Below are 83,096 nucleotides of genomic sequence, written 5' to 3'. Positions count from 1 at the left end.
GCCCGGCCACCGCCTCAGGTGGCCGGGCCGAGTGCTCCCCAGTGCTTCCCTCCAGGCCCTGATCCCGTGCACGGCTCCCAGTGGGCCTTGGTACAGTGACGGGCACCCCATCGAAAGGTAAACAGTGGAGATTCGTCGGATCCGCATCGCCTCCGTCGGCAATCAATTGCTGGCCGGCGTGGGCGACCCCCGCGCCCTGGGCTGGCTCGGCCGCGTGCTGGCCAAGACCTCGGCCCCCGGGGTCCACCTGGAGAGCTACGTCCTCGCCCGCCCGGATGAGGGAACCGAGGCCCTGTCCCAGCGGTGGCAGTCGGAGACAGCGCTGCGTTATGGCGAGGGGACCGAGAACCGGCTGGTCATCGGGTTGTCCGACCTCGACCTGGACCGTGAGTCCTCCACGGCCCGGGCGCGTCTGAACCTGGCCAACATCCTGGACCGGGCCGCGCAGCTGGATATCGCCACCCTCGTGGTGGGGCCCGTCCCGTCCTTGGACGGTGAGCGTAATGCGCGGCTGCAAGAGCTGAACACGGCCTACATGGACGTGGCAGACCGGCGCCACCACTACTACGTGGACACCTTCACGCCGCTGGTGAACCACGAGCAGTGGCGCAATGACCTGGCGGCGGGTCAGGGTCTGCCCGGCCAGGCCGGCTACGGCCTCATTGCCTGGCTCGTGCTGCACCGCGGCTGGTACCAGTGGCTGAACCTGCCGGAGCCCACCGCCTGACCGGGCGGGTGCGGCTTCCTCCTCAGACCGTGCCGTGCAGGCCCCCGAGTTGGGCCGGGCATCCGGCGTGTGCGAAACTGGATGGTGCTGTCATGTATCGATGACGGCATCCATCACCGGAAGGAACCGCGATGAGCAAGCGTGGACGTAAGCGCAAGGACCGCCGCAAGGGTAGCGCCAACCACGGCAAGCGGCCCAACTCCTGAGGCCCTGCAAGGCACGAGACCCCGCCGATCGGGACGTTGATCCGTCCACTCCGGCGGGGTCTGTCGCTTTAACCCTGTTCTCGTCCTGCGTGTAGCCGCTGATGCGGACCGCACTCGCAGCCGGCACACTACCCGGCGGGGTCAGTGGCCGGCTTCCACCCTGATCTCGCTGATGCGGGCCATGATGCTGACCTTCAAGGTCGAGGGGGCCTTCTCGGAGCAGCTGCGCTTGACCACGGACCGGATGATGCACTCCAGGTCGTACTCGTGGGAGCAGTCCGTGCACTCACCCAGATGGCTCTTGACCTCTTCGAGGTCCTGATGGGTCAGCGCACCGTCGAGGTACTCGTAGAGCCGCTGGATGCGGGCATCCTCACAGTCGCCGATCTTCTGGCAGTCCTCGCTCATCTGCCCGCCTCCTTGTCCGTCTCGTGGTCTGTCGTCGTGGTGGTAGTACTCTTCTGGTCCTTGGCGCCCTGGCGGCTCTTCTTGCCGGCCTGGTCGACCTTGATACCGCGGTCCCGCGCGTAGTCCGTCAGCAGGCCGCGCAACAGCTTGCGACCGCGGTGCAGCCGGCTCATGACCGTGCCGATGGGGATGTCGAGGATCCCGGCGATCTCCTTGTAGGCGAAGCCCTCCACGTCCGCGAAGTACACGGCCAGGCGGAACTCCTCCGGGATGGCCTGCAGGGCATCCTTGACGTCCGAATCGGGCAGGTGGTCCAACGCCTCTGTCTCAGCGGACCGCAGACCGGTGGACGTATGTTCGGCGGCCTGGGCCATCTGCCAGTCCTCAACCGTGTCCGTGGCCGCCTGCTGGGGCTGGCGCTGCCGCTTTCGGTACAGGTTGATGTAGGTATTCGTCAGGATCCGGTACAGCCATGCCTTGAGGTTGGTCCCCGGCTTGTACTGGTGGAAGGACGAGTACGCCTTGGTGAAGGCCTCCTGGACCAGGTCCTCCGCGTCCTGCGGGTTACGCGTCATGCGCATGGCCGCCGAATACAACTGGTCCACGTACTCCAGGGCGTCCCTCTCGAAGCGCACACGCCGGGCTCTGTCCGACTCCGAGGCGAGGTCCACATCCGGATTGTCGTGCGCCGCGGGGACCGAGGCGGTGTCTTTGGTATCCATTGCCTGCCAGTCTACGGCCCGGTCTGCCAGGAGGGGCCGTTCGGCAAGTAACACTGCGGCTGGGGCCATGGAGACCATCCTTCCCGGACGACTGGACTGTGCCCGGCTGGTGGCGTGCACCTGAAGAGCCGGTGGATCTTGGCGAGTACAGCAACCCAACCAGCAGGGATATTCCGCGGCCGGTAATCTTGGCTGGGTGAGCACCTTTCCCGCGCCCCTCGATCCCTGGCCCGCACCCCGAGCCTCCGGCCCCGTCTCCGGAACCGTGCACGTCCCCGGTTCCAAGTCGCTCACCAACCGCTATCTGGTGCTGGCCGCCCTGGCCGACGGGCCGAGCTACCTGCGTGGCGTGCTGGACAGCCGTGACTCCCGGCTCATGGTCCAGGCCCTCATCCGCCTCGGGGCCACCATCACGGAGGTCGCGCCCGGCACCGTGGAGGTCACGCCTCTGGCCACCACCGGGCACGACGCCGGCCCGGTCGACCCGCTCGGCGACGTCACCATCGACTGCGGCCTGGCCGGCACCGTGATGCGGTTCGTCCCGCCGGTGGCCGCGCTCACCTCCGGGACCGTCCGGTTCACCGGTGACGATGCCGCCCTGTCCCGGCCCATGGGCCCGGTCCTGGACGGCCTGGCCGGGCTCGGCGTCCAGATGGACGGCCCCGGGCTTTCCGCCGGCACCCTGCCCTTCACAGTCCACGGCACCGGCGGAGTGGACGGCGGCCGGGTCGAGGTCGATGCCTCCGGTTCAAGCCAGTTCGTCTCCGCCCTGTTGCTGGCCGCCCCCCGTTTCCGCGACGGTCTCCACCTCGTGCACACCGGGGCCACGGTTCCGAGCCCCGAGCACATCGGCATGACCGTGGCGGTGCTGCGGCGCTGCGGTGTCCAGGTGGACGACTCCGTGCCCGGCGAGTGGCGGGTCTCCCCCGGGCCGATCCGCGCCCTGGACACGGCGGTGGAACCAGACCTGTCCAACGCCGGGCCCTTCTTGGCGGCCGCCGTCGCCACGGCCGGCACGGTGTCCGTTCCCGACTGGCCCGCCCGGACCACCCAGATCGGTGACCGCTGGCGCAGCATCCTGCCTGCCTTCGGGGCCCAGGTGGACTTCTCCCCCACTGCCCCGGACGCAGCCACCGGCACGCTCACTGTGACCGGCGGACCTCGCATCACCGCTCCGGGCGAGATCGCGGACACCGGCGAACTAGCCCCCACCGTGGCGGCCCTCTGCCTACTGGCCGAGGGTCCGGGACAGCTGACCCGCATTGGCCAGCTGCGCGGTCATGAGACGGACCGTCTGACGGCGCTGGCGACCGAGGCCGGGCGCATCGGTGGCGCGGTCGAGGAGGGCCCGGACCACCTGGTGTTCACGGGTCTCCCCGCGGGGGCCGCACCGCTGCACGGGGCCACGCTGAAGACCTACGAGGACCACCGGATGGCGACCTTCGCCGCCGTCGTGGGCCTTGCGGTGCCGGACGTCGCCATCCGAGACATCGCCACCACGGCGAAGACGATGCCGGACTTCCCGGAGATGTGGACCCGGCTGGTGGGGGGATGAGCCGCCCCGGCCGCGACTTCGACCCCCGCCGGTGGGACGAGTCCGATGTCCGTGCCCGCCCGTCCAAGAAGGGTTCCCGTCCCCGCACCAAGGACCGGCCTACGCACGGTGAGGCCTTGGTGGGGCGAGTCGTCACAGTGGACCGCGGGCGGTACACGGTGCATATCAAGGATGAGGACGGCACCCGGGACATCACCGCCATGCGCGCCAAGGAACTGCGCCGCAACCCCGTGGTCACCGGCGATCTCGTGGGGGTCGTCGGGGACCTCTCCGGCCGCGAGGGGAGCCTCGCGCGGATCGTGAGGATCGAGGACCGATCCACGGTCCTGCGCCGCTCCGCGGACGATTCGGACGCCTACGAGCGCGTGGTGGTGGCCAATGTGGACATCCTGGTGATCATGGTGGCCGCGGCCAATCCGGAACCACGCACCGGGTTCATCGACCGAGCCCTGGTGGCCGCCTATGATGCCGGCATCGAGCCGATCCTGTGCATCACCAAGACCGACCTGCGAGATCCCGCCGACCTGCTCTCCCACTACCGACACCTCGATCTCGAGGTGCTCACCTCGGGCGCCGCGGAGCCGGCGCAATTGGACGGCACGGACGGCACGGACGGCACGGACGGCACGGACGGACCCGATGACATGAACAGAACAGACAGCGACGCCATACCGATCGGTGACGCAGACCTGGACGCCGGTCTGCTCGCCACCCTCAGGACCCGGCTGGAAGGCCACATCTCCGTGCTCGTGGGACCGTCCGGCGTCGGGAAGTCCACGCTGCTCAACGCCCTGACCGGCACCCGGCGTGCCACCGGGCATGTCAACGCCGTCACGGGCCGTGGCCGTCATACCTCCTCCTCGACACTGGCGATCCCGCTGCCGGACACGGGCAACGAGGGCGGATCCTGGCTGGTGGACACCCCTGGCATCCGCTCCTTCGGGCTGGGACTGGTGGACCGGGACCGCGTGGTGGAGGCTTTCGAGGATCTGGCGCAGGCGCTGGCCGACTGTCCGCGCGGCTGCCTGCACGCCGCCGGGGAGCCCGGGTGTGCCCTGGACGCCTGGGTGGCCGCGGGGCACGCGGGGGCGTCCGGTCCCGAACGGCTGGCGTCCTTGCGGCGACTCCTCGACGGGCGTTCCGATGCGGCCGCCGGGGAACGGTAGCGTGGCCTCCATGACCGATGCGCCCAAGAACTACACCGATGATCTTCGACTGGCCCACATCATGGCCGACTCGGTGGACTCCCAGACCATGTCCCGCTTCAAGGCGCAGGACCTGACGGTCGACACGAAGCCGGACCTGACCCCTGTGACCGATGCGGACCGGGGTGCCGAGGAACTCATCCGGGGCAACCTGGCTCGTGCCCGTCCCCGAGACGCCGTCCTGGGCGAGGAGTTCGGCGAGCATGGTCACGGGCCGCGGCGCTGGATCGTGGACCCCATCGACGGCACCAAGAACTTCGTGCGCGGTGTCCCCGTCTGGGCCACGCTCATCGCCCTGATCGACGACGGCGTGCCCGTGGTCGGCGTGGTCTCCGCACCGGCCCTGAACCGCCGCTGGTGGGCGGCCAAGGGCACCGGCGCCTACACCGGCAAGTCCATCGCCTCGGCCACCCGCATCAACGTCTCCAACGTGTCCAGGATCGAGGACGCCTCCCTGTCCTACTCCTCCCTGGAGGGCTGGCGGGAACGGGGCAACATCCGTGAGTTCCTCGAGCTGACCTCGACCGTGTGGCGGACCCGCGCCTACGGTGATTTCTGGTCCTACATGATGGTGGCCGAGGGCGCCGTGGACATCGCCTGTGAACCCGAGCTCGAGCTCTACGACATGGCGGCGCTGGTGCCGATCGTCACGGAGGCTGGCGGACGCTTCACCTCGCTCGAGGGCGAGGACGGTCCTTTCGGCGGCAATGCCCTGGCCACCAACGGGTTGCTGCACCCTGACGCCCTCGAGTCCCTCAATCCCGAGCTGATCGGCCAACAACAGGCCTGATGGAACGGTCTCGCCACCCCGGGTGGGCCGTCGTCGGCGCCGTGGCGGCCGGCGGGGCCATCGGAACGCTGCTGCGTTGGTTGCTGGTGGCACCGGTTCCGGAATCGGGCTCGCCGGTGGCCGGATGGATCAGCCTCGGACTGGTGAACCTGACCGGGTCCTTCCTGCTGGGCCTGTTGGCCGCCATCAGCTCGCGGCGGACCCTGCCACGGTGGCTCGTGGCCGGTCTCGGCGTCGGCGTGCTGGGGGCCTACACCTCGCTGTCCGCCGTGGTGCTGGCCGCCACCGTGGCCCCGGCCTTTGGTATCACGGGGTTCATCCAGACCGGCTCCCCCGGCGGGATCACGCTCATCGCGGCCCTGACCGGCACTCTCTTGGCCCTCGCGGCCGGAGCGGCATTGGGGACCGCCTGCGCCGCCGCCGGTTTGCGTCTCGGCGGTTGGTCCTCCGGCCTGGACTCGGACACCTCGGGCTCGTCCGGAGGGCAGCGGTGATGACCGTGGGGATGACACTGATGATGATGCTGGCGCTGGCCCTGGCAGGGGCCGTCGGCGCGGTCTTGAGGCTGCTCGCGGACCACTACCTCCAGCCGCGGGGGATCCTCGTGGCCAACGCGATCGGCTCCCTCGTGGCCGGGCTGGCGACCGGGCTGTTGGCCGGAGTGGCCCTGGAGCTCTGGGTGATCGGGGTGGCTGGGGCCCTCACCACCTTCTCCACCGTCTCCGTGTCCACAGCGCGGGATGCCCTGGCCGGGAGGTTTGCCGCCGCCGTCGGGACCTGGTCCGCGCACCTGGCCCTGGCCATGCTGGCCGTAGGCCTGGGGCTGGTCACTGGTGGCGCCTTCCGGTAGAAGGCGGGCCTTCCGGCCGCCCACACCCGGCCACCGGAGACTCCGCCACGCCTCGAAGGCCTACCGTCCGGCGGCGCGGCGGCCCGAAGGGACGGCGGACTCGTGGCTCCGCTCCGCTGCGCGGCCCACTCGGTCTCGATGGACGACGGTCAGGGCCACGGACACCAGGATCAGCGCGAGATAGACGGCGGCGATCAGCGGCTGGCCGACGGCGAAGAGCACCACTGCGCCCAGAACGAACAACACGTGAGCGGCCACGGCGTGCCAGGGCCACGGGGGCCGAGCCGGAGCCTTGAGCGAGAGCAGCAGGCCCCATCCAGCCGCCACCACGATCACGGCCACGACGGCCGCCCAGGGGCTGGAGAACACCGTCAGCGCCCAGAATCCTGCCGCACCCAGGAGACCTAGTTCGAGGAGGAAGAGAAGGACGGCGTGGAGGGCGGGACCGGCAGTGTCTGGCATGATTGCCCAGTCTAGGGGAAAGCCGGATATGACAAAGGCCCTGGGACACCGATGAACGGTGTCCCAGGGCCTTTGCGGTGGGATGGTGGAGATGGCGGGAATATCACCGCTTCTCGTCTGACTTGGACGTTTCCTGAAGTCGTTTAATTCACACCTATTCAGTGACTAATAGGCCCCGGCAGTGCGCTAACACTCCGGGGCATGGCAACCACTGAATGAGAGTGACTGCAATGTCCAACGATACCCGCACCCCCGCATTTCCCGAAGGCTCCATGGTCCGTTCTCGCGAGACTGGAGCGACCTACGAGGTCGCTGACGGCACCCGTGTCGCCGGCTGGACCAAAGTGGTTCTGCCTGAAGTGGACGACGATGGAAACCGTGACTCGATACTTCCCACCGATGAACTGGAACTGGTGGAGGTAGGTCTGAATCCGAATCTGACCGTGCCGACTGGCTTCACCCTCACGCACATGGAAGACGGATTCCTCGACGCGAAGGGGCCGACCCGCACCCAGGACGATTGCACCATTGAGTGCATCTGGTCCTCCGACAAGGGCCACCAGTTCTTCTTCGAGCGCCGCACGGATGAGCCATTCACCATTGACGAACTGGACCGGCTTGCAGAGCTGCTGAAGAGCATCGTCACCGAGTACGGCAGCAACGGCACCGCATAGACGGACCTCCCACGCCCTCCTGCAGGCTGCGTTTCAAACGCGGGCTGTTTGGACCGGCTGGGATGGGTCCAGGTGTGTCCACTAGACACACCTGCGCCTTTCCGGGTCTGTCCCGCGTGTTCCTGCCCCTCGACGTACTCAATGGGGCGCGGTGCTGTACATCCTCCCCCACGCGCTGAACCGCCAGCGGGTAAACGGCCTTGCTACCCGTTCACAGGGCCAGCCGCACGAACCTCCACCACTAGCGGGGGTCTCGTAACGCTGGGCAAATGACGCTGAGTGAGGGCGGTGGCGTCGGGAGCTTTGGGGCAGGGGACCTTGCAAGGCCACAGCCCCGCCAGGGACCGTATGTTGTCCATCCCCACCGCTAGACACTCACCCATCAACACAAGGAGATCACCATGACCACCACGACGATCATCAACAGCACCGACCTGACTGCACAGGGAGACTGCCCGGAATGGTGCAGCGGTGGCGAGGGTTGTGCCGTAGCAGCCTACGGCAGTCGGCTGCATGAGAAGTTCATCGGCGGCGGAACTTGCGCTGGTGGGGGCAAGGACAGGGAGGCCGGCTGGCAAGATTTTGAGCCATTCACGGCCGAGGTGTTTGTACAGCAGTTCCACGACGAGGAAGCACTCGACCATCCCACGCTGCGAGTCATCATCAACGGCTGGGACCTGGAAGTATCTCCTCGGCAGCTCGCCGGCCTCGGAAAGTGGCTCAGCGCCCAGGCAAACGCGGCCGCAAAGATGGTGGAGAAGTAGCTTCCCCTCGTGATGCACTTAAACGACGAACGGCCCCGGCAGTCGCAATGACTACCGGGGCCGTTCTGCTGTCTAGGTGCGGAAGGGACTGGCGCTACCGTCGTCTTGCCAGTCGTTGCGGTCGCGCACACCCTGAGTAATATCCACCGCATTCGCCTCCAGCTCGGCGGCCTTCTCGTCAGTGATGCCGTTAGCCCGCATGAATCTCAGGTTCCCTATCAGCGCCTGAACCACCCAATCCGCAACCGGAGCATTTGCCCTCAGCAATGCGCCAGGAATGTCCTTCTCTCCTGGATCTATACGCGCCTCGCCGGCCTCACGCATCAACACGCTTGCGGTCTTCCATGCTTCTTCCAACCAGCCGGCGACGGCCGGGCGGTCGATGTGGTCAGCAAGTGCCATGAGTCTGAACCTGACAGAACTCATATACGGACCGACATCCTTGGACGGCATCGCATAATTGAAGTTGACCAGCCCGTGCAGGGCTTCCAGCGCGGAGTCCCATATGGCCGCTTCTCTGGCATCCCGGGCGTCCTTCAGTGCCTCATCGGCAATGCCGTTCGCTCGCTCTGCAATCCCATTGGCCTTGTCGGCTTTGTCGTTCGCCTCGGCGGCATGGTGATTTGCTCGCAGTGCCAGCCCGCCAGAAACTAGGGCGATCACAGTAGCGGCCACGGCAATCCAGTCTGAAACGTCCACGCCGGAAGCATATCGGTGAGTGGTGCCCCGGAAACACAAACGTCCCCCGCCCGGTCGCGATGACCAGACGGGGACGCATCGCCCCTAGCCTGTGCCTATGGTGTCCATTAATGATCCGCTTCAGGTACAGGTGTTAACGCCGTGGTGGGAGGTGTTGCTTCCAGCTGTCGCGCTCATTCTCTCCCTAGTCTCCATAGCGCTGACGATGTGGTTTCGGTACAGCGATGGGGTGAGGCTTGCATCAGCGGTGAATTTCACCTATCCCATGGACGGGATTCCCCTGCGCGGTTCAGAACGGGTACAAATCCAGATCACCAACAGGAGTCGCAACACCGCGACAAGCGTCGAAACTGTGGCTCTTGCGCTGGAAGGCGATAGAACACTGGCGAGAATGGATCTAGGGCCTGGTGATGCGCAACTTCCGGCGAGGCTGGAACCGGGTCAGTCCCTCACCGTTTCCTATCCCGCTTACAACGTCGGGATAGCCCTCGAGGAGATACGTGCACCCTGGGTCCGGGTCCGAGCAAAGCATGGCCACGGACTCTTCCTCGGGAAACGAGACCGCGCCTTAGCGCAAAAGCTGAAGAGTGGCGTTCAAACCTATCGCCCATAAACACAGAAAGTCCCCGCCCGGTCGTCATGACCAGACGGGGCACTTTTTGTGTTGCACCGCCGGTGGGGCCGTGGACGGAAGGCGGTTTCTCGCTTTCGTGTATCCGGCCCCACCATTTACGGCGGTAGGCGCTGGCAGGTCTTCACGCGGCGAAGGGTGCGCTCTCTGCCATCACTCCCGCACTTGCCTTGTGCAGTACGCGGGTGGTGTTGACGCCGGGTCTTCGGTTAGCGGATCACGGTCCGACCCACGGCTTCACGGGTCTGCCGTAACCAAGCCAACGGATGCACACCAGCAGCCCGCAGTGCGTCGCGGTGCTCCAGTCCGAACGCTGCCCGCTCCCTCGACCAACGGCCAGGGTCGGCAATATGCAAGGGCGAACCGGGCTCGAGGTGCAACGGGACTGGTGACTCAGCGGTGGGCGCATGACGTCGGCGGCGCATCACTTCACCGCAGCAATCTGCCGATACCCCACGCGCTGCTGCTCCAGCCTGCCAACCGACTGGTCATCATCCAGGGGTATACGCAAACTGGCCACCAACTTCGCCAGGGTCACCCGCTGGTTCCGCAACTCCACCAGTGCCGGGTGCGCTTTGACTCCCTGCGGACTGGTCATCGTCAGCCCGTCCCGGTCCACAATCGTCTGCAGTCCGTCCAGCGTGTCGACGGTTCGGCAGGCTTCCTTCAAGATCGTCAGCTCATGGTCCTGCAGGTCGAACTCGTCAGTCACCGCCTGCCATAGTTTCTTCCCGCTCGTCTTCAGCCCACGCGGGGCGCGGTACTCAGTCATAGAACAACTCTTTCTGTAACGCTTAGCATCGGTTTTCGGCCCCCAAAGGCCTCGATTCACCGGGGCACACAGCCCGGCCTTGACCCCTCGGAACGGCGCAGAATCAGAGCACACGGCCTGTCAGCCGCACCTCACAGGCCGATACCCCCACAAACGGCAGGGGGGTATCGCTACGCCCGGAGGTGCGAGGCGATGGGGGAAGGGGAGTCTCCACTCCCTGGGGTCTGGATTGGCGCGACTGCGGGCCGGCAACACCTGCTGTTGTCACCGGCCCGCGCTGTCGTCGTGAGGCTTAGACCTTGAACGTCTTGGCCTGATGCTTAGCGAATTCGTGCGCTGCTTTGGCTTCCCGGTCGTCGCGTCCGTCGTCGGCTGCGGCACGGTTGAAGGCGTCCACACGCTGGTTGTAGTCCTCGGGTGTGATGGCCAGTGCGACGGTCACGCCGTACTTGATCGCGTCCCAGACGTTTTGCTTGCGGCCGTTGTCGTTCTGGTGGTTGCCAAGCTGGTGGGCGGCGTACTGCTCTGGCGTGGGCGCGGCCCACGTAAACACCTGGTGTGACTGATTGGGTGACACACCCCCGTGCACCGCCTTACGGATAGCGTCGAAGTTCTTGCGGATGGTCTCGGCGCGCATGCTGGCGGAGTAAGCGCGCATGACGGCATCGGCCTTGACTGCGGGCATGGTCCCCGTCTCGGCCAGCTGGTGTTCGAACACCACGGGGCCGGTAATCTGCAGGGCCTCTGTCATGGTCTCCACGGCCTGTTCGAAGACCTCCACGGCCTGTTCGAGTACCTGGGGGGCGTGCTTGTTGATGTGCCCCACCTTGGCTTTGGAGACGTCCAGGGTGTGTCGTTGGTACATGCCCCCGATGGTGTCGGCCAGCAGCTTGGACTGCAGCAGTTCCATGACTCGCTTGTCCTTGGATGGGTCCTTGCCGGTCTGGGCGACGTTGTAGGCGGCATCTGCGACGTCCTTAGCGGTCGCGGGGGTGTAGTTGGGCGCCGGGACGGTGGACGGGTCGAAGGGTTCCATGGTGAGGCCGGCGTCCTTGACGGCGAGCTCGAACATGCGGGCGGTGACGTTGTTCGTGTCGGCGTTTTCGATGATCTGCAGCATGTGGGTGCCTTTCAGTGGTTGTTGCGGCGGTTGAGTACGGCGGCGGTTTGTGCGCCCAGTTGGCCGGGGCGGAGCAGTTGGAGCATTGACACGGCGGAGTGCTCGTCGCCGGTCATGGGTGCCCGTGAGGGTTTGGTGGTGGCTCCGGGCACGGTGGCTGGGGCTGTCTCTGCGGGTGTTCGCTGGGTAGTGCTGCCGAATAGTTCGCGGAGCAGGGGGCGGGCGGCTTCCTCGTTGGTCAGGGGTACGTGTGTTGGCCGGTCGGTCATGATTGGTCTTCCTTCTCGGTTTGGTGCCACTGGTCCCATTTGCGGAACTGGGCGACGACTACGCCGTTTCGGGTGATCTTCAGGTGACCGCCGGTGACGGTGACGTCCTTGGCTTCGGCGTCGATGTTGACGGGTCCGTCGTCGGTTTGGATGCGGATCATGGGGTCACTTGCTTTCTGCTGAGTTGGCCATCATGTCGAGGGTCCAGGCGATGCCGAACGCGGCCGCTTCCTGGTCTGCTTTGAAGGCGATATCGGGGCGGACCACGTTGACGATGCGGTCAATGACGGTGTTCACGTCGGCATCGATGCTCCGTCCTGGGTTGGCGACTCCATGCACGGCCCACGCCACGTCCGGGTCCTGCAGGAGCGCCGTGGGGACGATGGCTGGCCCGAGGCCCAGCACGATCCTGATCTCGTCCCCATGCTGGGAGATCGACAACTCCGGCTCTGGGAGGGGACCTGACTTGAGGCCGGGGAATCCTCGAGGTAGCTCCCCCAACGGCTTGATGGGCACTTCGGGGTTCGCCCGTGCGATCCGGTCACGGTCCATCCAGTCCGGGGCGTATACCTTCAGTAGCCGCAGATGATCGGCCCTGACGGTGAACGGTGGGTCTACCTGCCGGTTCGGGACAGCAGGGGTCACGTAGCCGGTGACCTCAACTTTCGTGATCACCAGTCCGGTTGCCCCTTCGGGCCGTTCCCGATCAAGACCGACCACTTCGGTGAAGCGCGCCCGACGGGCCATGTAGGTGTGCAGCACGTCCAGGTCTCCCACGACCCTGAAGCCACACACGCAGCGATGGTGGGGTGCCTGGTGGTTCCGGCTAGGACGATTGATGCCGCTGGGACGTCGGTAGCACAGAGCGGCTCGGGCGGTGTCGTCGCTGTAGTTCCACAGCCGCTGGCCGTCAGTCCACTCGTAGCGCCAGCCGATGAGTGGAGTGTCCAGGGTGGTGCCGGCCTTCGGAACGGTCCTGAATCGCGTCAGCATGTCCGTCATCGGGAGGCCTCCAAATCCTTCACTCGCGTCTCTAGTGCGCGGATGCGCGCCTTGAACTTGTCATTACGGGATTCGTAGAACGCCAGGACGTTGCGTGAGCCCTCGGCGGCTTGCTTCCACTGGTCCAGCTCGGTCTTCTTGGTGGTGGTCATCGGTTCAGTTCCTCCATCACATTTCCCCAGTCGGTTTCTTCGTCCTGTACCCCTGTCACTTCTGGTACTTCTGTCTCTTTCGTGGTCTCCCCAATGGGGAAACGGACACTAGAGACATAAGTGACAGGGGTGTACAGGCCCCGTTTGGGGTTCGCGATCCGCCCGGCATCAGCGGCGCGACGCAGGTACTTCCGCACGGTCATGTCCTCCAGGCCGACCAGCTCGGCAACGTCCTTGGGCTTGATCCCCTCGGGGTACCTGCACACCGTTGCCACGATCTCGGCCATGTCGTCCCCGACTCCGGCGACTGCTTGGCGCTGCTCCACCTGAGCGGCTGCCTCGGCCAGTCCGGGGCCGTCCAGGCTCCAGACGCCGTTCTCGGACATCTGCACCGCGTACTGCCCTTCGGCAGCATCCCGGCTGGTGACGTTGAGAGTGGCGTCCCCGCTGTTCCGGTCCCGCTGGATGGACAGGATGGAGTCAGCTGCACCGGCCAACCCTTGGGTTCCGGAAACGCTGGCCACAAAGTCGGTCCGTTCGCCCTTGTTCGTGTGGTGCACGACTATCAGTGACGATCCGGGGTAGCCGTCCACGATGTCCTTCAGTAGCGACATCTGCCCGTAGTCCTTCTGATAGGCGTCGTTGCCCGCGTACACGTCGCGGACCTTGCCCAGCGTGTCCAGAATGACCAGCGGGTTTCGGTCAGCGAATCGCTCAACGAAAGCGCGGATGGTGACCACCGGACCGGCAGGGACATCAGTCATGAACATGAGATCTGATGTCCCAGCGGTCATGCCGATGCTGTGTAGACGGTCCTGCAGGCGGCGGGGACCATCCTCTAGGGCCAGGTACAGCACGGGACGTTGCTGCACGCGGATTGCCCCGAATGCGTGCGATCCCTCAGCGGCCGCTTTGGCCAGTCCCAGCACCATCCAGGACTTACCGATCTTCGGGGGCGCGACAAGCATCGTGAGCCCTTCGGGGATCAATCCGGGGACGACGTACTCGACCGGCGGGAAGTGCTGTGCGGTCAGCCACGAGGCGCTGAACGCACCGTCCAACGGGTCCGGTGTTGTCTCGGGGGTCGTCATACCTTCACCCCCTGGTGCTGCTCGTGACGGAATCGGATGATGGACCGCCGTTGTGCAGCTGTGGCACCGTCCCAGTCTGGGAACATCTCGGCCACGCTCGCGGCAATCTCGGGATGAATATGAGCGCACGACACTTCGGTACGGCCCTGTTCCAGGCCGGCGCGGTATCCGGCGGCATAGAGGGCACGATCCTGCTCAACGGAGCGAGTGAGGTCGGATTCCAGATCGGAGGTGTTCACAGGGCACCCCCTAGACGGGTGTCCACGGCCTGCAGCTGACACAGGACCAGATAGGCACGATCCCCACGCATAGAGGCCCGTGAGCGCGCCTTATCGGCCGCGTGCAGGGACATGTAGATGCGGCGGGTCCAGCGCGGCGCACGGCCCTCAGGACGCGAGTGAACAACGACGACGTACACGCCATCCACCAGTCCCGCGGGATCCGGATCAGCTATACTGAGAGTGTCGCCGCCAAACGACTTTCGAACCGCCTCGGTCTCACCGCCGGGGCGGTTTTCTTTTGCCTCAGACACGCGCACCACCGCCGCTCATGACGTTGCGGACGGCAGTGTTTCCAGTGGGGTCAGCGATGCCCATGGACCGGCGCAGGAACGTCGGCAGAGGCAGTGTGGGGCCTGCACCTGTGGCAACCTCACGGCGGTATTGCCGGATCAGTCGCGAGAGCTTGGAATGCGAGATGTCCACGCCATGCTCGTCGGCATAACGACGGGCCTCGATGAACAAGGACGAATCGGACCGCATGGCCGATCCTTGGTGACCTTCCCCGGTGTTTGTGTTGCCAGCGGGGCGCGTGGTGAGGGTTGTGGCAATCAAGCGGCACCACCGCCAACGACGGAGTACGTGGCGGGGTTGACCTCGCGGCGCATCTTGCGCAGGTCGGCGGGGTCGATTCGGAGGGCCCTTGCCCCGTAGAAGTAGGCGCGGAGTTCTCCACGCTGAATCCAGCGGCGGACAGTCTGCGTGGAAGTGCCGGTAATCTCGGCTACTTCCTTGATAGTGAGTTGCTGCTCAAGCCCTGTGGCGAGCTGTACGGACGATGGCACGGTGATTGATCCCCTCTCGGGACTCAACCGGGTGCCATGTCCGGTGTCCGGGATCTCCATCCGCGGGCATTGCTATGTCACTAGAATAACACGGGTGTCATTTCATGCGGTATCAGGGTGCACTATGTGTGTTGTAATGCCTTCCCTGATGTGCCATTCCACGTGCTCCCGGTCAATCACGACGTGGTGTACGTGGTCACAGTTGAGAGCCAGATTCACAGCGGCTTCGAGGAAGTAGGTGCGAACCTTCCAGTGGCGATCACCGTCAGTAGTGTTCGCTGCACGGCCGTCCGCACTGGACCCTTGCTCGTTCAGGTCCCGTGACAACTTGTAGCTGGGATGGTGGATCAGGACACCCGCCGGGGATGCGTACACCTCGGCCAGTGCGCATCGAGTCCGATTAGGGCATCGATAGACCAGCGTGCGTGCCTTCTTCCTGATGCGCTCGTTGGTACGCAGTGCAGCGTAGACCGCCTCGGCCTGCTTCTGTCGGTCGTTCATATGGCCGATGAGTACGCCTAGTGAGTTATCGTCCATCATTTCCCCTCGGTGGATTCGGACAGCGCCCCTGCCAATGCGGCCAAGCGGGAGCGCTCGGCGTGCTGATATCTCTCGACGCTGGCGCCGTCACTGTGCCCGGCGTAGGCCTTCAGTTCGGCAGTAGTGGCACCAGCCTGCCCAAGGCGGGTCAGGGCGCTGTGTCGCAGGCCGTGGAACGTGAAGTTCTCCAACGGGTCTCGGTCGTCCTCCCCCGCGATCCTCGGGGCATTCACGGCTTCTAGAGCGTCGTTGAAGTGTGTCCTGATGGTGTTGGGGTGATGGTGGACGTCGCCTCCGGGGTGACGCGGGAACAGCAGTCCATCCCGGCCTTTCGTGGCGTGCTGCTCCAGGTGTTCAACCAGCGCGGGGACCAGTGAGGGCGGAACGGGCACGTCTCGGATTCCTGCTCGGCTCTTGGGCGTCTCTTCGCGGACCCCGGAACCTCGAGCCTGCACCTGAGTTTCTACTTTGATCCAGTGCACTTGCTTGTCGCCTGTGCCCGTGGTGATGTGGCGGCGGCGCAGTCCCAGCACCTCCCCCAGTCGCAATCCGCACCAGCCGGACAACAGCACTGCCATGCGCTCGGCCGGGGGCATGTTGGCTGCCAGGGCGGCCACGTCCTCGATGCTCGCCGGGGTTCGGTTGCGCTCGGGGGTGCTGGAGGGGCGACGAAACTTCGAAGCGGACGGCGGTGGGACTGGAGATGCCAGCACCCATGGTTTGAAGTTGCGGGGCAGATCCGGGGCGTCGCCGGATGCCCACCGGAACATGGATGCAACGGTCTGGTGGACGGGCGCGGCCGTAGTGGACCCCTTGGACTTCTCCAGTCGGTCCAACCAGTCGGCTATGTCTTCTGCCAGGATGCGCCCCACGCCGGTGTTCTCGAACTCGGGCAGGAAGTGGGCCTCTAGTCGGCGCTCGTACGTGTAGCGGGTGCCGAACTTCAGGCCCCGGTGTTCTAGGTACTCGCTCCAGGCGGTGAACATCTCGCGGACGCTCCGGGAATCGGCGGTCGCCTTCCGTGCCCGCAGTTCGGCCTCGACCTTCTGGTTACGGCGCTTGTCTGCCGGCGGGACGAATGTGCCCCGGGCCTTCTCAGATCTGGCGATGTCCAGGGCGGCACGGGCGTCTCCGATGGTTTGGTACGCGCCCAAGCTGTGCTGCACCCCGTCCACGAAGAGGCGGGCGCGATAGGTGCCATTGTGTAGCCGGTCAATGCCGCGTGGGAGCTTCTTGCCGCTGGTCGCCATGCCCACCTCCTGAACTAGTTACTACTGTGTGACTAGTTCTATGGTACCTTGTGACCACACCTGAATAGTTGTGAACATGTGGCGATGGGCTTACTTCCCTGTAATGGCAAGGAAAAAGCCCGGAACCACGAGGGTTCCGGGCTTGGTCCGTGGAGATGGCGGGAATTGAACCCGCGTCCGATGCAGTGTTGCCAGGTCTTCTCCGGGCGCAGTTTGCTGTGGGTGTTACTCGGCCCTGGCTGTCCCGCAAACAGGCAGCCAACCCGGGCCCAGCCGGATTAAGGTCTCCACCACGACCCCCGGCGAGGGTGGTGGACATTGGCTATCTAATCGACGCCAGGTCCTGGGGCGATAGCATCCTCAGGTTGACGGACTCGTTCACTGATCAGGCAGCGAGAGCGAAGTCAGTGCGCTTAGATTCGGCACTTGTTGGTTTGCAGAGAGCGTTTCCGAGATAACTCTGCGTCCTCGGCCCGCTTCCCCTGTCGCGACTCACATCGTCGAAACCGATCATCCCCATGTTCTCTTTTCAAACAACCGGTGCCCTGCGGGGCTTCACTGATTCCCCACCTGGTCCGGACTGTCTAGTGTAACGCATTCGCGGCAGGAGGTATTCCGGCCGGCCTCCTGGCATCAGGCTGCGCGGCGATTGCGAATCCTCATGGCACGCTGTGCCTCGCGGTTGTCCTGCTTCTCCCGCAGGGCGTGGCGCTTGTCATAGTCCTTCTTGCCCTGGGCGATGGCGATCTCAACCTTGACCCGCCCGTCCCGGAAGTACAGCTGGAGCGGGACGATCGTGTGCCCGGACTCCTGGATCTGGCGGGAGATCTTGGTCAGCTCCTGGCGGTGCAGCAGCAGCTTGCGCCGCCGGCGTGCAGAGTGATTGGTCCAGGACCCGTTGAGGTATTCCGGGATGTAGACCTGCTCGAGGTAGAGCTCGTCCCCGTAGAAGACGGCGAATCCGTCCACCAGGGAGGCGTTGCCCTCACGCAAGGACTTGACCTCGGTTCCCATCAGGGACATCCCGGCCTCGTAGGTGTCCAGAATGAGGTAGTTGTGCCGGGCCTTGCGGTTGGTCGCGATGATCTGCCGGCCGTCCGGGGTGGACGACTTACCGGATGTGCCGGCGGACTTCTTGGCCATAGCCGGTCCCCTCCTTTCCGACGGGTCGGATGCTCACTACACAGACTCACCAGTGTACCGCCGCCGTCAAGGGGCGGGACGGGGCCAGTCTCAGAGCAGACCGGCGGGGTTGACGGCCTGGCCGTCCAGGATCGTCTCGAAGTGCAGGTGGCAGCCAGTGGAATTGCCAGTGGTGCCGGTGTAGCCGATGATCTCGCCGCGCTTGACGTTCTGCCCCGGGGACACGATGTACCGGGTCATGTGATGGTACTTGGTGGCCAGGGCACGCCCGTTGACCACGCCGTGGGAGATGACCACGCGCTTGCCCGAGGTCCATACCGCCCAGTCCGCGTTCCAGACCTCGCCGTCCGCGGAGGCCCGGATCGGCAGGCCACAGCCACCGCCGAAGTCCATGCCGGTGTGCACGTACCCCCCGGCTCCCCCGTAGTCGAAGGTGCCGGACGGCGTCGGGCGCCATCCGAATCCCGAGGTGATGTACGTGTTCAGCGGCCACTGCAGGCCCCAGCTGCTCGAGGTGCTGGCGGCTTCCTCGGCTTCGCTCGCCCGGTCCTCCGCCGCGCTGGCCTCGCGTTCAGCCTGCTCGGCCGAAGCCTGCGCGGCCGCCCGGTTCGCCGCCGAGGCCTGCCGGGCCTTACGGGCCGCCTCCTCGGCCTCGCGGCGCTTGCGTTCGGCCTCGGCCACGGCGGCGCGGTGCTGTTCCTGCAGGTCACTGGCCTTGCCTGCCTGGGCCGTCAACGCCCGTTGGCGCTCGGCAATCTGTTCGTTGACCTGGTCCTGCGCAGCGCGATTGGCGTCGATCTGCGCCTGGATCTGAGGGCGCTGAGCCTTGAGCTCGTCGGTCAGCTCCGACGTGGTGGAGACCATCTGGTCGAGTTCACGCTTGGCGGCGGCGGCCTCGTCACGGGCCTGCTCCTCGCGCTGGAGCGCCTCCTCGGCCTGGACCCGCAGGTCCCGGATCTCCGCCTCGACGGCGGCCAGGCGCACCTCGGCGTTGACGTCCGTGGACTTGCTCTGGGACACGGTGGAGATGCGGCTGTTCTGGATCCGCATGGCCTGGTTCGCCAGTCCCATGGCGTCCGGCAGCGACGAGTCGCTCATGCCCAGGATGAAGGCGAGGTCCGAGGAGACGCCACCCTGCTTGTAGGCCTGGTTGGCGATCTGCCCGATCTCGGCGGAGGCCGCGTCCAGCTCTTGCTCACTCGCGGCGATCTCGGCGAGGATCTCGGAGCGGCTCGACTCGGCCTGCCGCACCCGTTCATTGAGGGACTGGACCTCCGCCGCGGCGGCCGAGACCTGGCCTTCGGCCGCGGTCAGCGCATCCTGGGCTCCGGGCAACTGGTCCTGGAGCGAGTTCAGTTCCCGGATCTTGTCGGCGATGTCGGCGTCCAGGCCCTCGAGGGACGCGTCGAGGTCACCCTGACGCTCCTCCAGGTCCGACTGCTTCCCGCCCAGGTTGCCGATCTCCTCATCGAGTTCGGACTGCTGGCGCTCGGCCTGTTCGATCTGGCGCTGCAGATCGTCGATCGCGTCCTGTGCCGTGGCGGTGCCGCCCATGGACAGGGTCAGAAAGGTGACCAGGCCGGCACCGACGATGGCGCGGGAGAGTCGGCGTCGCTTCACGGGTTCCTCCGTCGGGGAATGCGGACTGGGATGGTCGAGGTGCGGGTCAGTCGACCTGCGGATGAATCAAGATAAGTCAAGGTGAATCACGGTGAATCACGGTGAATCAAGGTCTGCAGCATCTCAACTCAGACAACATCAGGTCACAAGTGTCACACGTGTCCCATGATCATCACACCTTAAGGTAACGCCTCAGGGTGAGGATCGACGACAGCGCGGCCAGCAGGACCGCCACAAGCAGCAGCAGCGGCACGAGGATCAGGGCGTCCGCGCCCGCGATGAAGCCGGTTCCCGGATACTGGCTGGTGAGCCAGTCCCCGATGAAGAACTCCGCCACGGCCCACGTGGTGACGCTCGCCAGGACGGCGCCCACGAGGGCGGCGATCACCCCCTCCAGCAAGAACGGCAGTTGGATCATGGTCTTCGAGGCGCCGACCAGGCGCATGATTCCGGTCTCCCGCCGGCGGGAGAACGCGGAGAGCCGGATGGTGGTCGCGATCAGCAACACCGCACAGACCAGCATCACCACCGCCACGGAGACCGCGATGACGGACGCCATGTTCATCAGGGAGAAGATCTGCTCCAGCAGCTCGCGCTGGTCCGACACGATCTCCACGCCGGGCATGGAGGAGAACAGCTCGTTGACGACCTCGTACTGCTCGGGATCGACCAGGGCAACCCGGAAGGACTCCGGCAACTGGTCTGCCGTGACGGTACCCGCCATGGCGGAGTTCTGGAACTGCTCCTGGAAGATCTCCAGGGCCTGGTCCTGGGACTCGTACTCGAAGCTCTTGACGTAGGGGGCCGCCGTGGGTGACTCCAGCAGGCCCTGGACGGCCTCGCGTTGGCTGTCCGTGACGGGTCCGGAGGCGCAGGACGTGGTGGTGGAGGTGTCCGTGCAGAGGAAGATGGCCACCTCGACCCGGTCATACCAGTACCCCTTCATCTGGTTGATCTGCTGCTGCAGCAGGCCCGCCGCCCCCACGAAGGTCAGCGAGATGAAGGTCACGAGCACGACCGAGATGACCATGGACAGGTTGCGGCGGATGCCGGAGAACGTCTCCCCGAGGACGAAGGCAAACCTCATGCCTGCACCTCCGTCCGGTAGCCGCCACCGCTCTCGTCGCGGACGATCCCGCCGGCGTGCAGTTCCACCACGCGGCGGCGCATCTGGTTCACGATGTCGTCATCATGGGTGGCCATGATCACGGTGGTGCCGTTCTGGTTGATCTTGTCCAGCACGGCCATGATGCCCAGGGACGTCTCCGGGTCGAGGTTGCCGGTCGGCTCGTCGGCCAGCAGGATCTCCGGCCGGTTGACGATGGCGCGGGCGATGGCCACGCGCTGCTGCTCGCCGCCGGACAGCTCGTGCGGCATGCGCTTCTCCTTGCCCTCCAGGCCCACCGTCTCGAGGACCTCGGGAACCGTCTGGCGGATCTGAGCCCGGCCCTTGCCGAGCACCTGCATGGCGAAGGCCACGTTGGCATAGACGGTCTTGTTGGGCAGCAGGCGGAAGTCCTGGAAGACCACGCCGATCCCCCGGCGCAGCTTCGGCACGCGCCACGAGGGCAGCCGTGCCACGTTCCGGCCGACCACATAGACCGTCCCGCTGCTGGCGCGTTCCTCACGCAGCATCAGGCGGATGAAGGTGGACTTCCCGGAACCGGAGGCACCCACGAGGAAGACGAACTCACCCCGCTCGAACTCCACCGTCACGTCGTGCAATGCCGGACGGGAACGGCGGTCATAGACCTTGGAGACCTGCTCGAACCGGATCATGTTCCACACTTGCCCCCGGACGCGATCATCCCGCGGCACCAGGGGCTGGGTTGGGGAAGTCTCGGTGCCGACCTTCCCCACGGTAGTCACGAAGCGATAACAGCGGTGGGACGCTGGGCGGTGAGTCGGTGCGGAGCACGGGGCCCGACCACCGCAAAAGGTGGTCGGGCCCCGGGGTGCCCGCCGGCCGGCGTCGGGCCGTGATGGGGTGCGTCAGTACAGGGTGGCGCCGGTGGCCTCGCGGACCTCGTCCTCCGTGAGCCCGGGAGCGGTCTCGACCAGCACCAGGCGCGGGGCGCTAGGATCCGTGGACTTGTCCACATCGATCACGGCCTTGTCCGTGATGATCCGGTCCACGACGCCCTGGCCCGTCAACGGCAGGTCACACTCCGTGAGGACCTTCGGGGCCCCGTGCCGGGCGTTATGGTCCATCAGCACGATCACCCGGCCGGCACCGTGGACCAGGTCCATGGCCCCGCCCATGCCCTTGACCATCTTGCCCGGCACCATCCAGTTGGCGAGGTCCCCGTTCTGGGCCACCTGCATGCCACCGAGCACCGCGACGTCGATCTTGCCGCCACGGATCATCCCGAACGAAGAGGCCGAATCGAAGAACGAGGCCCCCGGGCGGACCGTCACCGTCTCCTTACCCGCGTTGATCAGATCCGGATCCACATCCGCCTCGACCGGGTACGGACCGACCCCCAGGATCCCGTTCTCGGACTGCAGCACCACAGTGCGCTCGGCAGGGATGTGGTTCGGGATCAGCGTCGGCATCCCGATCCCCAGGTTCACATAGGCACCGTCCGGCAATTCCTGCGCCGCCCGGGCCGCCATCTCATCTCGGCTCCAGCTCATCGACCCTCCCCCTCGCTGTCCGCCCCGGCGGCGCGGACGGTTCGCTTCTCGATCGGCTTCTCGATGTCCGGCCCGACCTCCACGATCCGGTGCACATAGACCCCCGGCAGGTGGACCTGGTCCGGATCGATCTCCCCGGGCTCGACCAGCTTCTCCACCTGGGCGATGCACACGGTCGCGGACATCGCCGCCGGCGGCGCGAACTGGCGGGTGGCCTTGTTGAAGACCAGGTTGCCGTGACGATCACCGACAGCCGCATGGACCAGTGCGAAGTCCGTCACGATGGACTCCTCCAGCACATAGTCCCTCTCCCCCGTCTGGCCCAGAGAGAAGGAACGCACGTCCTTCGGCGCGGACGCCTTCGCCACCGTGCCGTCCGAGTTGTAACGCATCGGCAGGCCTCCATCGGCCACCTGGGTCCCGACGCCGGAACGCGTGTAGAACGCGGGAATGCCGGCTCCCCCGGAACGCAGCTTCTCCGCCAGCGTGCCCTGCGGCACCAGCTCGACCTCCAGCTCACCCTCAAGATACTGACGGGCGAATTCCTTGTTCTCCCCCACATAGGACGAGGTCATCTTGACGATCTGCCCGGAGGCCAGCAGCAGCCCGAGCCCCCAGCCGTCCACGCCACAGTTGTTGGACACGATGGACAACTCCTTCGCACCCTGGTCCCGCAACGCCTCGATCAACTGGACCGGATTGCCGGACAACCCGAAACCACCCACCGCCAATGACGACCCGTCACCGATATCCGCCACCGCTTCCGCCGCGGTATCCACCGTCTTGTCCATACTCATGGCCTGTCCTTCCGCCCTACTCGTCTGTTGTTCTGCTTCTCTGAGGTCTCAGCTGGCGGTCCAGCCACCGTCCATCGCATAGGATGCCCCGGTGGCCATGCCGGAGGCGTCCGAAGCCAGCCACAGCACGAGCGAGGCGACCTCCTCGGGCTCGACGAGACGCTTGACGGCGGACTCGGTCAGCATGATCTTCTCCACGACCTCGTCCTCGGAGATCCCATGGGTCTTCGCCTGGTCGGCGATCTGCTTCTCCACCAGCGGGGTGCGCACATAGGACGGGTTGATGCAGTTCGACGTCACCCCGTGCTCCGCGCCCTCCAGTGCGGTCACCTTGGACAGGCCCTCCAGACCGTGCTTGGCGGAGACGTACGCGCTCTTGAAGGCCGAGGCTCGCATCCCATGGGCTGAGGAGAGATTGATGATCCGGCCGAAGCCTCTCTCGTACATGCCCGGCAGGGCGGCCCGGGTGAGCAGGAACGGCGACTCCAGCATGAGCCGGTGGATGAACCGCCAGGCCTGGGGATCGAACTCGTGGATCGGGGCGATCCGCTGAATCCCGGCATTGTTGACGAGGATGTCCGTGTCCAGCCGGAGTTCGTCCAGGGCCTCGGTGTCGGCGAGGTCGGCCACCCAGGCCGTGCCGCCCACCTCGGCTGCGAGCGCCTCGGCGGCCTCCGCATTCAGATCCGTCACGGTCACCGTGGCCCCGGCCGCAGCCAGGGCACGCACGCAGGCCGCCCCGATCCCGGAGGCCCCTCCCGTCACCACCGCGGTGCGTCCGGAGAGGATCCCGTCTCGGAAGATCCCGGTGGTCTGCTGATGCTCGGTCCGTGGTTCGGTCACGGGGCGTACCTGCCTTCCAGGTCGGTGTGAAGTGGGAGGTGGTTCTCAGAGGCTCAGCAGCAGTGCCTCACCCTGGCCGCCACCACCGCACAGGCTGACGGCGGTCCGGCCGCCGCCACGCCGGGACAGCTCCAGGGCGGCGGTCAGGGCCAGCCGGGCCCCGGAGGCACCGATGGGGTGCCCCAGGGCGATGGCACCGCCGTGGAGATTGGTCTGTTCCAGGGGGTACTCCAGGTCCTTCAGGGACTGGACCGCCACGGCGCCGAAGGCCTCGTTGATCTCGATGAAGTCCAGCTCCCCCACGGACCAGCCGGCCTTGCTCACCGCGGCCTGGATGGCGTTGGAGGGCTGGGAGTGCAATGAGGAGTCCTTCGGTCCGGCCACCTGACCAGGCGCCCCGATGGTGGCCAGCACCGTCAGGCCCCGGGCCTCCGCATAGGCCCGCGAGGTGACCACAAGTGCTGCGGCTCCGTCGGAGAGCGGCGACGAGTTGCCGGCGGTGATACCACCGTCCTGGGCAAACGCCGGGCGCAACGCGGCCAGGGAGTCCACGGTGGTGTCCGGGCGCACGCCCTCGTCCTCGGCGAGGAGGACCGGCTCACCCTTGCGCTGCGGGATCTCGATGGGGGCGATCTCCATGTCGAAGGTGCCGTCGGCCTGAGCGGCGGCAGCCCGCCGGTGGGAGGCGGCAGCGACCTCGTCCTGGGCGGTGCGGTCGATCTGCCGCTCCGTGTTGCCGGACTCGGTGAGCTCGCCCATCGCCTCTTTGCTGAGCGCATCAGTCAGGCCGTCGTAGGCGACCGAGTCGAGCACCGTCGTCGGGCCGTACTTATAGCCCTTCCGGGATCCCACCAACAGGTGTGGGGCATTGGTCATCGATTCCTGGCCACCGGCCACCACCACCTCGGCCTCGCCCAGTCGGATGAGCCGTGCCGCATCGATGACGGCGGTGAGGCCGGACAGGCAGACCTTGTTGATGGTCGTGGCCGGCACGCTCCAGTCCAGTCCGGCAGCGAGGGCCGATTGGCGGGCTGGGTTCTGTCCCTGGCCGGCCTGGACGACCTGGCCCATGATGACCGAGTCCACGTCAGCGCCGTCCACACCGGCACGCTGCAGGGCGTGCTTGATGGCGTGGGCGCCGAGGTCCACAGCGGTCAGGGAGGCCTGCTGTGACAGCAGCCGAGTGAAAGGGGTCCGGGCCCCGCCGACAATCACGGCATCGTGGGCAGCAGAGGCAGCTGAAGGCGTGGTGGTCATGGGTGTTCTCCTGAGGGTGAGGCGGGAGGCGTCTTCGCGTGGCGTGGTGTGGGTTGTGGTTGGCGTTATGGCGTGGATGACATCCAGCCTAGATCGGCCGGGGCGGGCGCGTCAGAAGGCCCCGACCACCGAGACCACGGCAGTGAGTATGGCGACCGTGATGACCGGCATGACGAGGGTGACCATGAAGATGTCCTTGTAGGACTGACGGTGGGTCATGCCACAGACGATCAGCAGGGTGACCACGGCCCCGGAGTGGGGCAGGGTGTCCAGGCCGCCGGCGGCCATGGCGGTCAATCGGTGCATGGCCTCCAGGCTCACTCCTTGGTCCAGGGCCATCTCCTTGAGATTGTCACCGAAGGCGTTCAGTGCAATGGTCATGCCGCCCGAGGAGGAGCCCGTGATGGCCGCGGTGACCGAGGTGGAGAACACCGAGGTGACCAGCGCGTTGCCGCCCATGTTGAATACGGAGTCTCTGATCACAGCGAACGCTGCCACGGAGGCGATGACCGCACCGTAGCCGACTTCCGAGGCCGTGGAGAAGATCGGCAGCATGGAGCCCTTGGCCCCGTCCACGAAGGCCTTCCGCAGGTCTCCGAACCGGCGGGTGTTGAAGGCCACGATGACCAGGATGGCCACGGTCAAGGCGATGATGACGGCCCAGATACCGGCGCGGGAGCTCAACTCGATGGCGCCGAACTGCTCCTCCTGCAGATAGTCCCAGTTCAGCGCTGGGAAGACCAGAAGGGTGCAGCCGAAGTTGACGAGGATGACGGCCAGCAGCGGGACGAAGGCCTCCACCCCGTTGCGCGGGGTCGTGATGGCGCCGGAGGTGCCGGTCTCGACCTCCTTGACCTGGGCGTGGGCGCCGGGACCGTTCCCGGAAGTGGTCGCCGTCGGGGAGTCGGCCTCGGAACCGGCCAGCGCCGCACCGGGTCCGTCCCCGCGGCGGGGACTGGCACCCCCGCGGACACTAGGACCGCGGTCTACCCCCGCATCGCTGAAGTGCTCACCGTTGGCCATGAGCCGGCGGCGCCGGAACTCGAGCCATGCCAGGCCGAGCCCGAGGATCATCGCTGCTCCCACCAGGCCGATCCCCGGGGCCGCAAAGCCGTCGGTACCGAAGAACTGCCCCGGGATCAGGTTCTGGACCTGAGGGGAGCCCGGCAGTGCCGTCATGGTGAACGTGAAGATGCCCAGGGCGATGGTGCCCGGGATCAGTCTCTTCGGGATGTCCGCCACGCGGAACAGCTCGCGAGCCAGGGGGAACATCACGAACGCCACCACGAAGAGGCTGATGCCGCCGTAGGTCATGAGGGCGGAGGTGACCACAGTGGCAGCCAGGGCGTTGCGGGCGCCGATCCAGCGGGCCACTGTGCGAGCGATGGACTCGGCATAGCCGGTGACCGTCATCAGCACACCGAAGATGGCGCCGAGCAGGAACAGCGGGAAGTACTGCCCCACGAACCCGGCGAGGGCCGGCATGAAGATCTCCGTATAGGAGGCGAGAATCGGCGCGCCGGAGAACACCAGGGCCACGACGGCCGCGATGGGCGCCGCGATGATGACGGGCATGCCCCGGTAGGCGAGCGTGATCAGCAAGGCGAGGGACAGAATGATGCCTATGATCCCCAAGATCATTCGGTTCTCCTTGGTGGGTGAGTGTCACGGCACTGACGGACCGCACCTACCACCATGCCCGCAGGACGTGATTCAGGCCACGTCGAGAGCCACAAGAGGTGGAAGGCACGTTCGTAGCTGTCTACAACGCGCGCTCTGCGGCAAGACGGCGAGATACTGCGGTGGAATCAGTCTCGGCCGTGATCTGCCGCAAGGGCCCATGCGACCTCGATGAGCGTGTTGAGGTCTCCCAGGTCGGCTCCCGTGACCTCGCGATAGCGCCTGAGGCGGTACCGCAGGGTGTTGACGTGGATCGGGATGGACTCGGCCGCCGCCGGAATATTCATCCGGTGCTCCAGGTAGGCGCGCAAAGACTCGACGATCAGCTCGCCAAATGCCCTCTCCGCCCGCAACGGTTCCAGGTAGATCTCGTCGAGCAAGACGGTGGTCTCCGGGCTGGCGAAGACGCCCATGCGCCAGGAGAGACGGTCCACGTCGACGACCCCATCCGCCCCGACCCGCTGGGCGGACGCCAGCACCCTGGTGGCCACGTCGAAGGACCGGGGCAGCTCCCCCAGGACCATCGGGGCACCGAGGGCGATGGTCGCCCCCGCAGGCGGCGGGCCGGCGTCGGGGTCACCGACGAGGATGCCGATGGCCCCCGTGCCCTGCGGCACGACGACGGCGCGGGCCCCGGCTTCCTCGGCCCAATCCTCGAGGGCGGGGGGCGCGGCGCCTTCAGCGCACAGGGCCCGGACCGGCCGGTCACGGGGCACCCCGAAGACGGAGGCACCGGAGAACAGCGCGGTCCGGTCCAGACTCCCCGCCAGGGCGGCGCCGAGCCAGTGGGCGCGGCGGGCCGAATCGGCCACGGCCTGGGCGATGGTGCGGTCGCGATAGGAGACCACGGCGCGGGTGGTGAAGGCATCCCCCAGGGACCAGAGCAGGGTGGAGAAGGACAGGGCCGTCTCCACCGGCACCCCGTAACGCGGGGCGGCGGCCAGCAGGTGGCGCAGGATGATGGACATACACGCGCGGAATCCGGCCAGCACGCTGGCAATCTCGACTCCCTGGGCCATCCGTTCCTCGGTCAGCGTCTCCGCCTCGTCAATCCCCCCGGGCTCCGGTGCCAGACCGTCGAGGATGGTGCGGATGCTCAGCGCGCGATTGCGCCGGGCAGAGGCCTCCAGCGACTCGGCAGGAACATTCTCATAACCGGGGATCGTGGCCCGGAGAGTCTCGACCGTCTCGACCAGGATCGCGTCGTCGGCCGCGAGCGACTCGACGAGAGCCCGCACCGGATCCACGCTCACTCGTACCTCCGTCGTCAGGTCCCCAGACGTCCTTCCCCACCTCGGGGTGACAGGGCGGGGTGGCTTCACTCTACGGCGGCCGCCAACCGGTCCAGGGACGCCATCAAGGCGGCCTCCGTCGTCGCCAGGGCCCGGCGGAAACGGGTCTCATCGGTCAGCCGGGTCCAGTCATAGGTGTGGCGGACCACGGTGCCGCCGACCGGCTCAAGTTCCAGTTCCCAGCACCACCGATGGCCCCGGGGTTCCTCCCCGACCTCGGCGGGCAGCCAGGCGAGGCGCCGGCCCTCCTCGAACTCCACCACATGGTTCTCCCGGACGGCGCCCTCCTTCGTCAAGACCATGGTGAACACGTCCCCGACGGCGGTAATGCGCTGGCCTTCCTCGGCCTGCGCCAGGTTGTCATTGCCGTCCCAGTCCGGTTGGCGGGCCGGGTCTGCGATCAGAGTGAAGATGGTCCCAGCGTCAGCGGCGATGCGCCGTTCGGCGGTGACAACGCGTTCAGCGACGGGCGGCAGCCCGGGTAGCTCGGCCATGAGTTCAGAGCCCCTTCCCCGTGGGCGAGACGAGGATCTTCACCGCGGTCTCGTTGTGGTTGATGAGCGTGTCGAATCCCTCATCGATGAGGTCGTCCAGGCCGATCTTTCCGGTGATGAACGGCTTGACGTCCACGGTGCCGTCCTCGATCAGCTTGATGGTGGCTGGATGGTCCCAGGCGTACCCGATGGTGCCGCGGAGATCGATCTCCTTGAGCACGAGCTGGTGGAGGGGGACGGTCGGCTCGTGGCCCCAGATCGACTCGTTGACGATCACACCCCCGGGGCGCACAGCCTCCAGGAGCATCGCCAGCACCACGTCCACGCTGGTGGCCTCGAAGCCGACATCCGCCCCGCGCCCACCCGTCAGCTCCTTGACCTTCGTGGCCACGTCCACCTCCCGGGGATCGAAGGCTTCGTCCACGACTCCAGCGTCCAGCACTCGCTGCCGACGCAGCTCGGAGAGCTCGGAGACGTAGACGGTGAGGCCCTCACCCTTGAGGACGGCGGCCGTGAGCGCCCCGATGGGACCGGCGCCGCCGATGATTGCCACGTCTCCGGCCTTCGCCCCGGAGCGGACGAAGGCGTGGTGAGCCACGGCCAGAGGCTCGATCAGGGCGGCTTCGTCCAGGTTGACGTGATCGGCCACCGGATGCACCCAGCGCCGCCGCACCGCGATTTGTTCGGCCAGGCCCCCACCATGACCGCCCAGGCCGATGAAGTTCATGTCCGGGGACAGCTGGTAGTCCTCGTCGTTCTCGTGTTCCTCCCGGATCACGTAGGGCTCGACCACCACCTTCTGCCCGATCTCCAGATCGTCCACGCCCTCGCCCAGCGCGGCCACGGTGCCGGACATCTCGTGGCCGATGGTCAGCGGGGCCGACTCGCCGGAGATGGGGTGCGGATGCCCGGCCGGCGGGATGAAGATCGGACCGTCCAGGTATTCGTGCAGGTCGGTGCCGCAGATTCCGCACCAGGCCACATCGATGAGCACTTGGCCGGGACCCGCAGTCGGGTTGTCGATGTCCTCGATGCGGATGTCTTTAGCGTCGTAGTACCGTGCTGCGCGCATGGTGTAGGCCTCCTGCGGCGACTCGTGACGGGAGGGCCGGGAAGGGGGCCCACGGCCCGGATCGGGCCTCCTGGTCACTGTAGGCAGGGTGTTCCGGTGCGGACAAGGGTCCGCTCGGCGGTGGGACGGAGGCTCAGTCCTCGCTGTGGCGGGCGCCGGCGCGCCAGCGGATACCGGCGTCGATGAAGCCGTCGATCGCGCCGTCGAACACCGAGGAGGGGTTGCCCTCCTCATGGTTGGTGCGCAGGTCCTTGACCATCTGGTACGGATTCAGCACATAGGAACGCATCTGATCGCCCCAGGACGCCTTGACGTCCCCGGCCATCTCCTTCTTCTTCGCATCCTCCTCGGCCTTGCGCACCAGCAGCAGGCGGGACTGCATGACGCGCAGGGCGGCGGCACGGTTCTGGATCTGGGACTTCTCGTTCTGCATCGAGACGACGATCCCGGTGGGGATGTGCGTCATGCGCACGGCGGAGTCGGTGGTGTTCACCGACTGGCCGCCGGGGCCGGAGGAGCGGAAGACATCCACCTTGAGCTCGGCCTCGGGGATCTCGACCGAGTCGTCCGACTCGATGAGGGGGATGACCTCGACGGCGGCGAAGGAGGTCTGGCGCCGCCCCTGGTTGTCGAAGGGGCTGATGCGCACGAGGCGGTGGGTGCCGGCCTCCACGGAGAGCGTGCCGAAGGCGTACGGGGCCTTGACCTCGAAGGTGGCGGACTTCAGCCCGGCCTCTTCGGCGTAGGCGGTGTCCATGACCTTGGTGGTCCAGCCGCGCTGCTCGGCCCAGCGCAGGTACATGCGCATCAGGATCTCGGCGAAGTCCGCGGCATCCACACCACCGGCACCGGCGCGGATGGTGACCACGGCGTCACGCTCGTCGTACTCGCCGGAGAGCAGGGTGACGATCTCCAGATCGGACATCGTCTTGCGCAGGGCCTCGAGCTCCCTGGCGACGTCGTCCCGCGCTGAGTCATCGTCCTCCTCAGCCGCGAGCTCCACCATGACCTCCATGTCATCGATGCGCTGCTCCAGCTTGGCGACGCGCTCGAGTTCGGTCTGCCGGTGGGACAGCTTCGAGGTGATCTTCTGCGCCGCCTCCGGATCGTCCCAGAGGTCCGGGGCGGAGGCCTCCGCCTCCAGCCGGGCGATGTCCGCCTTGATCTGCTCCATGTCCGACACCTGCTCGATGTTGGACAGCGTGGAGCGCAGTTGCGCGATTTCAGCGGTGTAGTCAGTCTCAGCCATGGTGGGGTCCAGCCTACAGCGCGGCTGGACCGGCGTTGTTCCCTGGCACGATGCCGGACCCAACGCCAGCCCGGCCGCCCGTCAACCGGCGTCCCCTGAGACATACTCCACCAGCCCCGGATCGGAGGAGGAGAAAACGTCCATCTCCTCTCCCCCATCACAGGTCATCAGCGAGAGGGTCACGCTCTCCCCCGAGCGTGTGGCCCGGCGGCCGACCACCACCCAGGTGCCGCCGGACTCCTCCCAGCGGCGCAGTCGCCGCAGGTCCGGGTGCTCGATGTTGCCGGTGTCTTCGGTGTTCTCGGGGTCGTCGGCGGACATTGGAGTCTCCTCAGCGCCTCAAGGCGGTACGGGACGAACTGGTGGCCAGGATCCGGATGCCGTCCGGCACGATCCAGTTCACGATGGGTGGGTGGGCAGTGGCTGTCAGCACCACATCGACGGTCTGGCCGCCGTCGCCCACGGAGACGGTCTCCACCACGAGCCCGTCGAACCGCTCGTGAGAACCAGCGGTGACCAGGTATCCGGCCACCGCCTCAGCGGCATCGGCGTCAGCGAGCACCGGGGTGCGCCTGGCGTCCCCGTCCTCCTCGATGGCGATGGTGAAGCTGTCCGCCGCAGCCATGGCGGCCCCGTCCGCCGCGGACAGCAGCTTGCGGGCCTCGAGGTTCACCGTGGTCACGGCCAGGATCACGGTGGCCAGCAAGAGGCAGACCACCGTCAGCCCCACGACGAGCACCGTGGTCTGGCCCTCGTCTCCCGCTACCCGGACACCCTGATCCCCGCCGGTCTCGCCAGGACTCGGCGCCCGGACCCTCATCCGAACCTCGGTACGGGTTGCTGGGAGCTGCTGGTGACGGTGGCGACGGCGGCGTCCCAGCCGAGACCCTGCGGCAACAGGGGCACCGGTACCCGGATCGCCACCTCCACCGACACGGAGGAACCAGGATCAAGGCAGGGACTGGTGGAGCAGGACAGGGCGGACTCCGCCACGGAGGGATCCAACCCGTAGTCCCCTAATGTCAAGGCGATGACCTCGTCAGCACGGCCGGCGGCACTCGAGGCGTCCGGGGCTCCTGCCATCGCCTTCGCCGCCTGATCGGCAGCGGCCACGGACGCATAGGCCGCGGATTGGATCTGGCTGGTCAGCATCAGGAAGTAGAGCACCGGTATCAGCAGGAGCGCGGCCAGGAGCACGAACTCCACCGTGGCCGAACCTTCCTCTCCTCGCGCTTCCATACGCCGAGGATCAGTCGTGGCATGAGGAGCGGTGTCGCGGGCGGTGTCAGACGCGCTATCAGGACCAGTGTCAGTAACGGTAGGCATGCCCGTCGGCCTCCAATCCCACGGGACCGACCAGAAAACCGACCATGGGCATCTGTGTGCGCACGGTGATCCTGACGATGGTGGTTCCGTCCCCGCCCGCCGTCTCCGCAGACACATCGGCATGGCCGCCGCCCGGGATGGACCCGGCGAGCAGTTCTCGAGTCCTGGCCGCGCCGTCGTCGGGCGTCCGGTCCCCCAGCGCTCCGTACCGCGCCCCGGCGCTGGCCGCATCGATCAACGTGTTCCGGACGTGAATGACAATGCCGAATTGGAGTATCGCGGCGAAGATGATCGAGAGCAGCGCCATCACCATGACGGATTCGGCCACTGCCGATCCACGTTCACGCTCGCCCGAGTTCAGCACGGTCAGTTCTGGGTGACCTGGCTGATCGCCTGGTTGAACAGATCCGTCAGGGCGGGCCCCGCGATGGCCAGCAGCCCGGCGACGAGCACGGCCGACATCAACGTGATCATCACCCAGCCGGGCACGTCGCCCCGCTCGTCATCACGGGCCTCGCCCAGGAAGACGGTCAGGGCTGCCAGGGCTGTCAAGGCCCGGTACTTCAGTTCGGTCTTGTCTGTCATGGTCCCCTCCAGGGTGGTTTGTCGGTTGGGTGATTCAGTCGGGCGGGCGGAGATTCAGAAACCGAGATTCATAATCGAGATCCCGGGGTACACGGCGAAGATGACGGTCAGGGGCAAAATACCGAAGACCAGGGGCGCCATCATCCCGATTTCCTTACGGCCGGCGGATTCCAGCAGCTCTCGCTTGGACAGCTCACGGACGTCCTGGGCCTGGGCCCGGAGCACATCGGCCAGCGGCGTGCCCCGTTCCAAGGCCACGAGGACTCCCTCAATGAAACGTTCCACCGGTGCCAGCTGGATCCGCCGTGCGCATGCTTTCAGGGCAGCATGGATGGAGGATCCGGAGCGCATGTCAGACAGGACCGTGGAGAACTCCCCGGCCAATTCGCCTTTGGCCGAAACGGCGACCCGTTCCAGGGCCCCCGCCGCGCTGTCCCCGGCACTGACGGACAGGGCGAACAGCTCCGCCACTGAGGGGAACTCGCTGAGGATCCTCGCGCGGCGGCGACTGATCTGGCCGGTCAACAGATTGTCCCTGAGGAAAAAGGCCACCACGGCCAGAGTCCCCACAAGCATGACCCCGATGACCGGATTCAGGGCGCCGTTGACCGCGAGCGCCAGGCATCCGGCTACCCCCAACGCGGCTCCTCCGGCCGCGGCGATGAGCTGCTGCGCCCGGTAGTCCTGAACGGAGAGTCCGGATCCGGCGGCATCAAGTTTGCGTTCGAGGGCTTGGTGGCCGAGGTTGAGCCGCCCCAACTGCCGTACGCCGGCCGATAGCACGGGGTGCATGATCCGTCCCAGGGCGCCCCACGGGGACACGACCTGCTGCTCGTTCAGCAGTGATGAGGCAGGTGCATGATGTCTCAGCTGGGGCTCGACGCGATGGGCCAGCGAGGGCCGCCATCCCCAGGGCAGCGCTACCAGCACCAGTGCCAGTCCGGACCCGAGGGCAAGCCCCAAGATCAGGGCCATGGAGAACGTCGTCATCTACAGCACTCTCTGTTCTTCCGGCAGTGCGCCGATCTTCAACATGAGTTGATAGCAGATGACGGAAACCACGAGGCCGCCGGCCAACACCAGCAGGCCCGTGAAGGTCTGGTAGACGCGCACTGCGTCCGGCTGGGTTCCCAACAGCAGCAGCACGATCCACGGGGCCGCCACGGCCAGGCGAGCTGCGTTGACGGTCCAGGACTGGCGAGACTCCAGCTCACTGCGGGTCCGGGCATCCTCGCGCAGGAACTCAGCGAGGGTGGACAGCAGGTTCCCGATATCCGCGCCGCCGACCTCGCGGGTCAGCCGCAGTGCGGCGATCAACCGGTCGGCGACCGGATCGGCCATCCTGAACTTGAGGTTGTCCAGGGCGTCCATGAACCGCAGTCCCGAACGGTAGTCCCGGGCGAACTCGCGGAAGGCCGGCTGGAGCTCCTCCGGCCCCTTGTCGCCTAGCTGGATGAGTGCCTCGGGCAGTGTCAGCCCGGCACGGATGGCCGAGCGGAGGTGGTCCACGGCGTCTGGCCACACGTCACGCAGCAGGGTGCGCCGTTTCTTCGCCTGCCAGTTCAGCGCGACCCACGGCACCAGCGCCCCGAACAGGCCGAAGCACACGGCGATCGGCAGGGCCCGCGTCAGGACGAAGACCAGCAGCAGCGCCACCATGCCACAGCCGATCATCGCCGCGACCACACCGGCGGGGCCGACCTGCTCGACGCCTGCTCGGGCGAGCAGTCGCCTCAGGGTACTGTCCCGTCGGATCACCACCGGTTTGTCCCCGCGAGGCCAGAACGACCACCACACCAGGAACAACCCGGCGCCCAGCATCAGCCCCAGGAACAGCGCCATCAGCCGACCCCCACCACGGATCGCACGTCATACCCCCGGGATTCGAGTTTGCGGTTCTCCAACATGGCCGAGGGGCTGAGGACCAATTGGCCGTCAACGCGGTGGAAGACGGTCGAGGACTCGATGATCCCTTCCTCCACACGGCTGCCAACGGACAGGATCTCCTCCACGTACCGGCGGCCGTGGCGGTCCCGCGCGCAATGCACCACGAGGTCGAAGCAGGACGCCACCGTCGGGACCACGAAGTTCCGGGAGATGTTCTCGCCGGCCATCAGGGGCAGCGTGCAGATCTTCGTCAGGGCGTCAGACGCACTGTTGGCATGCAACGTGCACATGCCGGGTAGGCCTGAGTTCAAAGCGACCAACATGTCCAGGCTCTCGGCCTCTCGGACCTCCCCCACGATCAGCCGGTCCGGGCGCATGCGCAGCGCCTCCTTCACGAGCCGGCGCAGCGGAATCTCTCCGTGGCCCTCCAGGTTCGGCTGACGGCACTGCATCTGGACCACATCACGCAGTGGCAGCTTGAGTTCGAAGATCTCCTCGACCGTCACCACGCGCTCCCGGCTGCCGATGGAAGCCGAGAGGCAATTGAGCATGGTGGTCTTTCCGGACTGGGTAGCTCCGGACACCAGGATGTTCAGCCCGGCGTCCACACTGGCATCCAGGAAGCGCGCGGCATCCGTGCTCAGGGATCCGGACCGCACCAGGTCCTCGACCCGATGGGCTCGGACCACGAATTTCCGGATATTGACCGACCAGTGCCTGCGGGTGATATCCGGGATGACCACGTGCAAGCGTGAACCGTCCGGCAGGGCCGCGTCCACGAACGGGGACGACAGGTCCAGGCGGCGGCCCGAGGACTTCAGCATGCGCTCGACCAGGTCCCGGACATTCTCATCGGTCAACGAGATGTTGGTCAGCTCGGACACGCCGCCCCGGGCGCAGTACACGGCCGTGGGCGAGTTGATCCAGACCTCTTCGACCGTATCGTCGTCCAGTAGGGGCTGGAGCACGCCAAAACCGGCCACAGAGTCGAAGACCGTCTTCTCAGCATCGTCGCGGTCCGGCAGCAGCGGCAGCGAACCGATCAACGAGCGCGCATCATAGTCCGCCGTGGCGGCTTGCACCAGACGGCGCATTTCCTCCGGTTCGCGCTGCGGATCCATGCCCCGTCGGCGGATCAGCTCGCGAACCTCATCCTCGAGGATGCGGATGGCTTCCATGGTTTCCCCTCCATGACGACCCGGACGGGCCTCAACCTGGGTCTGAGCGTACAGAGTTCTGGACCAGCGGCCCACCGCCTCCTCTGTGAACTGTGGATTTCCATGCGTCGCGCGTGTTGTCCACATTCTCGCCGCCCCGGTTCCCCAGGCCATCTGCCTCCACGGCATCCTGGCGTGAGGAACATCGGCACTGCGGAAGGTCAACCTGGCGTGTGGTTGAGAATACTGGGACTGCCGGCGGCGGAAAGCCAATGGTGGAAGGTGGTCAATGGCCCGCCAATCGCGAGTCTTGACTCCGCCAGCATGGTTGACGGTCTACTACGCGACCGATTCCCCCGATACCGCTTCTCGGGCGTCAGCGGGGGCGCCGGCCGGCCAGGTCGGCCTCCTGACGGGCGCCAGCCCACTCGGAACCAACTGACCGTGGTCGCCCGCCCCGAAGGCAGCGCGACTACCCGCGGTCCCGGGCCGGACGTCACGGTGGTGACCGAAGACGGTCCCGACGCCGGCCGGTTGGCCCCGCTGCCCCGTTCCGGACTCACTGTGGGCCGGAATCACGCCGAATGGCTCGTCACCGACCCCTATCTGTCCGCCCCGCATTTCCGGCTGGAGGTCGACGCGGAAGGTGTTCTCATCACCGGGGCGGATGCCGATCAGCGTCCCGCGCAGCTGCTCTGGACTGGGGACCGGCCCTACACCGCTGGTAGCTCGACCTTCCGCCTGGTCCGCGGCCGGCAGGACCCCCTGTCACCCATCCGGGCCATCCCGGACCCGGTCGTGGACCCAGGGCCCGAACCAGCTCGGCCGAATGCGGTGCTCCAGGCCATCATGGCTGCCGGGCCCCTGGTCATCGGCGTGGTCATGGCCGTGGTCACCGGCCTGTGGTATTTCCTGTTGTTCAGTCTGATCTCGGTGGCCGTCGTGGCTGTCATGTGGTTGCAGCACCGCACAGCATCTCGGCGCCACGGCCGTCGGATCCGGGATGGTGCCGAGCGGATCAGTGGCCGGCTCGATGAACTGGCGCCCACCCCAGGACGCCTCTCTCTGGCTGCCCGGGCCGACTCCGTGGATCGCTTCGGAATGGACGGTGTTCCAACGGACGGCCCGGTCATCCGTTGGGGCACCGGGACTGCTCGCCTCCGGGTGGAGAACGCCAAAGACGGCGACCAGTGGGCCCGCTGGTCCACAGTGGATCTGCCTGCCAGCTCGGTGTTGCTCCCCGGCGGGACGACGGTCATCACGGGGCAACTCTCCACTCTGCAGGCCATGGGACAGTGGCTGCACGTGCAGTTGTGCCGTGATGCCATCACCTCCGGCCGAGCCGTGGTGATGCGGACGTCTCAGGGTGACACCCCGCGGGGTGGTGCGTCCCGTACCTCAGCCGGCACCATCGTCTGCTGGCCCGGAACCTCTGCCCGGGCCCTACCTGCCGGATGGCACCGCGTGCTGCTCTGTGAGGCAGGGCAAGAACAGCATTCCGAGTCCATGGCCGGTACGCCCGGCCAGGAGGACCGAGTGGATGCGGACCAGGGGGTTGCATCGCTCGCAGGCCTGGACTACACGGCTCTTCGGTGGCATGGCATGACCACCCGGACTGCAGACTGGTTGCTCGACGAGATGGGCGCGGCACACCGACCGGGGGTGGACCAGGAACCGGTCCGCTTGGTCCTGCCCCAGCCCCTGATGGAGCAACCGGGGGTCGAGTCCCTCCGGGCAGAACTATCACCAGGCGAAGACCCCGTGACCATCGACCTCGTCGCCCACGGGCCACACCTGCTCGTCGCCGGCACCACCGGCTCAGGCAAATCTGAGCTGCTGCTGACCTTGTTGACGGGCCTGGCCGCCGCCCATCCACCCACCGAGGTGTCCTTTGTCCTCATGGACTTCAAGGGTGGCTCGTCCTTTGCGGTCCTGGCCGGGCTACCCCACACCATGTCGGTGGAGACCAATCTCGCGGAGGCGGAGTCGCTGCGCACCTTCGATGCCCTCTCGGCCGAGCTACGCCGCCGGGAAGAGCTGTTCCTGGCCGCCGGCGCAGCAGACTTCCGCGCCTACCGGCATGCCCATCCGAACGCGGACCTGCCACGCCTCGTGGTGGCCATCGATGAGCTCCGTGTTCTCGTCGACGACCATCCTCAGGCCGCCGCGCTGCTGGCCAGGCTGGCCGCGACGGGACGTTCACTCGGATTCCACCTCGTCCTGGCCACCCAGCGGGCACAGGGCGCCGTCGGCCCCGATGTCCGGTCGAATCTGGGCACCGTGATCTGTCTGCGCACGGCCACCGAGCAGGAATCGTGGGATCTATTGGGCACCGCCGACGCGGTGACGATCGCTGCCGATACCCCGGGACGCGCCTATCTACGGCACGGCGGCGGACCGACACGGCCCTTCCAGGCAGGTCAGTTCTCGGTGGCCACCGGCCCGCCGGCCCTGATCCGGTGGACCGACGGTGAGCCCGATGCCGATCCGGCTCCCTGGGGGGACCTGACGGTCCGGATCGGTGCCGAGGCCGCCTCCCGCGCCCTGCCGGTTCCCGCACAGGCCGTCATGCCCGCACTCCCCGAAAGGTGGGCCCCGACGCCCGAGGATCGGTCGGTGCTGCCGGACGCCGTCATCGTGGGGCTGGCCGATCTTCACCACGAGAGGGCCCAGCGTCCCGTGCGCTGGGCGCCGGGACGGGACGGCCCGGTGGCCTGGATCGGCACGACGACCGGAGGTGTTGACGCGGCAGCCCGGTCCGTCCTCGACCACCTCGCGCACCTCGACTCCGCCGCCCCGACCTTTGTGCTGGACGGCAATGGCGTGACGGATTCACTCGGGGTGCCGGGTTCGTGGAGTGTGCTCGCCGCAGACCGGGCCACGCCGCAGGACCTGGCGGGCCTCCTGGAGCAGGTGAGGGGTCAGCTGGCGGAGCGTCACCGCGTCCATCTCGTGGTGACCTCATGGGGACGTTGGTCGGCGCAACGCGTCGGAACGAGCTACGAGACCGTGGAGGAGCATGTGGCCATTCTCCTGCGGGACCATGGTCCTGACGTGCTGGCCGCCGCGCTGTTCGGAGCCCGAGAACTGGCCGGCGGTCGCATTCTGGGCCTGGTTCCGACGCGACTCTACCTTCCGGCCGGCTCCACGCCAGAGCACCGGTTGGTGTGGCCGGCGCTGCAGCGGGTGAAGGAGGTTCCAGGCCGGGCGGTCATGATCTCACCGGACCGTCCGGCTCCCGGTATTGCGGTTCAGCTGGCAGCGGCGGTCTGATCTAGAATCGGTCACCGGGCCGTCTTCCGCGGGAACACCACGGTGATGAGCCAGATGGCGATCACCATGAACCCGAGGCACCAGGCCACCGCGATCCAGGGGTCGGCGCCGGGGTCCCTACCGTTCATCAGGGCGCGGGCGGCATCGATGACGGGAGTCATCGGTTGGTGCTCGGCGAATCCCTGCAGCCACCCGGGCATGGTGTCCACGGGCGCGAACCCACTGGAGACATACGGCAGGAATAACAGGATGAAGCCGTAGCCGTTGGCGGACTCCGGTGATCCGGCCACGAGGCCCAGGAGGGCGAAGATCACCGTGATGGCCAGGATCCACAGCAGGATGAGCCCCACGGCGGCCAGCAGCTGCCCCACCGTGGCCTCGGTGCGGAATCCGACCGCGAAGCCGACCAGGAAGACCACGGCGGTGGCCATCAGGTTGCGGGCCATGGAGGACACCGTGTGGCCCAACAGGACGGTCACCGACGGGAACGGCATGGTCCGTAAGCGGTTCATGAACCCCGTGGTCACGTCCTGACTGACCACGACGGCCGTGTAGGAGGCCCCGAAGCCGGCCGCCGTGAGGACCACGGCCGGCATGACGTAGGCCAGGTAGGCCTCGCGCCCGCCACCAGTGCCCACATCGATGGCGCCGCCCATGATGAACGTGAAGATCAGCATGAGCAGCACCGGCAAGAGGATCGCCATGAGCATCGACTCGCCGTCCCGGAAAGACTTCTTCAGGCTGCGGACCGAGAAGACCTTCAAGGACGTGAGGAATCCGGCGCCGGCGGCCACGGGGACGGCCGGATGAGCGGAGGGACGGGTCGCGGTGATGGTCATGATGAGGCTCCTTCGGTGGGCTGCCCCGTGAGCTGGAGGAAGACCTCGTCCATGCTGGGCTTGCGGACGGTCACGGCCAGGTGGGGATGCTGGGTTGCCAGTTCGGCCAGGGTTCGGGACACGTCTGCGGCCGTTCCGTCCGTGGCGTGCTCGACCTGCAGATGACCGGCGCCGTCGTGCAGCTGGATGGCGGCACCGCCCACGAGCTCTTTGAGTTCATCGGCTGTGCCCTCGGCGACGATCCGACCGTCGTCGAGCACCAGGATCTGATCGGCGAGCGCCTCTGCCTCGTCAAGGTACTGGGTCGTCAGGAACACCGAGGTGCCACGATCCGCCAGCCGGTGGATCTCGTCCCACAGGGCCTGGCGGCTGCGGGTGTCCAGGCCCGTGGTGGGCTCGTCCAGGAAGATCAGTTCCGGTTCGGCGATCAGGCTGATGGCGATGTCCAGTTTGCGGCGCATGCCTCCCGAATAGGTGGAGACCTTGGCGGACTTCGAGGCGGTCAGTCCGAACTGGTCCAGCAGGAGTCCGCCGCGGCGTCGCGCTGCCGAACGGGACAGACCGAAGAGTTGCCCCATCATGTCCAGGTTCTCCGTGCCACTCAGGGCTTCGTCGACGGCCGCGTACTGGCCGGTGAGCGCGATCTTCTGCCGCAATTGCGTTCGGTCGGCATAGACATCCAGGCCCAGCACCCGGGCTCGACCGGCATCTGGGCGGATCAGCGTGGACAGGATGTTGATCAGGGTCGTCTTGCCGGCGCCGTTCGGTCCGAGCAGTGCATGGATTCCGGGTGGCAGGCTCACCCTCAGGTCCCGGAGGACCCGCCGGCCGCCGAAGGACTGGGTCAGGCCGTCCACCTCGACCAATTGATTTGTGTATGACATACACTGAGTATGACATACACAGTCAGTGGTCACCAGTGCGACCGTCCCCCACGGTGAATGAGAAGATGCTGGGATGGGAAACGAGACCACCGAGGGCGGGCTGCCCCGGGCCGTCGCCGCAGCCTGGGGACTCCTGGAGACTCCGCAACGCGGACCGGCCCGTGGCCTGAACCACCGCCGAATCGCCGAGGCCGCCGTTCGTATCGCCGACGACGAAGGCCTCGCCGCTGTCACGATGGCTTCGGTGGCACGCTCCCTCGGATTCACCACGATGTCCCTGTACCGATACGTCAGCAGCAAAGACGAGCTGTTGCGTCTCATGCAGAATGCCGCCGTCGAGATCCCGGTGGAGACCCGGCTGCCCGACACGTGGCCGGAGGGCATCAAGACATGGGCGGATATGGTACGGCTGTCCTACCGGTCGCATCCCTGGCTCATGGACCTCCCCCGCGACCAGGCCGCCGTCCTGATGCCGAACACCATGCGCGCCGCCGAACTGGGCCTGGCCACCCTGGCCGGATTGGACCTGGACGATGCAGAGAAGCTGGGGGTGATCCTGCTGATCTCGCAGCATGTGATGTCCATGGTGGAACTGGAACGCTCCCTCGCTGTGGAGGGCGGACTCTCCCTCACCGCCGAGGGACTGGAACGCCTCGCCACGGTGATGACCGCCGAAGAGTTCCCGCACCTGGCCGCCATGGTCTCGACCGGCGGCTTCTCGGAGGACACCCCCGCCGGAGCTGATCGACCCGACCGCGCCGACCCAGAACTCGCTGGCCTCACTGATTCGACTGATCCAGCTGACGTCGAGGTCGAATACGCCCTGGGCCTCGAGCTCATCACCGCCGGCATCGACGCCCTGTTCGCCCGTCGGGGCAACGCCGCGGCCACCAACAGTACCGCGCGCACCGCCGCTCGCGAACAATCCTCCCCATGACCGAGATCCTGCTGTTCCACCACGCCCTGGGCTTGACCGACGGTGTCCGCTGGCTGGCCGGGCACCTCGATGACGCCGGGCACACGGTGCACACCCCGGACCTCTTCGCCGGGCGAACCTTCGGCACGATCGAGGACGGGGTGGCTCACGCCGAGCAGGAGGTGGGCGTGGCCGGCCTCCTGGAGCGGGCGGACGAGGCGGCCGCCACCCACCCGGAGGCCACAGGTTTTCTCGGCATCTCCCTGGGCGCCCTGCCGGCCTACCGGCTCGCCCAGACGCGTCCGTCAGCCCGCGCCTGCATCGCCGTTTCCGCCGCGCTGCCGGTGGACCATTTCGCCCCGCACTGGCCGGCCGGAGTCGCGCTGGATCTGCATCTGAAGAGCAGCGACCCATGGGGCGAGGATGACCTGCCGGTGGCCTGGCGACTGGCCGGCGAGGTGGCCGAGCTCTACGAGTACCCGGGCGATCAGCACTTGTTCACCGAGCATGGACACCCGGACTTCGACTCCGTCGCCACGGACCTGGTCCTGTCACGCACGCTCGCCACGCTGGAGCGTATATCGGACTGAAGCCGGCCGCACCAGGTTGCACCAGACCGCCAGGCCGAACCCGAGCGCTGCCGAATCCGTCGGACTTTGCCGTTCCCGGACCGGATCAGCGCCTCGCTCGGCGCCACCGCACGATGGAGCGGGCGAACACGGCGAGGCCCACCATGGCCAGGGCGATCAGCCCGGCGAACAGGTAGCCGGCCTCGGGCGAGATGCCGTCGATGAAGGCACCGGAGACCGGGGCGCCCAGCGCGGCGCCGGCGGTCATGGCCGAACCGTAGTAGCCCAGGGCCTCACCGCGCCGCTCCTCGGTCACCACGGCGGACATCAGGGCAGAGGCGGCCGCGAGGGTCGGGGCCGTGAAGAGCCCCGAGATGAGGGAGACCACCGCGAGCGCCCACATGCCGTCCACGAGCGCCAGCGGCAGCGTACCGAGCGCGAAGAGTGCGAGCAGCAACAACGGAGAGACCCGCCGCCCCATGGCCCCGTAGAGGATGCCGCCGACCGCCGAGGCACCGCACCAGAACGCGATCACGACGCCGGCCTGGGCGGCCTGGCCGGAGCGTTCCAGTTCCGCGACGATCGCCACCTCGGTTCCGGACATCAGCATCCCGGAGCCCAGGGACACCGCCAGCACCGCGAGCGCGGTGCCGCTGAGCCAGCCGAAGGAGGTGCGCAGCCGGGCCAGCGGTCCGCGCCGGGCTGCGACCTGCGAGTCGGCGCCGGGACCCGGGCCAGCGTCAGGGTGCGGCCGGGAATCCGGGCGGGGGCCGGCGTCGTGCGGGGAAGCGGAGCGGACCACGGGAAGGGTGCCCGTGGTCAGCTCGGTGGCCGTGAGGTCCAGGTGCGCTGGAGCCCCCTGCACAGAGCCGTCCACCGCCCGCCGCAGGTCCTCCTCGGCGGAGTACTCGCGCTCGGTGCCGGGCCGGGCCAGGAAGGTCCCGAGCTGGGAGGAGCGCGTGGGCGGGTTGAACCACATCAGGTAGAGCCCGGCGGCCACGGCGGACCAGCCGATGATCGCCAGCCCCCAGGCGCTGGACCAGCTGGTGGCGACCACGGCACCCAGCGCGGGACCGACCATGAAGATGGTCTCGGTGATGATCGAGTCCAGGGCGAACGCCGTCTCGCGCCGCGGACCGTGGGTGAGCACGCCGATGGACTGGCGCACCACCGAGAAGACCGGCAGGGCGAAGAGTCCACCGAGGAAGGCGCCGAACAGCAGCCAGGGGAACGGCAGGAAGGGCACGGCCGTCCACACCGCCCCCAGTGTGACCACGGAGGGCACCAGGGCCCGGCGCAGGCCGAGCCGGTCCACCAGCCGGCCACGCCACGGCGAGCCCACGGCCATGCCCAGCGTCATGGCGGCCACGGCCAGGCCGGCCGCCCCGTAGCCCAGGTCCATGGTCACAGCCACGTGCAGGGTCAGGATGATGCCCGTGGCGGCGTTGGGGAATCGGGCGATGAAGCCCACGCCCAGGACACGGCGGATGCGCACGTCCCGCAGCAAGTGCCCGTAGGCGGCGAAGTTCACCGCTCGATGCTAACTGAACCGCGGTGCGCCCACCTCATGACCGGCTCACCCCTGGGCCGCCAGCGGGATGCGCCCTCCAGCCAACACCATCTCCACTTGCCGGTCCGACAACCGGTGGCGCAGCACCACCTCTCGGCCTCCGATGCTCGCGGCCACCGAATGGCCTCGGCGCAACGCCTCGTGGATGCCCTCGATGACCACCGTGTCCCCCCTCGAGAGGGTCTCGAGGTCGGCAAGGTCCTCGAATTCCAGGGCGAGGATCCCGAAGTTCGCGAGATTCTGCCAGTGGATCCGGGCGAAGGACTGCGCGATCACGGCCTTCAGACCCAGGTATCGCGGGGCGATCACCGCATGCTCCCGAGACGAGCCCTGGCCGTAGTTCTTCCCGGCCACCACCACGTGCGCGCCGACCGCAGCGGCGTTCGCCGGGTAGTCGGGGTCAAGGCGGGTGAAGGTGAACTCGGAGATCTTCGGGATATTCGAGCGGTAGGGCAGCACCCGTGAGCCGGCCGGCATGATCTCGTCGGTGGAGACGTCGTCCCCTATCACCAGGGCCACGGGCGCGGACAGACGGTCCTCGAGGGGGTCGAAGTCCGGCAGGGAGGAGATGTTCGGCCCCTTGACGAGGTTCACCCGTGCCGCCTCCTCTGGTGGCAGCGGAGGGAGCAGCATCTCGTCCATCACCGCGAACCGCACGGGCATCTGCGGCCGCGGGAAGCTGATGCCCGGGGAATCAGCGAGGGTGCGTGGGTCCGTGATGCGGCCCGTCAGCGCGGCGGCCGCCGCCGTTTCCGGAGAGCACAGCCAGACGGCGTCCTCCTCGGTGCCGGAGCGGCCGGGGAAGTTCCGTGGCATGGTGCGCAGCGAGTTCCGCCCGCTGGCGGGGGCCTGCCCCATGCCGATGCACCCCATGCATCCTGATTGGTGGATCCGGGCGCCGGCCGCGACCAGCTGCGTCAGCCAGCCGCCGGTGATCAGGTCGGCCAGCACCTCACGCGAGCTGGGGTTCACCTCCACGGAGACCCGCTGGTGGGCCTGCCGGCCGGCCAGGATCTCGGCGACCACCGCGAAGTCCCTCAGCCCCGGGTTCGCCGAGGAGCCGATGACCACCTGGTAGACCTCCTCGTCCTGTAGCTCGGCGACGGGTACCACGTTGCCGGGCGAGGACGGCCGGGCGATCAGTGGTTCCAACGCCGAGAGGTCGATGTGCTCGGTGAGGTCGTAGTCGGCCCCCTCGTCCGCCTCCCACCGTTCGAAGTCTGCGTCCCGGCCGACGGCCTCCAGGTAGTCGCGGACCGCATCGTCGGCTGGGAAGACTGTTGCGGTGGCCCCGAGCTCGGCGCCCATGTTCGCGATCACGTGCCGGTCCATCGCCGTGAGGTGCCGTAGTCCCTCGCCGTGATATTCGATGATGCGGCCCACGCCCCCGGTGACGCCGTGGCGGCGCAGCATCTCCAACACCACGTCCTTGGCCGAGACCCAGTCCGGCAACGTGCCGGTCAACTCCACGCCCCAGACCTCCGGCAACGCCACGTACAACGGCTGGCCGGCCATCGCCATGGCCACCTCGAGTCCGCCCACGCCGATCGCGAGCATCCCTAGCGCACCGGCGGCACACGTGTGGGAGTCCGAGCCGATCAACGTTGCCCCCGGCCGCCCGAAGTGCGCCTGATGAACGGGATGCGAGACGCCATTGCCGGCCGGGGAGAACCACAGCCCGAACCGCTGCGCGGCAGAGTGCAGGAACAGGTGGTCATCGGAGTTCTTCTCATCGGTCTGGAGCAGGTTGTGGTCCACATACTGCACCGATAGTTCGGTGCGGATCCTCTCCAGCCCCATCGCCTCCAACTCCAGCATCACCATGGTGCCGGTGGCGTCCTGGCAGAGGGTCTGGTCCACTCTCATCCCGATCTCGGTGCCGGACTCCAGGTCCCCTTCGACGAGGTGTGCGGCGATCAGTTTCTGAGCGACGTTGAGTGCCATCGTGCTGCCCTCCCGGGACGACGGAACACCGGCCGGACCGCCGGCGGGCCTGTCCACGAGCCTAGGGCGGTGAGGACGCGCCTGGCCAGAGCTCGCGGTGGGCGGCAACGGCTCGACCCGCGGGTCCGTGCACGTTGTCAGTTGGCGTTGCTGGCCTTGTCCCGGATCAGGTCCAGGGCGATCACGCTGCCGATGACGGCGTAGCGCACCACCTCCGGCATGCCGGGATCCAGCTCCACCGCATAGCGGCTGCGGCCCAACATGGCCCTGCCGAGCCCGGCCCATTTCCTATCCACGCTGGCCACCGGTACCTGCCCCGCCAACAGGCGGAAGGAGAACCCGGACAACGAACCGTCCAGCTGCAGGTCCGTGCCGTCCACCACGGAGATCGCCACGGAGGTGCGGAACAGGGAGATCCGCTGGACGATCTCGGCGATGGGCTCCCCCTGCGGGCCAGTGACCCGGTACCGGTCCCGGCCGAGGGTCATGGCGTCCTCCACGCGGAACAACGGGGTGCCGTCCAAGTCTTGGATCTCGAACTGGCGGTTGCCGCGGAACATCCTCGAGGCCGCCGAGCCTCGCGTGTGACCGTGCGCGACCACGTGCCCCTCGCCGTTCTCGATCGCGAAGTCATTGGACATGAAGCCGGTGACCTGCTGCATCACCAACAGGTTCTGGCCGCTGAGGCTGCTCGTGGAGCTCATGCGCCCAGTCTCCCCTCCCGCGCCGTACGGTCAAACCGGACGCGCGGTGGGGGCCGGTGAAGGCCAGGGAGAAGAGCAGGCAACAGTGCAGGGAATAGTCCGAGGCGTCTTACCGTTGGACCAGATGATTCAAATTTGCAACACTCAGAACAAGGCCCACCGGCGGCCATACCGGAAGCCAGCAAGGAGCAACCATGCAGTTCGGCATCTTCACCATCGGCGACATCACCACGGACCCCACCAATGGGACGACCCCCACTGAGCACCAGCGGATCAAGAACACCGTGAAGATCGCGAAGCACGCCGAACAGGCCGGCTTCGAGGTCTTCGCCACTGGCCAGCACCACAACCCGCCCTTCGTGGCCCCTGGCAACCCGCCCACCCTGCTGGCGTTCCTGGCGGCTCAGACCGAAAAGCTCATCCTCTCCACCGCCACCACGCTGATCACCACCATGGACCCGGTGCGCCTGGCTGAGGACTACTCCTACCTGCAGCACCTGGCGGATGGCCGCGTGGATCTGACCATGGGCCGCGGCAACACCGGGCCGGTGTACCCCTGGTTCGGCAAGGACATCCGCCAGGGCATCCCGCTGGCCGTGGAGAACTACCACCTGCTCTACCGCCTGTGGCACGAGGAGAACATCGACTGGCAGGGCCGCTTCCGCACCCCGCTGCAGGACTTCACGCTGACCCCGCAGCCGCTGGACGGCGTCGCGCCGTTCGTGTGGCACGGCTCGATCCGTTCCGCGGAGATCGCCGAGCAGGCCGCGTACTACGGCGATGGGTTCTTCCACAACAACATCTTCTGGAACAAGGAGCACATCATCCAGATGGTGCAGCTCTACCGCCAGCGCTATGAGTACTACGGACATGGCCAGGCCCACCAGGCCTATGTCGGCCTGGGTGGCCAGGCCTTCATGGCCAAGAACTCGCAGGACGCCGTGAAGCAGTTCCGCCCGTACTTCGACAACGCCCCGGTGTACGGCCACGGCCCATCCCTGGAGCAGTTCACCAAGATGACCCCGTTGACCGTCGGGTCCCCACAACAGGTCATCGAGCGCACGCTCGAGTTCCGCGACTGGGTGGGCGACTACCAGCGGCAGATGTTCCTCATGGACCACGCCGGCCTGCCGACTGACGTGGTGCTGGAGCAGCTCGATCTCCTGGGAGAGGAGGTCCTGCCAGTACTTCGGAAGGAGTTCGCGAAGCTCAAGCCCGCGGACGTGCCCGAGGCACCGACCCACGAGTTCCTCGTGGAGCGCGCCCGTCGCGGCGAGGCCCCCGTCCCCGGCGGCAAGGAGGGCTCACCGGCCTGGAAGGATGCGCAGGAGCATGCCGCGCAGGCCGCCGCGTCCAGCGCTGACGCCGCCCCGAGCAACAGCACCAGCACCAGCACGAAGGAGAATTGAGCCATGGATGAAACCCCGGATTTCGGCTCCCCCGCCGCCACGGATCCCTTCACGCCGCAGGCCCGCCACCTCGTGGTGGTCTCCGGCGGACTGGGCGACCCGTCCTCCTCGCTGATGCTGGCGAATCGGATGGCAGCGGCCGCGGCGGACCACCTCTCCACTGAGGGGATCGTCCCCGAGATCCATGTGGTGGAGCTGAGACTGCTGGCCACGGAGATCGCCGAGGCCACGGTCAACCCGGCCCGGTCGGCAGACCTGCAGGCCGCACTGGACCAGGTGGAGCAGGCCGACGGCATCGTCACCGTGTCCCCCACCTTCAAGGCCAGCTATTCGGGCCTGTTCAAATCCTTCTGGGACCTGGTGGACAACGATGCCCTGCGTGGCGTCCCCGTGCTGCTCGGCGCCACCGGCGGCACGCCACGCCATTCGCTGATGATCGATACCGCACTGCGGCCGCTGTTCAGCTACCTGCGTTCCAAGGTCCTGTCCTCCTCGGTGTTCGCCGCCTCGGACGACTGGGGCGAGGTCACCGGCGGCCAGGAGTCGGCCCGGACCACTCCGCTGCAGACGCGGATCGAGGCCGCGGGTGCCGACCTGGCCTCGGTGGTCGGGCGGCTGCCGGCCCGTCCGCGCAGGGCCACCGGTGAGGTGAAACCCATGGAGGTGATTCCCTTTGACCAGCTCCTCCGCGGAAACTGACGCCTGGTCCCGGACCTCCGCCCCCGGCGCCACTGAGGCTGACGTTGACTGGCAGGCGTGGCGGGCCTACTTCGAGGCCACGGCCCTGCTGCAGGACCGCCTCGACCGGACCCTGAAGGAGTCGGCCGAACTGCACCTGGCCGACTACAACCTGCTGCTGCTCCTCTCCGAGGCGCCGGAGGGACGGTTGCGCATGGGAGAGCTGGCCCGGCTGATGGTCTTCTCTCCCTCTCGCGTGACCTACCAGGTCAGAACACTGGAGCAGCGAGGCCTGGTGGAGCGGTGTGCCGCGGCCACCGACCGGCGCGGGGCGGAGGCCGTGATCACCGACGCCGGCCGGCACCTCTTCCGTAGGGCCGCGGCCGTGCACTCCCGCCAGGTGCAGGCCCTGTTCCTGGACCGGCTAGACGACGGCGAGGCCGAGACACTGCTCCGAGTGTTCTCCCGGCTGGGCCGGTCGTTGGAGGGCCGGGAGCCGGACTCCCTCAACTGCTGACGGTGATCTCCACCGAATCCGCCTTCTCGGCCAGGGAGGGCACCTCGCCGAGCACCTGCTGCAAGGTCGCGGCCAACAGCCGCAACCCGGCCTCATCCCGGGCAGCCGCCAGCACGGGGTCCGGGTAGGCCACGAGCCGCAGTTCCGGCCCGGAGCCGCCGCCCGGCAGCACAGCACCGGAGGCGGTACGGGAGGCCACGCCGGAGCCAGGTGCCAGGCCGATACTCTCCAGTCCGGGCACCAGATCCACGATGGATGACAGCTCACCGGCCAGCACCTCATCCGCGTACGACGGCGTCCAGTCCTGCTGCTGGGCCAACGCCCACACAGCCGGCCGCCGTACCACGAAGGTGCACTCGGCCGCCGGATCTACCACGACCAGCTCGGCCCCCTCGTCCACGGCGGACAGGCACGCACGCGGCATCCACGTGGCCACGGGCCTGGCCTGCGGATGCCATGCCGTCAGGGCGGGGACGTTGGTGAAGACAGGAAGGGCCGTCCGGCCGTCCGGAGCCTTCAGCGTCACCAGGGAGATGTCCGACTCCTTGTCCCCGTGCTCGTGGTCGGCGTGCCCGTCCTGATCGCGGGCCGTCTCGGCGACCGTCGGCAGCACGGCGGCGAACACGCGCATGCGGGACAGCACGTCCACCACGGAGGGCTCTCCGGCCTCGCCAGCCGCCAAGCGGTCCAACACCGGGCCCCAGGCGGGGTCCGCAGTGCCATCGTCCGTGTCGAAGGCGTGCAGCGGGTTGGCCGAGCCGTCGATCCCCTCTCCGGAGAGGTCCCGCCCCTCCCAGGCGAGGCCGGCCGAGTCGGCGGGGCGGCCGGCGTCGTCCCGGTGCTGGCGCTCCAGGTTGCGCTGGATGGCGGCCTGGATATGCCCGGGGAGGTGAGGGCCGGAGTCGGGACCACTCACGGGGCGGGGTACTCCGCCACCGCCGCTTCGATGGTGGCGCCGGAGGCTACGGCGAGCGCCTGCTCGAGCGTGAAGCGGCCGGCGTAGAGGGCCTTGCCCATGATGGCGCCCTCGACTCCTGCTCCTGGGCCGGCGGTCCCCACGCCCACCATCGCGTAGAGCGCGGAGATGTCCTCCAGCGAGGAGATGCCACCGGAGGCCACCACGGGCTTGGCGGTCCTCGTGGCGACTTCGGCCAGCAGTTCCGTGTTCGGGCCCTTCAGGGTGCCGTCCTTGGTGACATCGGTGACGACGTAGCGGGAGCAGCCGGCCTCCTCGAGGCGCGCCAGCACCTCCCAGAGGTCCCCACCCTCCTTCGTCCAGCCGCGGGCGGCCAGGGTGGTCCCGCGCACGTCCAGCCCGACGGCGATCTGGTCACCGAAGCGCTCGATGACCCGTGCTGTCCACTCGGGATCCTCCAGGGCGGCGGTGCCGAGGTTGACGCGGGTGGCGCCCATCTCCAGGGCGTTCTCCAGGGAGGCGTCGTCCCGGATGCCACCGGAGAGCTCGATCTTCACGCCCAGTTCCGTGACCACCCGGGACATGACCTCGCGGTTGTCACCGCGGCCGAACGCTGCGTCCAGGTCCACCAGGTGGATCCACTCGGCGCCGGCCTGCTGGAAGGCCAGAGCGGCCTCCAGGGGTTCTCCGTACCCGGTGGCAGTGCCGGCCTCGCCTTGGACGAGCCGTACGGCCTGGCCGTCCTGGACGTCCACGGCGGGCAGCAGTTCAAGCTTCTTCTCGGTCAACGTGGATCCTCTCGGGAATGCGGAAATAGAGACAACAGGAGTAGAGACATCAGAAATGAGAACCAGCAGAGTCAGGGCGTAACTCAGGTGAGTCGATTGGGCCGGGCGCCTACGGAAGCAGCAGGAATCCGGCCACGATCGCCATCACGGCGCAGACCACGAAGCCGATCTGTAGCCACACCGGGAACTTCTGCTTGCGCAGCGAGTAGGCCCCGCCGAGCAGCAGGCCGCCCAGAGCGATGAGCAGGGTGGTCCAGTACGGCATCAGAGGGTTCCCAGCCAGTTGGTGAGCAGCTGCATGCCGGCGTCCCCGGACTTCTCCGGGTGGAACTGGGTGGCGGACAGCGGGCCGTTCTCCACGGCTGCGATGAAGTCGGCCCCGTGGTTCGACCAGGTCACCCGCGGCGGGTTCATCGCCTGGTGGGTCTGGTCGAAGGTCCAGTCCAGCACCCCGTAGGAGTGCACGAAGTAGAAGCGCTCGTCCTCGATCCCGCGGAACAGATCTGAGCCGGCGGGTGGCCGCACGGTGTTCCAGCCCATGTGCGGCACGATCGGGGCCGGCAGCGCCTCCACCACGCCGGGCCACTCGGCCATGCCTTCGGTGCGCACTCCGTGTTCCACACCGGCGTCGAACAGGATCTGGTGACCCACGCAGATGCCGAGCACGGGCCGGCCGCCGGCCACACGGCGGCCGATCCACCGGGTGGCGCCGGTGGCCTGGAGGGATTCCATGACGGACTGGAAGGCGCCCACGCCGGGGACCACGAGCCCGTCCGCGTTCATCACGGCGTCCGCGTCTGCCGTCAATTCGGCGTCCGCCCCGGCCCGCTGCAGGGCGCGCACGGCGGAGTGTGTGTTGCCCGAGCCGTAGTCGAGGACAGCGACGGTCGGCCGAGAACCGGAGCGAGTTCCGGTCATAGCGCTCCCTTCGTGGACGGGACCCCGGTCACCCGCGGGTCGTCCTCCACCGCGGCGCGCAGGGCCCGTGCGAACGCCTTGAACTGCGCCTCCACGATGTGGTGGGGGTCCCGGCCGCGGACGATGTCCATGTGCAGGCAGATCGACGCGTGGTAGGTGATGGCCTCGAAGACGTGGCGCGTCATGGACCCGGTGAAGTGTCCGCCGATCAGGTGGTATTGCTGGCCCTCCGGCTCACCCTCGTGCACCAGGTAGGGGCGCCCGGAGACGTCGACGACGGCGCGCGCCAGCGCCTCGTCCAGCGGCACCGACGCCTCGCCGAAACGGCGGATGCCCGCCTTGTCCCCCAGTGCGGTCTTCAGGACCTCGCCGAGCGAGATCGCCACGTCCTCGACGGTGTGGTGCACGTCGATGTGGATGTCCCCCGTGGCCCGCACCGTCAGGTCGATCTGTGAGTGCTTGGCCAGGGCCGTCAGCATGTGGTCGTAGAACGGCACGGAGGTGGAGATCTCCGAGGAGCCCGTTCCGTCCAGGTCCATCTCGACGTAGACGTCGGACTCGGAAGTGGTTCGCTGGATCCGGGCCTTGCGTCCGGATATCAGCTCTGCGCCCATGGCGGCTCAGCTCCTCGTGTGAGTGGGTGGGGATCCGGTGGTCCAGTCTACCGGTGCTCAGCGCCAGGGGGCGTAGATGCGGTTGGTCACCGTACCGCCGATCTCGATCCACACTGCCGAGAGCGCATCGTGCGGCTGGCACCCGACGTTGCCGTTCACGAGCCGGCCCTCAGCATCCGCGATGAAGTCGACCTCGCCCGGATACCAGGAGGTCTCCCGGCCGTCCTCGGCTCTGATACCCCGGCAGGTGCCGCCGGTCACGGCCTGGTGGGGCTCGAAGCCGCGGGCGTTGAGCACGGAGTAGTGGCAGTTTTTGAAGGCGTTGTCGCCGCCGCAGGCCTCCGGGTCCCCGAACGCCGCCCCGAGGGCGAGACTGGTCGTGGGGTCGGGCACTCGTTGAGAGGTGGCCGGGCGTTCTGAGGTGGCGCAGTCACCGTCGGCGCACACCGTCACCTCCAGGGTGTAGCCCGTGGCCGGACGGACCCACTCGGTGGTGTGCGAGCCGCTGTTCTGAATCTGCCGGCCGTTGAGGGTGGCGGTCATGGTGGCGTTGCGCCCGTTGCCGGCGGTGGCCGTGTTGGTGCCCCAGGAGAACGCGACGCGGCCCTGGCTCTCCGTGGCCGTGATGGCCGGCGGTTTCAGCGGCCCGTAGGCGATGGCGGTGGAGGCCTTCTGGGAGGTGCCCGCTCCGGCCGCGTTCTTGGCCCGTACCGTCAGCGGGTAGCTGGTGCCGTTGGCCGGAACCGTGATGGTCCCGGAGGTGCTGGACCCGAGGCTGGCCCACCCTCCGCCGAGGGAGTACTCATAGCTCACCGGCGAACCGTTGCTCGCCGCCCCCGAGAAGGAAATACTCAGTTTCCGGTCGGCCCCGGTGGCCGAGGTCGTCAGTCCGGAGATCGGGCCTGGCTGTCCGTACGGCGTCACGGACGCCGATGGTCCCGACGCCGGCGAGTCGCCTTCCCCGTTCGAGGCCATCACGGAGAAGGAGTACCCCGTGGACTTGTCCAGCCCGGACCAGTCCAGGGACGTGGTTCCGGGTCCGACCCGCCGGGTATCGACCACCGAACCGCCGGCATGGGCCCGCACGGTGTATCCCTCAAGGGCCGCACCGTTGTCATCGGCCGCCGACCACGCCACCCGCACCACACCGCCGTGCACCACGGACTCGTCCTTGACCGCTGAGGGGGTGCCCGGGGCGAACGGCTTGCCGGCCGGGACGGCGTCGGTGGACCACGCGGACCACTGGGAGGGCTCCTCGGCCTGATTGACCGCCTGGAGCCGGAACCGGTAGGGCACCCCATTGCCCAGGCCGTCCCAGCGTAGGGACGTCCCGGCTCCGGTGGTGCGGGTCGCGGACCCACTGAGCGCCGGTGAGACCTGCACCCGGTAGGAGGTGATCGCCGAGCCGCGGTTCTCCGGCGCGGCCCAGGTCAGATCCACTACGCCGTCCCCGGCCACGAGGGTGGGCGCGGCGGGCATCTCCGGACGCACGTCGGGAACTGCGGGAGCCGAAGGTCCAGAGGCTTCCGACTCCCCCACCTCGTTGGTGGCAGTCACTGAGAACCGATGCTCAACGGCGTTGGCCAGCCCCGTGATGGTGCACGCGGTGGCCGAGCACGCCTGGGTGGCGCCTGTGGTGGTATCAGTCACGGTATAGCCGGTGATGGGCGCCCCGTTGTCCGTGGGCGCGGCCCAGGACAACGAGACCTCACCATCCTCCACGCCCTCGATGCGTGGGACCCCGGGAGCGCCCGGGGCACCCTTGACCACCACGGTGACCGTTCCTTGCGCCTGGCGGGTGGGGTCCCCGGTGATGTCCTCGATGCCATAGGTGACCTGCATCCGCCCGGAATAGTCCGCGTCCGGGGTGATGGTGACGGTGGTGCCGTCCGTCGCGGCGGAGCCCGAGCCTGTGGTCACCGTCGCGGAGATCACGGTCAGCGGCCCCTCGTCGGCGAAGGGGTTCACGTCATTGGCCAGTACGTCGACGGTGACGGGTTCACCCGCCCGCCCTTCCGGCACCTCGTCGTCCAGCGCCAGCGGCGCCGGCCGGGAGGTACCCACGACCTGCACGGAGATCTCCGCCGGTACCGGATCAGTTTCACCATCGGACACCGTGAACCCGACGGAACCGGACGTTCCCCGCTCGGCGTTCGAGGAGGGAGTCACGGTCAAGACCGTGCCGGTCAACTCGGCTGCGATCTCGCCGGAGACCGCGCCGAGCGCGAGGGTGAGGTCGTCGCCGTCGGGATCCCGGGCCAGCGGGGCCAGGTCCAGGACGGCCGGGTCTCCGCCCTGTTCCACCTCCAGGGAACTGGACTGGACCGTGGGCGGGGTGTTCTGGTCCGGGCGGGGCACCACCGAGACCGGGAGGGAGAGCGTGGAGACCAGACCGTTGGGGTCGCCGCCGCCCTCGCCGTCCGTGACGGACACGTTGATCGAGGCGCTGCCCGCATATCCGGGATCCGATGTGAAGGTGACCTCGGTGGCCGAGCCGATGTCGAGGCGCGCGGACGCCGGTGCTGCGGCCGCGGCGTCATCGCCGGTCAGCTGCGGGGTGCGACCGTCCCGGACGCCGATGTGGTCCGTCAGATCCACCCGGAGCGGGTCCCCGGCCATCACCTCCAGGGGTTCCTCGAGGGTCAGCCAGGGGGCCCGGGCATCCTGGCCAGGAATCAGGATGAAGGCGTGGCCGGTGCCGCCGTCAACGTCGGTGATCGTATACATCAGGGTCTGGGCGTCCTGGGCGACGGGCACCACCACCTCATCCGCCTGGACCCTGGCCCCCGCGGCCTCCGCGGCGGGGTCGAGGGAGATCTCCAGGTCCCCGACGTCGCCGTCCGGGTCCTCGTCGTTGGTCAGCACGGGGACGGCCACCTGCTGCTGATCGGCGATCTGCTCCACACCGACCGCATCATCGCGGGCGATCGGCGGCATGAGCGGCGCATCGGGGTCGATTCCGATGGAGAGGTTGGCGGTGTCCGTGGCTCCGGCCGGATCCGCGATCGTGTACTGCAGGTTCACGTGTCCGGCCTCCTCGGGGGCGGTGACCCGTACGCGGCCGTCGGCGATCTCCACGGCCGTGTCCGGCGCCGAGGACTGGAACCCTCCCTCGACCAGGGCGACCGGGTCTCCATCCGGGTCGGCGTCGTTGACCAGCACATTGGTGGTGAAGGTGCGGCCCGGCCGGACCTCCACGGAATCATCCAGGGCCACGGGAGGGTGGTTCACGGTCGGGGGCTGCGCGATGCCCACCGACACGGTGCCGGTGGCGATGGCCCCCAGCCGGTCGGCGACCTGATAGGTGAACGTGTCCGTGCCCGCAGCGGACTCGGTCGCCGTGTAGACAAGCCTCCCCTCCTCCATCCGCACGGACCCCTGGGTCGGCGGGGACTGCACGCCCACCAGGGTCACCGAATCGCCGTCCGGATCGGTGCCATTGAGGTCGACCGGCACGGTCACGGCGTTGCCGGCCAGCACCCGCGCCTGGACCGACGGTGGCACGGGTGGGTTGTTCGCGGCGCGGTCCATGGGTGTCACGGTGAACTCCACCGGGGCAGAGGCCTTCTGTCCATCAGGGCCGCTGACCTCATAGGAGACGTTGACCCGGCCGGCCTCGTTGCCGGCCCGGTACCGCAGCATGCCATCGGAGACGAAGGCCCGGCCCCTCCCCTCGACCGGTTCCTTCACTAGGTCCGTTTCCAGGGTGAGATCACCATGATTGGGATGCGAGTCGTTTGCCAGCACGTCCACGGTGACGATGTCTCCCGCCCGCACCGTCTCCGAATCTGCCGTGGCCACGGGAGGCTGGAGGACCTCCGGGGACGGCAGGGGGACCACGGTCACCTCCCCCGTTGACGTGCCATGGGCGTTGGCCACCCGGTACGTGAACGTGATGGGTCCGTTCAGTCCACCACTGTCCACCACTCGGACATGGTTGAAGTCCTCAACCGCCACCGTGATGGGTGAGGCATCGCCTTCGGCGCCGCCGAGGCCCTCGACCCCCTGGACGACCAGCAGACCTCCGGCCGGGTCGGTGTCATTGCCGAGCACGTTGACCAGCACCTCCCCGCCGGCGGGCAGCAGCGCGGTGTCCCGCACGGCGACCGGCAATCCGCCGTCCTCACCCTCGGGCAGTACGTCCACGCGGATCAGCCCCGGGGCGGAGTCGAACTCGTTGGCGGACACGTATTCGAGGTAGTACGTGCCCGGGGTGGACCCGGTGATCTGCACGGTCCCGGCCGTGGTGCTGTAGGAGACCTCCAATTCCGGCAGCGTGCTCACGTAGGCCAGCCGCAGTTGGCCGCCGAGCGGGTCCTCGTCATTCTCCAGCGGTTGCAGGGTGACGTCCTGTCCAGCCTGGACCGTGACATGGTCGGCCTGGGTGACCGGAGGTTGGATGCCCCCCGGTTCCAGCACCTCGATCCGGGCCGTGCCGGTGGAGCTCTCACGCCCATCGGAGACGGTCACCTGGATCTCGCGGGTGCCGGGGTCACCCGTGTTGTCCTGGAAAGTCAGCTGACCGTCCGGGCGGGTCCGGACCGAGTCCGGGTCATCGGCCGCTGCGCCGGTGAGCTGCAGGTCGTCGCCATCCGGATCCAGCCAGTCGGTCAACACCTGGGCGGTCACGGACTCACCGGCCGGCACGCGCAACACCGGCACCCGTTCCTGCGTCGGGGCGTTGTTCTCCGAATCAGGCACCACGCGCAGGTTGACCTGGGCGGTATCTGTCCCCTGCCGGCCGTCGTCGGCGATGTAGGTGATCGTCTCCGAGCCGCTGGCGGAGTCCGGGACCACGATCTGCATCCCCACGCCGTCCAGGATGCGCTGCACCGTTCCGATGCCGGGCTGGTCACCGTCAAGCCGGGCCGTCAGGACGTCGCCGTCAGGGTCCGAGTCATTGAACAGCACCGGCAGCTGCGTGGTCCGGCCGGCCCGGACGCCGAAGGAATCGTCCACGGCCACGGGCGGCCGGTTCTCCTCCTGCCGGTCCGGCAGGACGGTCTGCTGTGTGACCTCGTCCGATTCCTCTTCCTCTTCGGAACCCTCACCCTTCGGTGGTTCCAGGTCGTCCCAGTTGGAGACCACCTTCATCTGCTCCAGAACCATCCAGGCGGTTCCGGCGTCCGTGTCATTGAGCACCACGCGGTCCCGGTTCACCCTGAACACCAGCTCGGATCCCGCCTGGAACTCAGGGATCGGGACGATCACATCCTGCGCCTCGCCGTCACAGTCGCGTAGGTACTGGCCGGTCTGCGCCGAGGCAGCGTGGGTGCAACCGTTGACGTGTACCGGTGCCGTGACGGCCCCGACGCCGGTGCTTCCGCCGGGCTGCTCCGAGCCGGCCCCCGCATCCGCCGGATCGGTCAACGGCAGGGAGGTCACCTGGCCGCTGCCCAGATCTACCGAGAGCAGGCTCCGGCCGGTGGACAGGGCGAGGTGGTCCGATGCGGGACCTGCCGGCTGCGGCAGTGCCCCGATGAGGCGGTCGTCCTGAATCGAGTGTCCGGGCCAGGACAGCAGACCGGCGGTGGAGTCCACCACCACGGGCACGTCCCCGGCGGTGGTCATGGTGGGCTCGGACATCTCGGCCAGACCGTCGACGCTCTTCTGGTCGGTCTCCTGGAACGCGGCACCGGCGGTATCCGGTCTCTCATAGCGGTGCACCGTCCCCTCATGCAGGTCCGCGATCAGGACATGGCCCTCCAGAGTGGTGGTAGAGACCACGGTGCCCTCGCCCTCATACAGGGGGTCCTCCCCGGAGATCTGGGGAGCCGGGTCCACCGTGCCGGCGAACACCGTGCCCTCGTCCGGATTGCCCGCGGACACGACGCCGCCCCCGAGGGCGAATCCGTCGGTGGCGGGCATCATGACCTGATCTCCGACGGCCATCGCGGAAGGGTCGATGCTGGTGAGTGCACCCGACGCGGGGTCCAACATCAGGACCGTCCCGTCCTGCTGATGCAGGTCGAAGTGATCGACCGGCGGTTTCAGGCCGCCGTCCAGGGTGGTGGACTCGTAGTTCAGGTGGCCGACGTAGCCGCCCTCGTCATAGGTGACCCAGATACCACCGTCATGCAGATCGAGTTCCGCGGTCTCGAAGCCGGGATAGAGAAGGGCACCGGTGGCCACCACGGCACCCACAGCGGAGAACGTCACCGGTGCCTTGATAGACTTCCAGCCCCTGCGCGCCACCGTACTCCCCGTCAAATTCGAGTCACGTGTGCCCGAAACCGGTCACCCGCCCCAGTATAGAGATGACGTGCAGGCTGCACGCCGCCGATGCTCAGGGTTCGGTCAACACCGCGCGCAGTGCGTCCAGGAACGCCGTGGTCTCGGCCTCGGTACCGGCGGTGACGCGCAGGTGGTGGGCGATGCCGACGTCGCGCACCAGCACGCCGCGGTCCAGCAGCCCCTGCCATACGGCATGGGCATCCCCGAGTCCACCGAAGAACACGAAGTTGGAGTCTGAGACGGCCGGATCAAGACCCAGGGCGCGCAGGCCCTCGACGATCCGGTCCCGTTGGCGTTTGATGTCCTCGACGGTCTCCAGCAGCACATCGTAGTGCTGCAGTGCGGCGTTGGCCGTCGCCTGGGCCACCGCGGAGAGGTGGTAGGGCAGCCGCACCAGACGCAGGGCGTCTGCGACCTCGGGTGCTGCGGCCAGGTAGCCGAGCCGGGCGCCGGCCAGGGCGAAGGCCTTGGACATCGTGCGGGTCACCACGAGCCGTGGCCTGCCCGGCAAGAGGGACAGCGCCGATTCGGTGCCGGCGAGGGCGAACTCGGCGTACGCCTCGTCCACGACGACCATGCCCTGGTGGGCCTCGGCTGCCTCATAGACGGCCTCGACCACATCCAGGCCGAGGGCCGTGCCGGTGGGATTGTTCGGCGAGCACAGCAGCACGACGTTCGGCTGCTGCTCCGCGACCTGCTGGGCGGCCGAGGCGGCGGACAGGGAGAAGTTCTCCCCGCGCACACCGGCCAGGTAACCGGTGTCCGTCCCCGCGGCCAGCAACGGGTACATGGAGTAGGTGGGGGGAAAGCCCATGACCGTGCGTCCGGGGCCGCCGAAGGCCTGGAGCAACTGCTGCAGGATCTCGTTGGAGCCGTTGGCGGCCCAGAGCTGTGTCTGGGACAGCCCGTGGCCCAGGTACTCGGCCAACCGCCTGCGCAGCTCGGTGAACTCGCGGTCCGGATAGCGGTTCAGGGTCACGGCGGCCTCGGCCACCGAAGCGGCGATGGCCCGCACCACCCGATCCGGCACCGGATGCGTGTTCTCGTTGGTGTTCAACGTGACGGGCACCTCCAGCTGCGGGGCGCCATAGGGGCTCAGGCCCCGCAGGTTCTCGCGCAGCGGGAGGGCGGCCAGGGCCTCCGGGGTGGACTGGGTATCCGAATTGCTCACCCGAGACAGCCTAGGCGGTGGATGCACCTCGGGCCCGCGCATGTCCCGCAGAGACCTCAGTCACCGGGGGCTTGAATGCGGTTGGACTCGATGCCGTGGCTCGTCAGGTCCAGCCAGATCTGCCGGTGCCCGTCGTGGGCGATGCAGTTCGTGTTGTTCTGAGTGGCGTTGCCGTTCGCGTCCACGGTGACGGAGTAGTCGCCGAAGGTGAAGACTCTCCCGGGTTTGTCCGTGGAGGAAGAGCCGATCGCCGTGCACGTGTAGTCGATCGTGGTGCCCGGATCGAAGTTGGAGAAGGTCTTGTCAGTCCGCCAGCAGTCCGTGTACTCGCCGGACTCACACTGGCCGAAACTGGCCGCGCTGCCTCCGCGCGAGATGCTGACGGAGGGAGCGGGGACCGCTGTGGAGGTACCCTTCTCGGTCACCGTCTCACACGTGGAGGTCCCGGTGACACAGACCCGAATGCTCATCGTGGAGGAGGTGGGCTCCCTGTCCCACTCCGTGGTGAACGAGCCGCTGTTGTCCACCTTCGCAGAGTTCACCGTCGGGGTGACGGTCACGGATCGTCCGTTGCCTATCGTCGAGGCGTTCGTCGGGCTCCAGGTGAACTTCACGCTGCCGACCTGGGGCGTGGCGCGGATCGTTGGCATGGTGAACGGTCCGTAGGCCACCTGAGTGGAGACGGTCCGCGACTCTCCGGCGCCGGCGGCATTCGTGGCGCGGACACTCAGTTGGTAGGTGGACCCGTTGGCCGGAACAGTGATGGTGGAGGACGTCGACGTCCCGAGGGACGCCCACCCGCTGCCGAGGGAGTACTGGTAAGAAACCGGCGAGCCGTTGCCCGCGGCCCCCGAGAAGGAGATCTCCAGTTCGCGGTTGGCTCCGGTGGGTGAGGTGGTCAGGCCGCTCACGGCACCGGGCAATCCGTAGGGGGTGACGGCCGCGGACCGTCCAGATGACGGGGAGGTGCCCTCGGCGTTCCGCGCGACCACGGAGAAGGTGTAGGCGGTGGACCGGTCCAGCCCGGACCAGTTCATCGACGTGGCACCCGCCGCAACCGGACGGGACTCACTCGAACCGCCGGAGTGCGCCGTCACCGTGTAACCCTGGAGGGCAGCACCGTTGTCATCCGCGGCAGACCAGGACAACCGGACCACGCCGCCGTCGACGGCGGAGGTGTCCCGGACCGCCGACGGGGTCCCGGGTGCGAAGGGCCTGCCGGCCGGTGTCGCTGACACTGACCAGCCGGACCACTCGGACGGTTCGTCGGCCTGATTCACTGCCTGGATGCGGATTTGGTAGTCCACGCCGTTGGTGAGTCCGTCCCAACTCAGGGACGCACCGGCCCCGGCCGAGCGCAGCCCAGCCCCGGGCGGTGCCGGGCTCAACTGCACCCGATAGTCCGTGATGGCCGAACCGCGGTTGACCGGCGGCGTCCACTGCACCGCGACGAGCCCGTCACCGGCGTCCACAGTGGGCGGGACCGGCTGCTCGGGACGTACGTCCGGAATGGCCGGCGCCGAGAGGCCCGAATCGTCCGATTCGCCCACGCTGTTGGTGGCCGTCACCGTGAAGCGGTGTTCCACGGCATTCTCCAGGTCGGTGATGGAACACGCGGTGGAGGAGCACTGCTGGGCAGAGCCGGTGGTCGTGTCCGTCACGGTGTAGCCGGTGATCGGATCGCCGTTGTCCGGCGGCGCGGCCCAGGACAGCTCGACCGTCTCGTCGTCCACCGACTCGATCCGCGGAACGCCGGGGGTGTCCGGACGGCCCTTGACGATCACGGTGATGTTGCCCTGGACCTCCCGGGTAGGGTCGGCCGTCAGATCCTGGATCGTGTAGGTCACCTGCATCCGGCCCGAGTAGTCCGGTCCCGGGGTGACGGTCACGGTGGAGCCGTCCGTCGCGGCGGTGCCCTCGCCCGTCACCACTTGGGCAGTGGTCACGGTCAGCGGTGCCTCTCCCTCGAACGGGTTGATGTCGTTCTCCAGCACGTTGACCGTGACGAGTTCACCGGACCGGGCCTCCCGGATCTCATCATCGAGGGCACGTGGGAGCTCCCGAGAGGTGCCCACCACGTCGACGGTGATCTCTGCGGTGACGGGCTCGGCCTCGCCGTCGGACACCGTGAACGCCACGGTGCCCGTCGTGCCCCGCTCAGCGTTGGAGGAGGGGGTCACCGTCAGCTCGGTCCCGTCGAGTTCGGCTGCGAACTCGCCGCTGATCTGACCGCGGGAGAAGGTCAGTTCATCCCCGTCGAGGTCCGTGGCCAGCGGGCTCAGGTCCAGGGTCACGGGGTCTCCGCCCTGCTCGATCTGCAACGAGCTGGACCGCACCGTCGGCGGATTGTTCTCGTCCGGACGCGGCTCGACGGTGATGGGGATGGACAGCGTGGACACCAGCCCGTTCGGGTCCGAGCCGTCCTCGCCATCCGTCACCGTCACGTTGACCGACGCTCCACCGGCGTAGTCGGCCGGGGCAGTGAACCGGACCTCGGTGGCCGATTCCACGGTGAACGCGGCGGACGCGGGGGTGGCGGACGCCGAGCTGTCATCAGTCAGCCGTGGCGTACGGCCGTCGCGGACACCGATGTGGTCCGTCAGGTCCACGCGGAGTTCCTCACCGGCCACCACACGCAGCGGTTCGGTGGTGGTCAGCCACGGCGCGCGGTGGTCATTGCCCGGCACCAGGACGAACGCCCGGCCCACTCCACCGTCCACGTCCGTCACCGTGTACATGATGACCTGTGCTGCAGACCGCACGGGGACGACCACGTTGGTGCCCTCCACCCGGGCACCGGCTGCCTGGGCGGCCTCATCAACGCCGAGTTCGAGTTCCTCCACGGCGCCGTCCGGATCCTCATCGTTGTCCAGGACCGAGACGGAGATCTGCTCCCGGCCGTCGATCTCCTCGACCCCGACGAGGTCGTCGCGGGCGATGGGCGGCATCAGCGGAGCTTCCTCATCCACGCGGATGGAGAGATTGGCCGTAGCGGTGGCGCCGGCAGGGTCGGCGATGGTGTAGCCGATGTTGAGGAAACCCTCGGTCTCCGGGGTGACCACGCGAACCCGTCCATCCACGATGTCCACCGGCACCTCAGGCTGGCTGGGGGCGAATCGATCCTTCACCAGGACCACCTGGTCGCCGTCCGGATCGGCGTCATTGGCTAGGACGTCCGTGGTGATGGTGCGCCCGGGTCGGACCTCGACCGAGTCGTCCAAGGCGACCGGCGGATGGTTCGTGCTCAGCGGCTGGGCGATCCCGATGGTCACGGTACCGGTGGCACGGGCCCCCAGCCGGTCCACGGTGGAGTAGGTGAAGACGTCGGAACCCGAGGCGGCGTTGGAGGCGGTGTAGATCATCCGGCCCTTCTCCATGCGCACGGATCCCAGGGAGGGCGGGGACTGCACGCCCTCCAGAGTGACGGAGTCACCGTCCGGGTCGATCCCATCCAACGGGATCGGCACCGCCACGGATTCTCCGGAGAGCACCCGGGCGGACACCGAGAGGGGCACCGGTGGGTTGTTTGACTCGCGGTCCATCGGCACCATGGTGATCTCCACGGTGGCCGAGGCCTCCTGTCCGTCCGGCGCCCGCACCGTGTAGGAGAGCGTGGCCCGCCCTGGCTCACTGCCGGCACGGAACCTGACCTTTCCGTCGGACACGAAACCAATCCCGCGACCCTCTGCGACCTGACGGTCGAGTTCGGGCACCAGGGTCAGCTCCTCCTGGTTGGGATGGGTGTCATTGGCCAGCACGTCGATGGTGACCACGTCACCGACGCGGACGTTCGCCGTATCCGCGACGGCGAAGGGCGGTTGCATGACCTCCGGTTCCGGCAGCGGTACCACCGTAACCTCGCCCTGCGAGGTGCCCTGGGCGTTCGACACTGAATAGGTGAAGGTCGCCGGGCCGGCCATGCCACCGGTGTCCACCACCCGGATGTGGTTGAAGTCCTCGACTGCCAGTTTCAACGGGGCCGGCGCCCCGGACGCGGTCGTGGCATCCTGGACCCCCTGCACCAACAGCACACCTCCGGTCGGGTCGGTGTCATTGCCTAAAACATTGACGAGGGTCTGGCCGCCCGCCGGTAACAGCGCGATGTCACGCACGGCCACCGGCAGACCGGAACTCTCCTCGCTCTCCACGACGTCCACCCGGATCAGCCCAGGAGCGGAGTCGTACTCATGCGCCGCCAGGTACTCGATGTAGTAGGTGTCAGCGACCTCCGAGGACCACTGCACTGATCCCCCGGCGGCCGAGTACTCGATCTCCGCATTCTCAGCATCAGCCACCTGGGCGAGGCGCAGTTGGCCGCCGAGGGGGTCGGTGTCGTTCTCGAGCGGGTAGAACGTGATCTCCTGCCCCGCCTGGACGGTGACGTGGTCCGCCTGGGTGATCGGCGGATGGACCGATCCGCGTTCGAGGACCTCGATCTGCACCGTGCCCGTGGTGGTCTCGCGCCCGTCGGACACGGAGACCTGGATGTCACGGCGTCCGGCCTCGCCGGTGTTGTCCTGGAACGTGAGTTGACCGTCCGGACGGGTACGGACGGTATCCGGCTCCTCGGCGAGGGCGCCCACGAGCTGGATGTCGTCACCATCCGGATCGATCCAGTCAGTCAGGACCTGGCTCGTCACCGCTTCTCCCGCCGGCACCCGGAGCACCGCCTTGCGTTCCTGCGTGGGCCCCCGGTTCTGACTGTCCGGCACCACCCTCAGGGAGATCTGGGCGGTGTCCGTGCCGCCGCGCCCGTCATGCGCCGCATAGGTCACCTCGGCCCGGCCGCTCGCGGATTCCGGGACGACGATCTGCATCCCGATGCCGTCCATGATCTCCTGCACGGTGCCCACGGAGGGCTGGTCGCCCTCGATGGAGGCTGTCAGGACGTCACCGTCAGGGTCGGAGTCATTGAACAGGACGGGCAATTGCGTGGTCCGCCCGGGGCGCACGCCAAAGCTGTCGTCCTCCGCCACCGGCGGTCTGTTCTCCTCCTGCCGCTCCGGCAGAGCGGTCTCCTGGGTGACCTCGTCGGATTCCTCCTCCGTCTCCTCGCCTTCCCCTTTGGGCGGTTCGAGGTCGTCCCAGTTGGCGACGACCTTCATCTGGTCCAGGACCATCCAGTTAGTCCCGGACGTCGTGTCGTTGAGCACCACGACGTCGCGGCTGACCCGGAAGACCAACTCCGCGCTGGACTGCAGATCCGGGACGGGGACGATCTGATCCTGTTCTTCACCGTCGCAGTCCTGCAGGTAGTGACCGGTGACGGCCGACGCGGCGTGAAGGCATCCGGCGGCCCGAACAGGAGCCGTGGCCGCCACACCGCCGCCGGCACCGGCAGGCGTGGTCGATCCAGCGGAGGGGTCCGTCGGTGGAGTGATGCTCATGGACCGGACCTCACCGCTGGACAGTCCCACGGTGAGCAGATCCCACTCCGTGGACAAGGCAATCCGGTCCGCCTCGGGGCCGGACGGCTGCGGCACCGCACCCACCAGGCGCTCATCCTGAACGGAGTGGCCGGGCCAGGACAGGGTGCCGGAAGCGGGATCCACCACCACGGGAACCTCACCCACGGCCACCATTTGTGGTTCCTGCATTCCGGCCAGCCCTTCGACGCCGTCCCGGCCGGTCTCCACCAGTGCGCCGGGTTGCTCGTCGCCGGCCCCGAAGCGAATCACGGTGCCTTGGCCGAGGTCAGCCACGAACACCTCACCCTCCACCGTCGTCGTCGACGTCACGGCCCCCTCGGCCTCGTACAGCGGTTCATCCGGTGAAATCTGTGGCGATGGGTCCACCGTCCCCGCGTAGACAGCCCCCTCCGAGGGGTTGCTGGCTGAGATAACGCCCGCTCCGAGCGCGAAGCCCTGGGCGGCCGGAAGCATGATCTGGTCGCCGGCGACCATGGACGTCGTGTCAATGGACGTCAAGGTGCCGGAGGCCGGATCCAGCATGAGGGCAGTGGCATCCGCCTGGTGGAGTTCGACGTCCTCCATCGGGGGCCGGAAACCACCGTCCAGGATGCTGGACTCGTGGTTCAGGTGGCCGACGTATCCCCCGCTGTTGTGGGTGACCCAGATCCCTGAATCATGCAGTTCGAGGTCAGCCGTGTCGAAACCGGGATAGAGGAAGGCTCCGGTGGCCACGAGGGCACCAATGGCTGAGAAGGCCACCGGGGTCGCCACAGACTTGATCTGCCTGCGCTTGTTCCCCATGAGTGCCCCGTCATCGGCAATGGATCCGCCCCACTACGAACCCAGGCCATCCTACCGTCCGGCTGGAGAGAGTCGAGCCCCCGGCACCCCCTGCGGGGGCCAGCGGGGATTCAGCCCCCGGCCGGCACGAACAACACCTGACCGGGCTGCAGATCGCCACCGTCGAGGTCATTCAGTGCGCCGATGCGCAGGATGGCCTCATTGCGGGGCGAGTCTGGAGCGGTGCGTCCGGCGATGTCCCACAGGGTGTCGCCGTAGTTAACCGTGATGGACTCGACGGCGGCCACCGGCTCGTCATCCGACGCAGCCGCCGGTGCCATCCCGTGCGCGCCGAAGAAGACAGCGGCCGCTGCGGCGAGGATCGCCAGGACAATGACGGGAAACCCCACGAAGAGGAAACGACCACGGCGGTTCAGGTGGAATCCGGCGGAGCCGGCTGCGCGGGTGTTGACCGATGCTGCAGTACTCATGCTCTTCTGCCTCTCCTCCCGGACCCCCGGGCCATCTAGAACGTGTGTTCGACTGCTTCGACATCATGTCTAGCACGCCTGTTCGAACCATGCCAAGAAAACTTCGAACATATCTTTGAATCAAGGCTGTGACTCCGGTACCGTCAGACCCAGCGACCCAGCACGAGACATCTCACCAAGACCGACGGACACGATAAGAACGGATGGTCGAATGGCCCCCCGGATTCCCCCTCCAGCCCAGGACCTGCACCGCGATCCCAGCGTCCGGCCCCTCACTGATCGTCAGCGGATCATCCTCGGATCCATCCGCTCTGCGATCGCCGCGCACGGTTATCCGCCGTCCATGCGGGAAATCGGGGACGCCGCGGGCCTGGCCTCGCTCTCATCGGTCACCCATCAACTGGGCCAGCTCGAGAAGCTGGGGTATCTCCGCAAGGATCCGGGCCGCCCGCGCGCCATGGAGGTGCTGTTGGACGAGAACGGCCGGGCCCTCGTGTCGGAGTCGGACGCCACGGCCCCCGAATCAGCCGCCACGCCGGTGGGGTCGGTGAGGACGCTGCACACGGGGGCCTCGGACGGTGATGCCGTACCGGTTCCGCTGGTGGGCAGGATCGCCGCCGGTGGGCCGATCCTCGCCGACCAGCAGGTCGAGGATGTCATGACACTGCCGCGCCAGCTGACCGGTGAGGGCGAGCTGTTCATGCTGAAGGTCTCCGGGGATTCCATGGTCGATGCCGCCATCTGCGACGGCGACTGGGTGGTCGTACGCCAGCAGAACAACGCACAGAATGGGGACATCGTCGCCGCTCTCCTGGACGACGAGGCCACGGTGAAGACCTTTCGGCAGCGAGATGGCCACACGTGGCTGCTACCGCAGAATTCTGCGTATGAGCCCATACTCGGCGATGCGGCGACGGTCATGGGTAAGGTCGTCACGGTACTCCGGGCGCTCTGAGCCCATGAACCATCGGCCTCTGCCGCCAGGCGTCCGCGTGGCGGATGCCGAGGAGTTCGTCTACACCCACGGGCGGTTGCTCGAACGCCGCCGGGTGGACCTGATGCTCCACGGCGGCGGCACTGAGGGTGTCCTGGCCGCCCTGGAGGCGTACCGCAATCCGGACGGGGGATTCGGTCATGGCCTTGAACCTGACGTTCGGTCACCGAAGAGTGAGGCGCTCTCCACGCTGACGGCCCTGGACCTCTTGGCCGGTTGGGATCTCGCCGAGCATCCCTGGGTGCGCTCTGGACTGGAATGGGTGGCCTCGACCTCCGGGCTAGACGGTTCCGTACCGTTCGTCACCGAGGCCTCCCTCGAGTGGCCCCATGCACCGTGGGTCCACCCGGTTCCGGGCGGTTCGCACCTCACGTATGGCTTCGCCGCCGCGGCCCTGCTGACGGGGTTCTCGGGCGGCTGGGCCGAGGCTGCCTCGGACTGGTGCCGCCTCCGACTGGCCCGGGCCTCGACTGTCGGTGACCTTCCCGCCTATGAGATCAAGTACGCCCTGAGGTTCCTTGCCGCGGACAGCCTTCCCCCGGAACCGGCCGACAGCTCGGTCCTGGCATCCCTCCGTGAACGGCTGTCTGCCGAGGGCTCGCTCCCCGTGGAGGGTGGCGCGGAGGACGAACGGATCCACGCGGTCGACCTGGTCCATGATCCGTGGACCGTTCCCTTCCCCTCCGACCTTCCCGGCAGGCTCGTTCCGGCAGCCGTGATGTCACGGGACCGACGGTGGCTGGCTTCCGCCCAGGACCCCGACGGCGGATGGTCCGTGGACTGGCCTGCCTGGAGCCCAGCCCCCGGCCTCGAATGGCGGGCTATTCGCACGGTCGACGCGCTAGAGATCCTGATCCGCTAGTCACCGGGACGGAGCCGTTCCAGCACGCCGCGGACCACCGAGGGATCGGCCGTGGGCCAGAAATCCGGCAGGGTCGAGCGCAGGAATGACCCATACCGTTCCGTCGCCAGCCTCGAGTCGAGGACAGCCACGACACCGCGGTCCGTCGCAGTCCTGATGAGCCGGCCGGCGCCCTGCGCCAGGCGGACTGCCGCATGGGAGGCGGAGACCGCCATGAAACCATTGCCGCCATGGCGGCTGATGTCCCTGGACCGCGCCGTGGAGAGAGGATCGTCTGGTCGCGGGAACGGGATGCGGTCGATGACCACCAGCCGGCAGGACTCGCCGGGCACGTCCACACCCTGCCACAGGCTCATGGTCCCGAACAGACAGGTGTCCTCCTCCGTGGCGAACTGCCGAACCAGGGCGGTCAGCGTGGTGTCCCCCTGGCACAGGATCGTGGGCTTCGGGCCGAGCCGGGTGCGCATCTCCGCTGCGGCATCCTCGGCGGCCCGCTTGGAGGAGAACAGGCACAGGGCACCGCCGCCGGACGCCCGCAGCAATGACTCCAGTTCGTCATAGCTCTCGGGGGCGGCGAACCGGCCTGGCTTCGGCAGGTGCCGGGCCACGTAGAGCACACCCTGCCTCGGGTAGTCGAAGGGACTTCCCACGTCCAGACCGGTCCAGGCCGGCGCACCCTCGCCCATCAGGCCGAGAGAGCCTGCCACCGGGTTGAACGATTCTCCGACGGCCAACGTGGCAGAGGTCAGCACGGCCGTGGCCTGACCGAAGAGGCCTTCGCGGAGTTTGCCGGCCACGGACAGCGGCGCCACGTAGAGCATCGGCGCCGCAGACTCGTCCCCGGGGATCCACCCGGTGCCGGGCTCGAAGTGGCCCGGACGGGAGGCCCAGAGCACCTCGGGGTGAGTGGTGTCCGGGGTCGTCTCCAGCATCCGCTCGGCCACGTCCAGGACGTCCTGCATCCGGGACCGGGCCATCTGACGTCCGCCGTCGGCCGAGGAGTCCGCGCCTCCCCCGCTCGGCTTGGAATCGCTCAGTCCCTGGCGGGCCGCATCGCGGACGGACTTGAGTGCGTTCTGCTGGACCTCGTCCGGCCCGCGCGGGATCAGGCCCGTGGGAGTGGCAGTGAAGGCGGCATCGAGGCCGATGCCGGCCTGTACCAGGTCCTCCACGGCGATGGCCGTGTGCTTGCGGGCCGAGGACGCCGCGGCCTGCACGATGGCCCCGGAGAGCTGGCCGGTGACCGCACCGGTCACGCGGTCCTGGAGCTCGTGGGCCTCGTCCACCACCACGGCCTCGAACTCGGGCAGGACGGCGAGCCCCTCGAAGGCGGCGATGGCGAGCATGGCGTGGTTGGTGACCACCACGTCCGCTTCCCCGGCATCCGCGCGTGCCCTCTCGGAGAAGCACTCGGCCGCCATCGGGCACTTCTGGGCGCCCAGACAGTCCACCGCGGACACGGAGACCTGGCGCCACGCGCGGTCGGTGACACCCGGGTCAAGGTCGTCCCGGTCCCCCGTGTCCGTCTCCTCGGACCATTCCCGCAGGCGTAGGACCTCGCGGCCCAGGGGACTGGTCGGTCCCCCGTCGGCCCCGGACAACATCTCGCCGTCGTCGGCCATGCCGAACAGGGTCTGACCGTCCTCCTCCGGGAAGCCGCCCTCCAGCTTGTGCTTGCACAGGTAGTTGGACCGTCCCTTGACCAGGGCGACGTTCATGGGACGGGGAAGCTCGTCCCGCAGGGCTTCCAGCAGCTTGGGCGCATCCCGGCGCATGATCTGGGATTGCAACGCCAGGGTGGCGGTGGCCACCACCACGGGATTCTCGGCCTCCAGGGCGTGCTGGAGCGCCGGCACCAGGTACGCCAGCGACTTCCCCGTGCCGGTGCCCGCCTGCACCAGCAGGTGCTGCCCGGTCTCCAGGGAGCGGGCGACCTCCACGACCATGCGCCGTTGCCCTTCGCGGCGTTGGCCCCCGGTGGCCGTGACGGCGGCATCCAGCAGGCGCAGGGCCTCCCGTTCGGCGTCAGTGCGGGGCTCGGCGGCGGGCTCCGCCACGGCAGCCGGCGGAGCCTGATCAACCGTCTCTGTCATGCTCCGGCGCGCTCCTGACCGTCCTCGGACCCCTCGGCGGCGAAACGGCGCAGGTCGTCGGCGATGTCCTCGCGGACCAGCACCCTCAGCCGCGTTCCCTCGGCCTCGTAGGTCTCCGAGATGATGTCCGCGTCCGGCGAGTGCAGGCGCGAGACCACGTCCCCGTCGGTGAACGGGATCAGCAGATCCAGGGCCACGTTCGGGCGCGGGATCGCGTCCGAGACAGCGCGCTCGAGTTCTTCGATCCCCTCCCCGGTCCTGGCGGAGACGACCACTGACCGCGGTTCCCTCTGGCGCAACCGGGCCACCACCACCGGGTCCGCGGCGTCGGCCTTGTTCAGCACAATGATCTCCGGGACCTGCCGGGCTTCCACTTCGGCCAGCACGGCTCGCACGGCGGCGATTTGCCCCTCGGGATCCGGGTGCGAGACGTCAACGACGTGCAGGATCACGTCAGCATCGGCCACCTCCTCCAGGGTGGAGCGGAAGGCCTCGACCAGCTGTGTCGGCAACGAACGGACGAAGCCGACCGTGTCCGAGAGCGTGTAGCCGATGCCGTCCGGGGTGACTGACTTACGCACGGTCGGATCCAGGGTGGCGAACAGTGCGTTCTCCACGAGGACGCCGGCATGCGTGAGGCGGTTGAGCAGGGAGGACTTGCCGGCGTTCGTGTACCCGGCGATCGCCACGGAAGGTACCCGATTGCGTCGCCGGTTGGCCCGCTTGGTCTCGCGCGCCGGCTTCATCGCGGCGATCTCCCGGCGCAGCTTGGCCATGCGGGTGCGGATACGGCGGCGATCCAGTTCGATCTTCGTCTCGCCGGGACCGCGGGAGCCGATGCCCTCACCGCCGGCGGCACGGCCACCGGCCTGGCGGGACATGGACTCACCCCAACCGCGCAGGCGCGGCAACAGATACTCGAGCTGCGCCAGCTCCACTTGGGCGCGGCCCTCACGGGACTGGGCGTGCTGGGCGAAGATGTCCAGGATCAGCGCCGTGCGGTCGATGACCTTGACGCGGACGATGTCCTCCAGGGCACGGCGCTGAGAGGGAGCCAGTTCCGAGTCCACGACGACGGTGTCCGCACCAGTCATCGCCACGATGCCGCGCAGCTCCTCGGCCTTGCCCTTGCCCAGGAAGGTGGCCGGATCCGGCAGGTGCCGGCGCTGGATCAGACCGTCCAGGACCTCGGACCCAGCGGTCTCGGCCAGGGCCGCGAGCTCGCGCAGGGAGTTCTCTGCGTCCTCCGCGGTCCCCTCGGACCAGAGTCCGGCGAGGACGACCCGTTCCAGGCGCAGCTGGCGGTATTCGACCTCGCTCATGTCCTCGAGCTCGGTGGACAGTCCGCTGACGCGCCGCAGGGCCTGACGTTCAGCCAGATCGAACTGCTCGCCGTCCGCCTCGGTGTGCCCGTCCCCGCCCTCGGACAGCGCGAGCGCTCGGCCCTGTTCGGAAGCGTTTTTGGCGGCACTGGCAGCATCAGCCGCGAGGATCCGGTCGATCACATCACGGATCTCGGACTCGTTCCCGTGCTGCTCGTTCGCGGGCTGGTCGTTCCCCTGCGGGGTGGTCTCGGTCATGGTCTCCTTGGAAGAGGTGTGGTCTCTAGGGTAGTCGCTGGCGGGGACGCCGAGGGTGTTCGGGTCGCCGCTGTGGATGGGGGTTCTCGGGGCCACCAGGGCCTCCTTCACGGGTCGTGCCGGCGTGGGGTCGGCGCGAGGAATCACGGCAGACCAGGACCCGGACAGTCGGGTCACGCAGGCTCAGGAAAAAGTGGGTGCCATCACGGACGGTGCCTCGACCCGCTGCACAGCGGGGAGGTCAGGGTCCGGAGCGTCGGTGCCACAAGGACACATCAGGCTCAACGCAGGTAAATCCACATGCCATCCAGTATAGGGGCGCTGTCAAGCAGAGGTAGCATCGGCCGTGATGGATTCCGCACACTACTTCTCCGCTGAGCCGGTCGGCCCCGAACAACGACGCCGGCTCAGCGTCACCTTGGCCGGCCGGGACGTCACCGTCGAGACGGCGGGCGGCATCTTCTCCCCCGACGCCCTGGACAAGGGCACCGCGGCGATGCTGCGGACGGTCCCGGACCCGCCGTCGTCGGGCTCCTTCCTGGACATCGGCACCGGATGGGGGCCTCTCACCCTCACGCTGGGGCTGTCCAGCCCCGGGGCCCAGATCACGGGGGTGGAGGTCAATGACCGGGCCGCGCAGCTGTGCCGGGACAATGCCGCCGCCCTCGGCCTGGAGAACGTCTCCGTCTACCGGCCGGACGAGGTCCCTGCCGGGCGGACCTTTGACCTGATCTGGTCCAATCCGCCGATCCGGGTGGGCAAGGAGGCACTGCACTCGATCCTGTTGCAGTGGCTGCCGCGGCTGGCTCCCGGAGGCCAGGCCCTGTTGGTGGTGCAGAAGAACCTCGGCGCCGATTCACTGCTGCCGTGGATGGCCGCGGCCCTGGACGAACGGTCCCCGGGGCAATTCACAGCGTCACGCTTCGGCACCGAGAAGGGCTTCCGGATCCTCCAGGTCCGCCGCATACTGACGGGATGACGAGGACTGGCAGAGGATGGGCGATAGGCACCGTGTTGGCCGCGGGGACACTCGCCCTGGTGGGGTGTCAGGAGAGTACCGAGGACGCGACGGCACCCAGATCAGCGGCGACCGTCCACGTTGACCCCACCGCATCCACCGTGGATTCTCTGTACACCCTCGCCGCGGACGACGCCTACGCCCCCTTCCTGGAATGGAAATCGGCCGACACCCTCGAGGTCACCACGTTCGGCAGTTCGACGGTCGACTGCTTTCCCCGCGTCATGGAACGCTCGCTCGATCCCGATGCGGCCTACCGTGTCACCATCAGCACCGAGGAGGGCTCACGGACGTGCACGGAGGATCTCGCGCCACAGACGTGGGAACTGCCGGTCCCCGACGGGCTCGGAGCGCAGGGTGTCATTCGAGTGCAGTTCCCGGACGACCCGTTGGCGGTGTACGAGTATCCGATGGGCGCTTCACGTCCGAGGTGACGGGCCGAGTGTCATCAAGCCACCGTTCCGTCGGAGACGAGTGTGGCGGGCCCGGACAGGATGACGCGTTCGGTGCCGTCGGCCTGGGGAATGAACTCGACACCCACAACGCCGCCCGGGACGCCGACCTCCCAAGTGAGGGCGTCACGGTCTCCGGCCCAGATGCGGACGGCCGTGGCAGCGGCGCAGGCCCCCGTGCCACAGGAGAGAGTCTCCCCGACTCCCCGCTCGTGGACGCGTAGGTCCAGTCGGCCGACGCCGTTCAGGAAGAGCGGGTCCGCTGCCACCACGAACTCCACATTGGTGCCGTTCGGCGGGAGCGGTTCCACGTTGGGCTGCCTCGCCAGGTCCAGATCCGCCAGATCCGCGTCCTCGGCCAGCGCGACGACAGTGTGCGGGTTGCCCATCGAGATACTCAGGGCCGGGCGGGGGTCAGCCAGCCCGGCGGCGAGCACCAGGGAGTCCGAGGCCCGCTCCTCGGCCAGTTCGGGGTCGATGTAGCTCCACGGACCCATGTCGGTCGAGTAGTGTTCCTCGCCGATCCGGGTGACCGTGCGGACGCCGGCGCGAGTGCCGATCCGGACCTGCTGCCCGATCTCCAAGTCCACCAGGCCGCGGGTGGCGAGATAGTGCACGAAGACGCGCACCCCGTTGCCGCACATCTCGGAGACGGAGCCGTCGGCATTGCGGTAGTCCATGAACCAGGTGGCCTCGGGGTGGTGCTCCAGCAGATCCCGCCCCTCGATGAGGTGCGTGGACTCGACCACGCGGATCAGCCCGTCGGCGCCAACTCCGAAGTGGCGGTCGCAGAGGGCCTCCACGTGGTCCGGCGCGAGTTCGGTCTCCCCGCTGAGGTCGGGGACGAGGATGAAGTCGTTTCCGGTGCCATGCCCCTTCGTGAAGGCCAGCCCGGCCAATTGGTCAAGGGCGGTCCGCAGGCGGTCGGGGTCCTGGGCTATCGGCAGGGTCATGACCCCAGTCTAGGTGGCGGCCTGCGGCCCCGTTGACCGGGCCAGGTGGCCCAGGACATCCTCGAGCAGGCCGGGGCGCGTGGGATCGAACCACGTGACGCGCGGATCCGCCCGGAACCAGGTGATCTGGCGGCGGGCGAAGCGGCGGGTCGCCGTGGCGGTGTCCTCGATGGCCCAAGACGTGTCCGCTTCACCGTCCAGGACGGCGAGGAACTGCGCGTAGCCGATCGCCCGGGAGGCCGTCCTGCCCTGCCGCAGTCCGAGGGCGTCCAGGGTCCGGACCTCGTCCAGCAGGCCGGCCGCGGCCATGGCGGCCACGCGGGCGTGCAGCCGCTCATGCAATCGGGGCCGGTCCAGGTCCAGTCCCACCTGCACCGTCGGCCGCAGGTAGGTCCGTTGGGGCATGAACGAGGCAAACGTGCGTCCGGTGAGCTCGAAGACCTCCAGGGCGCGTACCATCCGCCGGGCATCCCCCAGGCGTGCCGCGCTTTCCGGATCCACTGCTTGCAACCGGTTCCGCAGGCCCTCCAGGCCGATTCGCCGGCCCTCGGACTCGATCCGCGCCCGGATGTCCGCGTCTGTCGGGGGGAACTCCAGTTCGTCCAGTGCGGCCCGCACGTACAGCCCGGAGCCTCCGACGAGTACCGGCACGAGGCCCCGAGTCCGGATGTCGGCGATCACGGACCGTGCCTCGGACTGGAAACGAGCCACCGAGGCCTCCTCGGCCACGTCGAGCACGTCCAGCAGGTGGTGGGGTATCCCCCGCCGTTCAGAGATCGGGAGCTTGGCCGTGCCGATGTCCATGCCGCGGTAGAACTGCAGGGCGTCGCTGTTGACGATCTCCCCACCCAGCCGTTCGGCCAGGTCCAGGGCCAGTTCGGACTTCCCGGTGCCTGTGGGCCCGACGACGGCGACGATCGGCGCGCGGCCGGCGTCGGTCATGCGGGGCGCAGGGTGGGCATGCCCAGGCTGACGCCGGCAGAGCCGGCGACACCCGCGGCACCAGCCGCCCCCGCGCCGGGTGAGGGCGTACCGCAGGAGGCTGCCTGGGCGAGGTCCCAGGCGTCACCGGCGCGGGACCGGCGCAGGACGTAGCCCTCCGGATCGTCCGCTGTGGGGTCCGCGATCAGGAAGTAGGGGTGCGATTCCGTCACCGTCACCGTGACGACATCACCGGGCCGCGGGACCTCGGCACCCTCCGGGACACTGAAGTGCACGAGCCGGTTGTCCGGGGCACGGCCGGCCAGCCGGCCGGTCGCGGCGTCCTTGGAGCCGGAGTGGTTCGTCACCAGCAGTTCCTGTCGGGTGCCCACGAGCTTCGCCGTCTCTTCGGCGCTGATGCGGTCCTGCAGGGCGGTCAGGCGCTCGAAGCGTTCCTGGACGACCGCCTTGGGGACCTGGTTCTCCATCTCCCCGGCGGGGGTTCCCGGGCGGATGGAGTACTGGAAGGTGAAGGCCGAGGAGAAACGGGAAGCCTCCACCACGTCCAGGGTGTCCTGGAAGTCCTGCTCGGTCTCCCCCGGGAATCCGACGATGATGTCCGTGGTCACTGCGGCGTGCGGGATCCTCTCCCGGACCTTGTCCAGGATGCCGAGGAACTTCTTGGACCGATAGGAGCGGCGCATCTCCTTGAGGATCCGGTCCGAGCCGGACTGCAGCGGCATGTGCAACTGCGGCATGACGTTGGGTGTCTCGGCCATGGCATCGATGACGTCGTCGGTGAAGGAAGCCGGATGGGGACTGGTGAAGCGGACGCGTTCCAGTCCCTTGATCGAGCCGCAGGCGCGCAACAGCTTCGCGAAGGCACCGCGGTCGCCGAACTCGATGCCGTAGGTGTTCACGTTCTGGCCGAGCAGGGTCACCTCCACGGCGCCGGCATCCACGAGTGCCTGAACCTCGGCGAGGATCTCATCGGGACGGCGGTCCTTCTCCTTGCCGCGCAGGGCCGGGACGATGCAGAAGGTGCAGGTATTGTTGCAGCCCACCGAGATGGAGACCCACCCGGAGTAGGTGGAGTCCCGCTTGGTCGGCAGGGTGGAGGGGAAGGTCTCCAGCGATTCCAGGATCTCGAGCTCGGCCTGCTGGTTGTGGCGGGACCGCTCCAACAGGGTGGGAAGCGAACCGATGTTGTGGGTGCCGAACACAACGTCGACCCACGGGGCCTTGTCGATGATGGTCTTCTGGTCCTTCTGGGCCAGGCATCCGCCGACCGCGATCTGCATGCCGGGGTGGTTGTCCTTGACGGCGCGCAGGTTGCCGAGGTTCCCGTAGAGCTTGTTGTCCGCGTTCTCCCGGACGGCACAGGTGTTGAACACGACGAGATCGGGTTCCGTCGTCCCCTCGACGGGGGCGTAACCGGCGTCCTCCAGCAGGCCGGAGATGCGCTCGGAATCGTGCACGTTCATCTGGCAGCCGAAGGTGCGGACCTGGTACGTGCGCTCATCGAGACGGGGGGTGGAAGTCACCGCAGTATTCTAGTCGTCGTCCAGGGGGAAAGCATCCGCCTCGTCCTCAAGGCCACCCAGGACGTCTTTGACGATGCCCAAGGCCATGCCGGGCGGGTATCCCTTGCGGGCGAGCATGGCGGCCAGGCGCCGGACCGTCTTGTCCCGCTCCGCTCGGTCGTCGGCCGAGTCCCCGTGCGGGAGCTGACGCCCGCGGATCTTACGCTGGACGAGGTCGACGGCGGCCTCACGTTCGGCGTCCTCACTGATCGTCTCAAGGGCCTGTTCGGCGGCCTCCCCGGAGACGCCTTTCTGCTGGAGCTCCCGGCGCAGGGCACCGCGGGCGAGGCCTTTGGAGCGTTGCCTGGTGCGGACGAAGTTCTCCGCATAGGCGGTGTCATCCACGAGCCGGACATCCTCGAGGCGGTCCAGCACGGCGGCGGCCACGTCCTCGGGAACATCCCGCTCGGAGAGCTTCTCCTCCAACTGCTTCCGCGACTTCGGGGAGGCGGCGAGCTGGCGCAGCACGATGGTACGCGCCACCTCCGTGGCGGCCGGCTCCGGATCGTCCGCGAGATGCTCGGGGACGTCCGGTACCGCACGGAGGTGGCGACGAGTCATCAGGCCGGGGATTGACCCGAGACGGCGCGCAGCTGCGGCTCACCCGCGGACTCGTCCTCGGCAGACACGCCGATGCCGAGCTTCTCCAGGATGCGGGTCTCGATCTCGTCGGCGAGGTCTGGGTTGTCCTTGAGGAAGCGGCGGGAGTTCTCCTTGCCCTGGCCCAGCTGGTCGCCGTCATAGGTGTACCAGGCGCCGGACTTCTTCACGATGCCCTCGTCCACACCCATGTCGATCAGGGAGCCCGGGCGGGAGATGCCCTCACCGTAGATGATGTCGAACTCAGCCTGCTTGAAGGGCGGGGCCATCTTGTTCTTGACGATCTTGGCACGGGTGCGGTTGCCGACGGGGTTGCCGCCCTCTTTCAGAGTCTCGATCCGGCGCACGTCGATCCGGACAGAGGCGTAGAACTTCAGGGCCTTGCCGCCGGTGGTGGTCTCCGGGCTGCCGAAGAACACGCCGATCTTCTCACGCAACTGGTTGATGAAGATGGCGGTGGTCTTGCTCTGGGCCAGGCGGCCGGTGATCTTGCGCAGGGCCTGGGACATCAACCGGGCCTGCAGACCTACGTGGCTGTCACCCATCTCGCCCTCGATCTCGGCGCGGGGCACCAGCGCGGCCACCGAGTCGATGACGACGATGTCCAGCGAGCCGGAGCCGATCAGCATGTCCATGATCTCGAGGGCCTGCTCACCGGTGTCCGGCTGCGAGACCAACAGGGCGTCCGTGTCCACGCCGAGCTTCTTGGCGTATTCCGGGTCCAGGGCGTGCTCGGCGTCAATGAAGGCTGCGATGCCGCCATTGCGTTGTGCGTTGGCCACGGCGTGCAGGGCGACGGTGGTCTTACCAGAGGATTCCGGACCGTAGATCTCCACGACACGGCCGCGGGGCAGGCCGCCGATGCCGAGGGCGACGTCCAATCCGACGGAACCGGTGGGAATGACCTCCATCGGGACGCGGACCTCGTCCCCGAGACGCATCACGGATCCCTTGCCGTACTGCTTGTCGATCTGGGCCAGTGCGGCTTCCAGAGCCTTTTCGCGATCAGTGGCTGACGCCATGGTTCACCCCTACGTGTGCTGGTGGCGGGCGGCCTTCGAGCCGTTCCCCTGTACTGATGACGAACCTACTGGACCGCCCGGACAGGTTAGCGGAACGCCGCTGGTGCTGTGGATGACATGCCCGGGGCGTGCCGCGGTTCATGTCCTGTGGAGGAGCCTACCGCCGTTCGAAGATGTTTTCGAAGAGCCCGGTCTCGGCGTGTCCCCATAGCTCTCACGGCTCAGCCCTGGGCGCGGTCCCGCACCGGCAGGTCGCGTCCGAGGCGGCGTCCCTCGGGGACACCCTGAAGGTCGCAGACGTCGAGCCACACGCGCCGCGGGTCCTCGCCGGCGTCAAGGGCCCGGTCTGCGGTCTCCAGGAGGGACGGCAGCACGAGGGTCGCCGCGATCACGCCGGCATTGCCGGGGCCGAACTCATCGTCCATCAACCGGCGGAACTCACTGTGCTTCATCTCTGGACCTTCCCGTCTACTCACGGCAGCAGGACCGCAGTCCCGAGGGTCTGCGGTCCTGCGCTGCGGTCTTGGTCAGTGGCTGCCGGCGAGCTGGCCGAAGTCATCCGGGACCTCGTCCGGGATGCGGGCACCGAACTCCTCGGGAGCGAAACGGCTCTCGAGGTCCACGGGGACGGTGTCCGGGATGTGCACTCCCTCCTGGAGGGCGATGCGGTCCGAGACCTCGCGCAGCATCAGGGACATGGGGACGTTCAGGGCGCTGCAGATCGAGGACAGTAGCTCCGAGGAGGCTTCCTTCTGTCCGCGCTCGACCTCGGACAGGTAGCCGAGAGAGACCCGCGCATGGTGGGAGACCTCGCGGAGCGTGCGGCGCTGGCGCTGGCGGACGTCACGCAGGACGTCTCCGATTTCCTGGCGAAGGACTGGCACGGCGTGCTCCTTGGTCTCGAGGGAGTCGGTTGGGACGTTTTCCCCGGTTTCCAGCCAACGGGTGATGCCGTTGATGGTTACCGGATGCTTCATCATGTCTACTGTCTTCTCCTGAGTGGGTACTGGGAGTGGCCGTTCAGGCCAACTGGTGCGTACAACGGTGACCAGGCCGGTTTTTGTTCCCCGGCCGGCCGCCCATCATTGGATTCCCAGCCGATTCCCAGCTGACTGCGCGGCATGCTCCCAGCCTACCGACAACCCCGGACCCGGAGGCAAGCGCGCGGACACATCTCTCGCGTTCCGTGACGCAAATGTCATGTCCACCGGGTCAGACGCGCCTGAACCATCTGCAATCCCCGGCGGACCGTGCCCCGCCGGATCGCCTCGCGGTTTCCCTCAAGGCGCAACAGCACGGCCTCCGGCTCGGCGTGGCCCGGCATGCCGGCCAGCCCCACGTAGACCGTGCCCACCGGCTTGCCCTGATGGGCGTCCGGCCCGGCCACGCCGGTCGTGGAGATCCCGACGTCGGAGCCCGTCACGTGGCGGGCACCCTCGGCCATCTGCCGGGCCACCTCCGCGTCCACGGCGCCGACCCGGGCAAGCAGGCTCGGGTCCACGCCGAGCAACCGCTCCTTGACGTGGTTCTGGTACGCCACCACGCCGCCCTGCAGCGTCCCGGACGCCCCGGGCACCTCGGCCAGGGTGGCCGCCAGCAGTCCGGCGGTCAGGGATTCCGCGGTGGCGATCGTCAGATCCCGGTGGATCAACAATTGCACGACGGCGGCCGGCAGGTTCTCCGCATCGACCCATTCGGCCGGTTCCATCGGCTCGTCCCGTTTCACCCGGTCAGCCGGTTCAATCTCGGCTGGATTGGCTGGACTCGGCGGCGAGGGAGTCCCGACGCAGCCGCAGACCCTTGAGGACGTAGTCGGCTCCGGTGACGAGGGTGACCACGAGGGCGGCGGCCATCAGGATCCAACCGGCCCACAGCCACCAGTCCCCCAGCACCGGGCCGAGGGGGGCCAACAGCCACAGCAGGGCCGCGGCCTGGAGCACGGTCTTGAGCTTGCCGCCCCGGGAGGCTGGCATGACGCCGTGCTTCAGCACCATCAGGCGCATCAGCGTGATGCCCCACTCACGGACGAGGATCAACACGGTCACCCACCACCAGAGCTCTCCCAGCAGGGAGAGCACGATGAAGGCAGAACCGGTGAGGAGCTTGTCCGCGATGGGATCGGCGATCTTGCCGAAGCTGGTGACCAGTCCCCGGGACCGGGCGATGTCGCCATCCAGCTTGTCGGTGTAGATGGCCACGGCGAACAGGGCGAAGGCCACCCAGCGCAGGGCTGTCGAGTCCTCACCCGAAGGACCTCCGGCCACGAGGGTCCAGATGAAGAACGGGACCATGACAATCCTGACGGCCGTCAGGAGGTTGGGCAGGTTCCAGTTCTCACTCATGCGTGCAGTCTACGGATCTCACCGGCCGGTGAGGTGCCACGCGTCCTCGGAGCCTTCGCCGTCCTCGCCACCATCCTCGTCGTACCATTCGTCCGCCGCGGGGCGGGAGGCGAGATCGTCCGCCACCAGGTCACGGCCGTAGTCGGAAGCCTGCGGATCGGAGGCCTCCGCCGGCAGGGACCCGCGCACCAGTTCCTGGTCCGATGGTGCCTGGCCGGAGCGCTGAGGCATCTCCGGATACGCAGCGAGCGCCTGGTCGGTTCCGCGGGTGCCGCCGGTGCCGCCGACGTGATCGTCGCTGTCGATGCCGTCAGAGGTGCCCATCCCGTCCGCGTGCACCACATCCTCGGCGTAGGCCTCCGGCGCGTCCTCACTCGGGGCCGCGGCCGGCGGGCTGTCTCCGCGGATGGTGGCCAGCAGGTCGGCCAGGTCATCGGGCTTCACCAGCACGTCGCGGGCCTTGGAACCCTCCGAGGCGCCGACGACGCCACGGGACTCCATCAGGTCCATGAGTCGCCCGGCCTTGGCGAAACCGACGCGCAGCTTGCGCTGCAGCATGGAGGTGGAGCCGAACTGCGTGGTGACCACAAGCTCAGTGGCCTGCAGCAGCAGGTCCATGTCGTCCCCAATGTCCTCGTCGATGACCTTCTCGGTCTTCTCCGGGACCACGTCTTGACGGTACTGCGCGGTCATCTGGGTCTTGACGTGCTCCACGACCGCGTGGATCTCGGACTCGTTGACCCACGCGCCCTGGACGCGCATCGGCTTGGACTTGCCCATCGGCAGGAACAGGGCGTCACCCTGGCCGAGCAGCTTCTCGGCACCGGGCTGGTCCAGGACCACTCGGGAGTCCGTGACTGACGAGGTGGCGAAGGCCATCCGTGAGGGAACGTTGGCCTTGATGAGGCCGGTGACCACGTCCACCGACGGCCGCTGGGTGGCCAACACCAGGTGGATGCCGGCGGCGCGGGCGAGCTGGGTGATGCGGACGATCGCGTCCTCGACGTCCCGCGGGGCCACCATCATCAGGTCCGCGAGCTCGTCCACGATCACCAGCAGGTACGGATAGGGCTTGAGCACGCGCTTGGAGTCCGGCGGGAGGTTGACCTTGCCGGCGCGGATCGCCTTGTTGAAGTCGTCCACGTGCTTGTAGCCGAAGGCCGCCAGGTCGTCATAGCGCGTGTCCATCTCGCGCACGACCCACTGCAGGGCCTCCGCCGCCTTCTTCGGGCTCGTGATGATGGGGGTGACCAGATGTGGGACGCCCTCGTACGCGGTGAGCTCCACGCGCTTGGGGTCCACCATGACCATGCGGACCTCGTCCGGCGTGGACCGCATCAGGATCGAGGTGATCATCGAGTTCACGAATGAGGACTTGCCGGCACCGGTGGCACCGGCCACGAGCATGTGCGGCATCTTGGCGAGGTTGGCCATGACGAAACCCCCCTCGACGTCCTTGCCGACACCCATCACCATCGGATGGTCGGTCTTGCGTGCGGCGTTGGAGCGGAGCACGTCGCCCAGGGCGACGACCTCCTTGTCCGCGTTCGGGATCTCGATGCCGATGGCGGACTTGCCCGGGATCGGTGAGAGGATGCGCACATCCGAGGACGCCACGGCATACGAGATGTTCTTGGACAGGGCCGTGACCTTCTCCACCTTGGTGCCCGGCGCAAGCTCAATCTCGTAGCGGGTGACCGTGGGGCCGCGGGAGAACCCGGTGACCTCGGCGTCGACCTTGAACTGGTCCAGCGTGGAGGTCAGGGCGGCCACCACGGCATCATTGGCCTCGGTGCGGTCCTTGTGCGGCGGACCGGCTGGCAGCAGGGCCGAGTCAGGCAGGGTGTAGGTGATGTCCCCACCCAGGTGCAGCTGCTCCGAGCGTGCTGGCATGGGGGGCAGCTCGGCCGGCCGGGCCACCGGGCTCGCCTTCACGGCCGCTGCCGGTGCTGTTTCCGGCATCGCCGGCGGCACAGTGCCGATCGGTTCGGTCGCCGGACCGGCGGGGGCATCGGGGCCGACGCCGGCCGCCTCCTTGACACGGGCGATGGCCAGTTCC

At 67.8% G+C, this 83,096-nt stretch carries 83 protein-coding genes and 1 other RNA gene; 20 read left to right on the top strand and 64 right to left on the bottom strand.

The features are described from left to right. Nucleotides 1–124: 124 nt before the first annotated feature. Both ABD134_RS02215 and ABD134_RS15520 read left to right on the top strand, forming a co-directional pair. Nucleotides 125–727: a GDSL-type esterase/lipase family protein gene (locus ABD134_RS02215; RefSeq protein ID WP_344226318.1), complete on the top strand. Its 603-nt coding sequence runs from the start codon at nt 125–127 to the stop codon at nt 725–727. 131 nt (nt 728–858) lie between these two features. Next, nucleotides 859–933, top strand: coding sequence for a 50S ribosomal protein bL37 (locus ABD134_RS15520; RefSeq protein WP_371300742.1), 75 nt, complete (start codon nt 859–861; stop codon nt 931–933). 141 nt (nt 934–1,074) lie between these two features. Here the strand turns inward: ABD134_RS15520 and rsrA are convergent, their stop codons facing one another. Then, on the bottom strand, nt 1,075–1,341 hold the full coding sequence (gene rsrA, locus ABD134_RS02210; RefSeq protein ID WP_344226316.1) for a mycothiol system anti-sigma-R factor: 267 nt from the start codon (nt 1,339–1,341) through the stop codon (nt 1,075–1,077). Continuing rightward, nucleotides 1,338–2,063 (bottom strand): sigma-70 family RNA polymerase sigma factor, encoded by a 726-nt coding sequence (locus tag ABD134_RS02205; RefSeq protein ID WP_344226314.1) that lies wholly within the window; start codon nt 2,061–2,063, stop codon nt 1,338–1,340. The genes rsrA and ABD134_RS02205 overlap by 4 nt, the downstream gene beginning before the upstream one ends. A gap of 196 nt (nt 2,064–2,259) precedes the next feature. On the opposite strand from ABD134_RS02205, the gene aroA reads away from it, so the two are divergent. The 5 genes from aroA to ABD134_RS02180 are packed head-to-tail and all read left to right on the top strand — an operon-like array spanning nt 2,260 to nt 6,463. After that, a complete protein-coding gene (gene aroA / locus ABD134_RS02200; RefSeq protein ID WP_344226312.1) occupies nt 2,260–3,618 on the top strand; it encodes a 3-phosphoshikimate 1-carboxyvinyltransferase in 1,359 nt (452 codons plus the stop codon). After that, nucleotides 3,615–4,784 (top strand): ribosome small subunit-dependent GTPase A, encoded by a 1,170-nt coding sequence (gene rsgA / locus ABD134_RS02195; RefSeq protein WP_344226310.1) that lies wholly within the window; start codon nt 3,615–3,617, stop codon nt 4,782–4,784. The genes aroA and rsgA overlap by 4 nt, the downstream gene beginning before the upstream one ends. 10 nt (nt 4,785–4,794) lie before the next feature. After that, nucleotides 4,795–5,613, top strand: coding sequence for a histidinol-phosphatase (hisN, locus tag ABD134_RS02190; RefSeq protein ID WP_344226308.1), 819 nt, complete (start codon nt 4,795–4,797; stop codon nt 5,611–5,613). Next, complete coding sequence (locus tag ABD134_RS02185; RefSeq protein ID WP_344226306.1) at nt 5,613–6,107, top strand: FluC/FEX family fluoride channel; 495 nt, start codon at nt 5,613–5,615, stop codon at nt 6,105–6,107. Before hisN ends, ABD134_RS02185 begins: the two co-directional genes overlap by 1 nt. Before the next feature lie 11 nt (nt 6,108–6,118). Further along, on the top strand, nt 6,119–6,463 hold the full coding sequence (locus tag ABD134_RS02180) for a fluoride efflux transporter FluC (RefSeq protein ID WP_344226304.1): 345 nt from the start codon (nt 6,119–6,121) through the stop codon (nt 6,461–6,463). A gap of 60 nt (nt 6,464–6,523) precedes the next feature. Here ABD134_RS02180 and ABD134_RS02175 read toward each other — a convergent pair whose 3' ends face one another. Further along, nucleotides 6,524–6,925 carry a DUF2568 domain-containing protein gene (locus ABD134_RS02175; RefSeq protein WP_344226302.1) on the bottom strand — a complete coding sequence of 134 codons (402 nt, stop codon included), beginning with the start codon at nt 6,923–6,925 and terminating at the stop codon, nt 6,524–6,526. Between the two features lie 230 nt (nt 6,926–7,155). On the opposite strand from ABD134_RS02175, the gene ABD134_RS02170 reads away from it, so the two are divergent. Further along, entirely contained in the window at nt 7,156–7,599 is a 444-nt protein-coding gene (locus ABD134_RS02170) for a hypothetical protein (protein WP_344226300.1), read from the top strand. 401 nt (nt 7,600–8,000) lie between these two features. Then, nucleotides 8,001–8,363, top strand: a complete 363-nt coding sequence (locus ABD134_RS02165; protein ID WP_344226298.1) for a hypothetical protein — start codon at nt 8,001–8,003, stop codon at nt 8,361–8,363. A gap of 72 nt (nt 8,364–8,435) precedes the next feature. Here ABD134_RS02165 and ABD134_RS02160 read toward each other — a convergent pair whose 3' ends face one another. Then, nucleotides 8,436–9,062 carry a hypothetical protein gene (locus tag ABD134_RS02160; protein WP_344226296.1) on the bottom strand — a complete coding sequence of 209 codons (627 nt, stop codon included), beginning with the start codon at nt 9,060–9,062 and terminating at the stop codon, nt 8,436–8,438. A 97-nt stretch (nt 9,063–9,159) separates the two neighbouring features. Here ABD134_RS02160 and ABD134_RS02155 point away from each other — a divergent pair, with 97 nt between their 5' ends. Continuing rightward, entirely contained in the window at nt 9,160–9,675 is a 516-nt protein-coding gene (locus tag ABD134_RS02155; protein WP_344226294.1) for a hypothetical protein, read from the top strand. 442 nt (nt 9,676–10,117) lie between these two features. On the opposite strand, the gene ABD134_RS02150 is transcribed toward ABD134_RS02155, so the two are convergent. The 34 genes from ABD134_RS02150 to ABD134_RS01985 form a co-directional block, all read right to left on the bottom strand. Then, nucleotides 10,118–10,405 (bottom strand): terminase, encoded by a 288-nt coding sequence (locus tag ABD134_RS02150; protein ID WP_344226292.1) that lies wholly within the window; start codon nt 10,403–10,405, stop codon nt 10,118–10,120. A 352-nt stretch (nt 10,406–10,757) separates the two neighbouring features. Next, complete coding sequence (locus ABD134_RS02145; RefSeq protein WP_344226290.1) at nt 10,758–11,585, bottom strand: hypothetical protein; 828 nt, start codon at nt 11,583–11,585, stop codon at nt 10,758–10,760. 11 nt (nt 11,586–11,596) lie between these two features. Continuing rightward, the gene (locus tag ABD134_RS02140) at nt 11,597–11,854 is read right to left on the bottom strand and encodes a hypothetical protein (protein WP_344226288.1); all 258 of its coding nucleotides are present in this window, start codon (nt 11,852–11,854) and stop codon (nt 11,597–11,599) included. Continuing rightward, nucleotides 11,851–12,015: a hypothetical protein gene (locus tag ABD134_RS02135; RefSeq protein ID WP_344226287.1), complete on the bottom strand. Its 165-nt coding sequence runs from the start codon at nt 12,013–12,015 to the stop codon at nt 11,851–11,853. Before ABD134_RS02135 ends, ABD134_RS02140 begins: the two co-directional genes overlap by 4 nt. A 4-nt stretch (nt 12,016–12,019) precedes the next feature. Next, entirely contained in the window at nt 12,020–12,856 is an 837-nt protein-coding gene (locus ABD134_RS02130; protein ID WP_344226285.1) for a hypothetical protein, read from the bottom strand. Next, on the bottom strand, nt 12,853–13,008 hold the full coding sequence (locus tag ABD134_RS02125) for a hypothetical protein (protein WP_344226283.1): 156 nt from the start codon (nt 13,006–13,008) through the stop codon (nt 12,853–12,855). The genes ABD134_RS02130 and ABD134_RS02125 overlap by 4 nt, the downstream gene beginning before the upstream one ends. Then, complete coding sequence (locus tag ABD134_RS02120) at nt 13,005–14,099, bottom strand: AAA family ATPase (RefSeq protein WP_344226281.1); 1,095 nt, start codon at nt 14,097–14,099, stop codon at nt 13,005–13,007. The genes ABD134_RS02125 and ABD134_RS02120 overlap by 4 nt, the downstream gene beginning before the upstream one ends. Next, nucleotides 14,096–14,338, bottom strand: coding sequence for a hypothetical protein (locus ABD134_RS02115; protein ID WP_344226279.1), 243 nt, complete (start codon nt 14,336–14,338; stop codon nt 14,096–14,098). The genes ABD134_RS02120 and ABD134_RS02115 overlap by 4 nt, the downstream gene beginning before the upstream one ends. Nucleotides 14,339–14,623: 285 nt before the next feature. Beyond that, a complete protein-coding gene (locus ABD134_RS02110; protein ID WP_344226278.1) occupies nt 14,624–14,860 on the bottom strand; it encodes a hypothetical protein in 237 nt (78 codons plus the stop codon). 68 nt (nt 14,861–14,928) lie between these two features. Beyond that, nucleotides 14,929–15,162, bottom strand: coding sequence for a helix-turn-helix domain-containing protein (locus ABD134_RS02105; RefSeq protein WP_344226276.1), 234 nt, complete (start codon nt 15,160–15,162; stop codon nt 14,929–14,931). 102 nt (nt 15,163–15,264) lie between these two features. Continuing rightward, complete coding sequence (locus ABD134_RS02100) at nt 15,265–15,702, bottom strand: hypothetical protein (RefSeq protein WP_344226274.1); 438 nt, start codon at nt 15,700–15,702, stop codon at nt 15,265–15,267. After that, the gene (locus tag ABD134_RS02095; protein WP_344226272.1) at nt 15,699–16,952 is read right to left on the bottom strand and encodes a tyrosine-type recombinase/integrase; all 1,254 of its coding nucleotides are present in this window, start codon (nt 16,950–16,952) and stop codon (nt 15,699–15,701) included. The genes ABD134_RS02100 and ABD134_RS02095 overlap by 4 nt, the downstream gene beginning before the upstream one ends. 147 nt (nt 16,953–17,099) lie before the next feature. Next, nucleotides 17,100–17,470: a transfer-messenger RNA gene (gene ssrA / locus ABD134_RS02090) on the bottom strand. A gap of 115 nt (nt 17,471–17,585) precedes the next feature. Next, nucleotides 17,586–18,095, bottom strand: a complete 510-nt coding sequence (gene smpB, locus ABD134_RS02085) for an SsrA-binding protein SmpB (protein ID WP_344226270.1) — start codon at nt 18,093–18,095, stop codon at nt 17,586–17,588. A gap of 90 nt (nt 18,096–18,185) precedes the next feature. Continuing rightward, a complete protein-coding gene (locus ABD134_RS02080; protein WP_344226268.1) occupies nt 18,186–19,715 on the bottom strand; it encodes a peptidoglycan DD-metalloendopeptidase family protein in 1,530 nt (509 codons plus the stop codon). A gap of 172 nt (nt 19,716–19,887) precedes the next feature. Next, the gene (ftsX, locus tag ABD134_RS02075; RefSeq protein ID WP_344226266.1) at nt 19,888–20,802 is read right to left on the bottom strand and encodes a permease-like cell division protein FtsX; all 915 of its coding nucleotides are present in this window, start codon (nt 20,800–20,802) and stop codon (nt 19,888–19,890) included. Continuing rightward, on the bottom strand, nt 20,799–21,494 hold the full coding sequence (gene ftsE / locus ABD134_RS02070) for a cell division ATP-binding protein FtsE (RefSeq protein ID WP_115933142.1): 696 nt from the start codon (nt 21,492–21,494) through the stop codon (nt 20,799–20,801). The genes ftsX and ftsE overlap by 4 nt, the downstream gene beginning before the upstream one ends. A 213-nt stretch (nt 21,495–21,707) precedes the next feature. Continuing rightward, the gene (locus tag ABD134_RS02065; RefSeq protein WP_344226264.1) at nt 21,708–22,352 is read right to left on the bottom strand and encodes a 3-oxoacid CoA-transferase subunit B; all 645 of its coding nucleotides are present in this window, start codon (nt 22,350–22,352) and stop codon (nt 21,708–21,710) included. Next, nucleotides 22,349–23,149 carry a CoA transferase subunit A gene (locus ABD134_RS02060; protein WP_344226262.1) on the bottom strand — a complete coding sequence of 267 codons (801 nt, stop codon included), beginning with the start codon at nt 23,147–23,149 and terminating at the stop codon, nt 22,349–22,351. Before ABD134_RS02060 ends, ABD134_RS02065 begins: the two co-directional genes overlap by 4 nt. Nucleotides 23,150–23,197: 48 nt before the next feature. Beyond that, complete coding sequence (locus ABD134_RS02055; protein ID WP_344226260.1) at nt 23,198–23,992, bottom strand: 3-hydroxybutyrate dehydrogenase; 795 nt, start codon at nt 23,990–23,992, stop codon at nt 23,198–23,200. Nucleotides 23,993–24,037: 45 nt separating this feature from the next. Continuing rightward, nucleotides 24,038–25,249 carry an acetyl-CoA C-acetyltransferase gene (locus ABD134_RS02050; RefSeq protein ID WP_344226258.1) on the bottom strand — a complete coding sequence of 404 codons (1,212 nt, stop codon included), beginning with the start codon at nt 25,247–25,249 and terminating at the stop codon, nt 24,038–24,040. Between the two features lie 111 nt (nt 25,250–25,360). Continuing rightward, the gene (locus tag ABD134_RS02045) at nt 25,361–26,890 is read right to left on the bottom strand and encodes a GntP family permease (RefSeq protein WP_344226257.1); all 1,530 of its coding nucleotides are present in this window, start codon (nt 26,888–26,890) and stop codon (nt 25,361–25,363) included. Between the two features lie 167 nt (nt 26,891–27,057). After that, a complete protein-coding gene (locus ABD134_RS02040; RefSeq protein ID WP_344226255.1) occupies nt 27,058–28,182 on the bottom strand; it encodes a helix-turn-helix domain-containing protein in 1,125 nt (374 codons plus the stop codon). 65 nt (nt 28,183–28,247) lie between these two features. Continuing rightward, the gene (locus ABD134_RS02035; RefSeq protein WP_344226253.1) at nt 28,248–28,715 is read right to left on the bottom strand and encodes an SRPBCC family protein; all 468 of its coding nucleotides are present in this window, start codon (nt 28,713–28,715) and stop codon (nt 28,248–28,250) included. A 4-nt stretch (nt 28,716–28,719) separates the two neighbouring features. Then, nucleotides 28,720–29,787 carry a 2,3-butanediol dehydrogenase gene (locus tag ABD134_RS02030; RefSeq protein WP_344226252.1) on the bottom strand — a complete coding sequence of 356 codons (1,068 nt, stop codon included), beginning with the start codon at nt 29,785–29,787 and terminating at the stop codon, nt 28,720–28,722. Between the two features lie 133 nt (nt 29,788–29,920). Beyond that, nucleotides 29,921–31,036, bottom strand: coding sequence for a peptide chain release factor 2 (prfB, locus tag ABD134_RS02025; protein ID WP_344226250.1), 1,116 nt, complete (start codon nt 31,034–31,036; stop codon nt 29,921–29,923). Nucleotides 31,037–31,117: 81 nt separating this feature from the next. After that, complete coding sequence (locus tag ABD134_RS02020; RefSeq protein WP_344226248.1) at nt 31,118–31,357, bottom strand: hypothetical protein; 240 nt, start codon at nt 31,355–31,357, stop codon at nt 31,118–31,120. 10 nt (nt 31,358–31,367) lie between these two features. Continuing rightward, on the bottom strand, nt 31,368–31,856 hold the full coding sequence (locus ABD134_RS02015; protein ID WP_344226246.1) for a pilus assembly protein TadG-related protein: 489 nt from the start codon (nt 31,854–31,856) through the stop codon (nt 31,368–31,370). Beyond that, complete coding sequence (locus ABD134_RS02010; protein WP_344226244.1) at nt 31,853–32,275, bottom strand: hypothetical protein; 423 nt, start codon at nt 32,273–32,275, stop codon at nt 31,853–31,855. Before ABD134_RS02010 ends, ABD134_RS02015 begins: the two co-directional genes overlap by 4 nt. A gap of 70 nt (nt 32,276–32,345) precedes the next feature. Continuing rightward, nucleotides 32,346–32,690 carry a TadE family protein gene (locus ABD134_RS02005; RefSeq protein ID WP_344226242.1) on the bottom strand — a complete coding sequence of 115 codons (345 nt, stop codon included), beginning with the start codon at nt 32,688–32,690 and terminating at the stop codon, nt 32,346–32,348. Between the two features lie 38 nt (nt 32,691–32,728). Next, nucleotides 32,729–32,947 (bottom strand): hypothetical protein, encoded by a 219-nt coding sequence (locus ABD134_RS02000; protein ID WP_344226240.1) that lies wholly within the window; start codon nt 32,945–32,947, stop codon nt 32,729–32,731. Nucleotides 32,948–33,001: 54 nt separating this feature from the next. Continuing rightward, nucleotides 33,002–33,937 (bottom strand): type II secretion system F family protein, encoded by a 936-nt coding sequence (locus ABD134_RS01995; RefSeq protein WP_344226238.1) that lies wholly within the window; start codon nt 33,935–33,937, stop codon nt 33,002–33,004. Next, nucleotides 33,938–34,789, bottom strand: a complete 852-nt coding sequence (locus ABD134_RS01990) for a type II secretion system F family protein (protein WP_344226236.1) — start codon at nt 34,787–34,789, stop codon at nt 33,938–33,940. Next, the gene (locus ABD134_RS01985) at nt 34,789–36,012 is read right to left on the bottom strand and encodes a TadA family conjugal transfer-associated ATPase (protein WP_344226234.1); all 1,224 of its coding nucleotides are present in this window, start codon (nt 36,010–36,012) and stop codon (nt 34,789–34,791) included. The genes ABD134_RS01990 and ABD134_RS01985 overlap by 1 nt, the downstream gene beginning before the upstream one ends. Nucleotides 36,013–36,435: 423 nt before the next feature. On the opposite strand from ABD134_RS01985, the gene ABD134_RS01980 reads away from it, so the two are divergent. Next, nucleotides 36,436–39,264, top strand: a complete 2,829-nt coding sequence (locus ABD134_RS01980; protein WP_344226233.1) for an FtsK/SpoIIIE domain-containing protein — start codon at nt 36,436–36,438, stop codon at nt 39,262–39,264. A gap of 11 nt (nt 39,265–39,275) precedes the next feature. Here the strand turns inward: ABD134_RS01980 and ABD134_RS01975 are convergent, their stop codons facing one another. Together ABD134_RS01975 and ABD134_RS01970 are read right to left on the bottom strand one after the other, a co-directional pair. Further along, on the bottom strand, nt 39,276–40,103 hold the full coding sequence (locus tag ABD134_RS01975) for an ABC transporter permease (RefSeq protein ID WP_344226231.1): 828 nt from the start codon (nt 40,101–40,103) through the stop codon (nt 39,276–39,278). Further along, nucleotides 40,100–40,987: an ABC transporter ATP-binding protein gene (locus ABD134_RS01970; RefSeq protein ID WP_344226229.1), complete on the bottom strand. Its 888-nt coding sequence runs from the start codon at nt 40,985–40,987 to the stop codon at nt 40,100–40,102. The genes ABD134_RS01975 and ABD134_RS01970 overlap by 4 nt, the downstream gene beginning before the upstream one ends. 73 nt (nt 40,988–41,060) lie before the next feature. Between ABD134_RS01970 and ABD134_RS01965 the strand changes: the two genes are divergently transcribed. Then, nucleotides 41,061–41,924, top strand: coding sequence for a TetR/AcrR family transcriptional regulator (locus tag ABD134_RS01965; protein ID WP_344226227.1), 864 nt, complete (start codon nt 41,061–41,063; stop codon nt 41,922–41,924). Continuing rightward, nucleotides 41,921–42,493, top strand: coding sequence for a dienelactone hydrolase family protein (locus ABD134_RS01960; protein ID WP_344226225.1), 573 nt, complete (start codon nt 41,921–41,923; stop codon nt 42,491–42,493). The genes ABD134_RS01965 and ABD134_RS01960 overlap by 4 nt, the downstream gene beginning before the upstream one ends. Nucleotides 42,494–42,578: 85 nt before the next feature. Here ABD134_RS01960 and ABD134_RS01955 read toward each other — a convergent pair whose 3' ends face one another. From ABD134_RS01955 to ABD134_RS01945, 3 genes are all read right to left on the bottom strand, one after another. Next, the gene (locus ABD134_RS01955; protein WP_344226223.1) at nt 42,579–44,003 is read right to left on the bottom strand and encodes an MFS transporter; all 1,425 of its coding nucleotides are present in this window, start codon (nt 44,001–44,003) and stop codon (nt 42,579–42,581) included. Between the two features lie 45 nt (nt 44,004–44,048). Next, nucleotides 44,049–45,986: an aconitate hydratase gene (locus tag ABD134_RS01950; protein WP_344226221.1), complete on the bottom strand. Its 1,938-nt coding sequence runs from the start codon at nt 45,984–45,986 to the stop codon at nt 44,049–44,051. Between the two features lie 137 nt (nt 45,987–46,123). Then, complete coding sequence (locus ABD134_RS01945; RefSeq protein ID WP_344226219.1) at nt 46,124–46,690, bottom strand: LURP-one-related/scramblase family protein; 567 nt, start codon at nt 46,688–46,690, stop codon at nt 46,124–46,126. A gap of 194 nt (nt 46,691–46,884) precedes the next feature. Here ABD134_RS01945 and ABD134_RS01940 point away from each other — a divergent pair, with 194 nt between their 5' ends. From ABD134_RS01940 to ABD134_RS01930, 3 genes are read left to right on the top strand one after another with little or no spacing between them, the layout of a single operon-like run. After that, on the top strand, nt 46,885–48,099 hold the full coding sequence (locus ABD134_RS01940) for an LLM class flavin-dependent oxidoreductase (RefSeq protein WP_344226217.1): 1,215 nt from the start codon (nt 46,885–46,887) through the stop codon (nt 48,097–48,099). A gap of 3 nt (nt 48,100–48,102) precedes the next feature. After that, the gene (locus ABD134_RS01935; protein WP_344226215.1) at nt 48,103–48,798 is read left to right on the top strand and encodes a CE1759 family FMN reductase; all 696 of its coding nucleotides are present in this window, start codon (nt 48,103–48,105) and stop codon (nt 48,796–48,798) included. Continuing rightward, nucleotides 48,773–49,294: a MarR family winged helix-turn-helix transcriptional regulator gene (locus tag ABD134_RS01930; protein ID WP_344226213.1), complete on the top strand. Its 522-nt coding sequence runs from the start codon at nt 48,773–48,775 to the stop codon at nt 49,292–49,294. Before ABD134_RS01935 ends, ABD134_RS01930 begins: the two co-directional genes overlap by 26 nt. Here the strand turns inward: ABD134_RS01930 and ABD134_RS01925 are convergent. From ABD134_RS01925 to ABD134_RS01885, 9 genes are all read right to left on the bottom strand, one after another. Then, nucleotides 49,284–50,210 (bottom strand): SseB family protein, encoded by a 927-nt coding sequence (locus tag ABD134_RS01925; RefSeq protein WP_344226211.1) that lies wholly within the window; start codon nt 50,208–50,210, stop codon nt 49,284–49,286. The two genes, ABD134_RS01930 and ABD134_RS01925, sit on opposite strands and share 11 nt — an antisense overlap. Further along, a complete protein-coding gene (gene priA / locus ABD134_RS01920; RefSeq protein WP_344226209.1) occupies nt 50,207–50,998 on the bottom strand; it encodes a bifunctional 1-(5-phosphoribosyl)-5-((5-phosphoribosylamino)methylideneamino)imidazole-4-carboxamide isomerase/phosphoribosylanthranilate isomerase PriA in 792 nt (263 codons plus the stop codon). The genes ABD134_RS01925 and priA overlap by 4 nt, the downstream gene beginning before the upstream one ends. A 109-nt stretch (nt 50,999–51,107) precedes the next feature. Next, nucleotides 51,108–51,263, bottom strand: coding sequence for a hypothetical protein (locus tag ABD134_RS01915; protein WP_344226207.1), 156 nt, complete (start codon nt 51,261–51,263; stop codon nt 51,108–51,110). Beyond that, nucleotides 51,263–51,916: an imidazole glycerol phosphate synthase subunit HisH gene (gene hisH / locus ABD134_RS01910; RefSeq protein ID WP_344226205.1), complete on the bottom strand. Its 654-nt coding sequence runs from the start codon at nt 51,914–51,916 to the stop codon at nt 51,263–51,265. Before hisH ends, ABD134_RS01915 begins: the two co-directional genes overlap by 1 nt. Further along, nucleotides 51,913–52,530, bottom strand: coding sequence for an imidazoleglycerol-phosphate dehydratase HisB (gene hisB / locus ABD134_RS01905; RefSeq protein ID WP_344226202.1), 618 nt, complete (start codon nt 52,528–52,530; stop codon nt 51,913–51,915). The genes hisH and hisB overlap by 4 nt, the downstream gene beginning before the upstream one ends. A gap of 57 nt (nt 52,531–52,587) precedes the next feature. Next, complete coding sequence (locus tag ABD134_RS01900; protein WP_344226200.1) at nt 52,588–58,689, bottom strand: Ig-like domain-containing protein; 6,102 nt, start codon at nt 58,687–58,689, stop codon at nt 52,588–52,590. Nucleotides 58,690–58,816: 127 nt separating this feature from the next. Then, a complete protein-coding gene (locus ABD134_RS01895; protein WP_344226198.1) occupies nt 58,817–59,935 on the bottom strand; it encodes a histidinol-phosphate transaminase in 1,119 nt (372 codons plus the stop codon). Nucleotides 59,936–59,991: 56 nt separating this feature from the next. Next, on the bottom strand, nt 59,992–66,147 hold the full coding sequence (locus ABD134_RS01890; RefSeq protein WP_344226195.1) for an Ig-like domain-containing protein: 6,156 nt from the start codon (nt 66,145–66,147) through the stop codon (nt 59,992–59,994). A gap of 110 nt (nt 66,148–66,257) precedes the next feature. Beyond that, on the bottom strand, nt 66,258–66,617 hold the full coding sequence (locus ABD134_RS01885) for a LysM peptidoglycan-binding domain-containing protein (protein WP_344226193.1): 360 nt from the start codon (nt 66,615–66,617) through the stop codon (nt 66,258–66,260). Between the two features lie 211 nt (nt 66,618–66,828). Between ABD134_RS01885 and lexA the strand changes: the two genes are divergently transcribed. Both lexA and ABD134_RS01875 read left to right on the top strand, forming a co-directional pair. Beyond that, the gene (gene lexA, locus ABD134_RS01880) at nt 66,829–67,572 is read left to right on the top strand and encodes a transcriptional repressor LexA (RefSeq protein ID WP_344226191.1); all 744 of its coding nucleotides are present in this window, start codon (nt 66,829–66,831) and stop codon (nt 67,570–67,572) included. Between the two features lie 4 nt (nt 67,573–67,576). Further along, a complete protein-coding gene (locus tag ABD134_RS01875) occupies nt 67,577–68,473 on the top strand; it encodes a hypothetical protein (RefSeq protein ID WP_344226189.1) in 897 nt (298 codons plus the stop codon). Here the strand turns inward: ABD134_RS01875 and ABD134_RS01870 are convergent. After that, a complete protein-coding gene (locus tag ABD134_RS01870; RefSeq protein ID WP_344226187.1) occupies nt 68,470–70,566 on the bottom strand; it encodes an ATP-dependent DNA helicase in 2,097 nt (698 codons plus the stop codon). The genes ABD134_RS01875 and ABD134_RS01870 overlap by 4 nt on opposite strands. After that, nucleotides 70,563–72,146, bottom strand: coding sequence for a GTPase HflX (gene hflX / locus ABD134_RS01865; RefSeq protein ID WP_344227615.1), 1,584 nt, complete (start codon nt 72,144–72,146; stop codon nt 70,563–70,565). Before hflX ends, ABD134_RS01870 begins: the two co-directional genes overlap by 4 nt. Nucleotides 72,147–72,495: 349 nt before the next feature. Here hflX and ABD134_RS01860 point away from each other — a divergent pair, with 349 nt between their 5' ends. Both ABD134_RS01860 and ABD134_RS01855 read left to right on the top strand, forming a co-directional pair. Next, complete coding sequence (locus ABD134_RS01860) at nt 72,496–73,125, top strand: class I SAM-dependent methyltransferase (RefSeq protein ID WP_344226184.1); 630 nt, start codon at nt 72,496–72,498, stop codon at nt 73,123–73,125. Nucleotides 73,126–73,265: 140 nt separating this feature from the next. Beyond that, nucleotides 73,266–73,598, top strand: coding sequence for a hypothetical protein (locus ABD134_RS01855; RefSeq protein ID WP_344226182.1), 333 nt, complete (start codon nt 73,266–73,268; stop codon nt 73,596–73,598). A 14-nt stretch (nt 73,599–73,612) separates the two neighbouring features. Here the strand turns inward: ABD134_RS01855 and dapF are convergent, their stop codons facing one another. The 10 genes from dapF to ABD134_RS01805 form a co-directional block, all read right to left on the bottom strand. Next, nucleotides 73,613–74,569, bottom strand: coding sequence for a diaminopimelate epimerase (gene dapF / locus ABD134_RS01850; RefSeq protein WP_344226180.1), 957 nt, complete (start codon nt 74,567–74,569; stop codon nt 73,613–73,615). Between the two features lie 9 nt (nt 74,570–74,578). Further along, entirely contained in the window at nt 74,579–75,511 is a 933-nt protein-coding gene (miaA, locus tag ABD134_RS01845) for a tRNA (adenosine(37)-N6)-dimethylallyltransferase MiaA (RefSeq protein WP_344226178.1), read from the bottom strand. After that, on the bottom strand, nt 75,508–77,034 hold the full coding sequence (miaB, locus tag ABD134_RS01840) for a tRNA (N6-isopentenyl adenosine(37)-C2)-methylthiotransferase MiaB (protein ID WP_344226176.1): 1,527 nt from the start codon (nt 77,032–77,034) through the stop codon (nt 75,508–75,510). Before miaB ends, miaA begins: the two co-directional genes overlap by 4 nt. A 9-nt stretch (nt 77,035–77,043) precedes the next feature. Beyond that, nucleotides 77,044–77,634 (bottom strand): regulatory protein RecX, encoded by a 591-nt coding sequence (locus ABD134_RS01835; RefSeq protein ID WP_344226174.1) that lies wholly within the window; start codon nt 77,632–77,634, stop codon nt 77,044–77,046. Further along, nucleotides 77,634–78,695, bottom strand: a complete 1,062-nt coding sequence (gene recA, locus ABD134_RS01830) for a recombinase RecA (RefSeq protein WP_344226172.1) — start codon at nt 78,693–78,695, stop codon at nt 77,634–77,636. Before recA ends, ABD134_RS01835 begins: the two co-directional genes overlap by 1 nt. Before the next feature lie 221 nt (nt 78,696–78,916). Continuing rightward, complete coding sequence (locus tag ABD134_RS01825) at nt 78,917–79,147, bottom strand: DUF3046 domain-containing protein (RefSeq protein ID WP_344226170.1); 231 nt, start codon at nt 79,145–79,147, stop codon at nt 78,917–78,919. 75 nt (nt 79,148–79,222) lie between these two features. Next, entirely contained in the window at nt 79,223–79,675 is a 453-nt protein-coding gene (locus ABD134_RS01820; protein WP_344226168.1) for a helix-turn-helix domain-containing protein, read from the bottom strand. Nucleotides 79,676–79,893: 218 nt separating this feature from the next. After that, complete coding sequence (locus ABD134_RS01815) at nt 79,894–80,403, bottom strand: CinA family protein (protein ID WP_378108483.1); 510 nt, start codon at nt 80,401–80,403, stop codon at nt 79,894–79,896. A 31-nt stretch (nt 80,404–80,434) separates the two neighbouring features. Then, nucleotides 80,435–81,037 (bottom strand): CDP-diacylglycerol--glycerol-3-phosphate 3-phosphatidyltransferase, encoded by a 603-nt coding sequence (gene pgsA / locus ABD134_RS01810; RefSeq protein WP_344226163.1) that lies wholly within the window; start codon nt 81,035–81,037, stop codon nt 80,435–80,437. Nucleotides 81,038–81,055: 18 nt separating this feature from the next. Beyond that, nucleotides 81,056–83,096, bottom strand: a 2,041-nt coding sequence (locus tag ABD134_RS01805) for a DNA translocase FtsK (RefSeq protein WP_344226161.1), incomplete at its 5' end; no start/stop codon positions are given.

The organism is Citricoccus alkalitolerans (assembly GCF_039528175.1).
Taxonomy (GTDB): Bacteria; Actinomycetota; Actinomycetes; order Actinomycetales; family Micrococcaceae; genus Citricoccus; species Citricoccus alkalitolerans.
The sequence above is the reverse complement of the archived record's forward strand: the minus strand, read 5'-3'. Positions and strand labels throughout refer to the sequence as shown.

Excerpts from the sequence above, each read along its gene's own strand:
- ABD134_RS01890 (WP_344226195.1), bottom strand. The coding sequence starts at position 66,147 with ATGGGGAACAAGCGCAGGCAGATCAAGTCTGTGGCGACCCCGGTGGCC.
- ABD134_RS01820 (WP_344226168.1), bottom strand. The coding sequence starts at position 79,675 with ATGATGAAGCATCCGGTAACCATCAACGGCATCACCCGTTGGCTGGAA.
- ftsE (WP_115933142.1), bottom strand. The coding sequence starts at position 21,494 with ATGATCCGGTTCGAGCAGGTCTCCAAGGTCTATGACCGCCGTTCCCGT.
- rsgA (WP_344226310.1), top strand. The coding sequence starts at position 3,615 with ATGAGCCGCCCCGGCCGCGACTTCGACCCCCGCCGGTGGGACGAGTCC.
- miaA (WP_344226178.1), bottom strand. The coding sequence starts at position 75,511 with ATGACCGACGCCGGCCGCGCGCCGATCGTCGCCGTCGTCGGGCCCACA.
- ABD134_RS02165 (WP_344226298.1), top strand. The coding sequence starts at position 8,001 with ATGACCACCACGACGATCATCAACAGCACCGACCTGACTGCACAGGGA.
- ABD134_RS02015 (WP_344226246.1), bottom strand. The coding sequence starts at position 31,856 with ATGAGGGTCCGGGCGCCGAGTCCTGGCGAGACCGGCGGGGATCAGGGT.
- ABD134_RS01965 (WP_344226227.1), top strand. The coding sequence starts at position 41,061 with ATGGGAAACGAGACCACCGAGGGCGGGCTGCCCCGGGCCGTCGCCGCA.
- ABD134_RS01990 (WP_344226236.1), bottom strand. The coding sequence starts at position 34,789 with ATGGCGCTGTTCCTGGGGCTGATGCTGGGCGCCGGGTTGTTCCTGGTG.
- recA (WP_344226172.1), bottom strand. The coding sequence starts at position 78,695 with ATGGCGTCAGCCACTGATCGCGAAAAGGCTCTGGAAGCCGCACTGGCC.
- ABD134_RS02030 (WP_344226252.1), bottom strand. The coding sequence starts at position 29,787 with ATGCGCGCAGCACGGTACTACGACGCTAAAGACATCCGCATCGAGGAC.
- ABD134_RS02000 (WP_344226240.1), bottom strand. The coding sequence starts at position 32,947 with ATGACAGACAAGACCGAACTGAAGTACCGGGCCTTGACAGCCCTGGCA.
- ABD134_RS02060 (WP_344226262.1), bottom strand. The coding sequence starts at position 23,149 with ATGAGTATGGACAAGACGGTGGATACCGCGGCGGAAGCGGTGGCGGAT.
- ABD134_RS02140 (WP_344226288.1), bottom strand. The coding sequence starts at position 11,854 with ATGACCGACCGGCCAACACACGTACCCCTGACCAACGAGGAAGCCGCC.
- ABD134_RS01885 (WP_344226193.1), bottom strand. The coding sequence starts at position 66,617 with ATGAGTACTGCAGCATCGGTCAACACCCGCGCAGCCGGCTCCGCCGGA.
- ABD134_RS01875 (WP_344226189.1), top strand. The coding sequence starts at position 67,577 with ATGAACCATCGGCCTCTGCCGCCAGGCGTCCGCGTGGCGGATGCCGAG.
- ABD134_RS02185 (WP_344226306.1), top strand. The coding sequence starts at position 5,613 with ATGGAACGGTCTCGCCACCCCGGGTGGGCCGTCGTCGGCGCCGTGGCG.
- ABD134_RS01950 (WP_344226221.1), bottom strand. The coding sequence starts at position 45,986 with ATGGCACTCAACGTCGCTCAGAAACTGATCGCCGCACACCTCGTCGAA.
- ABD134_RS02110 (WP_344226278.1), bottom strand. The coding sequence starts at position 14,860 with ATGCGGTCCGATTCGTCCTTGTTCATCGAGGCCCGTCGTTATGCCGAC.
- ABD134_RS02120 (WP_344226281.1), bottom strand. The coding sequence starts at position 14,099 with ATGACGACCCCCGAGACAACACCGGACCCGTTGGACGGTGCGTTCAGC.
- ABD134_RS01945 (WP_344226219.1), bottom strand. The coding sequence starts at position 46,690 with ATGAGCTCCACGAGCAGCCTCAGCGGCCAGAACCTGTTGGTGATGCAG.
- ABD134_RS01975 (WP_344226231.1), bottom strand. The coding sequence starts at position 40,103 with ATGACCATCACCGCGACCCGTCCCTCCGCTCATCCGGCCGTCCCCGTG.
- ABD134_RS02050 (WP_344226258.1), bottom strand. The coding sequence starts at position 25,249 with ATGACCACCACGCCTTCAGCTGCCTCTGCTGCCCACGATGCCGTGATT.
- ABD134_RS02135 (WP_344226287.1), bottom strand. The coding sequence starts at position 12,015 with ATGATCCGCATCCAAACCGACGACGGACCCGTCAACATCGACGCCGAA.
- ABD134_RS02100 (WP_344226274.1), bottom strand. The coding sequence starts at position 15,702 with ATGATGGACGATAACTCACTAGGCGTACTCATCGGCCATATGAACGAC.
- ABD134_RS02205 (WP_344226314.1), bottom strand. The coding sequence starts at position 2,063 with ATGGATACCAAAGACACCGCCTCGGTCCCCGCGGCGCACGACAATCCG.
- ABD134_RS02155 (WP_344226294.1), top strand. The coding sequence starts at position 9,160 with ATGGTGTCCATTAATGATCCGCTTCAGGTACAGGTGTTAACGCCGTGG.
- ABD134_RS01825 (WP_344226170.1), bottom strand. The coding sequence starts at position 79,147 with ATGAAGCACAGTGAGTTCCGCCGGTTGATGGACGATGAGTTCGGCCCC.
- ABD134_RS02180 (WP_344226304.1), top strand. The coding sequence starts at position 6,119 with ATGACACTGATGATGATGCTGGCGCTGGCCCTGGCAGGGGCCGTCGGC.
- ABD134_RS01835 (WP_344226174.1), bottom strand. The coding sequence starts at position 77,634 with ATGACTCGTCGCCACCTCCGTGCGGTACCGGACGTCCCCGAGCATCTC.
- ABD134_RS01935 (WP_344226215.1), top strand. The coding sequence starts at position 48,103 with ATGGATGAAACCCCGGATTTCGGCTCCCCCGCCGCCACGGATCCCTTC.
- pgsA (WP_344226163.1), bottom strand. The coding sequence starts at position 81,037 with ATGAGTGAGAACTGGAACCTGCCCAACCTCCTGACGGCCGTCAGGATT.
- ABD134_RS01970 (WP_344226229.1), bottom strand. The coding sequence starts at position 40,987 with ATGTCATACACAAATCAATTGGTCGAGGTGGACGGCCTGACCCAGTCC.
- rsrA (WP_344226316.1), bottom strand. The coding sequence starts at position 1,341 with ATGAGCGAGGACTGCCAGAAGATCGGCGACTGTGAGGATGCCCGCATC.
- ABD134_RS02095 (WP_344226272.1), bottom strand. The coding sequence starts at position 16,952 with ATGGCGACCAGCGGCAAGAAGCTCCCACGCGGCATTGACCGGCTACAC.
- ABD134_RS01815 (WP_378108483.1), bottom strand. The coding sequence starts at position 80,403 with ATGGAACCGGCCGAATGGGTCGATGCGGAGAACCTGCCGGCCGCCGTC.
- lexA (WP_344226191.1), top strand. The coding sequence starts at position 66,829 with ATGGCCCCCCGGATTCCCCCTCCAGCCCAGGACCTGCACCGCGATCCC.
- ABD134_RS02130 (WP_344226285.1), bottom strand. The coding sequence starts at position 12,856 with ATGACGGACATGCTGACGCGATTCAGGACCGTTCCGAAGGCCGGCACC.
- ABD134_RS02020 (WP_344226248.1), bottom strand. The coding sequence starts at position 31,357 with ATGTCCGCCGACGACCCCGAGAACACCGAAGACACCGGCAACATCGAG.
- dapF (WP_344226180.1), bottom strand. The coding sequence starts at position 74,569 with ATGACCCTGCCGATAGCCCAGGACCCCGACCGCCTGCGGACCGCCCTT.
- ABD134_RS02170 (WP_344226300.1), top strand. The coding sequence starts at position 7,156 with ATGTCCAACGATACCCGCACCCCCGCATTTCCCGAAGGCTCCATGGTC.
- ABD134_RS01870 (WP_344226187.1), bottom strand. The coding sequence starts at position 70,566 with ATGACAGAGACGGTTGATCAGGCTCCGCCGGCTGCCGTGGCGGAGCCC.
- ABD134_RS02175 (WP_344226302.1), bottom strand. The coding sequence starts at position 6,925 with ATGCCAGACACTGCCGGTCCCGCCCTCCACGCCGTCCTTCTCTTCCTC.
- hisH (WP_344226205.1), bottom strand. The coding sequence starts at position 51,916 with ATGACCGGAACTCGCTCCGGTTCTCGGCCGACCGTCGCTGTCCTCGAC.
- ABD134_RS01985 (WP_344226234.1), bottom strand. The coding sequence starts at position 36,012 with ATGGAAGCCATCCGCATCCTCGAGGATGAGGTTCGCGAGCTGATCCGC.
- prfB (WP_344226250.1), bottom strand. The coding sequence starts at position 31,036 with ATGGCTGAGACTGACTACACCGCTGAAATCGCGCAACTGCGCTCCACG.
- hflX (WP_344227615.1), bottom strand. The coding sequence starts at position 72,146 with ATGACCGAGACCACCCCGCAGGGGAACGACCAGCCCGCGAACGAGCAG.
- ABD134_RS02045 (WP_344226257.1), bottom strand. The coding sequence starts at position 26,890 with ATGATCTTGGGGATCATAGGCATCATTCTGTCCCTCGCCTTGCTGATC.
- ABD134_RS02035 (WP_344226253.1), bottom strand. The coding sequence starts at position 28,715 with ATGGCCGAGCTACCCGGGCTGCCGCCCGTCGCTGAACGCGTTGTCACC.
- ABD134_RS01940 (WP_344226217.1), top strand. The coding sequence starts at position 46,885 with ATGCAGTTCGGCATCTTCACCATCGGCGACATCACCACGGACCCCACC.
- ABD134_RS02065 (WP_344226264.1), bottom strand. The coding sequence starts at position 22,352 with ATGAGCTGGAGCCGAGATGAGATGGCGGCCCGGGCGGCGCAGGAATTG.
- ABD134_RS01960 (WP_344226225.1), top strand. The coding sequence starts at position 41,921 with ATGACCGAGATCCTGCTGTTCCACCACGCCCTGGGCTTGACCGACGGT.
- ABD134_RS02145 (WP_344226290.1), bottom strand. The coding sequence starts at position 11,585 with ATGCTGCAGATCATCGAAAACGCCGACACGAACAACGTCACCGCCCGC.
- ABD134_RS02010 (WP_344226244.1), bottom strand. The coding sequence starts at position 32,275 with ATGGAAGCGCGAGGAGAGGAAGGTTCGGCCACGGTGGAGTTCGTGCTC.
- ABD134_RS01860 (WP_344226184.1), top strand. The coding sequence starts at position 72,496 with ATGGATTCCGCACACTACTTCTCCGCTGAGCCGGTCGGCCCCGAACAA.
- smpB (WP_344226270.1), bottom strand. The coding sequence starts at position 18,095 with ATGGCCAAGAAGTCCGCCGGCACATCCGGTAAGTCGTCCACCCCGGAC.
- hisB (WP_344226202.1), bottom strand. The coding sequence starts at position 52,530 with ATGGGCGCAGAGCTGATATCCGGACGCAAGGCCCGGATCCAGCGAACC.
- ABD134_RS02125 (WP_344226283.1), bottom strand. The coding sequence starts at position 13,008 with ATGACCACCACCAAGAAGACCGAGCTGGACCAGTGGAAGCAAGCCGCC.
- hisN (WP_344226308.1), top strand. The coding sequence starts at position 4,795 with ATGACCGATGCGCCCAAGAACTACACCGATGATCTTCGACTGGCCCAC.
- ftsX (WP_344226266.1), bottom strand. The coding sequence starts at position 20,802 with ATGAGGTTTGCCTTCGTCCTCGGGGAGACGTTCTCCGGCATCCGCCGC.
- ABD134_RS01995 (WP_344226238.1), bottom strand. The coding sequence starts at position 33,937 with ATGACGACGTTCTCCATGGCCCTGATCTTGGGGCTTGCCCTCGGGTCC.
- ABD134_RS01915 (WP_344226207.1), bottom strand. The coding sequence starts at position 51,263 with ATGCCGTACTGGACCACCCTGCTCATCGCTCTGGGCGGCCTGCTGCTC.